Origin of the sequence: Bradyrhizobium sp. 930_D9_N1_4 (assembly GCF_052076015.1) — a bacterium.
Classification (GTDB): Bacteria; Pseudomonadota; Alphaproteobacteria; order Rhizobiales; family Xanthobacteraceae; genus Bradyrhizobium.
Genome location: NZ_CP197236.1, coordinates 3,212,294 through 3,320,980 on the forward strand (window position 1 = coordinate 3,212,294; position 108,687 = coordinate 3,320,980).

At 64.6% G+C, this 108,687-nt stretch carries 119 protein-coding genes and 1 pseudogene (2 of these 120 only partly in view); 64 read left to right on the plus strand and 56 right to left on the minus strand.

Going from position 1 to position 108,687, the window contains the following annotated elements; all coding sequences use genetic code 11:
* From AB7532_RS14725 to AB7532_RS14755, 7 genes are all read right to left on the minus strand, one after another.
* Positions 1 to 659: the 5' portion of a transporter substrate-binding domain-containing protein gene (locus AB7532_RS14725; RefSeq protein ID WP_441235494.1), read on the minus strand. 139 nt of this gene lie to the left of the window's left edge; the window shows 659 of its 798 coding nt (coding positions 1–659); it begins with the start codon at positions 657 to 659; its stop codon lies beyond the left edge, outside the window.
* Between the two features lie 31 nt (positions 660 to 690).
* Positions 691 to 1,419, minus strand: coding sequence for an amino acid ABC transporter ATP-binding protein (locus AB7532_RS14730; RefSeq protein WP_441235495.1), 729 nt, complete (start codon positions 1,417 to 1,419; stop codon positions 691 to 693).
* A complete protein-coding gene (locus AB7532_RS14735; RefSeq protein WP_441235496.1) occupies positions 1,406 to 2,056 on the minus strand; it encodes an amino acid ABC transporter permease in 651 nt (216 codons plus the stop codon). The genes AB7532_RS14730 and AB7532_RS14735 overlap by 14 nt, the downstream gene beginning before the upstream one ends.
* 10 nt (positions 2,057 to 2,066) lie before the next feature.
* Positions 2,067 to 2,726 (minus strand): amino acid ABC transporter permease, encoded by a 660-nt coding sequence (locus AB7532_RS14740; RefSeq protein ID WP_441235497.1) that lies wholly within the window; start codon positions 2,724 to 2,726, stop codon positions 2,067 to 2,069.
* 10 nt (positions 2,727 to 2,736) lie between these two features.
* Entirely contained in the window at positions 2,737 to 4,044 is a 1,308-nt protein-coding gene (locus tag AB7532_RS14745; protein ID WP_441235498.1) for an alanine racemase, read from the minus strand.
* 141 nt (positions 4,045 to 4,185) lie between these two features.
* Positions 4,186 to 5,028 carry a metallophosphoesterase family protein gene (locus AB7532_RS14750; protein ID WP_441235499.1) on the minus strand — a complete coding sequence of 281 codons (843 nt, stop codon included), beginning with the start codon at positions 5,026 to 5,028 and terminating at the stop codon, positions 4,186 to 4,188.
* Positions 5,029 to 5,087: 59 nt separating this feature from the next.
* Positions 5,088 to 5,702, minus strand: a complete 615-nt coding sequence (locus AB7532_RS14755; protein ID WP_441235500.1) for an acriflavin resistance protein — start codon at positions 5,700 to 5,702, stop codon at positions 5,088 to 5,090.
* A gap of 182 nt (positions 5,703 to 5,884) precedes the next feature.
* On the opposite strand from AB7532_RS14755, the gene AB7532_RS14760 reads away from it, so the two are divergent.
* Together AB7532_RS14760 and AB7532_RS14765 are read left to right on the plus strand one after the other, a co-directional pair.
* On the plus strand, positions 5,885 to 6,307 hold the full coding sequence (locus AB7532_RS14760) for an MAPEG family protein (protein WP_441235501.1): 423 nt from the start codon (positions 5,885 to 5,887) through the stop codon (positions 6,305 to 6,307).
* 34 nt (positions 6,308 to 6,341) lie between these two features.
* Positions 6,342 to 7,640 (plus strand): RsmB/NOP family class I SAM-dependent RNA methyltransferase, encoded by a 1,299-nt coding sequence (locus AB7532_RS14765; protein WP_441235502.1) that lies wholly within the window; start codon positions 6,342 to 6,344, stop codon positions 7,638 to 7,640.
* A gap of 215 nt (positions 7,641 to 7,855) precedes the next feature.
* Here the strand turns inward: AB7532_RS14765 and AB7532_RS14770 are convergent, their stop codons facing one another.
* From AB7532_RS14770 to AB7532_RS14780, 3 genes are all read right to left on the minus strand, one after another.
* Entirely contained in the window at positions 7,856 to 8,065 is a 210-nt protein-coding gene (locus AB7532_RS14770; protein ID WP_008141931.1) for a cold-shock protein, read from the minus strand.
* Between the two features lie 266 nt (positions 8,066 to 8,331).
* Positions 8,332 to 8,664, minus strand: coding sequence for a DHCW motif cupin fold protein (locus tag AB7532_RS14775; RefSeq protein WP_441235503.1), 333 nt, complete (start codon positions 8,662 to 8,664; stop codon positions 8,332 to 8,334).
* Positions 8,665 to 9,002: 338 nt separating this feature from the next.
* Positions 9,003 to 9,374, minus strand: coding sequence for a nuclear transport factor 2 family protein (locus tag AB7532_RS14780; RefSeq protein ID WP_441235504.1), 372 nt, complete (start codon positions 9,372 to 9,374; stop codon positions 9,003 to 9,005).
* 149 nt (positions 9,375 to 9,523) lie between these two features.
* Between AB7532_RS14780 and guaA the strand changes: the two genes are divergently transcribed.
* Both guaA and AB7532_RS14790 read left to right on the plus strand, forming a co-directional pair.
* A complete protein-coding gene (gene guaA, locus AB7532_RS14785) occupies positions 9,524 to 11,122 on the plus strand; it encodes a glutamine-hydrolyzing GMP synthase (protein WP_441235505.1) in 1,599 nt (532 codons plus the stop codon).
* A 39-nt stretch (positions 11,123 to 11,161) separates the two neighbouring features.
* Positions 11,162 to 12,289 carry a DUF4062 domain-containing protein gene (locus AB7532_RS14790; RefSeq protein ID WP_441235506.1) on the plus strand — a complete coding sequence of 376 codons (1,128 nt, stop codon included), beginning with the start codon at positions 11,162 to 11,164 and terminating at the stop codon, positions 12,287 to 12,289.
* 75 nt (positions 12,290 to 12,364) lie between these two features.
* On the opposite strand, the pseudogene AB7532_RS14795 reads toward AB7532_RS14790, so the two are convergent.
* A pseudogene (locus AB7532_RS14795) lies at positions 12,365 to 12,615 on the minus strand (NADP oxidoreductase coenzyme); the annotation flags it as partial.
* A gap of 72 nt (positions 12,616 to 12,687) precedes the next feature.
* On the opposite strand from AB7532_RS14795, the gene AB7532_RS14800 reads away from it, so the two are divergent.
* Both AB7532_RS14800 and AB7532_RS14805 read left to right on the plus strand, forming a co-directional pair.
* Positions 12,688 to 12,993, plus strand: a complete 306-nt coding sequence (locus tag AB7532_RS14800; protein ID WP_441235507.1) for a hypothetical protein — start codon at positions 12,688 to 12,690, stop codon at positions 12,991 to 12,993.
* Positions 12,990 to 13,430 (plus strand): PIN domain-containing protein, encoded by a 441-nt coding sequence (locus AB7532_RS14805; protein WP_441235508.1) that lies wholly within the window; start codon positions 12,990 to 12,992, stop codon positions 13,428 to 13,430. The genes AB7532_RS14800 and AB7532_RS14805 overlap by 4 nt, the downstream gene beginning before the upstream one ends.
* Positions 13,431 to 13,501: 71 nt before the next feature.
* Here AB7532_RS14805 and AB7532_RS14810 read toward each other — a convergent pair whose 3' ends face one another.
* Together AB7532_RS14810 and AB7532_RS14815 are read right to left on the minus strand one after the other, a co-directional pair.
* Complete coding sequence (locus tag AB7532_RS14810; protein WP_441235509.1) at positions 13,502 to 14,095, minus strand: NADPH-dependent F420 reductase; 594 nt, start codon at positions 14,093 to 14,095, stop codon at positions 13,502 to 13,504.
* Positions 14,096 to 14,111: 16 nt separating this feature from the next.
* On the minus strand, positions 14,112 to 14,846 hold the full coding sequence (locus tag AB7532_RS14815) for an SDR family NAD(P)-dependent oxidoreductase (RefSeq protein ID WP_441235510.1): 735 nt from the start codon (positions 14,844 to 14,846) through the stop codon (positions 14,112 to 14,114).
* 261 nt (positions 14,847 to 15,107) lie between these two features.
* On the opposite strand from AB7532_RS14815, the gene AB7532_RS14820 reads away from it, so the two are divergent.
* From AB7532_RS14820 to AB7532_RS14835, 4 genes are all read left to right on the plus strand, one after another.
* Complete coding sequence (locus tag AB7532_RS14820) at positions 15,108 to 16,004, plus strand: LysR family transcriptional regulator (RefSeq protein WP_441235511.1); 897 nt, start codon at positions 15,108 to 15,110, stop codon at positions 16,002 to 16,004.
* 178 nt (positions 16,005 to 16,182) lie between these two features.
* Positions 16,183 to 17,085: an HNH endonuclease gene (locus tag AB7532_RS14825; protein ID WP_441235512.1), complete on the plus strand. Its 903-nt coding sequence runs from the start codon at positions 16,183 to 16,185 to the stop codon at positions 17,083 to 17,085.
* Positions 17,086 to 17,337: 252 nt separating this feature from the next.
* Positions 17,338 to 17,634: a hypothetical protein gene (locus AB7532_RS14830; protein WP_441235513.1), complete on the plus strand. Its 297-nt coding sequence runs from the start codon at positions 17,338 to 17,340 to the stop codon at positions 17,632 to 17,634.
* 103 nt (positions 17,635 to 17,737) lie between these two features.
* Positions 17,738 to 19,999: a hypothetical protein gene (locus tag AB7532_RS14835; RefSeq protein WP_441235514.1), complete on the plus strand. Its 2,262-nt coding sequence runs from the start codon at positions 17,738 to 17,740 to the stop codon at positions 19,997 to 19,999.
* A 156-nt stretch (positions 20,000 to 20,155) separates the two neighbouring features.
* Here the strand turns inward: AB7532_RS14835 and AB7532_RS14840 are convergent, their stop codons facing one another.
* Positions 20,156 to 20,494 carry a hypothetical protein gene (locus AB7532_RS14840; RefSeq protein WP_441235515.1) on the minus strand — a complete coding sequence of 113 codons (339 nt, stop codon included), beginning with the start codon at positions 20,492 to 20,494 and terminating at the stop codon, positions 20,156 to 20,158.
* A gap of 4 nt (positions 20,495 to 20,498) precedes the next feature.
* Positions 20,499 to 20,954 (minus strand): hypothetical protein, encoded by a 456-nt coding sequence (locus AB7532_RS14845; RefSeq protein ID WP_441235516.1) that lies wholly within the window; start codon positions 20,952 to 20,954, stop codon positions 20,499 to 20,501.
* A gap of 351 nt (positions 20,955 to 21,305) precedes the next feature.
* Here AB7532_RS14845 and AB7532_RS14850 point away from each other — a divergent pair, with 351 nt between their 5' ends.
* Both AB7532_RS14850 and AB7532_RS14855 read left to right on the plus strand, forming a co-directional pair.
* Positions 21,306 to 22,565, plus strand: a complete 1,260-nt coding sequence (locus AB7532_RS14850; protein ID WP_441235517.1) for a serine hydrolase domain-containing protein — start codon at positions 21,306 to 21,308, stop codon at positions 22,563 to 22,565.
* Between the two features lie 166 nt (positions 22,566 to 22,731).
* Entirely contained in the window at positions 22,732 to 23,613 is an 882-nt protein-coding gene (locus tag AB7532_RS14855; RefSeq protein ID WP_441235518.1) for an AraC family transcriptional regulator, read from the plus strand.
* Between the two features lie 74 nt (positions 23,614 to 23,687).
* Here the strand turns inward: AB7532_RS14855 and AB7532_RS14860 are convergent, their stop codons facing one another.
* Positions 23,688 to 24,038 (minus strand): cupin domain-containing protein, encoded by a 351-nt coding sequence (locus AB7532_RS14860; RefSeq protein ID WP_441235519.1) that lies wholly within the window; start codon positions 24,036 to 24,038, stop codon positions 23,688 to 23,690.
* 115 nt (positions 24,039 to 24,153) lie between these two features.
* On the minus strand, positions 24,154 to 25,293 hold the full coding sequence (locus tag AB7532_RS14865; RefSeq protein WP_441235520.1) for an FAD-dependent oxidoreductase: 1,140 nt from the start codon (positions 25,291 to 25,293) through the stop codon (positions 24,154 to 24,156).
* A 79-nt stretch (positions 25,294 to 25,372) separates the two neighbouring features.
* Here AB7532_RS14865 and AB7532_RS14870 point away from each other — a divergent pair, with 79 nt between their 5' ends.
* Entirely contained in the window at positions 25,373 to 26,044 is a 672-nt protein-coding gene (locus AB7532_RS14870; RefSeq protein WP_441235521.1) for a TetR/AcrR family transcriptional regulator, read from the plus strand.
* Positions 26,045 to 26,056: 12 nt separating this feature from the next.
* Here AB7532_RS14870 and AB7532_RS14875 read toward each other — a convergent pair whose 3' ends face one another.
* Complete coding sequence (locus AB7532_RS14875; RefSeq protein WP_441235522.1) at positions 26,057 to 27,607, minus strand: carboxylesterase/lipase family protein; 1,551 nt, start codon at positions 27,605 to 27,607, stop codon at positions 26,057 to 26,059.
* A 122-nt stretch (positions 27,608 to 27,729) separates the two neighbouring features.
* Here AB7532_RS14875 and AB7532_RS14880 point away from each other — a divergent pair, with 122 nt between their 5' ends.
* Positions 27,730 to 28,554: an AraC family transcriptional regulator gene (locus AB7532_RS14880; RefSeq protein WP_441235523.1), complete on the plus strand. Its 825-nt coding sequence runs from the start codon at positions 27,730 to 27,732 to the stop codon at positions 28,552 to 28,554.
* Here AB7532_RS14880 and AB7532_RS14885 read toward each other — a convergent pair.
* Entirely contained in the window at positions 28,520 to 29,020 is a 501-nt protein-coding gene (locus AB7532_RS14885) for a peptide deformylase (RefSeq protein WP_441235524.1), read from the minus strand. The two genes, AB7532_RS14880 and AB7532_RS14885, sit on opposite strands and share 35 nt — an antisense overlap.
* 78 nt (positions 29,021 to 29,098) lie before the next feature.
* Between AB7532_RS14885 and AB7532_RS14890 the strand changes: the two genes are divergently transcribed.
* The 3 genes from AB7532_RS14890 (at position 29,099) to AB7532_RS14900 (ending at position 31,520) form a co-directional block, all read left to right on the plus strand.
* Positions 29,099 to 29,683, plus strand: coding sequence for a TetR/AcrR family transcriptional regulator (locus AB7532_RS14890; RefSeq protein ID WP_441235525.1), 585 nt, complete (start codon positions 29,099 to 29,101; stop codon positions 29,681 to 29,683).
* A 102-nt stretch (positions 29,684 to 29,785) separates the two neighbouring features.
* Positions 29,786 to 30,373, plus strand: coding sequence for a DUF308 domain-containing protein (locus tag AB7532_RS14895; RefSeq protein WP_441235526.1), 588 nt, complete (start codon positions 29,786 to 29,788; stop codon positions 30,371 to 30,373).
* Positions 30,374 to 30,503: 130 nt separating this feature from the next.
* On the plus strand, positions 30,504 to 31,520 hold the full coding sequence (locus tag AB7532_RS14900) for an esterase (RefSeq protein WP_441235527.1): 1,017 nt from the start codon (positions 30,504 to 30,506) through the stop codon (positions 31,518 to 31,520).
* Here AB7532_RS14900 and AB7532_RS14905 read toward each other — a convergent pair.
* Positions 31,517 to 31,975: a cupin domain-containing protein gene (locus AB7532_RS14905; RefSeq protein ID WP_441235528.1), complete on the minus strand. Its 459-nt coding sequence runs from the start codon at positions 31,973 to 31,975 to the stop codon at positions 31,517 to 31,519. The genes AB7532_RS14900 and AB7532_RS14905 overlap by 4 nt on opposite strands.
* 34 nt (positions 31,976 to 32,009) lie before the next feature.
* Positions 32,010 to 32,573, minus strand: a complete 564-nt coding sequence (locus AB7532_RS14910; protein ID WP_441235529.1) for a dihydrofolate reductase family protein — start codon at positions 32,571 to 32,573, stop codon at positions 32,010 to 32,012.
* Between the two features lie 165 nt (positions 32,574 to 32,738).
* Between AB7532_RS14910 and AB7532_RS14915 the strand changes: the two genes are divergently transcribed.
* Positions 32,739 to 33,959, plus strand: coding sequence for an MFS transporter (locus tag AB7532_RS14915; RefSeq protein WP_441235530.1), 1,221 nt, complete (start codon positions 32,739 to 32,741; stop codon positions 33,957 to 33,959).
* A 22-nt stretch (positions 33,960 to 33,981) separates the two neighbouring features.
* Here the strand turns inward: AB7532_RS14915 and AB7532_RS14920 are convergent, their stop codons facing one another.
* Genes AB7532_RS14920 through AB7532_RS14930 form a run of 3 tightly spaced genes read right to left on the minus strand, consistent with a single transcriptional unit; the run spans position 33,982 to position 35,708 of the window.
* Positions 33,982 to 34,368 carry an ester cyclase gene (locus tag AB7532_RS14920; protein ID WP_441235531.1) on the minus strand — a complete coding sequence of 129 codons (387 nt, stop codon included), beginning with the start codon at positions 34,366 to 34,368 and terminating at the stop codon, positions 33,982 to 33,984.
* Between the two features lie 54 nt (positions 34,369 to 34,422).
* Entirely contained in the window at positions 34,423 to 35,295 is an 873-nt protein-coding gene (locus AB7532_RS14925) for a GNAT family N-acetyltransferase (protein WP_441235532.1), read from the minus strand.
* Between the two features lie 59 nt (positions 35,296 to 35,354).
* A complete protein-coding gene (locus tag AB7532_RS14930) occupies positions 35,355 to 35,708 on the minus strand; it encodes an MmcQ/YjbR family DNA-binding protein (protein WP_441235533.1) in 354 nt (117 codons plus the stop codon).
* A 69-nt stretch (positions 35,709 to 35,777) separates the two neighbouring features.
* Here AB7532_RS14930 and AB7532_RS14935 point away from each other — a divergent pair, with 69 nt between their 5' ends.
* From AB7532_RS14935 to AB7532_RS14970, 8 genes are all read left to right on the plus strand, one after another.
* A complete protein-coding gene (locus tag AB7532_RS14935; RefSeq protein WP_441235534.1) occupies positions 35,778 to 36,329 on the plus strand; it encodes a carboxymuconolactone decarboxylase family protein in 552 nt (183 codons plus the stop codon).
* Between the two features lie 211 nt (positions 36,330 to 36,540).
* Entirely contained in the window at positions 36,541 to 38,205 is a 1,665-nt protein-coding gene (locus AB7532_RS14940) for an acetolactate synthase large subunit (protein ID WP_441235535.1), read from the plus strand.
* A gap of 181 nt (positions 38,206 to 38,386) precedes the next feature.
* Positions 38,387 to 38,734, plus strand: coding sequence for a Lin0512 family protein (locus AB7532_RS14945; protein WP_441235536.1), 348 nt, complete (start codon positions 38,387 to 38,389; stop codon positions 38,732 to 38,734).
* Between the two features lie 4 nt (positions 38,735 to 38,738).
* The gene (locus AB7532_RS14950) at positions 38,739 to 39,428 is read left to right on the plus strand and encodes a GNAT family N-acetyltransferase (protein WP_441235537.1); all 690 of its coding nucleotides are present in this window, start codon (positions 38,739 to 38,741) and stop codon (positions 39,426 to 39,428) included.
* A gap of 72 nt (positions 39,429 to 39,500) precedes the next feature.
* Entirely contained in the window at positions 39,501 to 40,685 is a 1,185-nt protein-coding gene (locus AB7532_RS14955) for a serine hydrolase domain-containing protein (protein ID WP_441235538.1), read from the plus strand.
* A gap of 95 nt (positions 40,686 to 40,780) precedes the next feature.
* Positions 40,781 to 40,990, plus strand: a complete 210-nt coding sequence (locus tag AB7532_RS14960) for a YgaP family membrane protein (protein ID WP_441235539.1) — start codon at positions 40,781 to 40,783, stop codon at positions 40,988 to 40,990.
* Positions 40,987 to 41,508 carry an RNA polymerase sigma factor gene (locus tag AB7532_RS14965; RefSeq protein WP_441235540.1) on the plus strand — a complete coding sequence of 174 codons (522 nt, stop codon included), beginning with the start codon at positions 40,987 to 40,989 and terminating at the stop codon, positions 41,506 to 41,508. Before AB7532_RS14960 ends, AB7532_RS14965 begins: the two co-directional genes overlap by 4 nt.
* 3 nt (positions 41,509 to 41,511) lie before the next feature.
* A complete protein-coding gene (locus tag AB7532_RS14970; protein WP_441235541.1) occupies positions 41,512 to 41,859 on the plus strand; it encodes a carboxymuconolactone decarboxylase family protein in 348 nt (115 codons plus the stop codon).
* Positions 41,860 to 41,901: 42 nt separating this feature from the next.
* On the opposite strand, the gene AB7532_RS14975 is transcribed toward AB7532_RS14970, so the two are convergent.
* On the minus strand, positions 41,902 to 43,242 hold the full coding sequence (locus AB7532_RS14975; protein WP_441235542.1) for an RtcB family protein: 1,341 nt from the start codon (positions 43,240 to 43,242) through the stop codon (positions 41,902 to 41,904).
* 313 nt (positions 43,243 to 43,555) lie between these two features.
* Here AB7532_RS14975 and AB7532_RS14980 point away from each other — a divergent pair, with 313 nt between their 5' ends.
* The 3 genes from AB7532_RS14980 (at position 43,556) to AB7532_RS14990 (ending at position 45,264) form a co-directional block, all read left to right on the plus strand.
* Positions 43,556 to 44,221 (plus strand): DUF429 domain-containing protein, encoded by a 666-nt coding sequence (locus tag AB7532_RS14980; protein WP_441235543.1) that lies wholly within the window; start codon positions 43,556 to 43,558, stop codon positions 44,219 to 44,221.
* Between the two features lie 113 nt (positions 44,222 to 44,334).
* On the plus strand, positions 44,335 to 44,478 hold the full coding sequence (locus AB7532_RS14985; RefSeq protein ID WP_441235544.1) for a hypothetical protein: 144 nt from the start codon (positions 44,335 to 44,337) through the stop codon (positions 44,476 to 44,478).
* An 81-nt stretch (positions 44,479 to 44,559) separates the two neighbouring features.
* A complete protein-coding gene (locus tag AB7532_RS14990) occupies positions 44,560 to 45,264 on the plus strand; it encodes a glutathione S-transferase family protein (RefSeq protein ID WP_441235545.1) in 705 nt (234 codons plus the stop codon).
* Positions 45,265 to 45,267: 3 nt separating this feature from the next.
* Here AB7532_RS14990 and AB7532_RS14995 read toward each other — a convergent pair whose 3' ends face one another.
* From AB7532_RS14995 to AB7532_RS15005, 3 genes are all read right to left on the minus strand, one after another.
* On the minus strand, positions 45,268 to 46,050 hold the full coding sequence (locus AB7532_RS14995; RefSeq protein WP_441235546.1) for a sulfite exporter TauE/SafE family protein: 783 nt from the start codon (positions 46,048 to 46,050) through the stop codon (positions 45,268 to 45,270).
* A gap of 3 nt (positions 46,051 to 46,053) precedes the next feature.
* On the minus strand, positions 46,054 to 46,683 hold the full coding sequence (locus tag AB7532_RS15000; protein WP_441235547.1) for a TetR/AcrR family transcriptional regulator: 630 nt from the start codon (positions 46,681 to 46,683) through the stop codon (positions 46,054 to 46,056).
* Positions 46,684 to 46,898: 215 nt separating this feature from the next.
* Positions 46,899 to 47,270 (minus strand): tRNA-binding protein, encoded by a 372-nt coding sequence (locus tag AB7532_RS15005; RefSeq protein ID WP_441235548.1) that lies wholly within the window; start codon positions 47,268 to 47,270, stop codon positions 46,899 to 46,901.
* 104 nt (positions 47,271 to 47,374) lie between these two features.
* On the opposite strand from AB7532_RS15005, the gene AB7532_RS15010 reads away from it, so the two are divergent.
* Positions 47,375 to 47,728 carry an ArsC family reductase gene (locus AB7532_RS15010; protein WP_441235549.1) on the plus strand — a complete coding sequence of 118 codons (354 nt, stop codon included), beginning with the start codon at positions 47,375 to 47,377 and terminating at the stop codon, positions 47,726 to 47,728.
* An 11-nt stretch (positions 47,729 to 47,739) separates the two neighbouring features.
* Here the strand turns inward: AB7532_RS15010 and AB7532_RS15015 are convergent, their stop codons facing one another.
* Positions 47,740 to 48,381, minus strand: coding sequence for a hypothetical protein (locus tag AB7532_RS15015; RefSeq protein ID WP_441239282.1), 642 nt, complete (start codon positions 48,379 to 48,381; stop codon positions 47,740 to 47,742).
* 354 nt (positions 48,382 to 48,735) lie between these two features.
* Here AB7532_RS15015 and AB7532_RS15020 point away from each other — a divergent pair, with 354 nt between their 5' ends.
* From AB7532_RS15020 to AB7532_RS15050, 7 genes are all read left to right on the plus strand, one after another.
* Positions 48,736 to 49,491 carry an ABC transporter ATP-binding protein gene (locus AB7532_RS15020; protein ID WP_441235550.1) on the plus strand — a complete coding sequence of 252 codons (756 nt, stop codon included), beginning with the start codon at positions 48,736 to 48,738 and terminating at the stop codon, positions 49,489 to 49,491.
* Positions 49,484 to 50,230 (plus strand): ABC transporter ATP-binding protein, encoded by a 747-nt coding sequence (locus AB7532_RS15025; RefSeq protein WP_441235551.1) that lies wholly within the window; start codon positions 49,484 to 49,486, stop codon positions 50,228 to 50,230. The genes AB7532_RS15020 and AB7532_RS15025 overlap by 8 nt, the downstream gene beginning before the upstream one ends.
* Before the next feature lie 48 nt (positions 50,231 to 50,278).
* Positions 50,279 to 51,499, plus strand: coding sequence for an ABC transporter substrate-binding protein (locus AB7532_RS15030; RefSeq protein ID WP_441235552.1), 1,221 nt, complete (start codon positions 50,279 to 50,281; stop codon positions 51,497 to 51,499).
* Positions 51,500 to 51,571: 72 nt separating this feature from the next.
* Complete coding sequence (locus AB7532_RS15035; RefSeq protein WP_441235553.1) at positions 51,572 to 52,435, plus strand: branched-chain amino acid ABC transporter permease; 864 nt, start codon at positions 51,572 to 51,574, stop codon at positions 52,433 to 52,435.
* A gap of 1 nt (position 52,436) precedes the next feature.
* On the plus strand, positions 52,437 to 53,405 hold the full coding sequence (locus AB7532_RS15040; protein WP_441235554.1) for a branched-chain amino acid ABC transporter permease: 969 nt from the start codon (positions 52,437 to 52,439) through the stop codon (positions 53,403 to 53,405).
* A gap of 156 nt (positions 53,406 to 53,561) precedes the next feature.
* Positions 53,562 to 54,206, plus strand: coding sequence for a DUF47 domain-containing protein (locus tag AB7532_RS15045; RefSeq protein ID WP_441235555.1), 645 nt, complete (start codon positions 53,562 to 53,564; stop codon positions 54,204 to 54,206).
* Positions 54,207 to 54,305: 99 nt separating this feature from the next.
* A complete protein-coding gene (locus AB7532_RS15050) occupies positions 54,306 to 55,313 on the plus strand; it encodes an anion permease (RefSeq protein ID WP_441235556.1) in 1,008 nt (335 codons plus the stop codon).
* Here AB7532_RS15050 and sugE read toward each other — a convergent pair.
* A complete protein-coding gene (gene sugE, locus AB7532_RS15055) occupies positions 55,306 to 55,620 on the minus strand; it encodes a quaternary ammonium compound efflux SMR transporter SugE (RefSeq protein WP_441235557.1) in 315 nt (104 codons plus the stop codon). The two genes, AB7532_RS15050 and sugE, sit on opposite strands and share 8 nt — an antisense overlap.
* Positions 55,621 to 55,778: 158 nt before the next feature.
* On the opposite strand from sugE, the gene AB7532_RS15060 reads away from it, so the two are divergent.
* Entirely contained in the window at positions 55,779 to 57,401 is a 1,623-nt protein-coding gene (locus AB7532_RS15060) for a peptide chain release factor 3 (protein WP_441235558.1), read from the plus strand.
* A 67-nt stretch (positions 57,402 to 57,468) separates the two neighbouring features.
* Here the strand turns inward: AB7532_RS15060 and AB7532_RS15065 are convergent, their stop codons facing one another.
* Positions 57,469 to 58,644 (minus strand): IS481 family transposase, encoded by a 1,176-nt coding sequence (locus tag AB7532_RS15065; RefSeq protein WP_441235559.1) that lies wholly within the window; start codon positions 58,642 to 58,644, stop codon positions 57,469 to 57,471.
* Positions 58,645 to 58,893: 249 nt separating this feature from the next.
* On the opposite strand from AB7532_RS15065, the gene AB7532_RS15070 reads away from it, so the two are divergent.
* The 7 genes from AB7532_RS15070 (at position 58,894) to AB7532_RS15100 (ending at position 66,002) form a co-directional block, all read left to right on the plus strand.
* Positions 58,894 to 59,472: a hypothetical protein gene (locus tag AB7532_RS15070; protein WP_441235560.1), complete on the plus strand. Its 579-nt coding sequence runs from the start codon at positions 58,894 to 58,896 to the stop codon at positions 59,470 to 59,472.
* A gap of 70 nt (positions 59,473 to 59,542) precedes the next feature.
* The gene (locus tag AB7532_RS15075) at positions 59,543 to 60,127 is read left to right on the plus strand and encodes an NnrU family protein (RefSeq protein WP_441235561.1); all 585 of its coding nucleotides are present in this window, start codon (positions 59,543 to 59,545) and stop codon (positions 60,125 to 60,127) included.
* A 72-nt stretch (positions 60,128 to 60,199) separates the two neighbouring features.
* The gene (locus AB7532_RS15080) at positions 60,200 to 61,792 is read left to right on the plus strand and encodes a class I adenylate-forming enzyme family protein (RefSeq protein WP_441235562.1); all 1,593 of its coding nucleotides are present in this window, start codon (positions 60,200 to 60,202) and stop codon (positions 61,790 to 61,792) included.
* Between the two features lie 169 nt (positions 61,793 to 61,961).
* Positions 61,962 to 62,615: a tetratricopeptide repeat protein gene (locus AB7532_RS15085; RefSeq protein WP_441235563.1), complete on the plus strand. Its 654-nt coding sequence runs from the start codon at positions 61,962 to 61,964 to the stop codon at positions 62,613 to 62,615.
* A gap of 34 nt (positions 62,616 to 62,649) precedes the next feature.
* On the plus strand, positions 62,650 to 63,195 hold the full coding sequence (locus tag AB7532_RS15090; protein ID WP_441235564.1) for a hypothetical protein: 546 nt from the start codon (positions 62,650 to 62,652) through the stop codon (positions 63,193 to 63,195).
* Between the two features lie 171 nt (positions 63,196 to 63,366).
* Entirely contained in the window at positions 63,367 to 64,749 is a 1,383-nt protein-coding gene (gene der, locus AB7532_RS15095; protein WP_441235565.1) for a ribosome biogenesis GTPase Der, read from the plus strand.
* Positions 64,746 to 66,002 (plus strand): TCR/Tet family MFS transporter, encoded by a 1,257-nt coding sequence (locus AB7532_RS15100; RefSeq protein ID WP_441235566.1) that lies wholly within the window; start codon positions 64,746 to 64,748, stop codon positions 66,000 to 66,002. Before der ends, AB7532_RS15100 begins: the two co-directional genes overlap by 4 nt.
* 170 nt (positions 66,003 to 66,172) lie before the next feature.
* Here the strand turns inward: AB7532_RS15100 and AB7532_RS15105 are convergent, their stop codons facing one another.
* From AB7532_RS15105 to radA, 6 genes are all read right to left on the minus strand, one after another.
* A complete protein-coding gene (locus AB7532_RS15105) occupies positions 66,173 to 67,399 on the minus strand; it encodes an ABC transporter substrate-binding protein (RefSeq protein ID WP_441235567.1) in 1,227 nt (408 codons plus the stop codon).
* 167 nt (positions 67,400 to 67,566) lie between these two features.
* Positions 67,567 to 68,712: a hypothetical protein gene (locus tag AB7532_RS15110; protein ID WP_441235568.1), complete on the minus strand. Its 1,146-nt coding sequence runs from the start codon at positions 68,710 to 68,712 to the stop codon at positions 67,567 to 67,569.
* Positions 68,713 to 68,791: 79 nt separating this feature from the next.
* Entirely contained in the window at positions 68,792 to 69,532 is a 741-nt protein-coding gene (locus tag AB7532_RS15115) for an SDR family NAD(P)-dependent oxidoreductase (protein WP_441235569.1), read from the minus strand.
* Positions 69,533 to 69,671: 139 nt separating this feature from the next.
* Positions 69,672 to 71,195, minus strand: a complete 1,524-nt coding sequence (purF, locus tag AB7532_RS15120) for an amidophosphoribosyltransferase (protein WP_441235570.1) — start codon at positions 71,193 to 71,195, stop codon at positions 69,672 to 69,674.
* Between the two features lie 28 nt (positions 71,196 to 71,223).
* Positions 71,224 to 71,850 carry a CvpA family protein gene (locus AB7532_RS15125; protein ID WP_441239283.1) on the minus strand — a complete coding sequence of 209 codons (627 nt, stop codon included), beginning with the start codon at positions 71,848 to 71,850 and terminating at the stop codon, positions 71,224 to 71,226.
* A 166-nt stretch (positions 71,851 to 72,016) separates the two neighbouring features.
* On the minus strand, positions 72,017 to 73,465 hold the full coding sequence (gene radA / locus AB7532_RS15130; protein ID WP_441235571.1) for a DNA repair protein RadA: 1,449 nt from the start codon (positions 73,463 to 73,465) through the stop codon (positions 72,017 to 72,019).
* A gap of 209 nt (positions 73,466 to 73,674) precedes the next feature.
* On the opposite strand from radA, the gene AB7532_RS15135 reads away from it, so the two are divergent.
* Positions 73,675 to 74,832, plus strand: coding sequence for an ABC transporter substrate-binding protein (locus AB7532_RS15135; RefSeq protein WP_441235572.1), 1,158 nt, complete (start codon positions 73,675 to 73,677; stop codon positions 74,830 to 74,832).
* Positions 74,832 to 76,901: a putative bifunctional diguanylate cyclase/phosphodiesterase gene (locus tag AB7532_RS15140; RefSeq protein WP_441235573.1), complete on the plus strand. Its 2,070-nt coding sequence runs from the start codon at positions 74,832 to 74,834 to the stop codon at positions 76,899 to 76,901. The genes AB7532_RS15135 and AB7532_RS15140 overlap by 1 nt, the downstream gene beginning before the upstream one ends.
* A gap of 6 nt (positions 76,902 to 76,907) precedes the next feature.
* On the opposite strand, the gene AB7532_RS15145 is transcribed toward AB7532_RS15140, so the two are convergent.
* The 8 genes from AB7532_RS15145 to AB7532_RS15180 form a co-directional block, all read right to left on the minus strand.
* The gene (locus tag AB7532_RS15145) at positions 76,908 to 77,633 is read right to left on the minus strand and encodes a sulfite exporter TauE/SafE family protein (protein ID WP_441235574.1); all 726 of its coding nucleotides are present in this window, start codon (positions 77,631 to 77,633) and stop codon (positions 76,908 to 76,910) included.
* A gap of 261 nt (positions 77,634 to 77,894) precedes the next feature.
* Positions 77,895 to 78,341, minus strand: coding sequence for a ribose 5-phosphate isomerase B (rpiB, locus tag AB7532_RS15150; protein WP_441235575.1), 447 nt, complete (start codon positions 78,339 to 78,341; stop codon positions 77,895 to 77,897).
* 66 nt (positions 78,342 to 78,407) lie between these two features.
* Complete coding sequence (locus AB7532_RS15155; protein ID WP_441235576.1) at positions 78,408 to 79,202, minus strand: transporter substrate-binding domain-containing protein; 795 nt, start codon at positions 79,200 to 79,202, stop codon at positions 78,408 to 78,410.
* A gap of 20 nt (positions 79,203 to 79,222) precedes the next feature.
* The gene (locus AB7532_RS15160; protein WP_441235577.1) at positions 79,223 to 79,981 is read right to left on the minus strand and encodes an amino acid ABC transporter ATP-binding protein; all 759 of its coding nucleotides are present in this window, start codon (positions 79,979 to 79,981) and stop codon (positions 79,223 to 79,225) included.
* Between the two features lies 1 nt (position 79,982).
* Complete coding sequence (locus AB7532_RS15165; protein ID WP_441235578.1) at positions 79,983 to 80,651, minus strand: amino acid ABC transporter permease; 669 nt, start codon at positions 80,649 to 80,651, stop codon at positions 79,983 to 79,985.
* A gap of 7 nt (positions 80,652 to 80,658) precedes the next feature.
* Positions 80,659 to 81,342 (minus strand): amino acid ABC transporter permease, encoded by a 684-nt coding sequence (locus tag AB7532_RS15170; RefSeq protein WP_441235579.1) that lies wholly within the window; start codon positions 81,340 to 81,342, stop codon positions 80,659 to 80,661.
* A gap of 10 nt (positions 81,343 to 81,352) precedes the next feature.
* Positions 81,353 to 82,354, minus strand: coding sequence for an NAD(P)-dependent oxidoreductase (locus AB7532_RS15175; RefSeq protein WP_441239284.1), 1,002 nt, complete (start codon positions 82,352 to 82,354; stop codon positions 81,353 to 81,355).
* Positions 82,288 to 83,040 (minus strand): FadR/GntR family transcriptional regulator, encoded by a 753-nt coding sequence (locus tag AB7532_RS15180; protein WP_441235580.1) that lies wholly within the window; start codon positions 83,038 to 83,040, stop codon positions 82,288 to 82,290. The genes AB7532_RS15175 and AB7532_RS15180 overlap by 67 nt, the downstream gene beginning before the upstream one ends.
* 179 nt (positions 83,041 to 83,219) lie before the next feature.
* Between AB7532_RS15180 and AB7532_RS15185 the strand changes: the two genes are divergently transcribed.
* The 3 genes from AB7532_RS15185 to AB7532_RS15195 all read left to right on the plus strand — a co-directional run bounded on the left by AB7532_RS15185 (position 83,220) and on the right by AB7532_RS15195 (position 84,895).
* On the plus strand, positions 83,220 to 83,537 hold the full coding sequence (locus tag AB7532_RS15185) for a hypothetical protein (RefSeq protein ID WP_441235581.1): 318 nt from the start codon (positions 83,220 to 83,222) through the stop codon (positions 83,535 to 83,537).
* A gap of 75 nt (positions 83,538 to 83,612) precedes the next feature.
* Entirely contained in the window at positions 83,613 to 83,981 is a 369-nt protein-coding gene (locus AB7532_RS15190) for a GFA family protein (RefSeq protein ID WP_441235582.1), read from the plus strand.
* 98 nt (positions 83,982 to 84,079) lie between these two features.
* Positions 84,080 to 84,895 (plus strand): hypothetical protein, encoded by an 816-nt coding sequence (locus AB7532_RS15195; RefSeq protein WP_441235583.1) that lies wholly within the window; start codon positions 84,080 to 84,082, stop codon positions 84,893 to 84,895.
* 103 nt (positions 84,896 to 84,998) lie between these two features.
* Here AB7532_RS15195 and AB7532_RS15200 read toward each other — a convergent pair whose 3' ends face one another.
* On the minus strand, positions 84,999 to 85,769 hold the full coding sequence (locus AB7532_RS15200; RefSeq protein WP_441235584.1) for an exodeoxyribonuclease III: 771 nt from the start codon (positions 85,767 to 85,769) through the stop codon (positions 84,999 to 85,001).
* Between the two features lie 40 nt (positions 85,770 to 85,809).
* Between AB7532_RS15200 and AB7532_RS15205 the strand changes: the two genes are divergently transcribed.
* The gene (locus tag AB7532_RS15205; RefSeq protein ID WP_441235585.1) at positions 85,810 to 86,031 is read left to right on the plus strand and encodes a cysteine rich repeat-containing protein; all 222 of its coding nucleotides are present in this window, start codon (positions 85,810 to 85,812) and stop codon (positions 86,029 to 86,031) included.
* A gap of 154 nt (positions 86,032 to 86,185) precedes the next feature.
* Here the strand turns inward: AB7532_RS15205 and alr are convergent, their stop codons facing one another.
* Together alr and AB7532_RS15215 are read right to left on the minus strand one after the other, a co-directional pair.
* A complete protein-coding gene (gene alr / locus AB7532_RS15210; protein WP_441239285.1) occupies positions 86,186 to 87,463 on the minus strand; it encodes an alanine racemase in 1,278 nt (425 codons plus the stop codon).
* Positions 87,464 to 87,509: 46 nt separating this feature from the next.
* Positions 87,510 to 89,018 (minus strand): replicative DNA helicase, encoded by a 1,509-nt coding sequence (locus AB7532_RS15215; protein WP_441235586.1) that lies wholly within the window; start codon positions 89,016 to 89,018, stop codon positions 87,510 to 87,512.
* Positions 89,019 to 89,563: 545 nt separating this feature from the next.
* On the opposite strand from AB7532_RS15215, the gene AB7532_RS15220 reads away from it, so the two are divergent.
* The 4 genes from AB7532_RS15220 to AB7532_RS15235 all read left to right on the plus strand — a co-directional run bounded on the left by AB7532_RS15220 (position 89,564) and on the right by AB7532_RS15235 (position 92,195).
* Complete coding sequence (locus AB7532_RS15220; protein ID WP_441235587.1) at positions 89,564 to 89,767, plus strand: transcriptional regulator; 204 nt, start codon at positions 89,564 to 89,566, stop codon at positions 89,765 to 89,767.
* A 298-nt stretch (positions 89,768 to 90,065) separates the two neighbouring features.
* Entirely contained in the window at positions 90,066 to 91,010 is a 945-nt protein-coding gene (locus AB7532_RS15225; protein WP_441235588.1) for a hypothetical protein, read from the plus strand.
* Positions 91,011 to 91,119: 109 nt separating this feature from the next.
* A complete protein-coding gene (locus AB7532_RS15230; RefSeq protein ID WP_441235589.1) occupies positions 91,120 to 91,716 on the plus strand; it encodes a TetR/AcrR family transcriptional regulator in 597 nt (198 codons plus the stop codon).
* A gap of 11 nt (positions 91,717 to 91,727) precedes the next feature.
* On the plus strand, positions 91,728 to 92,195 hold the full coding sequence (locus AB7532_RS15235; protein WP_441235590.1) for a PaaI family thioesterase: 468 nt from the start codon (positions 91,728 to 91,730) through the stop codon (positions 92,193 to 92,195).
* A 36-nt stretch (positions 92,196 to 92,231) separates the two neighbouring features.
* Here AB7532_RS15235 and rplI read toward each other — a convergent pair whose 3' ends face one another.
* From rplI to rpsF, 4 genes are all read right to left on the minus strand, one after another.
* On the minus strand, positions 92,232 to 92,834 hold the full coding sequence (rplI, locus tag AB7532_RS15240) for a 50S ribosomal protein L9 (protein WP_441235591.1): 603 nt from the start codon (positions 92,832 to 92,834) through the stop codon (positions 92,232 to 92,234).
* Positions 92,835 to 92,882: 48 nt separating this feature from the next.
* A complete protein-coding gene (locus AB7532_RS15245; protein WP_441235592.1) occupies positions 92,883 to 93,860 on the minus strand; it encodes a hypothetical protein in 978 nt (325 codons plus the stop codon).
* Positions 93,861 to 93,989: 129 nt separating this feature from the next.
* Positions 93,990 to 94,229 carry a 30S ribosomal protein S18 gene (gene rpsR, locus AB7532_RS15250; protein ID WP_007592020.1) on the minus strand — a complete coding sequence of 80 codons (240 nt, stop codon included), beginning with the start codon at positions 94,227 to 94,229 and terminating at the stop codon, positions 93,990 to 93,992.
* A gap of 5 nt (positions 94,230 to 94,234) precedes the next feature.
* The gene (gene rpsF, locus AB7532_RS15255) at positions 94,235 to 94,744 is read right to left on the minus strand and encodes a 30S ribosomal protein S6 (RefSeq protein WP_441235593.1); all 510 of its coding nucleotides are present in this window, start codon (positions 94,742 to 94,744) and stop codon (positions 94,235 to 94,237) included.
* 344 nt (positions 94,745 to 95,088) lie between these two features.
* On the opposite strand from rpsF, the gene AB7532_RS15260 reads away from it, so the two are divergent.
* From AB7532_RS15260 to gmk, 9 genes are all read left to right on the plus strand, one after another.
* Entirely contained in the window at positions 95,089 to 95,793 is a 705-nt protein-coding gene (locus AB7532_RS15260; protein WP_441235594.1) for a TetR/AcrR family transcriptional regulator C-terminal domain-containing protein, read from the plus strand.
* A 3-nt stretch (positions 95,794 to 95,796) separates the two neighbouring features.
* Positions 95,797 to 96,822: a fatty acid desaturase family protein gene (locus tag AB7532_RS15265; RefSeq protein ID WP_441235595.1), complete on the plus strand. Its 1,026-nt coding sequence runs from the start codon at positions 95,797 to 95,799 to the stop codon at positions 96,820 to 96,822.
* Between the two features lie 187 nt (positions 96,823 to 97,009).
* Entirely contained in the window at positions 97,010 to 97,969 is a 960-nt protein-coding gene (gene fabD, locus AB7532_RS15270) for an ACP S-malonyltransferase (RefSeq protein WP_441235596.1), read from the plus strand.
* A 13-nt stretch (positions 97,970 to 97,982) separates the two neighbouring features.
* Positions 97,983 to 98,720, plus strand: coding sequence for a 3-oxoacyl-[acyl-carrier-protein] reductase (fabG, locus tag AB7532_RS15275; protein ID WP_441235597.1), 738 nt, complete (start codon positions 97,983 to 97,985; stop codon positions 98,718 to 98,720).
* 311 nt (positions 98,721 to 99,031) lie between these two features.
* Positions 99,032 to 99,271, plus strand: coding sequence for an acyl carrier protein (locus AB7532_RS15280; RefSeq protein ID WP_006020277.1), 240 nt, complete (start codon positions 99,032 to 99,034; stop codon positions 99,269 to 99,271).
* A gap of 108 nt (positions 99,272 to 99,379) precedes the next feature.
* Positions 99,380 to 100,645 (plus strand): beta-ketoacyl-ACP synthase II, encoded by a 1,266-nt coding sequence (gene fabF, locus AB7532_RS15285; RefSeq protein WP_441235598.1) that lies wholly within the window; start codon positions 99,380 to 99,382, stop codon positions 100,643 to 100,645.
* Positions 100,646 to 100,770: 125 nt separating this feature from the next.
* Positions 100,771 to 102,042, plus strand: a complete 1,272-nt coding sequence (mltG, locus tag AB7532_RS15290) for an endolytic transglycosylase MltG (protein ID WP_441235599.1) — start codon at positions 100,771 to 100,773, stop codon at positions 102,040 to 102,042.
* A gap of 115 nt (positions 102,043 to 102,157) precedes the next feature.
* Positions 102,158 to 103,045, plus strand: a complete 888-nt coding sequence (locus AB7532_RS15295; protein ID WP_441235600.1) for a YicC/YloC family endoribonuclease — start codon at positions 102,158 to 102,160, stop codon at positions 103,043 to 103,045.
* Positions 103,046 to 103,048: 3 nt separating this feature from the next.
* Positions 103,049 to 103,708, plus strand: a complete 660-nt coding sequence (gene gmk, locus AB7532_RS15300) for a guanylate kinase (RefSeq protein WP_441235601.1) — start codon at positions 103,049 to 103,051, stop codon at positions 103,706 to 103,708.
* Here the strand turns inward: gmk and AB7532_RS15305 are convergent.
* The 4 genes from AB7532_RS15305 to AB7532_RS15320 all read right to left on the minus strand — a co-directional run.
* Positions 103,641 to 104,909, minus strand: a complete 1,269-nt coding sequence (locus AB7532_RS15305; protein ID WP_441235602.1) for a hypothetical protein — start codon at positions 104,907 to 104,909, stop codon at positions 103,641 to 103,643. The genes gmk and AB7532_RS15305 overlap by 68 nt on opposite strands.
* Before the next feature lie 132 nt (positions 104,910 to 105,041).
* A complete protein-coding gene (locus AB7532_RS15310; protein ID WP_441235603.1) occupies positions 105,042 to 105,542 on the minus strand; it encodes a hypothetical protein in 501 nt (166 codons plus the stop codon).
* A 29-nt stretch (positions 105,543 to 105,571) separates the two neighbouring features.
* Positions 105,572 to 106,918, minus strand: coding sequence for a caspase family protein (locus tag AB7532_RS15315; RefSeq protein WP_441235604.1), 1,347 nt, complete (start codon positions 106,916 to 106,918; stop codon positions 105,572 to 105,574).
* Between the two features lie 619 nt (positions 106,919 to 107,537).
* On the minus strand, positions 107,538 to 108,687 hold the 3' portion of the coding sequence (locus AB7532_RS15320) for a hypothetical protein (RefSeq protein ID WP_441235605.1). Its footprint extends 86 nt past the window's final position; the window shows 1,150 of its 1,236 coding nt (coding positions 87–1,236); its start codon lies beyond the right edge, outside the window — the gene reads right to left on this strand; the stop codon is at positions 107,538 to 107,540.

The following is a 108,687-nucleotide window of genomic DNA, read 5'->3' on the forward strand; positions in this document are numbered from 1 at the left end:
GCCGGTGACTGGCGGATCAGGAATTTCAGCTCGACCTCCTTGGTCGGGTTCTGGTCCTGCACCTTCAGCGCGATGGCGCTGTTCTCGGCAAAGGTATCGGCTTGTCCTGCGAGAAACGCGGCGAGCGCGGCCGGCGTATCCTCGAAGCGCACCAGCTTCACCTTCGGTGCGTTGTCGGTGAGCCAGACGTCGAGCGTCGAGCCCTTGGCGACGGCGACGCTGCGGCCGTCGAGATTGTCGGGCTTCTTGCCGGTCGCGGCGGCGATCGACTTGGCGCCGTAGACGCCGAGATTCACGACGGCGTAGGGCTGCGAGAACATCACCTGCTGGGCGCGCTCGGGCGTGGCGCCGAGGCCCGCGATCAGGATGTCGATCTTGTCCGACAGCAGGCTCGGGATGCGCGCGGCGCCCGTCACCGGGACGAGGTCGAGCTTCACGCCCATGTCGGCGGCGATCAGTCGGGCGAGATCGGCATCGAGACCTGCGATCTCGCCCTTGTCGTCCTTGAAGCCCCAGGGCGCGGCGTCGGTCAGGAGGCCGACGCGCAGCTTGCCGGAGCCGAGCACGTCCTGGAGCTTGTCGGCGTGCGCGAGGTTCGGCGCGGCGAGAACGGCAAGCGCCGTGGCTGCGATCGCAAAGAGGGACTTCAGTTTTGTCATGACTCTCTCCTGGTGGGGGATAGGTGAATGATCATTTCGCGGAAGCGATGAAGCTCGCGAGCTCGGGGGTTTCAGGATTGGCGAACAATTTTGCCGGTGGGCCCTGTTCCCAGACGCGGCCCTGATGCATGAAGACGATGCGGTTGGCGACGTTGCGGGCAAAGCCCATCTCGTGCGTGACCAGGATCATGGTCATGCCTTGCTTCGCCATCGCCTCCATCACCTTCAAAACTTCGCCGACGAGCTCGGGGTCGAGTGCGGAGGTCACCTCGTCGAAGAGCATGAGGTGAGGGGCCATGGCGAGGCAGCGCGCGATCGCGACGCGCTGCTGCTGGCCGCCGGAGAGTTGCTCCGGCCAGGCATCGATCTTGTCGGCGAGGCCGACGCGGGTGAGCACGTCTTCGGCCAGCGCTCGCGCGCGGGACTTGTCGGTGCGGCCGGTGAGGAGCGGCGCCAGCGTGACGTTGCGCTCGACCTTCAGATGCGGAAACAGGTTGAAGGCCTGGAACACGATGCCGACGCGCTGGCGGAATTTCTTGAGGTCCGGCATCCCTGCGTGGACCCTCTCGCCCTCGACCCGGATCTCGCCGGAATCCACGCTCTCCAGCGCGTTGATGCAGCGGAGCAGCGTCGACTTGCCCGAGCCGGAGCGGCCGATGATCGTGACGATCTCGCCTTCCTCGACGTCCAGCGAGACGCCCTTGAGCACCTCGACCTTGCCGAATGTCTTGTGAACGTCGCGGATTTCAACGAGAGCCATCGAGGCGGGCCTCCAGAGAGCGGGACCAGAGCGTGAGCGGCAGGCACAGCGCGAAATAGATCGCGGCGACCAGCGCGTAGGTGAGCAGCGGCTGGAACGTCGCCGCGCTCACCACTTGCCCGGCGCGGGCGAGTTCGACGAAGCCGAGAATGGAGGCGAGCGAGGTGCCCTTGATCAGTTGCACCAGGAAGCCGACCGTCGGCGGCAGCGACAGCCGCAGCGCCTGCGGCGCGATGATGTGACGGAATTGCTGCCAGGCGGAGAGGCCGAGGCAGGCGCCTGCTTCCCACTGCGCCTGCTTCACGGCCTCCAGGCCGCCGCGCCAGATCTCGCCGAGGAAGGCGGCGGTGTAGAGCGTGTAGGCGAATGTGACGGCGATGATCGCTGGCACCTGGATGCCCAGAAACATCGGCATGCCGAAATAGAAGAAGAACAACAGCCCGAGCAGCGGCACGCTCTGGACGATCTGGATGCAGGCCGCCATCGCCCAGCGCAGGCCCGCAAACCGGCTGACGCGGCCAAGCGCGAGCCCGAGCGCCAGCGGCGCGCCGAAGGCGAGCGCGAGCACGACCAGCGCAACGGTCCAGCGCAGCGCCGCGAACAGCGAGACGAAGTCGATGAGGGAGAAGGATCGCATCGCCTGTCCCTCAGCGCCGTCGCGGCCAGCGGAAGGCCGCCACGCCGATGATGGCGAACAGCGCCTTGAATGACATCGCCATGGCAAAGTAGACCACGCAGATCACCGCATAGACCTCGAAGCTGCGATAGGTGCGGCTCTCGATGAAGCCGGCGACATGGAACAGCTCATCCGTGGCGACCTGCGAGGCGAGCGAGGTGCCGAGCAGCAGCAGCACGAACTGGCTGGTCACGGCCGGATAGGCGTTGCGCAAGGCCGGCGGCAGGATGATGTGGCGAAACACCTGCCAGCCGGAGAAGCCGAGGCACTGGCCGGCTTCGACCTGGCTGCGCGGAATGGAGTCGAGGCCCGACCGGATGATCTCGACCGAATAGGCGCCGAAATACAGCGAGAGCGCGACGCTGGCGGCCTCGAACGCCGGCAGCTTCAGGCCGAAATTCGGCAGCACGAAGAACACGATGAAGATCTGGATCAGCGACGGCGTGTTGCGGAACAGCTCGATATAGAAGCGCACCAGCCAGCGCAGCGGCGTGATGCGCCCATTCAGCGCCACCGCGCCGGCAACACCGATCAGGAGCCCGCAGACCGCCGAGATCACCGTCAGCTCCAGCGTGACGATGGCGCCGTCGATGAGCTGGTTTTGATAGCGCCAGAGCGGCAGGAAATTCATCGCGCGTGCTCTAGCCGAACCGGGTGGGGAGGGCGCGCGTCACGACGCCGGCGTCATCGAGGCCGAAGATCACGCGCCAGCGATCGAGGCAGGTGCAGGGATGCGAGATGCCGAAGGCGATGACGTCGCCGACCGCGAGTGCGCTGCCTGCCGCGACGGACAGGAATGCATGCTGGTCGTTGAGACGCGTGACCGACAACGTCTCGGCGAGCCCTTGCTGCGCGATGCCGTCGCGGAAGACGCGCAGCGGTACCGGCAGTCCCTGATCGAAGGAGGCATCGCGCATGCCGAAGCCCGCGATCGCAAGGCCGGCCTCCGGGCGCGACAGCACGTCGGCCCAGAGCGTCAGCGCAGGCCGGAAACCTTCGGCCGCCGAGTGCGGCGCGCCGTCGATGAGGAGACCGTCGCGCCGGTCGATCTCGGCGAAGGCGCGGGCATAGATGCCGTGATCGGCAAAGAACAATGCGCCGGAGCGCAGGAGGACAGTGGCATTGCCGTCAGCCTGCGCGACGGGTGCGAGCGCGCGCGCCACGACGTCGAAATAGGCGGAGCCGCCGGCACTGATCATCAGCTGCAGGTGCGGGGCCCCGGTTCGCACCAGCGCGAAGGCCTCGATGGTGCGCTCCATCAGCGCGGAGATCGCGCGCATCGTCTCGTCGGCATCGGGCGTTGCGACCGCGCCTTCGTAAGTGGCGACACCGCCGAGCACGAGCCGGTCGGCCGCGAGCACCGCGGCCATCGTCGCCTCGATAGCAGTGCGGTCGCGTGCGCCGGCGCGGCCTGCACCGAGCTCGATCAGCACCGACAGCTCGCGGCGGTCTGCAACCCGCGCGGCTTCCGCCAATGCCGCGACCGCTGCCGGGGAATCCGCAAAGGCGTAAAGTGCGACGTCAGGATACGCGCTCAGGACCGCGCCGAGCCGCCGGCCGGCCGCAAGCCCGCCGATTTCGTTGGCCAGCAACAACCGTCGCTCGCCGCTCGCAAGCAGTACCGCGGCCTGCTGGATGTTCGCGACCGTCGTGCCCCAGGCGCCAGCCTCGCGCAGCGAGCGCGCGAGCTCCGGCGACATCGGCGTCTTGGCGTGGGGCGCGACAGCGACGCCGGCGCTTTTGCACCAGCGCAGGAACAGGTCGCGATTGGCCGCGAAGACGGCTTCGTCGAGCGTGAGAGCGGGGAGGGCGAGGTCGCCGCGGGATGGCTGCCAATCCTGGCCGGCGATCTCATCGATCGACAGGCCGTCGACCAGCGGAATGCCCCGCGTCGTCGTTGACAGACGTTGGCTATCCCGTTGGCTATCCCTTGGGGCCAAGAACTGCATCGTCACTCCGTCAGCGGCCCTCGACCGCGGAAGGAAGGGTATGTCGAAATGACAACGTTGTCATTAGGCTATTGTGACAAGTTTCGAGCCATTTTGGATGCAATTAGGTAACAAGGTAAGGAGACGTGCCCGTCGATTGGGCTAGTGGGCACCACCCATCTGGGCGAGCAGCTCCTCGATGTCGACGTCGACCTGTCCCGCGGCGCGGACGTGGCGGATCTCAAAGCCATCCGGCTGGAAGCGGTATTCGACGAGCCCGACTTCCTTGATCGCAATCTTGTCCTGGCGCTGATCGTTGATCTTGAAGCCGGCCGATGGCGCCCAGACGTGGCGGGTGTGGCGATAGCTGAAGTCACGGCGCTGGTGCACATGGCCGCTGGCGATCAGGCGCAGATCGACATGTGCAAACATCTCGATCAGCCGCGCGCGTGCCGGCTGAGGCACGTAGCGGATCGAGGTCTCCGGGGTTTCGGGATCATCGGGCAGGTTGAGAAACAGCGGCTTGTGCACGAACAGCGCGACCGGCCTGCCGTTGGTGCGTGCGATCTCGGACGCCAGCCAATCGAACTGCTCGGCCTCGAAGGCCAGCCCTGAATTCATCACCAGCGTGTTGAGCCCGATGAAGCACCAGCCGGCCGCCTCGAACGACCAATGATCCTCGCCGACGATCTCCAAAAACTGCCGGCGGTGCGCTTCCGTCACCGGCGGTTTTGGCGCAGGTCCGATCGCGGTCGGATTGTCGCCGATGTCGTGATTGCCGGGGATATACCGGCAAGTGACGGGCAGGGCGTCGTGCAGGCTCTTGGCGAATTCGACATCGTCGCGGCTGGCCGGCCCGTCGAAGGAGACATCGCCGGTGTTGACGACGAGGTCGGGCCTGCTTGCGTCGATGTGTGCGCTGACCGCCTGGAAGTTGGCGATCAGGCCGGGGAAGCGGCGGCCGAGATGCGTGTCGGAAATCTGCGTCAGGTGAAATTCGGACATGGGCCGAGCATAGGCCCGGCCACGCGTCGGAACGATGACGGTGCGCGCGCGAACAAAGTTTAAAGCACGCGGTAGCGGATGGTGTAGGCGTCCTGCGGGGCGACGCTGCGGGTCAGCGGCGAGGCGATGCGGTCGGCGAGGTGCCAGGGCCCGAACTGCTCGGAACGATGCGGCTCCGCGGGCAGCCGCAGGCGGAATTCGAAAGTGCCCTTGCCGGGCAGGTTCACGACCAGCATACGGTCGGCGGTGCGGTGGTTGAGCGCGACGGCGCCGCGCAACACCGAGCGCCCGTCGCCGAGCTCGCGGACGCCGTCGACCAGCGCCAGGGTCTGGTTGCGGTCGGTGTGCAGCTCGATCTGGCTGTCGGTGACGGCGGTCAGCGTCTCCCGGGGCATCCGGATCTCGAACTCGACCGCCGGCCTGGACGGGTTGAGGCCGAGATAGGCCGCCGCGGCATGACGCATGTCGTAGGCGGCAAAGGCGAACAGGACCAGCGCGGCGAGAGTGGCGAGGCCATGCCGGACCATGTCGCGCCAGCTCCGGTAGCTCAGGCGGAAATACACCGTCATCGCCAGCGTGACCGCGAGCGCCGCCGCGATGCCTGACAGCGCCGACATCCAGATGCCGAGCTGGGCGTCCGCGGATTCGGTCCAAAGGCTGGACAGGGTGCTCATGCTGGTCTCTTGACGGTCTCTTGGCGCTCTCTCGCCTCGCGCCCCCGGAGGGGCCAAAATCGCTTTGCCGATCGGCAGTTGGTCGCGGGATCGGGAACACCGGTTCAACTGGTTGATTGTCAGGACGAGGAGCGGCGGCTAATGGACGGGTCCGGCGGCCGCTGCCGGATGGGAAAACTCCGATGTCCGTTCAAATGGTCCTGCTGCCTGTCTTCGTGCAGGTCGGTCTCACCTTCGCGCTTTTGATCGGCATGGCGCTCGGGCGCCGGCAGGCGCTCGTCTCCGGCGAGACCAAGAGCCGCGACATCGCGCTGGGCGAGCCGAACTGGCCGAAGGGCGCCACACAAATCGCCAATTGCTACCGCAACCAGTTCGAGCTGCCGGTGCTGTTCTACGCCCTGATCGCGCTGGCGCTTCCGCTCCGCCATGCCGATCTCTTCATCGTGCTGATGTCCTGGGTGTTCGTGGTGACGCGCTTTGCCCATGCCGGCATCTTCGTCTCCTCGAACCAGCTCGGTCCGCGCTCCACGATCTGGCTCGCCGGGGTGCTCGTGCTGCTGGCGATGTGGATCTATTTCGCGCTGAAGATGCTGTTGCTGATCTAGGCCTTAGGTGCCGGATCCAATCTGAAAGATTCAAATGACTCCCGCCGCCCGGCTGTCCGCAGCCATCGAACTGATCGACACCATCGAGAAGGACCGCGTGCCCGCAGCCAAGGCGCTGAAGGAGTGGGGCACCGCGCACCGCTTCGCCGGCTCCGGCGACCGCGCCGCCATTGCCGGCCTGGTCTGGGACGTGCTGCGCCGCTACGCTTCGAGCGCCTTCCTGATGGACGCGGACACGGCGCGCGCGCGCCTGATCGGCATGCTCCGCCTCGAGCGCAACATGGACGCGGCCACCATGGCGGCGCTGTTCGACGGCAGCCGCTTCTCGCCCGCGCCGCTGACCGAGGCCGAGCAGACGGCACTCAGCCATCGCTCGCTGAAGGACGCGCCGGCCGCGATCGCCGGCGACTATCCCGAATGGCTCGACCCGTATTTTGCAAAAGCGTTCGGCGAAGACCGCGTTGCGGAGGCAACCGCCATGGCGAGCCGGGCGCCGCTCGATCTGCGCGTCAACACGCTAAAATCCAATCGCGACAAGGTGCTGAAGGCGCTTGCTCATCTTCATGCAGAACCGACGCCATGGTCCGCAAACGGCCTGCGCATCGCGCTTTCGGCCGATGCGCGCAACCCTGGCATCCAGGCCGAGGAGGATTTCATCAAGGGCGGCGTTGAAGTCCAGGATGAGGGATCGCAGCTGGCTGCCAGCTTGACCGCGGCAAAACCCGGCGAGCAGGTGATCGATCTCTGCGCTGGTGCCGGCGGCAAGACGCTGGCCTTGGCGGCGATGATGCAGGGCAAGGGCCGGCTGGTCGCGACCGACAGCGACAAGCGCCAGCTCGCGCCGATCCACGAGCGGCTGTCGCGCGCCGGTGTCCACAATGCCGAAATCCGCACGCCCAAGGGCGAGGCCGATCCGCTCGCCGACATCAGCGCCACCGCCGACCTCGTCGTGATCGACGCGCCCTGCACGGGAACCGGGACCTGGCGCCGCAACCCCGATGCCAAATGGCGCATGCGTCCGGGCGCACTGGAAATCCGTCTGCGCGACCAGGCCGCGGTGCTGGAGCGCGCGGTTCCGCTGGTGAAGGCCGGCGGCCGCATCGCCTACATCACCTGTTCGGTGCTGGCGGAAGAGAACGGCGAGCAGGTGAGGGCGTTCACGGAGCGTCATCCCGAGTTCGCGGTTGTGCCGCCGGAGCAGACCGCGAGCGTGCTCTGGGACAAGGCCGAGGCGTTTGCCGAGGCTGCGATGCAATCGCCCGAGGGCTGGTTGATGACGCCCAGGCGGACGGGAACGGACGGGTTCTTCGTCTCGGTGCTGAAGAAGGCGTAGCGTCGTCTACGGTGCCGTAGGGTGGGCAAAGGCGCGAAGCGCCGTGCCCACCATGTGCCCGTTGTTGAAAGGCGTGGGCACGCTTCGCTTTGCCCACCCTACGGCACCGCGTGCGAGGCACTCCCAAAAACAAACGCCCCGCGAACCGAAGCTCGCGGGGCTTTCTAACTCTCACGTTCTGCGGGTACGTCCGTGGTCAGAACGGTGCGTGGGCGTTAGCCGACGCGGAGATTGTCAGCCGAGGACTTGCCGCTGCGACGATCGGCGACGATGTCGAACGAGACCTTCTGACCCTCGTTGAGGGAGGAGAGGCCGGCGCGCTCGACGGCGCTGATGTGAACGAACACGTCCTTCTGGCCGTCATCCGGCTGAATGAAACCATAACCCTTTTGGGTGTTGAACCACTTCACGGTGCCCATAGCCATGGGAATTTTCCTTAGTTAGTTAGATGAGGATACGCACGCGGACCGGTACGCATCGATGCGCCCATGATCCTATTCAGTCGATGTTTGGAGAATTCTTCTGAAGCGTGCGCGCCCGTCTGAAACGAAGCGAAGCGGCCCAGTCGTTCGGCCAAGTATCGATGATCACAATATAGCGAGAATTTGGGGCCACTTCAAGTCACCACCCGCACCCCGGCACCTCGCCCGACTTTGCTATTTTGCGGTGCAAAGAAGCAGCCGCGGGGGCCTCAGTCGACGATGAAAAGGGTGGCGCCGGTGGCTGTCGAGGACCGGTGCGCGGCATCGCCGAAATCCGAGACCTGATAGCTCATTCCCGCCGTCAGCTTGAATGTCCGCCCGTCGCGCAGCTCGCTGTCGAGCTCGCCCGCGAGCACGTAGAGCACATGGCCGCGATCGCACCAGTGGTCGGCGAGATAGCCCGGCGAGTACTCGACCATCCGCACCCGGAGATCCCCGATGTTGAGCGTGCGCCACAGCGCCTGGCCGGTCTCGCCGGCATGAATGGTCGGCTCGACCTTGCTCCAGTCGGTGACGGTGAACGGCGAGGTGGGGAGCTTCATGGGGGAATCCTGTGTCAGAGCCGGCGGCGAAGTTGTTAGCGCACACTGCCCCCACAGTCTCCGTCATTGCGAGCGCAGCGAAGCAATCCAGAAATGCATCCGCGGGAACAGTCTGGATTGCTTCGCTGCGCTCGCAATGACGGCTGTGGAAGCGACGCGCCCAACTCTCTCACCGTCACCCTGAGGTGGCCGCTTCTTCAGCGGCCCTCGAAGGGCGACGGCCCAGCTGCATCCGGGCCGTGCATCCTTCGAGGCTCGCCCTGCGTCGCTGCGCGCCGCAGAACTCGCACCTCAGGATGACGGGGAGGGAGGGACGTCGCTGCGCCAAAGAACGCCGTTCAATGCGGCAAATGGTTCGCCGACCCCTGCACGATCAGCCCCGCATCGTTCACCCGCAGATATTCGCAGATCCGCTTCCCCCGCTCGTTCTCGTAAAACACCACCACACTGTCCGGGCTGACGAACACATCGATCAGCGTGAAATGCAGCCCCGGCAACAGCCCGAGCGCCTTGCCCCAATACGCCCGCAACGCGTCCTTGCCGCGCACGGTGCCGCTGGCATCGAACCCCATCACGGGAATGCGGTCCGAGGTCATCAATGCGGCCTCGTCATAGAGCGTCAGCACGCCCTCGAGATCGCGCGCGTTCCAGGCTTTGACCCAGCTCCGGCCGAGGGCGGCAAGCGTTGCTGGCTGATGATGCTGTGACACGCGCATTCTCCCTGATCGGCCCCTGTGTGACGCGGAGCACATTTAGGTCAATAATACTTACCTATTATGATTTGTCCATGCCCAAAGAAGAATGTGGGCGCTCTCCCAGCGCGGTTGCGGGCCGGGCGCGCGTCGCGTATTTGCTGGCCATGACAGCAGCACAGAACGACCGCTCCGCGTCGACGCCCCCGGTGGCCTCGGCGCACGACAAGATTCTCATCGTCGACTTCGGCAGCCAGGTGACGCAGCTGATCGCGCGTCGCGTGCGCGAGGACGGCGTCTATTGCGAGATCGTCCCGTTCAACAAGGCCGAAGCCGCCTTCAACGAGATGAAGCCGAAAGCGGTGATCCTCTCCGGCGGCCCCGAGTCCGTGCACGAGGAGGGCTCCCCGCGCGCCCCGCAGGCGATCTTCGATTCCGGCGTGCCCGTGATGGGCATCTGCTACGGCCAGATGACCATGGCGGCCCAGCTCGGCGGCACCGTCGAGGGCGGCCATCACCGCGAGTTCGGCCGCGCCGATGTCGAGGTCAAGGCGCCGAGCAAGCTGTTCGAGGACGTCTGGTCATCGGGCGGCAAGAACCAGGTCTGGATGAGCCATGGCGACCGCATCACCAAGATGCCGCCGGGCTTCTCGGTGGCCGGCACCTCGCCGAACGCGCCGTTCGCGATCATCCAGGACGAGACGCGCAAATATTACGGCCTGATGTTCCACCCCGAAGTGGTGCACACGCCCGACGGCGCCAAGCTGATCCGCAATTTCGTCCGCAAGATCGCCGGCCTCTCCGGCGACTGGACCATGCGCGCCTTCCGCGAGGAGGAGATCGCAAAAATCCGCGCCCAGGTCGGCAAGGGCAAGGTGCTCTGCGGCCTCTCCGGCGGCGTCGATTCAGCCGTGGCGGCCGTCTTGATTCACGAAGCCATCGGCGACCAGCTGACCTGCGTCTTCGTCGATCACGGCATGCTGCGCCTCGACGAAGCCAAGACCGTGGTCGAGCTGTTCCGCCACCACTACAACATCCCGCTCGTGCACGTGGATGCCTCAAAACAGTTTTTGGGCGAGCTCGAAGGCGTCACCGACCCCGAGACCAAGCGCAAGACCATCGGCCGCCTCTTCATCGAGGTGTTCGAGGCGGAAGCCAAGAAGATCGGCGGCGCCGACTTCCTGGCGCAAGGCACGCTCTATCCTGACGTGATCGAAAGCGTCTCCTTCACCGGCGGACCTTCCGTCACCATCAAGTCGCACCACAATGTCGGCGGTCTCCCCGAGCGCATGAACATGAAGCTCGTCGAGCCCCTGCGCGAGCTGTTCAAGGACGAGGTCCGCAAGCTCGGCTACGAGCTAGGTCTCCCCGAAATCTTCGTCGGCCGCCACCCGTTCCCCGGGCCGGGCCTTGCCATCCGCTGCCCCGGCGACATCACCCGCGACAAGCTCGACATCCTGCGCAAGGCCGACGCCGTCTACATCGACCAGATCCGCAAGCACGGCCTCTACGACGACATCTGGCAGGCCTTTGCCGTGCTGCTCCCGGTGAAGACGGTAGGCGTCATGGGCGACGGCCGCACTTACGACTACGTCGTGGGCCTCCGCGCCGTCACCTCCACCGACGGCATGACCGCGGACTTCTACCAGTTCGACATGAAATTTCTGGGCGAGACCGCGACGCGCATCATCAACGAGGTGAAGGGCGTGAATAGGGTGGTGTACGATGTGACGAGCAAGCCGCCTGGGACGATTGAGTGGGAGTAAGATTCAAGCGTAATTGGGAGTCACTTGCAGAGGCCAAACATGAATCCTCAGGTCAGGTACCAAGTCTTTGTGTCTTCCACTTATGAGGATCTCCGTGCCGAGCGTCAGCAGGCCACGCAAGCGATATTGGAAGCTGGTTGCTTTCCTTCCGGGATGGAGCTCTTTCCAGCGTCCGACGACACGCAGTGGGAGTTGATAAAACGCGTAATTGAAGAAAGCGATTACTACATCGTAATTGTTGCAGGCCGATACGGAAGCGTCGGGCCAGAGGGCGCTAGCTTCACTGAAATGGAATATGACTACGCTGTTGCGAATGGCATTCCAGTTCTTGGATTCGTTCACGATAACGTTGGCCAGATCCCTCTTAACAGCACCGAAAAGACAGACAAGGGTCGCAAGCAGCTTGAGGCGTTCCGGCGCAAGGTGATGTCTCGGACGTGTCGAAAATACTCGACGCCTGCGGAACTCGGTATGGCCGTCATGAAGAGTCTTATGGCGGAGGCTCGCATCAGGCCAAGGATAGGTTGGGTCCGTGCCGATCAAGCTCGCTCGGAAGACGATGTGCTTCGTGAACGTAGGCTCAGTGACGAGCTTGAGACCGCAAAAGTCCGTATCAACGAACTCGCGCGAGAAATTCGTGATCGTGCTGTACTTGGGGACGAAGTGTCCGAGGACATGTTGGCGCAAGGCGACGATGCTTGCGAGGTCACAATAACGTTTCAGAGCCAAGACAAAAAGCTTGTGTGTGAAAATATCAATCTGACTTGGGATGAAGTATTCAAGGTCATTGGGCCAACACTTTATGGCTACATCGTTGGAAAGCGGGACGGATACAACGATGCGGGGACATACCCATTTCAAGACAATTTAGAAGAGCATATCCGAGCTAAGATTGTCGACCGCGTTCAGGGTCGGAAAATTAGAATTGAGACCAGCCAGTTGGATTCATACATCCTGCAATTCAAAGAACTTGGCTTGTTGATGTTCGCTGAAAGTAAGGATGCGGATGGTCCCGTGTTTCGAGGCGTCACGCTTACCGAAAAAGGAGAGAGGCGTCTTACGCTATTGAGTACGAAGCGCCGAGCGCCCGCTACGAGGCCGCCGATGAAACCGACGCGGACTACCAAGGATCGCTCGGTATCCAAAATTAGGGCGCCAGTGGAATAGCATGATTACGCTATTACCGTGAAAGTGCACTAATTAGCTCAGTTCACTGTCACCGTTACTCCAGTCGCAGACCGACTACTGCTCCTTCCTGAACAAATCCTGGAAAATCAACCGTCCCCAAACCCGGTCACGTGCATGCACCAGCGCGCCACCCTCGTTGAGCTTTCCCAGCTTGACGGCTGCGAAGCCGAGTGTTTGGCCAGGGCCGCCACGGGAGCGGTCACGTCGTCGTCGTCGCTGGACGGAAAGACGACCCGGTGGCCGCCCTCGACGACCGGATTGGCAGCCAGTTTGGCCGCAACCAAGTGATTGAGACCTTTCACGAGGGATAACGGTGACAGTACCACCTCGGAGCGATAGGTATTGAAATAACTTACATATAAGCGTATGTAATCTGCATGACCCACATCAGCATCCGCGATCTCCAGAAGATTTCCGGCGAGGCCATCGGTGCGCTGCCGGGGCCGACGCCCGTGAAATCGGGCGAGCGGACGGTGGGGCTGCTCATTCCTCTCAAGTCGGCCGATCCGGACCGCCTTGCCGCCGTGTTGAAGAGGGCGACGGTGCTGGCCAAGGGCCGCGATGTGCGCGCGGACGACGCGGCGCTCGCGCCGTTTGGCGATGTCGATCCGGTCGATTGGTCGGTCGCGGCCGTGAATGCGCTGACGGGCAAGCCCGGCAAGCCGCGTAAGGCGAAGCCATGAGACGGCCGTCGACGACGATCGTCGTCGACGCGGCTATCCTGATTGCCGCGGTGCGAGGTCGAAGTTCCGGCGCGATACTGATGGCGGCGGCGAACGCGATCCTGGTCACGACCGATCGTGTCGTCGAGGAGGCGCGTCGGCGTATCGAACTCGGATTGAAGCGCCCCGAGCTGCTCGGCGTTCTCAACGATCTCGCGGATGTCCTCACGGTCGTGCCCGTCGCCGCACTGGAACCGATGTTTGCCGGCTGCGAAGAAGCCCTTCGCGACGCCGTGCCCAGCCGCAACGGGTCGGTACGCGACGCTCACGTGCTGGCGCTGGCCTGGAGTGTCGAGGCCGACGTCTGGACGACGGACCGCGACTTTGCGGGGACCGGCGTCGCAACCTGGTCGACGCCGAACCTCATGCGAGGGTTTGCCGAAGTCGGCGCGGGATAGGTCGCGCGCTGCTCGAAGAAAGTTGGCGCGCGCGACCAGTTCTCGGTGTCGATCACACGGTCGTAGCCCGACTACTGCTCCTTCCTGAACAAATCCTGGAAGATCAACTGCCGCCAAACCCGGCCCCGTGCGTGCACCAGCGCGCCGCCCTCGTTGAGCTTTCCCAGCTTGACGGGTGCGAAGCCGAGTTGTTTGGCCAGGGCTGCCACGGGAGCGGTCGCGTCCTCGTCGTCGCTGGACAGGAAGACGACCCGGTGGCCGCCCTCGACGACCGGATCGGCAGCCAGTTTGGCCGCAGCCAAATGATTGAAGCCTTTCACGAGCTTGGCGCCGGTGAACGCCTTCGCGACGACGGTAGAGGACAGAAGGCCGTCCAGCTCTTCTCCAAACCCGTTGGTCGCGTCGATGATCGTCTTGCCCTCCCAGCTTGGCAGCGCCTTCGCAACTTCGCGATGCTCCCCGAACGGGACGGCCAGGATGATCGTGTCGGCCTCCAGCGCGTCCCGCAGTGATTTTGCGACGACCGTGGGGCCGATCGCCCGCGCCTGCGGCGCCAACGCTTCAGGCGGCCGGCGGCTCGCGACTGTGACGTCAATATTCTTGCGGGCGAAGGCATGGGCGAGGGCCTGGCCGATCTTGCCGAATCCTATGATTGCGTAGCTCATGATGTTTCTCCTATTTTCAGATGGCGGAGAAGCCGCCGTCGACGGACAGCTCCACCCCGTTCACGAAGCTGGAATCGTCCGATGCGAGAAACAGTGCGACCGCCGCGATTTCCTCGGGGCGACCCATCGTTCCCCTGGGGATCAGGGACTCGAACATCCGCTTCGCGTCTTCGGTGAGGACCTGGTCCTGCATCGGTGTGGCGATCGGGCCCGGGCTGAGCACGTTCACCCGGATATTCCGGCTCTTCAGTTCGTTGAGCCAGGTGCGTGCGAATGAGTGCAACGCCGCCTTGCTCGCCGCATACACGCCGTAACCGGGAAAACCCTTCACCGACGCCACCGACCCGGTCATGAAGATCGATCCGCCATCGCGGAACAGCGGCAACGCCTTCTGAACCGTGAACAGCGTGCCGCGCGTATTCAGGTCGAAGGTCGCGTCGAAATGCTGCTCGGTGATCTCGCCCAGCGGGACGGCTTCGCCGATGCCGGCGCTGGCGTACAGCACGTCGATGCTGTCTTTCTCCCGCTTGACCGTGTCGAACAGGCGGTCGAGATCGCTAAGATTGGCCGCGTCGCCGCGCACGCCGGTGACGTTGCGGCCGATCAGCTTGACGGCCTCGTCGAGCGCCTGCTGCCTCCGGCCCGTGATGAAGACATACGCGCCTTCCTCGACGAACCGCCTGGCGCTCGCCAGCGCCATGCCGCTCGATCCACCCGTGATGACTGCAATCTTACCTTCAAGCTTACCCATGATGTTTCCTTCAGACTCCGTCCTGGTCGATCGGGGACGTCCCCGAGACCCCGACATAGGTCCGCCGGCGTCAGGCGTTGAGTGCGGAAACGCGCACATCGGTGGTGCGAAATCGAACCGGCCGGTCGACCGACGCCAGCCGCGCCGCCGTTCGGAATTGGGCGCGCGCTCGTCGACAGAAGCTGTGATGACAGCCCGTCCTGCTGTACGGTGCGTGGGATACGGGCTTGGAAGGCGCACCGCGTGGTGCCGGATTGCACCATGATCGACTGGGACGACATTCGCTATTTCATTGCCGTGGCGCGCGGAGGCTCGGTGCGGGCTGCCGCCGAGGGCCTCGGGGTCAACCACTCCACCGTGCTGCGACGCATCGCACAGCTCGAGGATCGGCTCGGCGCGCAGATGTTCGAAAAGCTGCCGTCGGGCTACCGGCTGACGGCCGCGGGCGAGGAGGTCCTCGAACTCGCGAACCAGATGGAAGCGTCGTCACACCAGTTGGAGACGCGCATCTTCGGCCGCGACCAGAGCGTGCGCGGGCGCCTGCGCGTGACGCTGGCGCCGCCGCTGGCGACGCACCTGCTGATGCCTGATTTCGCCGAGTTCGCGCGTCTCCATCCTGATATCGAGATGGACATCCTGTCATCAGGCGAGCTGGCAAATCTGACCAACCGGGAGGCGGACGTCGCGATCCGCGTCGTCTACGACCGCAAAACCCTGCCGCTCAATCTTCACGGCCTGAAGGGGCCGGAGCTGTTCGGCGCCGTCTACATCTCGCGCGATCGACTGGCCGCGTGGCGTGCGGGCGCGCCTGATCCCGTCAGGTGGATCGTCATCAGCATGCATGGCGTTCCGGATTGGGCCAGCGCGGGTGAGGTTCGCACCAACGATGTTCCGTTCAGGGTCACGGACGCCGCGTCGCAGATCGTTGCCGTACAGCAAGGGCTCGGGATCACGACACTGCCGTGCTTCGTCGGAGATGCCGACCCGCTGCTCGCGAGGGTGCCGGGCACCGAGCTGCACATGTACGGAACGCTCTGGCTTCTCACGCAGGGCGAAACACGCAAGACCAAGCGCGTGCGGCTCTTCACCGAGTTCGTATCCCGCAAGCTCGCCGCGTACGCGCCGCTTCTTGCGGGGTTGTCCGTATCGCGCGACTGACGCGCGGGAAGGCACTGCGACGCTTGCCGTGATCACGCTGCTGACGGTAGTCTGGCCATGTTCGCGGTGCGGCGTCGCCAGTTGATTCGAGAGACGAGTGGGAGTGGGGGACGTCTCTTCACGTTCAACATCACTGAGTTAGGTCGTTACCTTCCGGAGAGGCGGCGCGGCATAGATCATGGCATTTGGTGTCTTTATCCATCGATCGGACTCGATCTACGATGATAGCCCGGCTGAACGATATCAGTTTCCCAGCCAGTATTTGGGGCGCGTCCAAACCTGTATCGGTGACTGGATCATCTATTACGAACCGCGCAAAGTCGCCGAGACGCGCGGCTATTTTGCGATTGCTCGGGTTCAACAGGTCATTCCTGACCCAAATACTCCGAGGATGTATCTGGCTCTAATCGAACCTGGAAGTTATCTCGATTTTGCCAATCCAGTTCCGTTCAGCGGGCCAATGGGGCTTGTGGAACGCGGCGTCTTGAATGAGCAGGGCCAAATTTCGGGACGTGCTCAAGCGGCAGTGCGGCCACTCTCCGCGGAAGACTTCAATAGAATATTCGAACTCGGTTTTGCGGAAGGTGCACCGCTGCTGCCTCGCGTTGATGCCGATGTTCGGTTGTCTCAGCTTGGCGAAACAGAGCAGGCGCCGTTCATATTCGAGCAGCAGCGCGATCGCGTCAGCCTTACGGTATCGAGAGTTCTGCGCGATCGCGTTTTTCGCCGGATTGTGCTGCGCGCCTATGATGAACGCTGCGCTATTACCGGGCTGAAGCTCATCAACGGAATGGGTCGCGCAGAAGTCGCGGCGGCGCACATTCGCTCTGTGGAGGCAAGCGGGCCGGACATCGTGAGCAATGGGATCGCTCTGTCCGGTACCGCTCATTGGATGTTCGATCGCGGTTTGATCAGCTTGGCCGATGATCTGGAAATACTGATCTCGCGCCAGACAAACGACCTGGAAGGAGTTCGATCGGTCATCAACAAGTCCGGTCGGGCGCTTGAGCCAAGAAGGCCGTCGGATCGGCCTCATCCACATTTTTTACAGTGGCACCGCGAGCATTGCTTCAAGCAATGAGCACGTGAGCAGGTGCGCGCCGCTCCAACGCCGAGCCTTTTTCTCGTCCCACCGCTCCGCCCAATTTGTCGCACCTTCGCTGTGAACCGCTTCACACGCACGCTGGCGTCAATGCTGCGATAAAGTGCGTGCTGTGATTGTGGCGGCGAGTTCCCGCCACGTCAGCTTCAAATGAGCTGCACACGCCAGAGCGACATGTTGAAATAGCCATCGACCGGTCTTGTGCCGGCCGATGAGAGCTATGGAGACACTATGGCCGACAAACACGGACAGAGCATGGTTGGTGCGTGGACCAAAACCACGACGGCTGCGTGTGCGGACAAATATCCCGCGACCCTCACTTTCTCGACCGGCACCTACCGCGGCGTGCGCGGACCAGGGCAGGGCATGGTGTGGTGGGACGCGGGCATCTACCGTCTCGAAGATTCCAGCACACTCGTGGTCGGGACGGCGACTGATGAACTCGTGACCTATCGCATTTCATTCGAGGCCGACCGGTTTGAGTTTACGGATTCAGAGGGCTGCCTTGTGACCTATCGGCGCGCGTAGGATCGCAAGGACGCCCTGGCCGACCAGAATAACGCGGATGTACCCGCGAATGATTCCGCCGCTCATTTCGATCGCCTCGTCATCTCAACGAGGAGACAACGACATGTGCAATTGCTCGGAGCATGAATCGACAAGCCTGTCGAAGATGACCACGGCATCGGTCGAGCCGGCGATGAAGCCGCTCGTGCCACTCTCGCGCCAGATCAGCTTCGGCGACGATGACGACGGCGGCCAGCCGGCCGCGACGGATCTCCAGCCGATTCCGCCGTTCAAGCTGTGCAAGCTCGATTTTCGCGAGGGCTGCTACCAGATCAACTTCAAGCCGATTGCGGGCTTTGTGTCGTTCGAGGGCACCTTGCGCGTCGACCGCTCGGCGCCCGACGGCGGCGCGGATCATCTGATCGTCAGCGGCGATCTCTATTCGAAGCGGCCGGTGATCGGCCCGATCAACCCGTTGCCGCCTTTGATCGGCACGGACGAAGATGAAGCCGCAATGGACTCGGGCCTGACGAGCCTCGCGGGCTCGCTCAGCGCGGTCGACAATCCCATCATTCCGTCGCCGATCCTCAGGCCGAGGATCCCGATCTTTCCCCGCGCGCGCTATCACTCCTATCTCCGGGTCACCAGCGTGTCCGCGCCCATCGCGGTCCCGCGGCCGAAGAAGTGCGAGCTCACCATCGTCGCCGAGCAGTTCAACTACACGCAACCGCCGGCCGGCCAGTTCAAGGGCACGTTCCCGGCGACGCCGTCGCGCACCGTGACGATGAAGCTGTCGAAAGTGCCGGCGCCGTTTCCGTTCTCGCTGACCGGCGGGCCGTTCTACCAGGGCCGGCTGTTCGACGGCGGCGTCGACAAGGGCAGCATCACGCTCGCCTGGGTGTCGAAATTCTTCCGCCGCTGCACGCTGGAGATCGACACGCTGGTCGGTGCCGTCAGGCCCGCGCCGGTGCCCGATGGTGCCGGCGGCACCGAGTTCTTCGACACCGTCTTCGCCAAGACCGGCTGGCAGCTGTCGGTGGTGCAGGACCAGCTCAACATCCCGGTGCCCGCAGGCGTGACGCCGACCAATTGCTGGAGCTCCTCGGATCTGCATGCGCTGATGACCAGCGTGCGCAATCCCGCGACCAATCTCGACACCGAATGGCGCGTGCACATGATCGTGGTGCCGGCAAAGCTCGGCTGCTCGCGCGGCATCATGTACGACCAGATCGGCGTGCCCCGCGAAGGCTGCGCCAGCTTCTCCGATGACGGCTATCCCGTCGGGGATTCCTCGAACTTCGGTCTCGCCGCCAACAAGAAGCAGCGCGACGTGCCGCGTGCGTTCCTGCGCAGTGCGACGCACGAGCTGACGCATACGCTCAACCAGATCCACCAGGAGCAGGAGACGGCGGCCGACAACTCGATCATGACCACGACGCCGAGCGTCGCGGACGTGCTCGGCGGTCCTGCGACCGGCGCACCAGGCGTGTTCCCGGACCAGATCAAGCTCGCGCACAACACCAACGTCCGTCATCACCTCAACCACATGCCGGATCCCGTCATTCGTCCGGGCGGATGGCCGTTCGCAAGCTGGTTCCCGACCGGCGCGCCGCAGGCCGCCGACCGGCACGATTTCGAGCCGTCCGAGCTGGCGCTGACGGTGACGGCTGCAACCGACCGTGTCGCGCTCGGCCAGCCGCTCGACCTGACCTGGACGATGACGAACACCAGCGGCGTGTCGCTGCGCGCGCCGAACGACGTCAGCATCGAGGCGCTGTTCGGCTCGATCACCGTCACCGACGGCGAGGGCCTTGAGCGTCCCGTGCGGCCCTTCGTGATCCTGTGCGAGCACGCGAAGGTGGCTGAACTCGCGCCCGGCGAAAGCGTCACGGCGTCGGCAAAAGTGTTCTGGAGCACGGCGGGCTTCGCTTTCGAGAAGCCGGGCCGCTACCGCGTCGACGTCGCGGTGTCGTGGTCGGCGCAGGGCGTGATGGTCGGCGTGCAGTCGGGCATGGACGTGTTCGTCGATTACCCCACCAGCAACACCGACAACCACTCGGCCAATCTCGTGCTGCATCCCGAGGTCGGCCAATGGGTGGCGCTCGGCGGCGAGGCCTACCACCTCGGCGAGGCGTGCCGGCGGTTGCAGGCACTCAGCCAGATCCCAGCCCCGGCAGCGATAGCCGCCGCCAGCGACGGTCCGTCCGCACCGAGCGTGCTCGACGGCTTTGCCGACCTGATGCCCGACCGCGCCAAGCTCGCCAGGTTGCGCCCCGAACTGACCGCCGACACAGGCGGCCGGGCGGCACGCGTGCCGGCGCGCGCCGTAGCACCGGGCCGCAAGCGTGCGGCAAAGGCGAAGAAGCGCACGGGGCGGAAGGGGTAGGGCAAATCGCCGAGTCGGGAAGACCTTGGCTCGGCGGCCGCATCTACAACTATGCCGTCGTAGACGCGGTCGCCGCCTTCTTGGAGGGCGTGACCGCGGACGCGGAGATGACGCTAGAGTCGCAAACGATCTCTGTGCGCCACCACGTGGATCAAACTAGTTCTTGAAGAAGGACGACGCCTTCGCAATATCATAGTCCGTTAACTCATCCGCGATTTCGTCCTCTATCGCGAGGAGGAAATCAAGTACCTCTGCCGCAGTGGCGTCGTCGAACTCCGATGCCTTTTGTCCAATGTCTGTTTCGATTGCGGTCATTGCACTCAGTGCCGCATCGTGCACGTCTTGGCTTGGAAAACGATCGAATACGTCGTCGAAGATATTCTTTCCCTTGTTTTTCAAGAATTGAGCTTGCTTGAAATACCTCACCAAAAAATAGAGAATCTCACGTTGCTGTGAAGGGCTCCAACGCTGGATCGCGGTGCGCAAATCGAACATAAGCTTATCCTATCCTGATGACATCGAACGCAGTGTGAGGGAGGTCGGCAACGACGTACTCCTGCGACAACGGATGGGCTTTGGATTTGACATCAACAGTTTGACTGTAGGGGATAGCTTCAAGCCGCGGGATGATGCACATCAAGGGCTTGAACTGCTCCCGATCCGCCAGCTTGCAGATAGTTCGGATTTCCTTAGCTTGCGCAGCAGTAATCTTGCCTCGTTTCTCCATTGCGTCGGCACCGCGACGAGCCCCAAGTCGCTTGACCTTTATCAGTGAGTCGTGACCGTCTCCGCTCTCAACTTCGCGTTTGAGGCGATTGTAGATTTCCAATGGCGACGAGCTTGGCGGAACGGCAAACGTGGGCGCACTGTAGTCTGACTCGAAGTACGGCGTGCACCACAAGTAGTGCAGGTTACCGTAGAACTGTTGATTAATATTGTACGCCAGCTTGGTCATGGTTGAGTACAGAACTGGCCGACGTACCTTGTCTAGCGACACAACTCGATCTCCCGCGCTAAGCCTAGCTGCTTCAACCATAGAGCGATTACATGTGTTTTGATAGCCTGCGCGCGCAGCTTTGTGTTGTTCGACTGCGTAAGGCGGCGTGAGATCGCGTTGGATAGGTAGTGCGCTGCGAAATCCATTGCATTCTTGAACCAAGGGTGGCGAGTTTCGCTGCGTTATATGCTTCTTTAAACTAAAGCCCGGCGTCGTGCCGCGACGACGATCATTTCCGCGCAAACACCGGTGTTCATCGCGGGCTCCCATGATACGACACATACACCGTTGTTTCCGGAGCCAGTGTTGATGTCTGTCCAACTCACCCCCGCTAACCCACCTGCCACCGCCACCGAATCCGACCCCGAAACCCTCGGCTGGATGCAGGGCTTCCCGCCGGCGCCGGATCGCACCATCACGTTCCACGATGGCTCCTTCCGCAGCTTCCCTGAACTGCGCTGGGCCTGGAGCAACATCCGCCAGCTGGTGCCGACGGTGAATGTCTGGCGCGGGGCGGGGCCTGCGTCGGTGTTGCTGCGCGCGGACCACGACATCGGCGCGGTCGCCTCGACCACGATGGACGGCCGGCCCATGACCTTCGCGAAGATGCTGGAGGAGACCTGCACCGACGGCATCGCGGTGCTGCATCGGGGCAAGCTGATCCATGAGCGCTATTTCGGTGCGCTGAAGCCGCACAAGCCGCATATCGCGATGTCGGTGACGAAGTCGTTCACCGGCACGCTCGCGGGTATGCTGATTGCGGAGGGCAAGATCGACCCGCAGGCGCCGATCACCGAATATTTGCCGGAGTTGAAAGCGAGCGCGTTCGGCGATGCACGGGTGCACGAGGCCATGGATATGACCACGGGGCTCGAATACACCGAGGTCTATACCGACAAGAATTCGGATGTGTGGAGCTTGCGGCGCGCCAACGGCATGGCGCCGATCCCGCCGGACTATCAAGGCGCGACCAACATTTTCGATTTCCTCGTCGCGCAGAAGAAGCAGGGCGAGCACGGCAAGGCCTTTGCCTACAAGACCGTCAATTCCGACGTGCTGGCCTTCATCATCCGGCGCGCCAGCGGCATGACGCTGTCCGATCTGCTCTCCGAGCGGATCTGGTCGCCCATGGGTGCGGAGGAGGACGCGCATTATCACGTCGACCGCATCGGCACCGAGAGCGGCGGTGGCGGCCTCTCGACGACGTTGCGCGATCTCGCCCGTTTCGGCGAGATGATCCGCAACCACGGCCGCTGCAACGGCCGCCAGATCGTGCCGTCACATGTGGTCGAGGACATCGCGCGCGGCGGCGATCCCGAAAAATTCAGGCCGGCCGGCTACACCACGCTGCCCGGCGCCTCCTACCGCAATCAATGGTGGGTCACGCACAATGCGCACGGTGCCTTCATGGCGCGCGGTGTTCACGGCCAGGGCATCTACATCGATCCCAAGGCCGAGATGGTGATCGCGCGCTACGCCTCGCATCCCGTCGCAGGCAACGCCGCCAACGACCCCGTGACGCTGCCGGCATATATGGCGGTGGCGAAGGCGCTGATGGCGGGAGGGTAGGCAATCGTAGGATGGGTAGAGCGAAGCGAAACCCATCTTCGCTCCTCCACAAGAACCCGATGGGTTTCGCTGCGCTCTACCCATCCTACGAAAGCCAAAACCGCAAGATCGGTCGAGCGCATCACGCCCATCCGCGACTAACTAACGCCGCCACGGAGAAAGAACGATGAAGGCGGCGGTGCAAACCTATCGGGACCGGATGCGGCGGGTGCTCGATCATATCGATCGGCATCTCGACGATGATCTCGACCTCGATACGCTGAGCGTCGTTGCGGCCTTCTCGAAATTTCACTTCCACCGGCAGTTCACGGCGACCTTCGGGTTATCTGTGCATCGCTATGTCCAGCTGGCCCGCATGAAGCGTGCATCGCATCAGCTGGCCTATGGTGATGCGCAGAGCGTCACGGAGATCGCGATGGATGCCGGCTACGACGCACCCGATGCCTTCGCCCGCGCCTTTCGGCAACGGTTCGGGCAATCGCCGTCGTCGTTCCGGACATCGCCGGACTGGGAGCCGTGGCTTGTGGCCTTCGGGCCTCTCGAAACCGCGAGGAGCAAGCTCATGCAGACGACCTATACGACGAACGACGTGACGATCCGCGACGTGCCCACGACGAAGATCGCGATCATGGAGCATCGCGGGAGCCCTGAGACGCTTCGTGCCACCATCCATCGCTTCATCGCATGGCGCAAGGCTGCGGGTCTGCACCCCAGCACAAGTCCGACCTTCAACGTCTGGCGGTCCGAGCGTCGTCCTGCATCGCCTGCCGATTACAGCGTGGATCTCTGTGTCGGGACCGACCAGCCGATCGCAGCAAACGGCGAGGGGATCAAGGCCGGCGAGATTCCCGGCGGACGCTGCGCCGTGCTGCGCATCGTTGGCTACACCGACAATCTCGAGCCCGCCGCGCTCTATCTCTATCGCGACTGGCTCCCGGCCAGCGGCGAGGAAGCACGCGACTTCCCGATCTATTGCCAGCGGCTGAGCTTCTTCCCGGAGGTGCCGGAGCATGAGACGGTCGCGGAGCTGTTTCTGCCGCTGAAATAGGGGCTCGACAACGGCGGCCTGTCCCTTCCATCGCGGGAGACCGACAGGCCGCTATCCATAATCGAGTTCGCGCCTCACCCGCGTGCCTCCTGCCAATGCGGATAGGTGACGTAGGCGGTGACGGCGCCTTGCTCGTGCGAGCGGATGGTGACGGTCTCGCCCTTCGGCATGTAGACGATCTCGCCGGGCCCCGCGATGACGGTGCTTCCGTTGCTCGTCACCGAGAGCTTTCCTTCGAGGACGAGCATGACGTCGTCGACGGTGAGCTTTTCGTCGAGGTTCTGGTTCGGCCCATAGCGGCCGTAGCCGATGGTGACGGGTCCGCCGTGGCGCTGGTCGATGACGTTGCCGGCGAAGATCTCGCCGTCCTGACCGGGCGAGCGTTCAAATGCAGCGTCGGCGATGGCGAACTTGCGAACTGTCATGAATTCTTCCGTCTTGCGCCGGAACGTGGCGGAGTGGGGACGGGTAGACGCGTGAGCGGGTGTGTTTGTTCACTCGGCCGGCGAGGCGGTTTGACGCAGGAGGAGTTGCAGCGATTCAGCCGCGCTCCGGCCCACGCATCCCGTTGAAAAACTCCACCAGGCTGATCGGCGCGCGTTCGCCGAGGCAGAGCTCCAGGATCTGGTGCGCGCCGATTGCTGCCGATTGGCTGCGCGGGAACAACGCCGCTTCGTAAGCCGCAAGCGCGGCCTCGACGTCGTCGGGGCGCGCAGCAATGGCCTTGCCGAGCTCGGCGCCGTCGAGCATGGCAAGGTTGGCGCCATCGCCGGCCGGCGGCATCAGATGCGCGGCATCGCCGACAAGCGTCACCCCGGGCAGACGCTCCCAGCGATGGTCGTTCGGCAGCGTGTGGAGCATGCGCAGCACCGGCGGCGTATCGGCGTCGGTGATCAGTGCGGTGAGATCGGGTGCCCAGCCGCTGAACTCGGCCGCGATGCGCGCGACCGCGGCGGGAGCGTCGCTGAAGTCGATCGCGGCAAACCATTCGGCGGAGCGGTTCAGTGCGATATAGGCGTGAAGCACGCTCTCGGGTTCGCGGTGCGCAAAGATGCCCTTGCCGGGTGCGAGCGCGAACAGTGTACCGCCGCCGACCGCTTCGGCCGTTGCCGGGTGCCTGGCGTCGGCGTCGCGCAGGTGGGCCTCGATGAACGACGTGCCGACATAGCGGGGCACAGCGTCCGACAGCAGCGGCCGCACCTTCGACCATGCGCCATCAGCGCCCACGAGCAGTTTTGTGCGCACGCTGGATCCGTCGGCGAATGTCAGCTGATGCCGGCCGTCGCTGTGCGCGTCGGCGCTCGCGAGCTTCTTGCCCCATTGAATCGTCGCTGGTGGAAGAGAATCCAGCAGGATGCCCCGCAGGTCGCCCCTGTTCACCTCGGGCCGGCCCCCTGTGCCGTCGTCGGGCTCGTCGAGCAGCACTTTGCCGTTCCGGTCGAGCACGCGCGAGGCCTGGCCACCGGTGTGGATGAGTTTGCAAAACGCCTCGTACAGGCCTGCGTCCTTCAATGCGAGTTGTCCGCTGTCGTCGTGGATATCGAGCATCCTGCCTTGCGTCCGCTCCATCGCCGAAGCTTCCGCCTCGTAGATGTGAACGGGAATGCCATGCAAATGGAGCACGCGGGCGAGCGTGAGGCCGCCGAGGCCTGCACCGACGATCGTGACCGGTGTCGTCATCGGAAACCCTTCACCAAAGATAATGGAACGTTGTTCCATAGTATTGGAGCAACGTTCCATTCATGTCAAGATGGCGTCCATGGCGAAGAAGTCTCACCGGATTGAACGGCGTAGCGACGCGCTCTCGAAGGAGCGGATCATCGCGGCCGCGATCGAGATCCTCGACCGCGGCGGCGAGGGCGCGTTGACCGTCCGTGCGCTCGCGGCGGATCTCGCAACTGGCAGCGGGGCGATCTACTGGCACGTCGCCGATAAGAACGAGCTTCTCGCGGCGGCTGCCGACGATATTATCGCCCGTGTCGTGTCGGAGGGGGCCGGTGGCGCCAGGCCGCGCGAGTCGATCCGCGCTGTGGCACTCGGCGTGTTCGACGCGATCGACGCCCACTCCTGGGTCGGTGCGCAGCTGTTCCGCGAGCCGTGGCGGCCCGCAACGCTGGAGATCGTCGAGAGCGTCGGCAGCCGCCTCCAGGCGCTTGGCGTGCCCGAGGCCGCACTCTTCGATTCCGCGTCAGCGCTCGTGCACTACATCCTCGGCGTCGCCGGACAGAACGCCGCCAACGCCCGCCTTGTTGCACCCGGCACGGACCGATCGGCTTTTCTCGCCGGTGTCGCGGGCAAGTGGGGAGCACTCGACCCCGCGAAATATCCGTTCGTGCGGCAGATGGCGGCCCAGCTGCGCGATCACGACGACCGCGAGCAGTTCCTCGCCGGTGTCGATCTGATCCTGGCGGGGATCGGCGCGGTTCGGTAGAGGTCCTCCCGCTCACGGCATTTCGCGCCAGCGCATCGGCAGCACGCCGTCCTGCCTGAAACGGTCGAGAAAGCGGAAGCGAGCGGCTTGCGGATTGGGGCGGGCTTCGATCGTGTTGCCGATGATCTGCACGACGTCGTTCTCGTCATAGGCGGGCCAGAGCGGCAGGCCCGGTCCGTTCGGATCGCCGCATGTCGCGAAGTTCACCCAATAGTCCATCATCGTTCCCGCCAGCGCGCGGTCCGCCTCGGCCGGCGGCGCCGTGCTGCCGACGATCTGTTGCGGCGTCAGCGTTCCGAACACGAACGGGATCTCGGTGACGTGCGAGGCGATCGGCGTGTAGGGCGACGTATAGTTGAAGATGTAACCGTAGACCGGCGCACGTCCCGCGCCTCGATGCAGCTGCAGCCACTGCCAGCACTGCTCGCCGATGACGGTGTCGCCGGTGAGCGCTGCCGCCGACGCCCTGGCCTGCGCGTCGGTCGCCGCAGGATAGACCTTCTGGAAATCGGCCATGTGCTCCTGGCCGAACATCCGCTCGGCTGCGGCGAGAAAGGCGAGGGCCGACTGATGCTGCAGCGATTGCGCTGGAAAAGGGAATTCCTCCGCGGCATTCCAGCCCGCCAGCAACGGGATGTGCATCTGTTCGCCGCGCAGGAAACGCCGGGCGGGCACGTCAGGCACCAATTGATGATCGATGCTTGGCGAGAATGCCGCAATGACGGGGCTGGCCTTGAAGCTCCACGGCGCGGCGGCATTCAAGCGGTCGGCGGGCATGGTGCGCAATTCCGCGATCGACGCATTGCCTTGCTGTCGGGCGAAGGCGCGGCCCCGCGCCCGGGCTTCCTCGAAAGTCTGGAGCGGCCCGTGCCTGCCATCCCAGAAGGCGCCGCTCTGTCCGATGGCTTTGTGAAACAATCCGCGTGCGAGCGGCGAAGCCATCAGGATGCCGACGGCCATGGCTCCGGCGGACTCGCCGAACAATGTGACGCTGTCGGGATCGCCGCCGAAGCCCGCGATGTTGGCCTCGACCCAGCGCAGCGCCATCACCTGGTCCTGCAAGCCGTAATTGCCTGACGGCGCTTCCGTGTCGAGATAAGGATGGGCGAAGAAGCCGAGGATCCCGAGGCGGTAATTGAAGCTGACGACGACGACACCCTTGGCGGCCAACACGGCGCCATCGGTTGCGGGATTGGCCGACGAGCCGAACTGAAAACCGCCGCCGTGAACCCACACCATCACGGGCCGCTTCTCGTCGGTGCGCCGTGCGGCAGTCCAGACGTTGAGGTAGAGACAGTCCTCGTCGCGCGGTCCCGGCCGATGGTCATTCTCGAGCGCCGACAGACTGCCCGCGCCGAAGGTGAGCGCATCGCGCACGCCGTCCCACGGTGCCGGCGGCCTTGGTGCGCACCAGCGCAGAGGCCCGACCGGCGGCGCTGCGTACGGGATGCCTTTGAACGCATAAACGCCGTTCGCATCCCGTCCGAGGCCGCGCACGGCACCTGCCTGGGTGCGGACCTCACGTCCAAGCTCGGCTGCTTTCGAGGTCATGATGCCATGCATGATTGTATCCCTAGATCGCGTGAGTGCCGGCCGCCGACCGGGCAGGTTCGGCGCAAGCCTATGGACTTCGGCGTCTCCTGAATTTAGATATTCATCCAATCAATGACTAAAAACAGTCAGGCATGCGGCAGCCCCTTCGCTTTCCCTGGTCCAATCTCGATGTCGACGATCGCTCCGCGCCGGTTATTGCCGTGCGCGTCGATGTCAGCGGGACCAGGGCGGAAGTGCCGGATCATCAACACCGCAAGGGTCAGCTGATCTTCGCACTGGGCGGCGGCGTCACATGCCGCGTTCCCGGCGGGCTCTGGATGGTGCCGCCACATTGCGCGGTGTGGGTGCCGGGCGGCATGAAGCACAGCAACCTCGCGACCGCCAATGCGCGGCTGTTTTTCATCTACATCGAGCCTGACATGATCGACCTGCCGGATCGATGCTGCACATTGTCGATCTCGCCGCTGCTGCGCGAATTGATCGTCGACTTGTCCGACCAGGTCACTAATGACGAGGCGAGGGAGGATCTGCTGGCGACAGTGCTCCTGCGCGAACTACCCCGCATGCCGGTTCAGCAGTTGCATCTGCCGCTTTCGCCCGAGCCGCGATTGAAGCGGATTGCCAAAGCGCTCGCCGAAGATCCCTCCGACCGCAGGACGCTGGCCGAATGGGCCCGACGCGTTGCGCTGAGCGAGAGCAGCCTCGCGCGTCTCATCGTCAGGGAGACGGGGCTCAGCTTCGGGCGCTGGCGGCAGCAACTGCACCTGATCGTCGCCATTCGGGAGCTCACCTCCGGCGCAAGCGTGCAGCAGGTTTCGGCGGACCTCGGCTATGACTCCGTCGCGGCCTTCATCACCATGTTCAAGAAGGCTCTCGGCAAGCCGCCGGCAAAATATCTCGCTGGTATCGCGCGGGATCGCCCTACGAACTCCGCGACATCTTCTCGAATTTCTTGATCAGCCGCTCCCGCTTCAGCCGCGACAGCCGCTGGATCCAGAACATCCCGTCGAGCTGGTCGATCTCATGCTGGTGGCAGACGGCGCGCAAGCCGTCGGATTCTTCAGTGTGCATGTTGCCGTCGAGATCCCGGTAATTGATCCGCACGCGCGCGTGGCGCTGCACCTCGTCGTTGACCCCGGGCATCGAGACGCTGCCTTCCTTGTGCAGGATCATCTCGGGCGAGGCCCATTCGATCTCCGGATTGACGTAGCTCTGCGGGCCTACCTTTGCGTCGAGATCGAGCACGACGATCCTTAAGGGCACGCCGATATGCGGCGCGGTGATGCCGATGCCGGGTGCGGCGCGCATGGTGTCGAGCAGATCGGCTGCGAGCTCGCGCAAGCCGTCGTCGAAGGCGGTGACGGGGCGTGCGGGCGTCGCCAGACGGCGGTCGGGGTAACGGACGATCGGGCGAATGGTCATGCGGGGGCTCCTACCACTCACGGATCGTTGAAGCACCCCATTCTTGACTGCCTACCAACTGGAAGGTAGCTAAGCTCAATGACCAACGTTTCCTCGACCGCCGACGACATCCTGACCTGCGCGCGCGGCCTGATCATCGCGGGCGGCTATAACGGCTTCAGCTATGCCGACGTGGCCGAAGTCGTCGGCATCCGCAAGCCGAGCATCCACCACCATTTCGCCAGCAAGGTCGATCTGGTCCGCACCCTCGTGTCGCGCTACCGCGCGGAAGCGGAGGCGGGGCTGGCGGCGCTCGAACGCAACATCCCTGATCCGCGTGACCAGCTCAAAAGCTACGTCGCCTATTGGGAGACGTGCATCAATGACGCGACCGCGCCCTTCTGCGTCTGCGCGCTGCTGGCCAGCGAGCTTCCGATCCTGCCGGAAGAGGTGGCGCTGGAAGTCCGCGCGCACTTTCGCGCGCTGGCGTCCTGGCTGACATCGGTGATGGAGCGGGGAAAACGGAAGGGGCGGCTGCATCTCTCCGGCACGGCGAAGGTCGAGGCGGAGGGATTCATGGCGACGGTTCACGGCGCGATGCTGTCGGCGCGCGCCTATGGCGATCCCAAGATATTCGGCGTGATCACCGCCCCGCTGCTGGATCGGTTGTCGGCCAGACACTGAGAGACATCGCGAGACGATAACGACACGCCCGCGGGCCATCCGCAGCGAGTGCGCCCTGTTGTGCGCATAAACTACCAACTAGTAGGTAAAGGAGAGACTTCGATGTCGTATGATCAACTGGATTTCGTTCGGGCCGATCGCGAGCGATGGCTGAAGCAATACTACTTTGTCCGCGCCGCGTTCTCCATCGCGTGGTTCGTTGCTGCGTTCGCCGTTGGCGCATCGTCTCAGCCGATTGCCGGCGCCTTGCTCGTCCTCTATCCCGCATGGGACGCCGCGGCCAACTTCGTGGATGGCTTACGCAGCGGTGGGCTCGGTCAGAATCGCACGCAGGCGCTGAATGTCGTGGTCAGCCTTGTGACCGCTGCCGCCGTCCTCTTTGCCTTGCAGATGAGCATGAACTGGGTGCTCGGTGTATTCGGTGCCTGGGCGATCCTGTCGGGATTGCTTCAGCTCGGAACAGCCATCCGGCGGTGGAAGAGCTTCGGCGCGCAATGGGCCATGGTGCTCAGCGGCGGCCAGTCGGCGCTCGCCGGCGGCTTCTTCATCTTTCAGGCGACGACGCCGATGTCTCCGTCGATCGCGACCGTCACGGGCTATGCCGCGGTCGGCGCGATCTACTTCCTGGTTTCGGCGGTGTGGCTCACCGTCAGCGCATGGCGTCAGCGTGCTAGCTGGGGTAATGGGTGACGCTTCCGGGATAATCGCAACTGATCCGCCGCGCATCATTGATCGCGCGGCGGCCGGCTGCGCGTGGGGTTGTTTTCGATGGTGTTGTTGGTGACAATGCCGCCAACAACAAGAGTCGGAGGAAAACTTCATGCGCACGATCGGAATTGCGTTGGCCGCAACCATCGCGGCGGCTACGCCCGCTGCGGCCGACTATCTCGTCAAGGAGGTCGGCAGCTTCCATGTCGGCGGCCACACCGAGACCCTGAGCGGGCTTCCGTCGAAGGAGATCGTGTTCTCGCCCGGCGCGCCGCCGATCAAGGTCGATCCGAACGGCGAGTTCGAGGTCGAGCAGATGTACGTTCAGTTCGTCAAGCAGGCCGCACCGAAATCGAAACTGCCGCTGCTGCTTTGGCATGGCGGCGGTCTCTCCGGCGTGACGTGGGAGACCAAGCCGGACGGCAAGCCGGGCTGGCAGCAGTTCTTCCTCAATGCCGGCTATGACGTCTACGTCTCCGATGCGGTCGAGCGCGGCCGGGCCTCCTGGGCGCGCTACCCCGAGATCTTCAAGAGCGAGCCGTTCTTTCGGCCGAAGAAGGAAGCGTGGGAGCTGTTCCGGATCGGGCCTGCTTACGAGGTCGGCGGCAAGCGCGAGGTGTTCGAGGGCGAGCAATTCCCGATCGAGGCGTTCGACCAGTTTGCCAAGCAGGGCATTCCACGCTGGGCCACGAACGACGCCGCCACGCAAAGGGCCTATGACGCACTGGTGCAGAAGGTGTGCCCGTGCATCGTCCTGGTCCACAGCCAGGGCGGCAATTTCGGCTTCACGGCGGCGCTGAATGCGCCCGACAAGGTGAAGGCGCTGATCACCGTCGAGCCGTCAGGCGCGCCCGATCCGGCGAAGGCCGATGCGGCAAAGCTCAAGGGCGTGCCGCATCTGATCGTGTGGGGCGATTTCCTCGACAAGGTCCCGGTGTGGTCGAAGCTCGTGGTCAACCCGACCAAATGGGGCCAGGCGATCGCGACCGCGGGCGGCAAGGTCGATACGTTCGAGCTGCCGGAGATGGGCCTCAAGGGCAACACCCACATGCTGATGATGGACCGCAACTCGGATGATGTCGCGAAGCTGATCAACGACTGGATCGGGAAGCAGGAGCTGGCGAACTAGTCCGGATAGGGCGTGCCGTCCTTGTGCACGAACCGGCCATCGGAGTTCGCGCTCATCATGTCGATATCGGAGCAGGTCGTCAGGTCCTCGGGCGCACGCGCGCCGATTTCGAGATAGATGGCCATCGCCTCCGACCGGTTGATCATGTGGTGGCCGTTGCCGCTGCCCTTCGGAAAGGCGGCGCAGTCGCCGGCGCGCAGCACGGTTTCGCATTCGTCCTCGATCAGCACCACTTCGCCTTCGAGCACGTAGACGAACTCGTCCTCATGCGAATGCCAGTGCCGCTGGCTCGACCAGCTGCCGGGCGGCAGGTGCATCAGGTTGACGCCGAAATCGGAGAGGCCACCGGCATTGCCGAGCCGCTGCCGAATGCGCTCGGCACAAGGGCCGGCGAAAGGGGCGGGATAGCCGGAGCCCTTGCGGGCCGGGACAGCGGCGATGTCGATCTTGGGCATGTGAGTGTTCCGATCGAAATTTGTTTTAGCGCGATTAGTCGAGCTCGTATCTGCTCTGGACCAGCCCCGAGGCGAACGTCGTCGTTTCCACATGCCGGAGCGGCAGATCGGTCGTCAGCCGTCCAAACAGCGGGAGACCCTCGCCAAGCAGCACCGGAACGCGCGTCAGCACGAGGTCGCTGATCAGCTTGTCTTGCAGGAACGACTGGATCACCTGTCCGCCATCGACATAGGCGCGCCGCCAGCCCTCGACGGCGAGTGCTTCCATCAGGCGCCGGGGCGCCAGCGACGAGATCCGGACCTTGCCGTCGAGGCCGGCGCGCACGTCACCTTGTGACAAGGTTCGGCTCATGACGATGACGGGCTTGCTGAATGGCCAGCTGTCGAACGAGAGCACCTTCTCGAACGTCGCGCGGCCCATCACCAGCCCGTCGATCGTTGCCATGAACGCGTCGTAGCCGGTGTCCTCGCCGGTGGCGGCGTATCCCGTCAGCCAGTCGATGTCGCCATCCGGCCGGGCAATGAAGCCATCGACGCTGGTCGCGATGAAGACATGGCCTGTCGTTCTTTTGGAGGAGGTGTTCAATGTCGTTGCCATGAGCCTTGCGAAACGCCTGATCGAATTGCACATTCGCGATCCCTGATCGAAGGTCAAGACGTCGCCGGGTAACCGGGAACAAGAGCACAAAAATCTGCGACGGCGATGTCTGCCCGCGCCGTTCCCATTCGTCTTCTACCCAGACAGATCTGACGGGAGACCACAATGAACGCTTCCTCCTATCGCTGGGTGATCGTCGCCGCGGGCGGCTTGCTCGGCTGCGTCGCGATCGGCGGCATGTTCTCGCTGCCGGTGTTCCTGCAGCCGATCGCCAAGGACACCGGCTGGTCGGTGACGGGGATCTCCAGCGCGATGACGATCGGCTTTCTGGCGATGGCCTTCACCAGCATGGCCTGGGGCACGGCGTCGGACAGGTTCGGGCCGTTGCCGGTGGTGCTGACGGGGTCGATCGTGCTGTCGCTGAGCCTGTTCGCGGCGAGCCATGCGACCTCACTGCTGGTGTTCCAGATCGTGTTCGGCTTGCTGACCGGCGCCTCCTGCGCCGCGATCTTCGCGCCGATGATGGCGACGGTCACCGGCTGGTTCGATACGCATCGCAGTCTTGCCGTGTCGCTGGTGTCGGCCGGCATGGGCATGGCGCCGATGACGATGGCGCCGCTCGCGGCCTGGCTCGTCTCCGGCCACGACTGGCGCACGTCGATGCAGATCGTGTCGCTGGTGGTCGGCGCGATCATGATCCCGGTCTCGTTCCTGGTGCGCCGTCCGCCCGCGCTTGCGCAGGCTGTGGCGGCACCGATGGGCGAGGGCGCCGGGCAGAACGAAATGTCGATGAGCGAGGCGCTGCGCTCGCCGCAATTCCTGATCCTGCTCGCCACCAATTTCTTCTGCTGCGCCACCCATTCCGGCCCGATCATTCATACCGTCAGCTACGCCTTGAGCTGCGGCATCCCGCTGGTCGCGGCGGTGACGATCTACAGCATCGAGGGCTTTGCCGGCCTCGGCGGCCGTATCGCCTTCGGCTTGATGGGTGATCGCTTCGGCGCCAAGCGCGTGCTGGTCTCGGGTCTCTTGCTCCAGGCGTTCGGCGCGCTCGCCTATGTCTTCGCAAATCACCTCGCGACGTTCTACGCCGTCGGCGCCGTGTTCGGCTTCATCTACGCCGGCACCATGCCGCTCTATGCCGTGCTGATCCGCGAAAATTTTCCGCTTCGGATGATGGGCACGGTGATCGGCGGCACCGCGATGGCCGGCAGCCTCGGCATGGCGACCGGCCCGCTCGCCGGCGGGCTGATTTACGACGCGTTCTCCAGCTACGCCTGGCTCTACATCGCCTCCTGGGCGATGGGCCTGGGCGCGTTCCTGATGGCGATGACGTTCCGCCCGTTCGCGAAGTCGCAAGGCGCGGCGGCGCCCGTGGCGGCGTGAGCGGGCCGATCGAGGCGCAGCCTCAGAGCTGCGCTTCGATCGCCGCCTTGTCGATCACCGACCACACCTGCCAGATTTTGTCCTCGCGAAATTCGTAGAACACGTTTTCGCAAAAGGACACGCGCCTGCCGTTCACGGCGAGTCCCAGAAACGTCCCGACCGGCGTGCAATCGAATGTCAGCCGCGCCGCAATATTGGGCGGATCGGCGATCAGCATCTCGACGTTGAACCGCAGATCCGGAATCTCGCGAAAATCCTGCTCCAGCATGGCGCGATAGCCTGACAGCCGGAGCGGCCGCGTATTGTGGGCGACGTTATCATGCACGAACCGCCCGAGTGCCGGCCAGTCCTGCCGGTTCAGGCAGGCGATGTAATCGTGGTAGATGCCGGCAAGGTCGTCTCTGGTCATGTCGAAGTTCCCATGGCTTCGACGATAACGCGGAGGAGGGGCAGTGGGCTCCGCTCACAATCGCTTTTCGAAGAACAAATCCGGATAGGGATCGTCGTTGAAGCGCGGGATCTCGCGCCAGCCGGTGGTGCGATAGAGCTGGCCGGCTTCGGGCAGCGCGCTGTTGGTATCGAGCCGCAGCAGGGCGATGCCGAGCCCGCGTGCGGCGTCCTCGGTCGCGTCCATCAGGCGCCGGCCGAGCCGCAATCCGCGCGCGGCGGGGGCGACCCAGAGCCGCTTGATCTCGGCATAGCCGTGATCGGTTCCCTTCAGGCCCACACAGCCGATCGGCAGCGTGTCCGACATCGCGACGATGAAGGTGCCGCGCGGGCGGCGCATATCCTTGGCATCCGGGTCTTTCGAAAGCGAAACGTCAAAGCCCTGTTTGAAGCGGCGGCCGAGCTCGGCATAGTACTCGCCGAGGCAATAGCGGGCCTCCTCGCTCTGCGGATCCATGTCGGCGAGCCCAACGCGCTCGCGCGTCAGCGCCGAGGCGATCAGGTCCATCGCCGCCAGCAGCGCCTCTCGCTGCGAATGCTGCATCAGGAAGCCCTCGGCCTGCGTATTGGACAGCGCTTCATAGGCGGCGAATTCGCGCCGGCCCGCGCGCGTCAGCTTTGCGACGCGGCGGCGCGCATCGTCCGCATGCGCGGTCGTCTCCACCACGCCTTCGTCCTCGAGGCTGCGGAGCAACCGGCTCATCAACCCGGAATCGAGGCCCAGATAGTCGCGGATCTCGGCCACGTCCGAACGTCCGTGCCCGATCGCATTGAGCACGCGCGCGGCACCGAGTGGTCGGCCGCGGCCGAGAAACGAGGTATCGAGCGCGCCGACGGCGGACGTGACGGCACGGTTGAAGCGGCGGACGCGTGAGACGGGGTCAAGCATATAGCTGACTTTAGTCAGATATGTCGGCGTGTCAATCGAGCACGGTGCGCCGACGCCTTTCACTCCAGCTCCAGCGCCTTGCGCGATTTGCGTGTGAGCTTTGCAACGATCAACGCGTGGGCCTGCGCCAGATAGGCTCCGAGCTCGGCATCCGGCAGGGCATCGTTGCCGACGAGCTGCACCCATTTGGCGCGTGCCAGATAGGGCGCCGGCCGCGCGAGGCCGTGCTCGATCAGCATTCCGTAAGCCATGTCCGAGACCTTGAACATGTAGCCGCCGGAACCTGCTGCAAAGCCGCCACCGATCGCGAACATCTTGCCGCCGACCTTGAACACGGACGTGCCTTCCCACTGCACGACCTTGGTGGCGGCGGGCAGGCGCAGGCAGCGGGTTTCGAATGTCTTGGGTGTCATGCGATCGCGACCGAGACGCAGGGCGGGCCTTTATGGCAGCATGCGTATTCCAACGAGGGATGAATGGCCATGTCGCGCGTTTCGATCAGGACCAGGGACGATTTGCCGGAGACGCTGAGACCGCTGTGGGACAAGATGACGACCTACGGTGCGTTCGAGAACCAGGCCGGTGTCATGGCGCATCGGCTGCCAATCTTCAAGCACATGTGGTCGCTGCTGGTCGACCTCGCGAGCGAGGGCACGATCTCGAAGCGCCATCTCGAGCTTGCGCTGGTCACGGTCTCCTTGCTCAACAAATGCGATTACTGCGTCTCGCACCACGCGCCCAAGCTCGCGGTGCAGGGCGTGACGGAACAGGGCGCCGCGCGTCTCGTCGACTACAAGGATCATCCCGAGCTCGATGAGCTCGACAAGCTCGTCGTCGAATATTCCATTGCCGTTACCAACACCTGGAACAAAACCCGCGACGAGATCTTCGCGCGCCTGCGTGCTCATTTCTCGGAAGCGGAGATCGTCGAGCTGACCTGGCGGATTGCGCTGTGCGGAGCCTTCAACCGCTTCAATGACATTCTCCAGCTCGAAGTCGAGCAGGGCGTTCCTCACAGCGAAGCCGCCGAGTAGAGCCGCCTCGGCCGTTTCGCGCTCCACCCCGGGTGGGGTGGGGGCGTCAGCCGTAGCTCGGAGTGAAGCGAAATCCGGGACTACTGTGCCTGCGTTCGCAATGACGGGGTTGATGCCGCCGCACGCCGCTTTGTGAGTTGTGCCCGTGCCGCGAGCCGCTACCATACGCCCGCTCCTGGAACACGGGAGCCAGCAGCGATCCGGAGGCGACATGAGCGGGCAGGACCACAAAGTCAAAGGATCGGACCTGTTTGTCGCCGCGCTGGAGAACGAAGGCGTCGACCGCATCTTCGGCGTGCCCGGCGAGGAAAATCTCGACCTCGTCGAATCGCTTCGCACCTCCAGGATCGAGCTGGTCCTGACCCGCCACGAGCAGGCCGCAGCCTTCATGGCTGCCACGCATGGACGGCTGACCGGCAAGCCCGGCGTTTGTCTGTCCACGCTCGGCCCAGGCGCGCTCAACCTGTCAACCGGCGCCGCATATGCGCATCTCGGCGCGATGCCGATGATCCTGATCACCGGCCAGAAGCCAATCATGAGCAGCCGGCAGGCGCGGTTCCAGATCGTCGACGTGGTCGCGACCATGAAGCCGCTGACGAAGCTTTCGCGGCAGATCGTCAGTGCCTCCAGCATCCCGACCGTGGTGCGCGACGCGTTCCGCGTGGCGATGGAGGAGCGGCCGGGGCCGGTGCATCTCGAGCTGCCCGAGGACATCGCGGGCGACGAAGTACCTGCGACCCCCGTGATTCCGGTCCACCCGATCGAAATTCCGGTCGCCCACCGTACCGCGCTTGACCGCGCCGCCGAGATGATTTTGGCCGCAAAGCGTCCGTTGGTGATGATGGGGGCTGCGACCAGCCGGCCGAGTTCGACCCACGGCATTGCGAGCTTCGTGCGCCGGACCGGCGTTCCTTTCTTCACGACGCAGATGGGAAAGGGCACGGTGCCCGGCGGCACCAATCTCTACATGGGCACGGCGGCGCTGTCCGAGCGGGACTATGTGCATGACGCGATCGACGCGGCCGATCTGATCGTGGCGATCGGCCACGACCCCATCGAGAAGCCGCCCTTTATCATGGGGCCGTCTGGGCCGAAGGTGATTCACGTCAGCTACACCACAGCGAGCGTCGAGCTGGTGTATTTTCCCGATGCCGAGGTCGTCGGCGACGTCGGCCCGAGCCTGGAGCTTCTGGCAGACCGGCTCGAGGGCAAGCTGCCGCAGGCGGCGGCGCTGTTGCCGTTGCGCGAGGAAATCCTCAGGCACATCGCCGACCGCGCCACCGAAGCGCGCTGGCCGCCGACGCCGCAGCGCATCGTGCACGACATCCGCCAGGTGATCCCCGAGAATGGCATCGTCGCGCTCGACAACGGCATGTACAAGATCTGGTTCGCGCGCAACTATCGAACCCGTGTCGCCAACACGCTGCTGCTCGACAATGCGCTGGCGACGATGGGCGCAGGCCTGCCGTCGGCGATGATGGCCGCGATGCTCTATCCCGACCGCCGCGTGCTCGCGGTCGCCGGCGACGGCGGCTTCATGATGAACAGCCAGGAGATGGAGACGGCCGTCCGCCTCAAGCTCAACCTGGTCGTGCTGGTGCTGGAGGACAACGCCTACGGCATGATCCGCTGGAAGCAGGCCGTCGATCATTTCGCCGATTACGGCATGACCTTTGGCAATCCCGATTTTGTGCTCTACGCCAAAGCCTATGGCGCGAAGGGACATCGCATTGCGGATATCGACAGCTTTGGCCCGACGCTGGATGCGGCCTTCAAGGAAGGTGGCGTGCATCTGGTCGTGATCCCGATCGACTATTCGGAGAATGTGCGGGTGCTCGTGGACGAGCTGCGGGCGCATGAGAAGGCAAAGGCGTGATCGATCGATGCCTTCGCCACGGTCGTCATTGCGAGCGCAGCGAAGCAATCCAGAGTCGTTCCGCGGAAGCAGTCTGGATTGCTTCGTCGCTTCGCTCCTCGCAATGACGGAGTATGCTGATCAGCCAAAATCCGGTAACAACCTGCATCAACGTAGTCCAAACCAACCACAGGAATAAATCATGGCTCGCGTTCGTTGTATCACCGAGATGGGCATGGGCGTCGATGTCCATGGCAGAGACGCCACCAAGGCGGCGAAGCGGGCGGTGTCGGATGCCATCAGACACTCGAGCCTCGGCTTCTTCCGGATGATCGACAAGACCGCGAACGACATGTTCGTCGATGTCACGATCGCCGTGCCCAATCCGGAAGCTGTTGACAAGGAAGCCGTTGCGAAGGAGCTGCCTTACGGCACCGTGACTGTCACCGCAGTCAAGGGAGGGCTGGAGATCCCGTCGGCCACGGAAGTGGCCAACGATCCCATCCTCATCGCCAATGCTGCCGTCATCGTTAGCTTCGACAAGGACTAGGCCGGTGTCCGAGAGCGATGTGGCGCTGCTCGATCGTCCGATCTGGAGCGCGCTGACAACGAGCCAAAGGCATCTCGCGGAGGGCGGCCCGCGGGCGCTGCGCTATCCCGTGGACATGACGCCGTTCGCCGATATGGCCGACATGTCCGCGGCCAGTTTTGCGGCGCTCGGAGATCTCATGTCGGGCTCGCAGGTCGCGGCGCTGTTCACGCCGGAGCCGGTCGTCGTTCCCGACGGCTTCAAGGTGGTGATCGCCGAGACCGGCGAGCAGATGATCGGCTCGCCCGCCGACAGTCCGCTGCGCGATGCCGAGATCGTCACGTTGGGCGCCGCCGATGTGCCCGCCATGATGGCGCTGACGGAGCTGACCAAGCCGGGTCCGTTCGCCGCGCGGACGCATCAGCTCGGCACGTTCCTCGGCATCCGCGCCGGCGGTGAGCTGGTCGCGATGACGGGCGAGCGGATGAAGCCCGGAAAGTTTGTCGAGATGACGGCCGTCTGCGTCCATCCGAACTATCGCGGGCGCGGATATGCGCAGGCGCTGCTCGCCGCGGTCGCCCGCCGGATCGAAGCGCGCGGCGAAATTCCGTTCCTGCACGTGTTTTCGAGCAACAATTCTGCCATCGCGCTGTACGAGCGGCAGGGGATGAAGATCCGTCGCCGCCTGCATGTCACTGCGTTCATGAAGGCATGAGGGTCGATCGGACGGGCTTCATATCCGGCGAAAGCGCGCTATATCCATCCCAACCAGAATGGGGGGAAACACATGGACGCCAGAACCTTTGATTTTTCCGCTGCGCGGACGGCGATGCAGCGTTACGTCGATCAGGAGATCATTCCCGGCGTTTCCTGGGCCGTACTGCGCGGCCGCGACGTCGTCGACCAGCAATGCGTCGGTTTCGCCGACCGCGAGGCGAAGACGGCGCTGCGGCCCGACCACATCTTTCGTGCCTATTCCAACACCAAGATATTCGTCACCTGCTCGATCATGCTGCTGGCGGAGGAAGGTCGTATCGGGCTCGATGATCCGGTCGAGAAATTCCTGCCGCAGCTCGGCAATCGCGAGGTGCTGAAGCAGGGCGCGGCAAGCCTTGCCGACGTCGAGCCGGCCAATAGCCCGATCACGATCCGTCAGCTCCTGACCCACACATCCGGCCTCAGCTACGGCATTTTCGATCCCGGCTCGGTGCTGTTCAAAGGTTACAACGCGGCGGGCGTGCTCAACCCGCTGACGCCGCTGACCGACATGATCGACCAGCTGGCCAATCTGCCGCTGTCCTATCATCCAGGGACGTCGTGGGAATATTCCGTCGCGACCGATGTCCTGGGTCGCGTCGTGGAGGTCGTCTCGGGCAAGCCGCTCGATGCCTTTTTCAAGGCGCGCATCTTCGATCCGCTCGGCATGACCGATACCGGCTTCCACGTGCCGGAAGCGCAGCAGGGCAGGCTGGTTGCGCTCTATACCGGCGCCGACGTGCTCGATCCGATGAAGCCGGGCCTGACGCGCGCAGACAATCTGCCTTACCCGCAGGCCTATCGGCGACAATTCCCGCGGCTGTCCGGCGGCGGCGGCCTGGTGTCGACCTTGCCCGACATGCTCGCGCTGGTGCGCGCGCTGCTCCCCGGCTCGGATACGCTGCTCAAGCCCGACACGCTGCGGCAGATGATGACGAACCAGCTGCCCGCGGGCCAGACCATCCGCTTCGCCAATCTGGGGCCGATCCCCGGCAAGGGCTTTGGCCTCGGCGGCGCGGTCACCTTCGCGCCGACGCCATTCGATCCGCCGAACTCGACCGGCGAATTCCAGTGGGGCGGCCTTGCCGGCACGCATTGGTGGATCTGCCCGCAGGCCAATACCGCGGGCGTGCTGATGGCCCAGCGCCATATGGGCTTCTGGAACCCGTTCTTCTTCGAGTTCAAGCGTCTGGCCTATCAGGCCGTTGGAGGCTGATCGCGAAAAAATTGTCGGCGGCCGCGAATCCTTTCCGGCCGTCGCTTCCTCTTGATGGTCGAGGCAGTTCGCCTCGGCTCATCTCGGAGGACGTGATGGCATTTTACAGGAAGAACATCGGCGGCCTGCATCAGGCGGTGCGGATGGCCGCTGGGGTAGCGGTGGCGATCGCGGCGCTCGTTTATCTCACCGGCGCCACGGCGTGGCTGGTGGCGTTCGGCGGCGCCAGCTTCGCGCTGACGGGGCTGGTCGGCTATTGCCCGATGTGTGCGATGGCCGGGATCGGCCGAGGGGGCGTGTCGTGAGTGCGGCTGCGATCTCGCCAAACCTGTTCGAGGCGGCACGGCTCGGCGATGTCAGGGCGATCGCCGCGCTGCTCGAGACGGCGCAGCCGGACATTCGCCGTTACGCCCGCGCGACCTGCCGCAGCTCGGCGGATGTCGAGGATGCGACGCAGGAGGCACTCTGGATCCTGTTCCGTCATGTCGGGACGATTCGTTCGTTGCTGGCGATCTCGGGTTGGCTGTTCAGCGTGGTTCGCCGGGAATGCTTGCGGCTTGCCCGCAAGGCTGGCCTCACGCCTGCGATCGACGACGGCGAGGCGGAGGTGCTGCTGCTGTCGCGCCCGGAAACCGATCTGCGGCTCGACGTGGCCGCAGCCTTCGAGGCGCTGCCGCCACACTATCGCGATGTCGCGCTGATGCGCGACGTCAAGGAAATGACGATCGATGAAATCGCGGACGCTCTCGGCGCGACGCGGCAGACCGTGAAGGCACGCCTGCATCGCGCCCGCGCTCTGATGCGCGAATATCTGACGAGGTAGACCATGAGCGAATATCAAAAGCCTGACGACCTGAAGTCTGTCCCGGCTCTCATCGCACTCGCGCCCGTCGAGGCCAACGCGTTCCTTGCCTTCAACCATGCGGTCGAGCGCAAAGACGGATTGATCCCGCCGAAATATCGCGAGCTGATCTCGCTCGCGGTCGCCCTCACCACGCAATGCGCCTATTGCCTCGACGTACATACGGCGCAGGCGGCGAAAGCCGGCGCCACGCGCGAGGAAGTCGCGGAAGCAGCGTTGATCGCGGCTGCCGTGCGCGCGGGCGGCACGCTTGGCCACGCGCTGCTGGCGCAACGCCTGTTCGAGCAAAACCGAAGTAAGGGAGAAACATAGATGATGCAGGCGGGAGGCATCACCTCCCGCCTGCTGTTTGCGTCAGTCCTTCCACGGATCGAACTCGCCGTCGCCGGCCATGGCGACGGCGAACGGCCGCAGCGTGTGCAACACCCGCACGGTGCCGGCGTGCTGCGCCAGCACGTCGGGCAAGCGGCGATAGGCCATCGGGCTCTCGTCGAGGTCGGCACCGATCAAGGTGACGCCACGCTCGTTGAGCCAGCGGTCCATCTCCGCGCGCGAGAAGCGCCGTTTCGCCTCATTGCGCCCGAACAGGCGGCCGGCGCCGTGCACGGTCGAGTAGAGCGACGCCTTGGCCTCCGGACTGTCGACGCCCTTGAGAATGACGGCGTCGTCGCCCATCGAGCCACCGACGAATCCCTTCTGGCCGGGAAACGCCGGTGTCGCGCCCTTGCGCACCACCCACAGATCACGCCCGTCGTGGGTCTCACGCCAGGCGTAGTTGTGGTGGTTGTGCACGCTCTCGGTCACGCTGCCGCCGATGATCTGGCGGACGCGTTCGACGACCCACTCGCGGCCCGCATAGGCATAACGCCCGGCGAGCTGCATCGCCGCGATGTAGCGGCGGCCGAGCTCGGAGTCCTCGTCGACCACGGCGGGCGGGACGTTCATGCCGTCCTTGCCGCCGGCGGCCTTGAGGTAACGCGTCGCGGACGTATGCCCGAGGCCGCGGCTTCCGAAGTGGACGCCGATCCAGACAAAGCCTTCCTCGTCACGCATGAGATCGACATAGTGGTTGCCCGACCCGACCGTGCCGAGCTGCGCCACCGCCTTCTGACGGTAGGCCTCCATGTCGCTCTCGCGCCAGGCATCGCCGTCGTCGAACAGGTCGTGCTCGGCTCGCTCGGCGTTGGCGCGGCCAACGCCGAACGAGATCACCTTGGCGACGTCGCGGATGATCGTCGGAACAATCGCCGCGATGTCGTCGAAGCGCGTGTCGAGCCGTGCGGCCATGTTGCCGCAGCCGATGTCGAAGCCGACGCCGGAGATGCTGATCTGCTTCTCATAGGCGATGACCCCGCCGACTGGCTGGGCGTAACCGAGATGGCCGTCTGCGCAGATCACGCCGGACACGACATTGCCGACCGCCATGCAGTTGCGCATCTGCGCCACCGTCGCGTCCTCGTGCGGACCGAAGATCTTCAGCGGCGCATTCTGGAAGCGGGCATCCTGTGGACGGAGCTGGGCGATCGCGCTCGCGGTCGCATCGGCCTCGCGTGCCAGATGCTCCTCGCGCGCGGCGTCCTTGTATAGGCACCAGGCCGGCTGGCCGCGTCCTTCGCCGACGCGCGAGTCGGGATCGACGCCGGCGGCGAGGCAGAGCTCGCGGGCGCGGTCCATGTAGGGATCGGATCGTCGCATGGTCGTGTGTCCTGCTTGACGTATTACTTCGGTCAACAAAAAACCCTCCGGAGCGTTTGGCTCGGGAGGGTCCGTGATACCTGGACTTTTGGTCTTGCTATCAGGCAAGACCTCTCCCATGAGCCGAGCGTGCGCGATCGATTGACCGTAGGTCATTCGACGGGCGGACCAGGATTGCGTAGCGGTGCGGCATTGCTCGGTTCATGATGTCTGTCGCGAACGGAAGTGTTCGTGAGGGCGCGGGAAATACCCCTGCAACTTGCGGATGTCAAGCGACGCGCGTGTGAAGATTGAAAAATGACGGACGCATGACGTGCCAAACTATCTCGGCCTCGACGGATTTCGCTTCGGCTGGGTCGCCGCCTGGATCGACGAGCGCGGCGATCAAGGCTTCGACTATTCGCCGGGCCTGATGCGCTTGCTCGCGATGCCGCACGCGCGCGCGATGATCGACATGCCGATTGGATTGAAGCCGAGCGGCTATCGTATCTGCGACCTGCGCGCACGTGAGCTGGTCGGCCCCGCCGTGTTTCTCGGCGCGCGCCGCGACCTCTGGACGTTTCCGGACATGGCGAGCGCCAATCGCCATTATTGGGAGCACGAAGGCAAGGGCAGGGGCGTGTCGGCGCAGCTCTGGAATATCAGGGACAAGATCAGGGACGTCGACGAGATCATGACACCGGCGCGGCAGGCGACGATCGGCGAAGCACATCCGGAGTTGATCTTCTGGAATCTCGCCGGACAAGTCCCGCTTGCGAGGAAGACAACCGAGCCAGGTCGCGAGCAGCGTCTCGCATTGCTGACGCAATGCGGCTTCACGCGCTTGCCGAAATGGCTGACGCTGCGGCACGGCACCGGCATCGGCCGTGATGATCTCATTGACGCCTGTGCCTGCGCCGTGGCGGCGCGCGACAGCACGCAGCGTGTCGGCGGGGAGGAGGTCGATCCACACGGCTTGCAGATGGAAATCAACTATTGAGGGAGGGGCCAGCCTCAGATCGGGAAAAAGTGGCAATTTATTTGAAGCATGCAGGAACTGCCGCTGGTCGGCCCGCGTTCCCCGTTCGAACATATGACAGGGAAGCTCGTGTGATGAATGATGTCAGTCAATTCGCGACCGCGATGCTCGCGCTCGTCTTCACCGGGGCGCTGCTCGTCACCGGGCAGCTCTTCATCGAGCAGCGCGCACAGCGCGATGCGGCCCATGCCACGAGCCAGGTGTTGCGGCCATTGTGATCCAGCTGATCGCTCAACCTTGCGTCGTTCTGTGGCTTGCCTAAATTAGGCGGACGCTCACAAACGAAGCCCGGGGTCCCGATGTCCGATCTGTCCTCCTTTGCCATCACCAGGCGCTGGCCCGCCAAGCATCCGGAATTGCTTCAGCTCTATTCGCTGCCGACGCCGAACGGCGTCAAGGTTTCGATCATGCTGGAGGAGATCGGGCTGCCTTACGAGGTCCACCTCGTCGATTTCGGCAAGGACGATCAGAAGACGGGCGAATTCCTCTCGCTCAATCCGAACGGCAAGATCCCGGCGATCCTCGATCCCAACGGTCCCGGCGGCAGGCCGTTGCCCTTGTTCGAGTCCGGCGCGATCCTGCAATATCTCGCGGAAAAGACCGGCAAGCTTTTGCCCCAAGATGCCGCGCGCCGCTACCAGACGCTCGCGTGGGTGCATTTCCAGATGGGCGGCATCGGGCCGATGTTCGGCCAGGTTGGCTTCTTCCACAAATTCGCCGGCAAGGATTTTGAGGACAAGCGTCCGCTCGAGCGCTACGTGGGCGAGTCCAGGCGTCTGCTGGGCGTGATGGAGGCGCATCTCGCGGGCCGGCAATGGTTCATGGATGACGACTACACCATCGCCGACATCTCCATGCTCGGCTGGGTACGCAACCTGATCGGCTTCTACGGCGCCGGCGATCTCGTCGAATTCAGCCAGTTCAAGTCGGTGGCGGCCTGGCTCGAACGCGGGCTTGCACGGCCGGCCGTGCAGAGCGGGCTCAACATTCCGAAGCGGCCCTGAAAACTAGCTCAGCGCCTTGCAGGTCATGTAGAGCGCCATCAGCGAGACGAGCGCGATCATGGCCCGGCGCAGCACCGCTTTGCTGACGCCATTGGCCATGCGTGCGCCCAGATCTGTGCCGATCCAGAGGCCGGCGACGATGCCGAGGATGGCCGGCCAGCCGACCATGAGGCCCTTGCTCCAATAGATCCAGGCTGCGGGAATGTTGGTCGGGATCACCGAGAAGATGAGGCTGACGAGCTGCGCCTGGTGTTGCGGCACGCGCAGCCCCGCGGCGAGGCCGACGGTGATCGCAAGGCCGCCGCCGATGCCCATGAAGCCCGAGGAAAATCCGGCAAGCATGCCGATGAGGAGCAGAGGCAGCCACGGGATGTCATCGCGGTCGCTGTCCTCGGCGCTCCCGTCGTTGCGGTCGCGGCGCAGGATCAGGAGGGCGATCAGCGCGACGAGATAGCCGACATAGGTCCATTGCAGGACGGAGTCGGAGACTGCGGCCGCGGCATAGCCGCCGCCCGCGCCGCCGATGAGAAATCCGATGCCGATCCAGGCGATCCATGGCAACGGGCTGCGATTGCCGCTCTGCCAGTAGCGGCGTACGCCGGCAAGGCCCGTCGGCGGGACCTGCGTGATCAGCGAGGTTCCTTGCGCGACGTGCTGCTCCGCACCGAGCAGCAGCACGGTGAAGATGACGAGGCCGCCGCCCGGGCTCGTTCCCATGAAGCCCGATGTCAGGCCGCCGACCAGGCCGACGACGGCGCCAGCGAGGAGATCGTGAATCCAGGGCATGGGTTACGTCCTGGTTCGTCGCTTGACGTCGGGCCTGGTGCGAAATCCCTCGATCACGCCGGCCACGGCCGCCATGCTGGCCTCGACGTCGAAATCCTCGCCCCAGCATTTTTGCAGCACGAAGCCCTGGAAGATCGCGATCAGCACGCGAGCGATCGCGTCGGCTCCGAGGTCGGACTTGATCAGGCCGGCATGCTGGCCGCGCTCGACCAGCGCCACGATCAAGGCGCGCGGCATGTCGATGCCTTCGACGACGCTGGTGCGGACGCGACGGTTGCGCAGCGCTTCAGCCCAACCATGGATTCCGACGCGACGGCGCGCTTCGCCTGTGGGATCGGCAAGCCATTGCGCGTAGACGCGGACCAGGGCGTGCAGTCCTTCGATCGGATCGCCAGATCCTTGCGCGACCGAGTTGAGCACCGCCTCGCGCCGGTGCCGGTCGTCGGCGAGCGCCTCGATCAGATCGTCCTTGCTCTGGAAGTAGAGATAGACCGCGCCGTGGCTCAGCCCTGATCGCTTGACGATGTCGGCCATGCCGGTCTGGTGAAAACCGTTGTCCGAGAAACAGGCGAGGGCCGCTTCAAGGATCTGCTGCCGCCGGCTTTCGCGCTGCTTGTCGCTGATCTTGGGCATTTTGGCCGACCTAAATAACTGACTGATCTATCGTTTTACCCGCTGGCGCAGCCAACACTCAGATCAGCCGAATGGAATAAAAAACGATCAGTCAGTCATTTTTAATATCAAATGCCAGTTGGGTCAAGTGCGGGTCACTTGGGGCCGGAAAACAGGAGGATTACGCCGTCGCGAGGCCATGGTTCAGGTGACGGCACACTCTCAATCACGCGCCGCTAAAACAGCCGGCCGCCGTTCGGCACCGGTTTGCTCGGCTGCACCAGCACGACCTTGCCGTCGGCATCGGGAAAGCCGAGCGTCAGCACCTCGGAGACGACAGGTCCGATCTGGCGCGGCGGGAAATTGACGACGGCCGCGACCTGTTGTCCCACCAGCGTCTCGAGCGGATGGTTCTCGGTGATCTGCGCCGAACTCTTGCGCACGCCGATCGCGGGCCCGAAGTCGATCCACAGCCGAAAGGCCGGCTTGCGTGCCTCCGGGAACGGCTTTGCGTCGACGATGGTGCCGACGCGGATGTCGACTGCGAGGAAACTGTTGAAGTCGATGGTCGGCGAGGCCGCCGCGGCAGAATCGTGGGTGACGTGCATGATGTGTCCGTTCGGGGGCTGGCTTCGTTCGCAATATTGTCGCGCGATCAGGAGTTTCGTACAACGCCGCGGTCGAAGCAGCACGCATGCGCGAGGAACTGGTCTTGCCCAATATCATCTACGGCATCAAGAACTGCGACACCATGAAGAAGGCGCGCGCCTGGCTCGACACAAATGGCGTGGCTTACGAGTTTCACGATTACAAGACGGCGGGCGTCGAGAAGGACAAGCTCAAGCAATGGAGCGACAAGGTCGGCTGGGAGACGCTGCTCAATCGCGCCGGCACGACCTTCAGGAAGCTGCCTGACGCGGACAAGGAAGGCCTCACGGAAAAGAAGGCGCTGGCGCTGATGCTAGCGCAACCATCTATGATCAAGCGGCCCGTTCTGGAAGCCGGCAGCAAGCTGCTGGTCGGCTTCAAGCCGGACGTCTATGCCAAGGACGTCAGGACCAAATAGGTCGGCGCCTGTTAGTTCAGCTCGACGATCTCGGTGGTGACGCCGGGCTGTTCGGCAAATTCGACCACGTCGGCCGCGGCGATGCGGCCGGGGGCGCGGTGAAACAGGTCGCGATCGATCACCGCGCGCAGTTTCGGACGCGGCAGCGCGTCATTTCCGCGCATCAGATTCTTGATCTCGAAGCCGCCGTCCTCGCAGAACGTCTTCAGCGACGCGATGACGTGACAGACTTTGCCCTCGGTCTGGAACGGCAGAAGCAGCCGTTCATAGGCAACCACGCGGCCGTAGATGTCGTCGACGTCGGCAACGCTGTAGACAGGAAGTCCGCGCGCCACGCATTCATGATAGATCGGCATCACGAACGGCGCGAGCTTCGGCCCGATATAGTCGTCGAGCAGAACGCCCTTGCCGGTATGTCCATAGGCGCGCGAGATGCGCGTGCCTTCGCTCTGAATGGTGAGGCGCGGCGTCGGTGCAGAACCGTCGACCGTATAATAGATCAGATCGGACAGCTCCTCCTCGAGACGCGCGGGCTGATACTCCCAGATCGCCGGTGCAATCTGCTCGCGTGCATAGAGTCGCAGCCACGTGTTCAGGAGATCACGCTGCCTGATCGACTTGACGGCGGAGGGAGCGGCGCTTGCGAAATCCAAGACAATGCTCAAGGCAATATTCCCGACGTATAAAATCCCGCGCATGATCCATGTTGCGGGAAAATTTTCTATGAAGGCTGGCGCGCGGAACGAAAGACCGTTAACGACGCCTTGATGACCGGTGCTTTGTGAACCGGAGGCCGGGCAGGCGACATCAAAACACCTCCGACTAAGGGAGCATAAGTCTCCCGGCCAGAGGCCTGACCTGCTCAGCTTTCCGCCTTGCCTAACCCCCGTCACCTCCGGCATATTCCGCGCCCGGAGGCGGCGTTCCGGGACAGGCTCCAAGGCCCCCGGAAAGCCGAAGTAAACTAAAGACAGCCACGCGCATTTCGCGGGCAGGGGGAAATCTGTTTGGCCGATGAGTTCATTCTCGAAACGGAAGGCTTGACCAAGGAGTTCGCGGGCTTCTTCGCCGTCCGCGACGTTGCGCTCAAGGTTCGCCGTGGGAGCATTCACGCGTTGATCGGCCCGAACGGGGCTGGCAAGACGACGTGCTTCAATCTTCTGACCAAGTTCCTCAAACCGTCCGCCGGAAAAATCCTGTACAAGGGCCAGGACATCACCGCGATGGCGCCGGCCGACGTGGCCCGCTTGGGCCTCGTCCGTTCATTCCAGATCTCGGCGGTATTTCCGCATCTCACCGCGCTGGAGAACGTGCGTGTCGCGCTTCAGCGCCAGCACGGCAGCTCCTTCGACTTCTGGCGCTCCAAGACGGTGCTGAACCAGTTCAACGATCGCGCGCGAGAACTGCTGAACGATGTCGGCCTCAGTGAGTTTGCGAACACGCCTGCGGTCGAGATGCCCTACGGTCGCAAGCGCGCACTAGAGATCGCAACCACGCTTGCGCTCGACCCCGAGATGATGCTGCTGGACGAGCCGATGGCCGGCATGGGTCACGAGGACATCGACAAGATTGCGGCGCTGATCAAGCGCATCTCGGCGAAATACACCATCCTGATGGTCGAGCATAATCTCAGCGTCGTGGCCAATCTCTCCGACATCATCACCGTGCTGACGCGCGGGCAGGTGCTGGCGCAGGGCCATTACAGCGAGCTCACCAAGGACGAGCGCGTCAAGGAAGCCTATCTGGGAGCCGGTCATGGTTGAGACTGCAACTGCGGACGCTCCCGCCGAGACTGGAACCGGCGGCAACATCCTTCAGGTTCGCAACCTGGAAGCCTGGTACGGCGAGTCGCACATCCTGCACGGGATCAATTTCGACGTGAACGCGGGCGAGGTCGTCACCTTGCTCGGGCGCAACGGCGCCGGCAAGACGACCACGCTGAAGTCGATCATGGGCATCATCGGCAAGCGGACCGGCTCGGTGAAGTTCAACAACCAGGACATCATCCGCACGACCTCCGACAGGATCGCGCGGATGGGCATCGCGTTCTGTCCCGAGGAACGCGGAATTTTCTCCAGTCTCGACGTGCGGGAGAATTTGCTGCTGCCGCCGGTGGTTCGCCCTGGCGGATTGCCGCTCGAGCAGATCTTCGACCTGTTTCCGAATCTGAAGGAACGGCTCAACAGCCAGGGCACCAAGCTTTCCGGCGGCGAGCAGCAGATGCTGGCGATCGCGCGCATCCTGCGCACCGGCGCGAGCTTCCTGATGCTGGACGAGCCGACCGAAGGTCTGGCACCGGTCATCATCCAGCAGATCGGCCACACCATCGCGCGGCTCAAGAAGGAGGGTTTTACGATCCTCCTCGTCGAGCAGAATTTCCGCTTCGCATCGACCGTCGCCGACCGTTATTACGTGGTCGAACACGGCAAGATCATTGACGGATTTTCCAATTCGGAGCTTGCCGCCAACATGGACAAGCTCCACACCTATCTCGGCGTCTAAGGCGGCCAAGCGTCAAACTTCGACGAGAAAATTCACGAGGGAAGTCACATGAAAAAGTCGATTGCGTCGTTTCTGCTCGGCACGGCGTTGGCCGTCACCACGGTTGGCGTAGCCTTCGCGCAGGACAAGACCGTCAAGATCGGTGCGCTGTCCGATCAGTCGGGCCTCTATGCCGACCTCGGCGGTCCCGGCTCGACGCTCGCCGCCCAGATGGCCGTCGAGGATTCCGGTCTGGCTGCGAAGGGCTGGAAGATCGACATCATCTCCGGCGACCACCAGAACAAGCCCGATATCGGCACCGCGATCGCGCGTCAGTGGTTCGACGTCGACAAGGTCGACGTCATCGTCGACGTGCCGAACTCCGGCGTGGCGCTCGCGGTCAACAACGTCATCAAGGAAAAGAACGGCGTCTACATCAATTCGGGCGCGGCGACCTCGGACCTGACCAACGCGCAGTGCTCGCCCAACACCGTGCACTGGACCTACGACACCTACATGCTGGCGCACACCACGGGGCAGGCGCTGGTGAAGGCCGGTGGCGACAGCTGGTACTTCCTGACCGCGGACTATGCCTTCGGTGCGGCGCTCGAGCGCGACACCACGGCCGTGGTCACGGCCAACGGCGGCAAGGTGGTCGGCGGGGTCAAGCATCCGCTCAACACGCCGGACTTCTCGTCCTTCCTGCTCCAGGCGCAGGCGTCCAAGGCCAAGATCATCGGCCTTGCCAACGCCGGCGGCGACACCACCAATTCGATCAAGCAGGCGGCCGAGTTCGGCATCGTCAAGGGCGGCCAGAAGCTGGCGGCGCTGCTGCTGTTCCTCACCGACGTCAAGGCGATCGGCCTCGAGACCGCGCAGGGCCTCAACTTCACCGAGACCTTCTACTGGGACATGGACGACAAGACCCGCGCCTTCTCCAAGCGCTTCGCCGACAAGATGAAGAACAGCGCTCCGCCGACCATGGTGCAGGCGGGTGTCTATGCGGGCGTGCGCCACTATCTCAAGACGCTGGAAGCGCTCGGCGGCAATCCTCATGACGGCGTCAAGGTCGTCGAGAAGATGAAGGCGACGCCGACGGAGGACGATCTGTTCGGCAAGGGCGAGATCCAGCCCAACGGCCGTACCATTCACAATGCCTATCTGTTCGAGGTGAAGAAGCCCTCCGAGTCCAAGGGACCGTGGGACTTCTACAAGCTGGTCGGCACGGTGCCGGGTGATCAGGCTTTCACGCCGCTCTCCGAGAGCAAGTGCGCGCTGCTTAAGAAGTAAGAGCAACAGCCCGCCGGCCGCGAGCCGGCGGGCGCCTCTCTAGGGAACGCCGAAGGACCGGGTACGGGATCGATGCAGGCTCTTTACGCTCAGCTACTGGTGGGATTGATCAACGGCTCGTTCTACGCGCTGCTCAGTCTCGGGCTTGCCGTGATCTTCGGCATGCTCAACATCATCAATTTCGCGCATGGCGCGCTTTACATGATGGGCGCCTTCGTCGCCTATTTCCTGCTGAACCTCGGCGGCATCAACTATTGGTGGGCGCTGCTGCTGGCGCCGATCATCGTCGGCATCTTCGGCATGATCCTGGAACGGACCATGCTGCAATGGCTGACCGGGCTCGACCATCTCTACGGCCTGTTGCTGACCTTCGGCATCGCGCTGATCGTGCAGGGCGTGTTCCAGAACTATTTTGGCTCCTCCGGCCTGCCTTACGCCATTCCGGACCAGCTCAAGGGCGGCATGAATCTCGGCTTCATGTTCCTGCCGATCTACCGCGGCTGGGTCGTCGTCTTCTCGCTGATCGTCTGCATCGCCACCTGGTTCCTGATCGAGAAGACGCGGCTCGGCGCCAATTTGCGCGCCGCCACTGAAAATCCGACGCTGGTGCGCGCCTTCGGCATCAACGTGCCGCGCATGATCACGCTGACCTACGGTCTCGGCGTCGGTCTTGCCGCGCTTGCTGGCGTGCTCTCGGCGCCGATCAACCAGGTGCGGCCGCTGATGGGCGCCGATCTCATCATCGTCGTGTTCGCGGTGGTCGTGATCGGCGGCATGGGATCGATCATGGGCTCCATCATCACCGGTTTCGCGCTCGGCGTGATCGAGGGCCTGACCAAATATTTCTACCCCGAGGCCTCCAACACCGTCGTGTTCGTGCTGATGGTGCTGGTGCTCTTGGTGAAGCCAACGGGATTGACGGGAAGGGCGGCCTGATATGACAGCCTTGACGGACGACACGCTGCCGGTAGCTCCGCGCGCGATCCGCGACGAGATGATCGTCTTCGTGGTGATGGCGTTGCTGCTGGCCGCGGTGCCATTCAGCGGCATCTACCCGTTCTTCGTGATGCAGGCGCTGTGCTTCGCGCTGCTGGCTTGTGCCTTCAATCTTCTGATCGGCTATGGCGGCTTGCTGTCGTTCGGCCACGCGATGTTTCTGGGCACCGCCGGCTATTGCAGTGCGCACGCCCTGAAGGTGTGGGCGCTGCCGCCGGAACTCGGCATCCTCGTCGGCATTGCCGCGGCGTTCGGGCTCTCGCTCATCACCGGCTACATCTCGATCCGCCGCCAGGGCATCTATTTCTCGATGATCACGCTGGCGCTGTCGCAGCTGCTGTACTTCATCTATCTCCAGGCGCCGTTCACGCATGGCGAGGACGGCATCCAGGGCATTCCGCAAGGGCGCATGTTCGGCTTGTTCGATCTGTCAAAGCCGACGGTGCTCTATTACGTCGTGCTGGTCGGATTCCTTGCCGGCTTCCTGCTAATCTACCGCATCATCAACTCGCCGTTCGGCGAGGTCCTGAAGGCGATCCGTGAGAACGAGCCGCGCGCAATTTCGCTCGGCTACCGCACCGACCAGTACAAGTTCCTGGCGTTCGTTTTGTCGGGCACGCTGGCGGGCTTTGCCGGCTCGCTGAAAGTGTTCGTCGCGCAGAATGCCTCGCTCACCGACGTGCACTGGTCGATGTCGGGTGAGGTCGTTCTGATGACGCTGGTTGGCGGTCTCGGGACCATCTTCGGTCCCGTCGTCGGCGCCTTCGCGATCATCGCCATGCAGCAATATCTGGCGGGATTTGGCCAATGGGTGACGGTGATCCAGGGCTCGATCTTCGTGATCTGCGTGCTGACGTTCCGGCGCGGTGTCATTGGCGAAATCGCCCATTACTTCCGACGCTCGCTCTAAATTATTGATATGGCGCCGAGTTCCTTGGCGCGCGAATCCGGTGGATGATCCAGCTCCGCGGGCGTGAGATGACACGCATGCGGGGCGGAAATGGTCTATGACAGTTTCATGACAGCCCGTTCGGGCCGGACCATTTCCAACCGGTAGCCACTCCCCATGATGCGATGGTTTCGCGCTTTCCTGCCCAAGGAAGAACGGTTCTTCGACCTGTTCGACCGCCATGCCCAGACCGTGATCCAGGGTGCGATCGCGCTCCAGGGCGTGTTGAACGGGGGCGAGGAGACGCCGGTCTATTGCCAGCGCGTCAACCAGTTCGAGAACGACGCCGACAACATCACCCGTGAGGTGCTGACGGCGGTGCGCCGCACCTTCATCACTCCGTTCGACCGCGGCGACATCAAGAACCTGATCACCTCGATGGACGACGCCATCGACCAGATGCAGCAGACCGCCAAGGCCGTGATGCTGTTCGAGGTCCGCACCTTCGAGCCGCCGATGCGTGAGATCGGCGCACTGCTGATCGAATGCGCCAATCTGGTCGGCCGCGCGCTGCCGCTGATGCAGTCGATCGGCCCGAACGTTGCGATGCTGACCGCGATCACGGAGGAACTGACCAAGCTCGAAGGCCGGGTCGACGATCTCCATGACATCGGGTTGAAGGAGCTGTTCATCAAGCATCGCGACGGCAGTGCGATGAATTTCATCGTGGGTGCCGAGATCTACGACCACCTCGAAAAGGTCGCGGATCGTTTCGACGACGTCGCGAACGAGATCAACAGCATCGTCATCGAGCAAGTTTAGCGCATGATCCGGAAAAGTGTGCAGCGGTTTTCCTTCGCGACAAACGCCGAACGCGTTTGCGCGGAGATCATGCGCAAAGCTTAGAGTAGAGGCCGCGCCGTGGATGCTGCGTTGGGTCTTCCCGTCCTGGTCGGATTGATCGCCGTCGCGCTGCTGTTCGACTTCCTGAACGGCCTGCACGACGCCGCCAATTCGATCGCGACTATCGTGTCGACCCGCGTGCTGCGGCCGCAATTCGCGGTGCTTTGGGCCGCGTTCTTCAATTTCATCGCCTTTATGGTGTTCGGCCTGCATGTCGCCCAGACCATCGGCACCGGCATCATCGATCCCGCGGTCGTCGATGCCCAGGTGATCTTTGCGGCGCTCCTCGGCGCGATCGTCTGGAACCTCGTGACCTGGGGGCTCGGCATCCCGTCCTCGTCGTCGCATGCGCTGATCGGCGGCCTCGTCGGCGGCGGCATGGCGAAGGCCGGAATTTCGGCGGCGGTGTGGAGCGGTCTGTCCAAGGCGGTGCTGGCGATCGTGCTGTCGCCGCTGGTCGGCTTCCTGCTCGCGATGATGCTGGTCGCGATCGTATCGTGGCTCTCGGTGCGCTCGACGCCGTTCGCGGTCGACCGTGCGTTCCGCATCCTGCAATTCGCCTCCGCCTCGCTTTATTCGCTCGGCCATGGCGGCAACGATGCACAGAAGACCATGGGCATCATCGCCGTGCTGCTCTACTCGCAGGGGCATCTCGGCGGCGAATTCTCGGTGCCGTTCTGGGTGGTGCTGTCGTGCCAGGCCGCGATGGCGCTGGGCACGCTGATGGGAGGCTGGCGCATCGTCCGCACCATGGGCCTGCGCATCACCAAGCTGACGCCGATGCAGGGCTTCTGCGCCGAGACCGGCGGCGCCGCGACCCTGTTCATGGCAACCTTCCTGGGCGTCCCCGTCTCGACCACCCACACCATCACCGGTGCCATCGTCGGCGTCGGTGCGGCCCGCCGGGTCTCGGCGGTGCGCTGGAACGTGGCGAGCTCGATCGTCTATGCCTGGGTGATCACGATCCCGGCCTCGGCGATCGTCGCGGCGCTGACCTGGTGGGCGGTCCAGATCTTCGTCAGGTAACGAATTTCAGCCCCGCGATGCCGGCGACGATCAGCCCGATGCTGGCGAGGCGGAAGGCCGTGGCCGGCTCGCCGAACAGGATGATGCCCAGCGTCGCGGTCCCGACCGCGCCGATGCCGGTCCAGACCGCATAGGCGGTTCCAATCGGCAGGGATTTGAGGGCGAGGCCAAGTAGAAGCACGCTCCCGGCCATGGCCGCGAGGGTGAGGACGGACGGAACGAGCCTGGTGAAGCCTTCGGTGTATTTAAGGCCGATCGCCCAGCCGATTTCCAACAGACCGGCGACGAACAGGATGCTCCAGGCCATGACGACCCTCCATTCAAGGCAGGGTCGTCCCCGCGGCTGATGTGCTGATGAGCAGGAAGGCCGTCCTCCCCGAAAGCCGATATGGGGCTGGCTTAAGGGCTCCGCAATCACCAAATGAGGCTTGCTCCGGCCCATTTTCCCTGCCAAACGCTGCCGCCATGTCCGACATCGCCACCACCGCAGCCGAATCGCCGGCCCGTTCCCCGCTTGCCGCCGAAGTGGCGCGGCGGCGGACCTTTGCGATCATCTCGCATCCGGACGCCGGCAAGACCACGCTGACCGAGAAGCTGCTGCTGTTCGGCGGCGCCATCAATCTGGCCGGTCAGGTCAAGGCCAAGGGCGAGCGGCGCAACACTCGCTCGGACTGGATGAAGATCGAGCGCGAGCGCGGCATCTCGGTGGTGACCTCGGTCATGACCTTCGAGTTCGAGGGCCTCGTGTTCAACCTGCTGGACACGCCGGGCCACGAGGACTTTTCGGAAGACACTTATCGCACGCTCACGGCCGTCGACTCCGCGGTCATGGTCATCGACGCCGCCAAGGGCATCGAGGCGCGCACCCGAAAGCTGTTCGAGGTGTGCCGCCTGCGCGACATCCCGATCATCACCTTCATCAACAAGATGGACCGCGAGAGCCGGGACGTGTTCGAGCTGCTCGATGAGATCGAGAAGACGCTGGCGCTCGACACCACGCCGATGACCTGGCCGGTCGGCCGCGGTCGCGACTTCCTCGGCACCTATGACGTCATCAACGGCGGCGTACGCCTGCTCGAAGGCGGTGGCGCCAAGACCGGCGCGGCGCAGCAGATCGAGATCGCCGAGCTCGCCAGGCTCAACGCCAATCTCGACGCATCCGCCGTGAAGGAGGAGCTCGAGCTGGTCACCGCGGCCTCGAAACCGTTCGAGCTGGAAGCGTTTCGCGAAGGGCATCTGACACCGGTCTATTTCGGCAGCGCGCTGCGCAATTTCGGCGTCGGTGACTTGCTGGAAGGTCTGGGCAAGTTCGCGCCCGAGCCGCGCGCGCAGGAGAGTGACCAGCGCAAGGTCGAGGCGACCGATCCGCGGATGAGCGCTTTCGTGTTCAAGATCCAGGCAAACATGGATCCGAACCACCGCGACCGCATCGCATTTGCGCGCCTCTGCTCCGGCAAGCTCAGCCGCGGCATGAAGGCCAAGCTGGTGCGCACCGGCAAGAGCATGCCGCTGTCGAGCCCGCAGTTCTTCTTCGCGCAGGACCGTTCGGTCGCGGACGAGGCCTTCGCCGGCGACGTCGTCGGCATCCCCAATCACGGCACGCTGCGCATCGGCGACACGCTGACCGAGGGCGAGGATTTCACCTTCGTCGGCGTGCCGAGCTTCGCGCCGGAAATCGTCCGCCGCGTCCGGCTCACCGACGCGATGAAGGCGAAGAAGCTGAAGGAAGCACTTCAGCAGATGTCGGAAGAGGGCGTTGTGCAGGTGTTCCGCCCGCGCGACGGTGCGCCCGCACTGGTCGGCGTGGTCGGCGCGCTCCAGCTCGACGTGCTGAAGGCGCGACTCGATGCCGAATATTCGCTGCCGGTCGAATTCGAGGTCAGCGAGTTCCAGCTGGCGCGCTGGGTCTCCTCGGAAGACCGCAAGAAGCTCGACACCTTCCTCGCGGCCAACACGTCCAGCATCGCCGACGACGTCGACGGCGATCCCGTCTATCTCGCCCGCAACGAGTTCTATCTCGGCTACGCCAAAGAGCGCGCCGAGGGCATCGCGTTCACGAACGTCAAGGACGTCAAGAAGAAGGGGTAGGGAGCTGGCTGGTCGATGGCACTCGGCTCAGCAGCCACCCCCAGCGCTGTCATGCCCCGCGAAGTGTTTAGTCCGGAGACATGGCTGACACCTGTTCGGACACATCACTGACAGGTTGGGCGCTGGTCAAGTCGATTGATGCGACCTGCCAGCTTGCGAAGAAGATTCCGTAGTGGCCGTCACGATCCAGCGGCCGAATGGCAAGGCGTTCGCGAGCGAAGGCCTGGGGAACTTTCCAGAAGCGTCCTTTGAAGGAGACGTAGGGTCTCGTCGATGAGACCCTGCGCACGATCTCGCCGCTGTCGTATTCGATTTTTGGAATGCGAGCCGGCATGACCCGGACGCTCGGCCGGAAGCGATCGGCGGGAACGTGCATGTCGAGGCCCTGGTGGGGGCGCTCCAGATTGTAGACAGGGCGCCAGGCGTCGAGGGCGCGCTGGACTTTTGGAAGACTGCGGAAGCGACGCATTGCAAAGACCTCGGCCTTCAGGGTGCGGTGGAAGCGTTCGTTCTTGCCTCGAGCCTGCGGGTGGCACGGCCTGGCGTGGATCACCCTGATACCAAGCTTGAGCAGCCACACCTTCAGTCCGGTCCAACGAACGCCGGACGTGTCGCCCCAGGGGGAGCCGTTGTCGGTGTAGAAGGCCTCGGGCAGGCCATAGCAGCGGAACGTCGCCGTCAGGTGATCCTGCACGGTCAGACGCTGCTCGTCGGCGCAGGCCTTCAGGCACAGAACATAGCGCGAGTGATCGTCGACGATCGTTAGCGGATGGCACCTCGTCCCGTTGGCGAGTGGCAGGTGCCCCTTGAAGTCCATCTGCCACAGCAGGTTGGGAGCTTCCTTCTCGAAGCGGTGCCCCGGATTTGGCGGTGCATTCTCGCTTGGTTTGACCCGGCCGTTCCGGCACAGGATCTGGTGCACCGTTGACGGCACAGGCACCGTCTGCCCGCTCCGCTTCAGGCAATGGGCGATCTTCCGCGCGCCCCAGGCCGGGTGCTTGTCGCGGACAGCCAGGACCTCGGCCTCAACCGCCGCATCGCTCCGCTGGGGCATCGCGCGCGGGCGCCGGGATCGGTCCGTCAGCTCCCGATCGCCAGCCTGCCAGCGCGACAGCCACTTGTAGCCGACATCAGGGCTGATGTTGAACCGCCGGCAGAGCTCTCGCCGGTTAGCGCCTTCTTGCAAAGCCAGCCGCACAAACTCATGGCGCTGATCCATTGCTGACACCTCATTCCAAGGCATGGACGGCCTCCCGAATCGGACCAATCCAGCCAATGTTGATGTGTCAGCTATGTCTCCGAACACCCGTCAGTGATCTGTCCGGGCTAAACAGAAGGCGGGGCATCCAGTACGCCGAGGCAGCGCGGCTGGTATCGATGGGCCGCGGCGTACTGGATCGTCCGCCTTCGCGGACGATGACACCGCGTGTGAGCGCGAGCATGTGAACGCTTGCGGGCTTGACGGATTCTCTGACGGTGCCACGTTCAGCAGATGTGGCGCGGCCTTCTCGTTTTCATCCTGTTGGCGATCTCGACCGCTGCCGCCGACGCGCAGCGCCGCCAGATCAATCCGATCCCGTTTGCGCATGAGCCGTGCAGCGTGCTCGACGGCCGGCCCTGCACACCCTCCTATTGCAGCCCGCTCGAGCCCGGCCCCTGCATTCCCGAAATGGATTATCCCTACGGGCAGAACCTCCAGCTCACCATCGAGAGCGTTCCGTCGGAAGCCGATCGCGCCAAATATCAAAAGCCCGATCACGATCTCGACACGATCGGCGACCTTTTTGCCGAGCTGCGCACTTGCTGGTCGCCGCCATCGGATAATGCACGCGAGGGCATGCAGATGGCGGTCCGTTTCAGCTTCAACAGAGCGGGCGGCCTGATCGGCCCGCCGCGGCTGACCTTCGCGACCGCGGGCGTCCCGGCCGATACGAGAACGACCTACCTGAACGCGATCAATTCATCGCTGAAGGCCTGCCTGCCGCTGAAATTCACCAGCGGACTCGGTGGCGCGCTCGCCGGGCGGCCGATTGCGATCCGCTATGTCGATAATCGCGAACTGGGGAAATAGCCCGTCTGTTGCGACCGGCGGCCGATCGATGATACGCCATGAGCGGGGGCTGCTTGAGGGGGAGGATGTCGTGGGTCTGCTGGTCATGATCCTGGGGCTTGTGCTGTTTTTCGCAGCCCATGTTTTCACAACGAAACGTGACGCACGCGCGCAGGCGATCGCGAAGCTGGGCGAGGGGACGTACAAGATCCTCTATTCTGTGGTTTCGCTTGCGGGACTCGCGCTGATCATCTGGGGCTTTGTCCATTATCGGGCGACCGGCTGGATCGACGTCTGGTATCCGCCGAAGGCGCTCAAGCACATCACGCTGGCGCTGATGCTGCCGGCCGTCATCCTGGTCGTCGCCTCCTATTTGCGCGGCCGCATCCACGCGACGCTGAAACATCCGATGCTGGCAGGCATCAAGCTGTGGGCCGCCGCGCATCTGCTCGCCAATGGCGATCTCGGTTCCATCATTCTGTTCGGCTCGTTCCTGGGCTGGGCGGTATTTGACCGCATCTCGCTGAAGCGCCGCACCGACGGCGGCGGTCCCCCGATTCCGGTGGGCGGCGTCACCAATGATCTGATCGCGGTCGCGGTCGGCTTGGTCGCTTATCTGGCGCTGGCATTTGCGTTCCACCCCGTCGTGATCGGCGTTCCCGTGATGGGAGTCTAGCCGATCCGCGCTAGACCGGGCTCGCATGACCATGCGCGGAAGATAACGAAAGCAACAAGCCGAGGCATTCCGATGGACTGGTCGCAATCTCAGATTCCGCCGATGCGGTTCGAGGCGCGCTTCGGCGATCGGGTGGTGCCGGCATTTTGCGACCGGCCGTCGAGCCTGTGGGCGATGATTGCGGACGCTTGCGTCCGCAATCCCGATGGCGAGGCGCTGATCGCTGGCGATGTCCGCCTGAGCTGGCGGCGGGCCGTGGAGCAGGCCGCGCGGATCGCAGCCGGCTTTCGCAAGCTCGGCCTGCAACGCGGCGACCGGGTCGCGATCCTGCTCGGCAACCGCATCGAATTTCCGCTGTTGCTGTTCGCCGCCGCGCATGAGGGGCTGGTCACCGTGCTGCTCGGCACGCGTCAGCAGAAGCCGGAGATCGCCTATGTGCTGGCCGATTGCGGCGCGAAGATCCTGATCCACGAGGCGGGACTCGCCGAGCGGCTGCCCGATGCGCGCGATGTGCCCGAACTGGTCCACCGCATCGCCGTCGACAGCGATCCGGCGCTGTCGCGCTTCGCCGCGCTCGCCGACAATGCACCGGCCCCTGCGCCGGTTGAGGTTGGCGAGGAGGACATCGCGATGATCCTCTACACCTCGGGCACGACGGGCAAGCCGAAGGGCGCGATGCTCGCCCATTGCAACATCGTGCACTCCTCGATGGTGTTCGTGTCCTGCCTGCAATTGACGCAAGCGGACCGTTCGATCGCGGCGGTGCCGCTCAGCCATGTCACCGGCGTCGTCGCCAACATCACGACCATGATCCGCTGCGGCGGCGCCCTGATCATCATGCCGGAGTTCAAGGCGGCGGAGTATCTCAAGCTCGCCGCGCGCGAGCGCGTCACCTACACGGTGATGGTGCCGGCCATGTACAATCTCTGCCTGCTCCAGCCCGATTTCGAGAGCTACGATCTGTCGAGCTGGCGCGTCGGCGGCTTTGGCGGCGCGCCGATGCCGGTCGCGACCATCGAGAAGCTCAAGGCGACGATTCCCGGCCTTGAGCTCGCGAACTGCTACGGCGCGACCGAGACGACGTCGCCCTCGACGATCATGCCGGGCGAATTGACCGCGAGCCACATCGACAGCGTCGGCCTGCCGTGTCCCGGTGCGCGCATCGTCGCGATGGCAGCCGACGGGCGCGAGCTGCCTCACGGCGAGATCGGCGAGCTCTGGATCCAGAGCGCCTCCGTCATCAAGGGCTACTGGAACAATCCGAAAGCCACCGCTGAAAGCTTCACGAGCGGCTTCTGGCATTCCGGCGACCTCGGTTCGGTCGATGCGGAAGGATTTGTCCGCGTGTTCGACCGGCAGAAGGACATGATCAACCGCGGCGGGCTGAAGATCTATTCGGCCGAGGTCGAGTCCGTGCTGGCCGGCCATCCCGCCGTGGTCGAGAGCGCGATCATCGCCAAGGCCTGCCCGGTGCTGGGCGAGCGGGTCCACGCCGTGGTGGTGACACGCGGCCCGGTCGCCAGCGAGGCGCTGCGGGCCTGGTGCGCCGAGCGGCTGTCCGACTACAAGGTGCCGGAAACGGTGGCGATCACATCCCAGCCGCTGCCGCGCAACGCCAATGGCAAGGTGCTGAAACGGCAGTTGCGGGAGTATCTGGGAACCTGAGCCGGGCAGGCGGTTGGTCCGGGCTCTCCCGGGTGGTTAACGCCTTGATCGGGCTCGCTTTGCCTTGCCACCGCCATATCGTTAGGGTACCTCGCCGCGACGTGGGGAACGGGATTCCTGACGCGACTGCTTTGGCGCGCGCACCCGGACGGGCATGGGATTAGCATAAGTGTCTGAATTATTTGACGAAGTCGACGAGGAAGTACGTCGCGAGCAGCTCAAGAAGCTGTGGGACAAGTATTCGATTGTCTTCATCGCCCTGATGGTGCTGGTCGTCGCCGCCGTGGGCGGTTGGCGTGGCTACCAGTATCTGGAGGGCAAGAAGGCTGCCGAGGCCGGCGCCGCTTTCGAGAAGGCCGCGGAGCTGTCCGACCAGGACAAGCACGCGGAGGCAGAGGCTGCCTTTGCCGAGCTCGCCGCCAAGGCGCCCTCGGGCTATCGCACCCTGGCGCGGCTGCGTGCCGCGGCCGAAGCCGCGCCCCGCGATCCCAAGGCTGCCGCCAAGCTGTTTGACGACATTGCCGCTGACCGCAGCGTCGGCGGGGAGTGGCAGGATCTGGCGAGGATTCGCGCCGCCGGCTTGCTGGTCGACAGCGCGTCCTATGCTGACATGCAGCAGCGGCTGGAGCCCTCCGCCGCGCCCAAATCGACCTTCCGCCACAGCGCCCGCGAAATGCTGGCGCTGTCGGCCTGGCGCAACAACGACATGACCGCGGCCCGCAAATGGCTCGACGCGATCGCCGAGGACGGCGAAACGCCGCCGGGCTTGCGCTCGCGCGCCGAAGCGCTCCAGGCCCTGCTGCCGCCCGTCGCCAAAAGCTGACCGTCGGGCTCTCTGACCTAAACGAGACACCAAGATGCGCCGCACGCCACGCTTGATCGCAGCCGCCGTCCTGATCGCCTTCACGGGCGTGCTGGGCGGCTGCTCCAGCTTCGATCCAAGCGACATGCTCGACTTCCTCGACACCAAGAAGAAGCTCCCGGGTGACCGCAAGCCGGTCTTCCCCTCGGGCGTGCCGGGCCTGGAGCAGGGCGTGCCGCGCGACATGTACAAGGGCGCGGCGCAGCAGCAACCGGATCCCAACGCGCCTGCCGTGGCGGCTCTGCCCGCTGAGCCGCCGCCCGAGGCCAAGCCGGCCAGGGGAGCCAAGGGCAAGAGGCCGCCGGCCGCTGTAGCAGCCGCACCGGCCGAAGCGCCTGCCGGCGAGGTCGATGGCGAGGCCCAGCCGGAGGCGGCGCCGCCCACCGCGGCCCCGCCGCCCAAGCACAAGATCGTCCGCAAGCGCACCACCGCGCCGCCACCGGATCAGCCTGCCCAGCAGGCTCAACCGACCCAGACCACTCAGCAGCAGTCGCAGGGCGCTTTCCCGGCGCCGATGCCCAGCGGCAGTTTCTCCCGCTAGAGCATGATCCGGACCCGGAGGGCCGCGTGAGCGCAAACTGCGCTGCGGTTTTCCGAATAGATCAGGCTCTAACGACAAGCTAAAGCGCGATGAGGATACGTCCGAAGCTCATCGCGCTTTAATATTTTCACTGAATTGACAGGCGCAGCCTTCGCAGCGCACGAATGACCAATGTCCTTCTCGATTGCCATTATCGGCCGACCCAATGTCGGCAAGTCGACGCTGTTCAACCGCCTGGTTGGGCAGAAGCTCGCGCTCGTCGATGACCTGCCGGGCGTCACCCGCGACCGACGCGAGGGGGAAGCCAGGCTCGGCGACCTCGAGTTCACCATCATCGACACCGCCGGTCTCGACGAGGGCGCCAAGGGCTCTCTGACCGCGCGCATGCAGGAGCAGACCGAGGCCGCGATCGCGCAGGCCGACGCGCTGTTCTTCGTGATCGATGCGCGCATCGGTCTCACGCCGACCGACCGCGCCTTCGCCGATTTCGCCCGCAAGGCCAACAAGCCGGTGCTGCTGGTCGCCAACAAGAGCGAAGGCAAGCATGGCGACGCCGGCGCGATGGAGGCGTTTGCGCTCGGCCTTGGCGATCCCATCCAGATCTCGGCCGAGCACGGCGAGGGCCTGGGCGAGCTCTACGACGCGCTCGCCAAGCTGATGCCGGAGCCCGTCGAGGAGGATGAGGCCGAGGACGACGAGCCGCTCACCGAGGAAGAGGCCGCGACGCGTCCGATCCGGGTGGCCATCGTCGGCCGGCCCAATGCCGGCAAGTCGACGATGATCAACCATCTGCTCGGCGAGGAGCGCCTGCTGACCAGCCCGGAGGCCGGCACCACGCGCGATTCCATCGCGGTCGAGATCAATTGGAAGGGCCGCGAGTTTCGCGTGTTCGATACCGCGGGCCTCCGCCGGCGTTCGCGCATCGAGGAGAAGCTGGAAAAGCTCTCGGTTGCGGACGCGCTGCGCGCGGTGCGCTTCGCTGAAGTCGTCGTGATGATGATGGATGCGCAGAACCGCTTCGAGGAGCAGGATCTTCGTATCGCGGACCTGATCGAGCGCGAGGGCCGTGCGGTCGTGCTCGCCGTCAACAAATGGGACCTGATGGAGAGCAAAGGCGGCGGCGCCATCTCCGGCTTGCGCCGTGACGCCGACCACTTGCTGCCGCAGGTCAAGGGCGTGCCGATCGTCGCCGTCTCAGGCCTGATGGGCGAGGGCATCGATCGCCTGATGCAGGCGATCCAGGATGCCTATGCGCTGTGGAACAAGCGCGTGTCGACCTCGGCGCTGAACCGCTGGTTCGAGCAGGCGGTGCAGGCCAATCCGCCGCCGGCCGTGTCCGGCCGCCGGCTGAAGCTCAATTACATCACGCAGACCAAGGCGCGCCCGCCGAGCTTCGTGCTGTTCTGCTCGCGCGCGGATGCGGTGCCGCAATCCTATTTGCGCTACCTGACCAACTCCATGCGCGAGACGTTCGAGCTGCCGGGCACGCCGGTGCGCATCACTTTGCGCGAGAAGGCCAACCCCTTCGCCCACAAGCGCAAGCGGCCGTCGTGAGCAACGAGGCCGGCGAGGCGATAGCGCAAAGCGCTGCGCCGGTCCGGCGCGGTGCCGTTGCCTTCATCTTCGTCACCATCCTGCTCGATATGCTCGCGCTCGGCGTGATCATGCCGATCCTGCCCAAGCTGATCGAGAGCTTCGTCGACAACGACACGGCGCATGCGGCCCGTATCTTCGGCCTGTTCGGCACCGCTTGGGCGTTGATGCAGTTCGTGTTCTCGCCGGTGCTCGGTGCGCTGTCGGATCGCTTCGGACGTCGGCCGGTGGTGCTGCTGTCGAATTTCGGGCTTGCGGCGGACTATGTGCTGATGGCGCTGGCGCCGTCCTTGCTGTGGCTGTTCATCGGTCGCATCATCTCCGGCATAACGTCCGCGAGCATCTCGACGGCCTTTGCCTATATCGCCGACGTCACGCCGCCGGAGCGGCGCGCGGCGGTCTTCGGCAGGATTGGCGCAGCCTTCGGCGCGGGCTTCGTCCTGGGTCCGGCGCTGGGCGGCCTGCTCGGGGACATCGATCCGCATCTGCCGTTCTGGGCGTCGGCAGCTCTCAGCTTCGCCAACGCGCTCTATGGGCTCTTCGTCCTGCCGGAATCGCTCGCGCCCGACAGGCGCGCGCCGTTCCGCTGGACCCGCGCCAATCCGGTCGGGGCACTGCATTTGCTGCGCTCCAACGCGGCGCTGGCCGCGCTGTCGGTCGTCAATTTCATCGCACAGGTCGCGCATGTCGTGCTGCCCTCGACCTTCGTGCTTTATGCGACCTATCGCTACGGCTGGGATTCCAAGACGGTCGGACTGACGCTCGCGATGGTCGGCATCTGCGCCATGGTGGTGCAGGGGCTCGCGATCGGTCCGATCGTGCGCTTGCTCGGTGAGCGCAACGCGCTGGTCATGGGCCTGTGCTGTGGCGCGCTCGGCTTCGTGATCCTGGGTGCTGCGCCGACCGGACCGCTGTCCTGGCTTGGCATTCCCGTGCTGTCGCTCTGGGGCATTTCGGGGGCTGCCTCACAATCGCTGATGACGCGGCTGGTCGCGCCCGATCAGCAGGGCCAGTTGCAGGGCGCGACCGCGAGCGTGCAGAGCGTGTCGCAGCTCGTCGGCCCGTTCCTGTTCACGCTGACGTTTTCATACTTCATCGGCGCCAGCGCGCCGCTGCATCTGCCCGGCGCGCCGTTCCTGCTCGCGGCGGTGTTGATGGTGGTGTGCGTGGTCATCGCGATGCGGACGGTGGGCGCAACGAAGACGGTCCCGTAGGGTGGGCAAAGGCGCGTCAGCGCCGTGCCCACCATCTGTCCGTTACACCAAGGAGTCGTGGGCACGCTTCGCTTTGCCCACCCTACGGCAGTTGTTTCCTGAGCCCAAAACGAAATGCCCGGGACGAGCCCGGGCATCGTATCGTTGAGCCGTGAATGACCGCTACGCGGTCACTTCTTCACCAGCGGGCAATCGCTGTCCTTGAGCGGCTTGGCCGCGTCTTCCGGGGCGATCGTGGCGATCTGCTTGTAGTAGTCCCACGGACCCTTCGACTCCTCGGGCTTCTTCACCTCGAACAGATAGGCCGGGATGAGACGGCGTCCGTCCTGGCGCAGCGGCCCGTTGCCGAACAGCGGATCGTCGGTCGGAAGCTCCTTCATCTTGGCGACGACCTTGGCGCCGTCATGCGGATTGCCGCCGAGCGCTTCCATCGCCTTGAGATAGTGCAGCACCATCGCGTAATTGCCGGCCTGCGTCATCGACGGCATCGCGTTCTTGCTGGCCTGCGCCTGGAAGCGCTTGGACCATTCGCGGGTCTTTTCGTTCAGGTCCCAGTAGAACGATTCAGTGAAGGTCAGGCCCTGCGCGGTCTTGAGGCCGAGGGAGTGCACGTCGTTGATGAACAGCAGCAGCGCGGCGAGCTTCTGGCCGCCCTGGACGATGCCGAACTCGGCGGCCTGCTTGATGGCGTTGGTCGTGTCGCCGCCGGCATTGGCAAGGCCGACGATCTTGGCTTTCGATGACTGGGCCTGGAGCAGGAAGGAGGAGAAGTCAGCGGTGTTGAGCGGGTGCTTGACGCCGCCGAGCACCTTGCCGCCATTGGCGGTGACGACGGCGCTGGTGTCGCGCTCCAACGCATGGCCGAAGGCATAGTCGGCGGTCAGGAAGAACCAGCTGTCGCCGCCGGCCTTGGTCAGCGCCTTTCCGGTGCCGTTGGCGAGCATGTAGGTGTCATAAGTATAGGAGATGGTGTTCGGTGTGCAGGCCTTGCCGGTCAGGTCCGCGGTGGCCGCGCCCGAATTGAGCAGAACCGCATTCTTCTCCTTCACGAGGTTGCTCACCGCGAGCGCCACGCCCGAGCTCGGCGTGTCCGCGATCGCGTCGACCTTCTCGTTGTCGATCCACTGCCGGGCGATGTTCACGCCGACGTCAGGCTTGTTCTGGTGGTCGCCGCTGAGCACGTCGATCTTCCAGCCCTTCTTGAGCAGGCCGGAATCCTCGACAGCCATCTTGATTGCGACCACGGAGTTCGGGCCACCGATGTCGGCATAGAGGCTCGACATGTCGTTGAGCACGCCGATCTTGACGGTCTTGTCCTGGGCGTAGGCGGATGTGGCAAAACCGAAAGCGGCGCAGGCGAGAAGAGCCGCAGTGCGGCGCGCGAACGTCGTCGTCATCAAAGATTCCCTCCATTGTCAAATATGTGGACGGCTCTCTTGCGGAGCCTTGTTCCGGCTGATGGCTCTACCGTGTCCCGCGGCCGGCGGCAATGCGCCTAAAGCCGGATGACGCTGCGTCGTAGCGTCATCCGTCGGTTAACTTTTGGGCAAAATGTGTTGAGACGCTATTTGAGCGCGTCCGACGTCAGCTTGAATTTCTGGATGCGCTTTCCAGTGTCGACCTCGGCGGTATAGACGTTACCCCTCGCGTCGATCGCCATGGCGTGCACCCAGTGGAATTGCCCGGCATTGCGGCCGTTGTGGCCGAAGCTGCCGACCACGCTGCCGTCCTCACGCTTGACGACCCTGATCTCGTTGTTCTCGCCGTCGGCGCTGAGCAGATAAGTCTGCTTCGGATCGGGCCAGATCGCGATGTCCCACACCGCGCCGTTGCCGAGTGTGTTCTTCTCGAAGAAGAACTCCTTCACGAAGGTGCCGTCCTTTTTGAACACCTGGATGCGGTTGTTGATGCGGTCGCAGACATAAACGAGCCCGTCATTGGCGAGCTTCACGCAGTGTACGGGATTGCCGAATTGCTGCGACACCGGCGCCTTCGGGTCATAGGCCGCCTGCTTGGCATCATCAGGCTTGTTGCCGTAGGCGCCCCAATGCCGCTTGTAGGCAAGCGTCGTCGCGTCGAACACGATGACGCGGCGGTTGCCATAGCCGTCGGCGACGTAGATTTCATTCGCCTCCTTGTCGAGCGCGGTCTCGGCAGGCTTGCCGAGCTGCGTCGTGTCGTTGCTGCCGAGGCTTGGCGCGATCTTGCCGATCTGCGCCACGAACTTGCCGTCGAGGGAGAATTTCAGGATCGCGTTGTCATTGTCGGCATTGCCGCCGATCCAGACGAAGCCGCGCTCGTCGACCTCGATGCCGTGTTCGCGGCCGACCCATTCATAGCCCTGGCCCGGACCGCCCCAGGACCGCAGCAGATTGCCGTCGGCATCGAATTCGAGCACCGGCGGCGCCGAGACGCAGCATTTCGAACGCGGCGGGGTGAGGCTCGCGCCTTTCTCGTCGTCGGTGAGCGAGCGCGGGCGATGGATCACCCAGATGTGGCCCTGCCAGTCCACGGTGATGCCGCCGACCTGGCCGAGGATCCAGTTGTTCGGGAGTTGCTTCGGCCAGGAGGGATCGACCGCGAAGGTCGGGATATCGCCGGCGCTCGCGGTGCCCGGAAGCACGAATGCGACGGCTGCGATCAGGATGGAAAAGGCGTGAGAGACGTTTGCGAGCGCACGCGTAAAACCTGCGCGATGCCATGGCGCCATGGCGACCTCCCTTTTTTGGCTTGCGGCTTTGCTGCCGCTTGAGCAGCGGCAGTCAATCGCGGGGAGGCATTCAAGTCAATCAGGCCGGCGCGCGGAAGCTCATCAGCGAGCGGGACTTGTAGTCGTAGAACTTGCCGGTCTCGGTCCAGGCGGGCGCGCACATCGGCACGATGAATTCGGCGACCTGCTCGGCGGTGTCGAGTGTGGCCGGATCCTCGCCCGGCATCAGGATTGCGCGCATGCGGGTGCGGACCGGGCCCGGGTTGAACAGGTTGACGCGCAGCTTCGTATTCGCGGTCTCCTGCGCCCAGGCGCGCGCCAGCGTCTCCAGTGCGGCCTTGGAGGCGGCGTAGGGGCTGACATAGGCGGTCGCCTTGTTGGCGGCGCCCGAGGTGACGAACACGGCACGGCCGGCGTCGGATTGCTTGAGCAGCGGCTCCATGCAGCGGATCAGCTGGAAGTTCGCGGAGACGTTGAGCGCCATCACGTCGGTGAAGGCCTTCAGCTCGATATGGCCGACCGGCGAGGAGGGGCCGAGCACGCCGGCATTGCCGACGAGGATGTCGAGCTTGCCGTAGCGCTCATGCAGGCCGGCACCCAGCCGCGCGATGCCGTCGGAATCGGTGAGGTTGAGCGGGACCAGCGTGCTGCCGCCGCCATCTTTGCGGATCTCGTCGTCGAGCTCTTCCAGCCCGCCCTGCGTGCGCGCGACCGCAACGATATGTGCGCCGGCTTTTGCGAGCGCGATGGCGGTGGCGAAACCGATGCCACGTGAGGCGCCGGTGACGAGAGCGATGCGGTCGGCGAGGGGTTTTGTCATCGTCGAATACTTCCGTCATGCCCGGGCTTGTCCCGGGCATCCACGTTCTTTGCGGCGGGTATTACAGACGTAGATGGCCGGGACAAGCCCGGCCATGACGAAAAGGGGTCTCTGATTAGCCCCCAGGGACGATCCTTGGTCAGCTCGCCTCCGCCAGCAGCGAGAGCTGCCGCGGCTGCTGCTCGGTCTGGGTCTGGTCGGTGAGGTGGGTCGGATAGGCCCCGGTGAAGCAATGGTCCGAGAATTTCGGATTGGCGGGGTCGCGGCCGGGCTCGCCCATGGCGCGGTACATGCCGTCGATCGACAGGAAGGCGAGCGAGTCGGCGCCGATGATCTCGCGCATCTCCTCGAGCGAATGCGTCGCGGCCAGCAGGCCGCCGCGATCGGGCAGGTCGATGCCGTAATAATCGGGATAGAGGATCGGCGGCGAGGCGAGGCGGAAGTGCACTTCCTTGGCGCCGGCGTCGCGCATCATGCGCACGATCTTCTTCGAGGTGGTGCCGCGCACCAGCGAGTCGTCGATCAGGATGATGCGCTTGCCTTCGATCGCGGCGCGGTTGGCCGAGTGCTTCATGCGCACGCCGGATTCGCGGATCGCCTGCGTTGGCTGGATGAAGGTGCGGCCGACATAGTGGTTGCGGATGATGCCGAGCTCGAACGGCACGCCGGAATGCTGGCTGTAGCCGATCGCGGCGGGCACGCCGGAATCCGGCACCGGCACGACGACGTCGATCGGCACATGGCTCTCGCGCGCGAGCTGCGCGCCGAAGGCCTTGCGGACCTCGTAGACCGAGCGGCCGTGAACGATGGAATCCGGACGGGAGAAGTAGATGTATTCGAAGATGCAGGGGCGCGGCGCCATCGGCGGGAACGGCTTGTGGATGTCCTGGCCGTTTTCGTCGAACACGATGACTTCGCCGGGCTCGATGTCGCGGACGAAGCGCGCGCCGATGATGTCGAGCGCACAGGTCTCCGAGGTCAGGATCGGACAGCCGTCGAGGTCGCCGAGCACAAGCGGGCGGATGCCGCGCGGATCGCGCGCGCCGACCAGCTTCTTGTTGGTCAGCGAGACCAGCGCATAGGCGCCCTCGATCTCGCGCAGCGCGTCGACGTAACGCTCGATGAAGCGGCCGCGCCTGGAGCGGGCGACCAGATGCAGGATCACCTCGGTGTCGGTGGTCGACTGCATCATCGCGCCGTTCTTCACGAGCTCGCGGCGCAGCGTCAGGCCGTTGGTGAGGTTGCCGTTATGGGCGACCGCGAGGCCGCCGGCATTGAGCTCGGCAAACAGCGGCTGCACGTTGCGCAGGATGGTGGCGCCGGTGGTGGAGTAGCGGACGTGGCCGACGGCCATGTTGCCGGGCAGGCGGTCGATCACCTCGCGGCGGGAGAAGGTGTCGCCGACGAGGCCGAGGCGGCGTTCGCTGTGAAAGCGGCTGCCGTCGTAGGAGACGATGCCGGCGGCTTCCTGGCCGCGGTGCTGAAGGGCGTGGAGGCCGAGGGCGGTGATGGCGGCCGCATCAGGGTGACCGTAGACGCCGAAGACGCCGCATTCCTCGCGCAGCGTGTCCCCCTCCAGATCGTCCTGTAGCTCAATCGCGGCTGGGCCAGAGGGCCGGTTCAAGTCGAGATCAAGTTGGGCGTCCTGGTCAGGGTGTCGCATCTCGTCCGAGCCTCTCTTTGGGCCTAAATCAACGCGCCGGTTTATCGAGCAGCTTTTTCATGCCGTCACGAGCCGATTTACTGTAGCCGTCGCCACTGCCCGCAGGCTGCTGCTCGGACTCAGCTTGATCATCATCTGGTTTGTTTTTCTTGAATCTCTTCAAGATGGTGTTCTCGGGGTCATCAGGCAAGAGGGCCATCAGCCAATCCCCGGTTCCCTGGAGCACCACGCGGGATTTGGCCCCCGTGACCCAGTCCGGGCGCTGCTTGTCCGGCACCAGCCAGGTGAAGAACAGGAACGCGACCACGACGATCAAAAGCCCGCGAGCGAGCCCGAACAGGAAGCCGAGGGTCCGGTCCAGCGCGCCGATTCGCGAATCCAGGATCATGTCGGAGATCCGGACCGTGATCACGGAAACCACGACCAGCGTACCGACGAACACGCCGGCAACCACGACGATGCTCGCCACCGTGTCGTTGTTGAAATAGGTCTTGGCGGTCGGCAGCAGCTTCGAGAACGAGTACAGCGTCACGATCGCCGCAGCGCCCCAGGCCGCGATCGACAGGATTTCGCGCATGAAGCCGCGGACCATGGCGAGCAGGCCCGAAATCAGCATCACACCGAGCAGGATCAGGTCGAGGATGGTTACTGGCATCGGCTGGTCTGGTCCGCTCGTACGTCGAAGGTGCTCAGCGAATCGGTGTTTGGCCGCCGCCCTAAGTGAGGGCCAGACGGCGTTCCCGGCAAGGCCGCAACCACGCAATCCCATGCTGCTTTTGTGACGGCTGTATAGCGGCGGGGGCGGAGCACGTCACCTCCAGCTAACCCTCTCCACGGCGGAATCTTGCCGGTGTGGCATTTTTCTCCGCCGACGGGGGCTGCTCGCCGCGGCGAGACCCCTTGGCGGCGATCTCCGCAACCAGTGTCGTGAGGCTGTTGACCGCGTTGAGGGCCAGTCCGGCGTCGCCGCCGGCATCGCCGCCCCGCGCCGATTCGGGCAGCACGGCGCGCTTGAAGCCCAGCTTGACCGCTTCCTTGAGCCGGGCCGGGGTCTGCGCGACCGGCCGGATCACGCCGGAGAGTGAAATCTCGCCGAAATAGACCGCATCGGTGGGTAACTGCGCATTAACCAGGGACGAAACCAGCGCAGCTGCCGCGGCCATGTCGGCTGCGGGCTCGTGGATGCGCAGGCCACCCGCGACGTTCAGATAGACGTCGTGGCCCGACAGCTTGACCCCGCAATGGGCCTCCAGCACCGCGAGCACCATCGAGAGCCGGCTCTGGTCCCAGCCGACCACGGCCCGGCGCGGGGTGCCGAGCGAGGTCGGGGCCACCAGCGCCTGCAATTCGACCAGAACGGGCCGCGTGCCCTCGATGCCCGCAAAGACTGCGGTGCCGGGCGTGCCGAGGTCGCGCTCGGACAGGAACAGCTCGGACGGATTGGTGACCTCGCGCAGGCCAAGGCCCGTCATCTCGAACACGCCGATCTCGTCGGTCGGGCCGAAGCGGTTCTTCACGGCGCGCAGGATGCGGAATTGCTGCGAGCCTTCGCCCTCGAACGACATGACCGCGTCGACCATGTGCTCGACTACGCGGGGACCGGCGATCTGGCCGTCCTTGGTGACGTGGCCGACCAGGATGATGGCGGCGCCGGTTTTCTTGGCGAAACGAATGAGCGCCTGCGCCGAGGCGCGGACCTGCGTCACCGTGCCGGGCGCGGATTCCACCGTGTCGGTCCACATGGTCTGGATCGAGTCGATCACGATCAGCCGCGGCACCGCGCCTTCCGACAGCGTGGAGACGATGTCCTCCACCGAGGTCTCGGCCGCGAGCTGCACCGGCGCATCAGACAGGCCGAGCCGTTCGGCGCGCAGCCGCACCTGGGCGATGGCTTCTTCGCCGGAGATGTAGACGATGCGGTGGCCGGCGCGCGCCATCAGACTGGTCGCCTGTGTCAGCAGCGTCGATTTGCCGATGCCGGGATCGCCGCCGACCAGCAGCACCGAGCCGCGGACGAAGCCGCCACCGGTGACGCGGTCGAGCTCGGCCATGCCTGACGACAGGCGCGGCGCATCCGGGCTTTTGCCGGCGAGGCTCTCCAGCGCGAACATGCGCCCCTTGCGCTTGGAGCGGATCGAGACCGGGACACTGCCGGTCGCGTCCTCCTCGACGAGCGTATTCCACTCGCCACAGGACTCGCATTTGCCCTGCCAGCGGTTATAGGCGGCGCCGCAGTTCTGGCAGACGAAGGAAAGCGTGTTCTTGGCCATGGGGACCGCGAGTCGGAGGGGTTTGGCTTGCTGATAGCACGGAACAGCGGGGCGTGACGCTGGTGGCCGGTGCTCCGATCTGCGCAATTCACCGCCGTCGATACACCCTTTGTTAGCCCTGCGGCGTCGCGCCGGTTCCAACTTTGCCAAATGTTAGCGGACGCGGGTCCAGTTTCGGAACCAATACGGGGTGGCGAAAAGAACAAAGAATGACGGCAGTCTTGCGTATCTTGCTCATCATGGGCATGGCCTGCGGCGTGTTCACGCCGACCGGCGGCGCCGTCGCGGCCGATGCCAGGCGCCTCAACATCGTTTTCGTCAATCCCGGCAAGACGGGCGAAGTCTATTGGGACATGGTCGCGCAGACCATGCAGGCCGCCGGCCGCAAGCTCGACGCCCATGTCGAGGTCCTGACCAGCGAGCGCAATTACCGCACCATGCAGGAGCTCGGGCTCGGCGTGGTCGCGCGCGCCGACAAGCCGGACTTCCTGATTCTGTCGAACGAGGAATCCGCCGCCGTGCCGGTCCTGGAGGCGGCCGAGGCTGCCGGCGTCAAGACGCTGCTGCTGTCGAACACGCTGATCGGCGCCGATGCCGCGCGCCTCGGACCGCCGCGCCGGACGCTCAAGACCTGGCTCGGCGATATCACGACCGATCTTCAGACCGCGGGCGCGCGCATGGCCGACGCCCTGATCCGCGCGGCGCGTGCCGAGAAATGGCAGAGCCCGGACGGCAAGATCCACATTCTCGGAATCGGCGGCGACGAGGTCACGCCATCCTCGATCGCCCGCAATGCCGGCCTCCAGCTCGCGGTGGGGGCCGCGTCCGACGTGGTGGTGGACCGGATGCTGTTCGCCAATTGGACGCAGTCCGAGGCCGAGCAGGTCACGACGAATTATCTGAGCTGGGCCTCGCGCAAGGGCATCCGGCCCGCCGGCATCTGGGCCGGCAACGATCCGATGGCGCTCGGCGCCATCAAGGCCATTTCGGCGGCGGGTCTCGTGCCCGGCCAGGACATCCAGGTGGTCGGCCTCAACTGGTCGGAGGATGCGCTTCGCGCGATCCGGGCGGGGCGCCTGCTTCTCACGGACGGCGGCCACTTCCTGCTCGGCGGCTGGTCGGTCGTGCTGCTTCGCGACTATGCCGATGGTTGCGATTTCGCAGCCAGGTCGCCGCGCGTCGAGGTCAAGACGTCCGCGATCACCCGTGCAAATCTGTCCTCGATCGGCGACCTCATCAGGACGCGTGCCTTCGACCGCATCGATTTTGCGCGGTTCAGGGCGAAGACGGGACGCTGCGGCCAATATGACTTCTCCATCGACGCGCTGATCTCGTCGCTGGCGCCGCTGGAAGGTGCCGCTGACTGATGCGAAACGATCACGATATGAGGGATCCGAAACGCGGCGCGCAGGCGGGGCCGTCGCGCTCGCGTTCGGTGGTTCGCGCGATGATCTGGGCGACGGTGCCGGTGCTGCTGGTGGTGCAGCTGCTGGCCTCCGCCGGCGTCGAGGTCTCGAGCTTCTGGTCGCAGATCCGGCAGCTCGACGCGCGCATTGCCCGCACCGCCGAGAGCCGCGCCGAGCTGATCGCCGAGCCGCTCTGGAAGATGCGCTACGACCAGGTCACGAGCGTGCTCAACGAGGTCATGCACGACGAGACCATCGCTGCCGCGGCCGTCTATGACGACACCGGTGTTGCGATCGCCCGCGTGGTGGCGCGGCCGGCGGACCTGTCGGTCTCGGAGGTCTCGCGTCCGATCAGCTACGCCAACGGCAACATCGCCGTTCAGGCCGGCCGCATCGTGATCGCCTATTCCTATGCGACCGTGTATGCGGACACGGGAAGCCGGCTGCTGCTCCTGCTGGTCGTCGGCCTGCTCGCAACCTTTGCGACCCTGATCGCGATGCGGATCTCGGCCAACATCTTCATCGGCAAGCCGCTGGCCGCGATCATGTCGGCGATCCAGCGCAGCAAGCGGGACGGCCGCGCCTATCCGGCGGATATCAAATCGTTGAACGAATTCGGCCAGCTCGCGCGCGCCTTCAACGCCATGCAGCACACGACGTCGGGTGCGCTCGACCGGCTCGGCCACATGGCCTCCCACGATCCGCTCACGGGCCTGCCCAACCGCCGCTCGCTGTCCGAGCATCTGGCGACCCTGAGCAGGGAGGCCGGCTCGCCGGACTCGCTGATCGCGTTCTGCTTCATCGACCTCGACGATTTCAAAGGCATCAACGACACGTTCGGTCATGATGCCGGCGACAAGTTCCTGGTGCACATCTCCGAGCGCCTCCGCGAAGCGGTCGAGCCGCAGGACTGGGTCGCGCGGCTCGGCGGCGACGAATTCGTCGTCATCCGCCCCGAGGTCAGCAACGAGGCGACCGCGCAGGCGTTTGCGCGTCAGCTGCTGGATACGATTTCCGCGCCGATCCGGTTGCATGACAAGCAGGTCGTGCCGCGCGCCAGCATCGGCCTTGCCCTGCGCCGCGCCGGCGATCCCGAATTGTCGCATTTGCCGGCGCTCGCCGACATCGCGCTTTACCATGCCAAGAGCAAGGCGCCCGGCACCGTCGCCGTGCTCGACGAAGCGCTGCAGCGCGATTATCGCCGTCGCCGGGAGCTCGAACTCGCCATTCCCACCAGTTTCGCCGAGGGGCAATTCGAAGTCTGGTATCAGAGCCAGGTCGATCTGGAGAGCCAGGCCGTCGTCGGCCTCGAAGCGCTCATTCGCTGGCGCCATCCCGAACACGGCATCATCGGCCCCGGCGAATTCCTGCCGCTGATCGAGCGCAGCGGCAACAACGCGCGCCTGACGCGCTATGTGCTGACCGATGCCTGCCGCGCGCTGCAGCGCCTGATGGCCGCCGGCAAGCCGCAGATCCGGATCGCGATCAATTTGCCGCCGTCCGAGCTTGCCGACCATTCGCTCGCCGCCGAGCTGCGCGCGACCTGCGCGCGCTTCGATGTCGCGCCTTCCTCGCTGGAGCTCGAGATCACCGAGGGCTCGCTGATCAACAACATGGCCAGCGCCGCCGAGACGCTGCATCGCCTGCGGCGCCTGGGCGCCACCATCGCGCTCGACGATTTCGGCACGGGCTATTCTTCGCTCGCGCATCTCAGGCGCTTTCCGCTGGACAAGGTCAAGATCGACAAGGCCTTCATCAGCGAGATCCCCGGCAGCGCGGAAGACAAGGCGATCGTCGGCGTCATCGCGTCGCTCGCGGGTACGCTCGGGCTGACGCTCGTCGCGGAAGGCATCGAGCGCGCCGAGCAGGCCGAGGCCATGCGCGAAATGGGTGTGATGCTCGGGCAGGGCTTTCACTATCATCGGCCGCAGCCGCTCGAGGCGGTGCTGCAATGGCTCGAGAAGCAGGCGGCGCCCGAAAGCCGCGTCCTTGCCGACAGCCCGTCGATCGCGCCGGAATTCGCCGCCTGAACGTGATTACGGTTGCGTCGCGTTCCAGAGCATGGAGAGCCCGGCGGCGATCATGATGGCATCCATCACCAGCCGGAACATGTCCGGCTTCAGATGCAACACGAAGCGTTTTGCGATGAAGGCGCCCGACATCAATGAGGAGCCCGCGACGAGGCCCTTGATGAATACGTCCTGCGTCAGCGCGCCGAAACGCTCGAAGGTCACTGATTTCGCGAAATAGAGGCCGAGAGAGGAAGCCGCTTCAGTTGCGAGGAAGGCGCCCTTCGACAGGCCGTAGAACAGGAACAGCGGGACACTGAGTGGGCCCGTCGAGACCACGATGCCGGTGAGATAGCCGATGATCGCCCCGCCGATGGCGAGATGCCAGAGATTGGCCTTGAGGTCGTGCCGCGCCAGCCAGTGCCGCACCGGCACCATCGCGATCAGGAAGATACCGATGGCGAGATCCACCGTGTGCGAGGGCAGGGCAAGCAAGGTCCGTGCGCCGAGCACCGCGGCCGGAACGCCTGTCACTGAATAGGCCGCGCAAGCCCGCCAGTCGACCTCGCGCCACCAGGCCAGGATGCGCGAAAAATTCGCCATCACGGAGGCGACCGCCATGATCGGCACGGCCTCCTTCGGCCCATAGGCATAGACCAGCACCGGCATCAGCATGATCGACGACCCCGTGCCGACGATGCCTGAGACCGTGCCGGCGATCAGGCCGACGATGAGGACGAACAGAAAGGCCAAGAGGAGGGCTCCGGGAATCGGAGCAGTCTAGCCGGAGGAGAGCGATGAGTGAATGGCGGGTGCCCTTGTTCCGCTACCGACCCTCGTGTCCCGGACGCGCTGCAGCGTGCAACGCTGCTGCGCAGAGCCGGGACCCAGCAGGCCGCAAAACGCGCTGATGCATGGGCCCCGGCTCAGCAGCGCACCACTGCGTGCTGCGCTGCGTCCGGGGCACGAGAGTGCAACTTCGCTGCGCCCGCAATGACGGAAGATGAGCAGCCGTCAGCCCTGTTCGTCCATCACGCGCAGCTTCTCGACGCGGCGGCGGAAATCTTCGTCCGTCGAGAATTCGGCGGAGAGATAGGACGAGACCAGATCGACCGCGAGCCACGCGCCGACGATCTGGGCGCCGATGCACATCACGTTGACGTCGTCATGCTCGACGCTCTGATGGGCAGAATGGATGTCGTGGCAGACCGCGGCGCGGATGCCCTTCATCTTGTTGGCCGCGATCGAGGCGCCGACGCCGGTGCCGCACACCATGATGCCACGCGCGGCTTCGCCCGAGGTGACCTTCTGCGCCACGGCGCGCGCGATGTCGGGGAAATCCACCGGCTTGTCGTCGTAGGAGCCGACGTCGAGAACGTCGTGGCCGAGGCTGCGGATGTGGTCGATAACTGTCTGCTTGAGCGGCCAGCCGGCGTGGTCGGATCCGATGACGAGACGCATGTGAGTTCCTTCTTGATTTTGCCATAGCCGTGACAGTCGCGTGCGACTGTCACGGCGTTCTTCCGTTCAGCTACGCATGTCCGCCGGCAGATCGACGCCGTGGAATTTCTTGTAGATCGCGTTGAGCTTGCCGTTCTTGACGTTCTCGGTGATCCAGGCGTTGAGCTTGTCCATCAGACGCTGCTCGCCCTTCTTCAGGCCGATGGCGAGGTCGAAGGTCGCCAGCGGAATGCGGGACTCGAACACGCGCGAGGGGTTCTTCACGCCGATCTGGTTGATGATCGTCGCCGACGAGCCGACGCAATCGACCTGGCCGGAGACGGCCGCCGTCACCATGGTGGCATCGTCGTCGAAGCGCGCGATCTTGAGATCCTTGTCCTTCATGTTGGACAGGGTGGTGTCCTGCGTGGTGCCGCGCGAGACGCCGATCGACTTGTCCTTCAGGTCGGGCCAGTCCTTGACGGTCGACGATTTCAGGCAGCCGACGTCGGATTGCAGCGTCGCATAGCGCTTGGTGAAGTCGATCACCTTGGCGCGCTCGGCTGTCACCGACAGGGTCGAGATGATGATGTCGGCCTTGCCGGTCAGCACGTTGGGAATACGGGTCGCGCCGGTGGTCTGGATGAATTCGAGCTCGAGCCCCCAGTCCTTGGCGAGCAGTTGCGCCACTTCGACATCGGAGCCGGTCGGCTTCATGCTGGAGTCCATCATGCCCGAGGGCGGAATGGCGACATCCGTCGAGATGCGGATCTTCTTGGCCTGATTGATGTCGTCGAGCAAATCGGCCGATGCAGGCGTGGCAGCCATCATGGCAAGGCCGAATAGCGCAGCGGCAGTCCCCAGCAGTGTCTTGTTTGTCATCCCTGGTTCTCCTCTCCCTGTTATGATTTTAAGTTTCCTGTGCCGACGAACTGCGTCAGCTCCGGCGTCGTTGGCGACGTCAGGATCGAGGCGGGTCCGGTCTCATGGACCTTGCCGCGATGCATGAAGACGATGCGGTCGGCGATGCCCTTGGCAAAGCCCATCTCGTGCGTGACCATCACCATGGTCATTCCGTCCGCCGCCAATTGCTCGATCACCTTCAGCACTTCGGCGGTGAGTTCGGGATCGAGTGCGGAGGTGACCTCGTCGAACAGCATGACTTTCGGCTGCATGGCCAGTGAGCGGGCGATTGCGGCGCGCTGCTGCTGGCCGCCCGAGAGCTGCTCGGGGTAGGCGTGCAGCTTCTCCTCGAGCCCGACCTGCGCCAGCACTTTTTGTGCGAGGTCTTTTGCCTCGGCTGTGGCCATGCCCTTCACCGCGCACGGCGCGAGCGTGATGTTTTGCTCGATCGTCAGGTGCGGAAACAGATTGTAGCTCTGGAACACGATGCCGACGTCCTGGCGCAGCGCGCGCAGATCGACGTCGGGGCGGTCGACGCGATGCCCGCACACGACGATTTCGCCGCCGTCGACCTTCTCGAAGCGGTCGATGCAGCGCAGTGCCGTGCTCTTGCCTGAGCCGGAGCGGCCGATCAGCGCCAGCACTTCGCCGCGCTGGACGGCGAAGGAAACACCGTCGAGCACGCGGAGCGAGCCAAAGCTCTTCTGCACGTCGCGGAGCGATACGATCGGTTCGGAGGAGGGCGTGTTTTGCTGCATGTCAGGCCGGTGCGAGGTTGGACCTGCCGCGTCCCATCCGCCGTTCCAGCTTCTGGCTGAAGAGCGACAAAGGATAGCACATGGCGAAATAGGTGACGGCGATGATGGCGTAGATGGCGAACGGCTCGAACAGCGAGTTGTTGACGATCTGGCCGGAGCGCATCAGCTCGACGAAGCCGACGACGGATGCGAGCGAGGTGTTCTTGATGATCTGCACCATGAAGCCGACGGTCGGCGGCGTCGCGATGCGGATCGCCTGCGGCAGGATCACCTTCATCATGCGCTGGGTCCGGCTCAGCGCCAGGCCTTCGGCGGCTTCCCATTGCGGCTTCGGCACCGACTGGATGCAGCCGCGCCAGATCTCGCCGAGATAGGCGGCGACATAAAGCGTCAGCGAGGCGCCGGCGGCCGTGAGCGACGAGACCTTGAGGCCAATGGCGGCGAGGCCGAAATAGCCGAGGAAGAGAATGACGAGCAGCGGCGTGCCCTGGATCAACTGGACATAGACGCCGCTGGCGATCCGCACCGATTTGAGCGGCGAGATCCGCGCCAGTGCAATCATGAAGCCGACGATGCCGCCGCCGATCAGCGCGATCACCGACAGGCCAATCGTCCACAGCGCGCCCTGGCCGAGGAACATCAGATGGTTGATGTTGAGATGTCCGCCCATGGTCATCTCACAACGGCGTGCCGAGCCGGCGACGGCGCGGGAACAGCACGAGGCCGAGGCCCCAGAAGCCCGCGCGCATCACCAGCGACAGGATGACGTAGAGCACGGCGACGATGATGTAGGTCTCGAACGCGCGGTAGGTGTCCGACTGGATGTAGTTGGCGACCGCGGTGAGCTCCTCGGCCGAGATCTGCGAGCAGACCGAGGAGGCCAGCATCAGCAGCACGAACTGGCTGGTCAGCGCCGGATAGACCTTCTCGATCGCCGGCAGCAGGATGATGTGCCAGTAGATTTGCAGGCGCGACAGCGCCAGCCCTTCGGCGGCCTCGATCTGTCCGCGCGGGATCGCCTCGAAACCGGCGCGCATGATCTCGGCGGTGTAGGCGCCGACATTGATCGTCAGCGCGGCCACGGCCACGGTGAAGGCGGAGAACTTCAGGCCGAGGCTGGCGAGGCCGAAATAGACCAGGAAGATCTGCACCAGCAGCGGCGTGTTGCGGATCGCCTCGACATAGACCTTGCAGGCGCCCGCGATCAGCGAATTGTGCGTGCCGCGCCCGACCGCCGCGAGCGTGCCGAGGACCGCGCCGCACACCGTCGAAAAGGCCGCCAACTCCAGCGTCAGCACGGCGCCGGCCACGAAGCTCGGCCAACGCTCCAGCACTGCGGGAAAGTCGAGTTGGAGGCTCATCGGTTCAGGTTCAGCCGGTGGTCTGGTTGGTCATGCGGTCGTAGACACGGAACAGCGCCTGGTTGCCGTTGCTGCCTTCACCGTGGGCGCGCGCGTCGACATACTGGCTGGTGACGAGCGCCGTGCCGGGCAGGGGCACGCTCAGCGCCTGCGCCTGCTCCTGCACGAGGCGGAGGTCCTTGAGCTGGAGATCGATCCGGAAGCCGGCGGAGACGTCGCCCGCGATCATCGCGGGGCCGAGCTTGTCGAGCATCCAGGAGGCGGCGGAGCCACCCAGCAACACGCGGCGCAGCAGATCGAGATCGAGGCCGGAAGCGCGGCCGAGCGCGAGCGCTTCGCAGATTGCCTGGATGTTGATGCCACAGATCAACTGATTGCAGAGCTTGACGGTCTGGCCGGCGCCGGCCGCGCCGACATGGGTGATGGTGGTGCCCATCGCGCGGAAGAACGGCTCGGCCTTGGCGAATGCGTCCGCATCGCCGCCGGCCATGATCGAGAGCGCGGCGTTCTTGGCGCCCAGCGGTCCACCAGAGACCGGTGCATCGATGAAGCTGACGCCGATCTTCTGCAGGTCGGCATGGATGCGGCGGACCGCGACCGGCGAAATCGTGCTCATGTCGACGATCAGCTTGCCGGACGGCGGCGACTTCAGCAGGCCGTGCTCGCCGTAAATGGTCGCCTCGACGTGCGGCGTGTCGGGCAGCATGGTGATGACGATGTCGGCGCCTTGCGCGGCCTCGGCCGGGCTCTTGGCGCGGACGGCGCCTTCCTTGACGATGCCGACAATTGCTGCCTCGTTCAGGTCGAACGCGCGCACCGTGTGCCCGGCCTTCAAAAGGTTGCGCACCATCTCCAGGCCCATCGTGCCGATGCCGATGAAGCCGACGCTGCCCTTGTCGTTCCGTCCCATGTCAGTCTTCCGTTTCTTGTTTCGTCCGTCTGAGGTCAGCGCGAGGCGCTGGTCTTGTCCAAGGTGTTGTCCAGATCGCCGACGACGGCGCGTCTGCGGTATTCGTCGCCGATGGCGAAATGCTTGCGCAGCGTCGCATCTGCGCGCTCGGGATCGCGCGCGATGACGGCCTCGAAGATGCGGCGGTGATCGTCGATCAGATAGGTCTTCATCGACGGGAAGGCCTGCACCAGTTCGCGGCGGTTGCGGTGCGAATGCGTCAGCAGGCCCGCCATCGAGCCGTGCAGGACCGACAGCGTCTCCGAATGCGAGGCCACGACGATGGCGCGGTGGAATTCGAAATCGGCCATGCCGCCGGCATCGGACTCGTCGATCGTGTCGCCGATTTTCGCGAGCGCGCGCTGGAGGCGTTCGAAATCGGCAATGTTGGCACGTTCGCAGGCAAGCCGTATCGCCTGGCATTCGATCGCCACGCGCGCCTGCATGACGTCGTCGAGCATGTCCGCCTGCTGGGCGAGCGCGAAGGTGAAGAAGTCGTTCAGCACGGAGACGTCGGGGCGCGTCACCACGGTGCCGATGCGGTCGCGGATCTCGACGATGCCGAGCACGGTGAGGGCGCGCAGCGCCTCGCGCACGATCGGCCGGCTGACGCCGAGAAGTGTCGCGAGCTCGCGCTCGGAAATCAGGCGGTCGCCGGGCTTGAGCGAGCCTGCAAGCAGGCGCTCGCGCAGGAAGGCGAACACCTTCTCAAACCCTTTTTCGCCTTCGGCGGCCCGCTTCAGCTCCATCCCGGTCTCTTTTTGGTCTGATCTTGGTCAGACCAGTATGCTAACCAGAGTGATGCAGTCAAGGGCCTGGTTAACGGCGGGTGTCGCAGGCGCGCCCAATCCGACCGGTTCCGCGGCCCGATCCTTCAAATTTGAAGCGTATTGATCAGAGCGTCCGCCCAAAGAATTTGAGGTCCGCGATGCCCGACCACCATTCCTTCTCCGCGCTCGACCGCCATGCGGTGCTCAGCGGATCCGACAACGGCTTTCCCTGGTACGCTGGCGCCATGCTCGCCGTGGAAGCGAGCGAAGTGGTGCGGCTGCGCTGCGAGAAGCTGAGCCAAGGCGACGAGGCGGCGGGCCAGGAGGCCATGCTGATGGTCAGCGAGAAGATCGCAGCCGCGTTCGAGGCGACCGTGAGCCTGCTTGCCGGCGCGACGCCCGCGGCCGTCGTCCAGCGTTATCGTGAGCATGTGGCCGCGAATGCCAGGCGGCTCTCCGCGAACGGGACTCCCTAGCGAATTGCGCTGCTGACAGCATGTTGGCAGCAGGGGGCCGCTACGACCATCTCCTGGCAAAACGGGGAGCGGGTCATGCCGATCGAGGCAAGCTGTCATTGCGGTGAGACGGTGTTCGAGGTGACGGAGGCGCCCACGGGCGTAACGCGCTGCACCTGTTCGCTCTGCGCCAAGCGCGGGGCGTTGTGGGCCTATTACAAGCCGGCACAGTTTCGCCTGCTGTCACCGCCCGACAGTGTCGCGACCTATCTCTGGGGCACCCGCACGGTCAAACATCATTTCTGCGCGGCTTGCGGCTGCAGCACCTATTCGGAATCGCCGGACTGGTCGACCGGCAAGCCAGACTTCGACAATCCCAAGGTTGCGGTGAACGCGCGCCTGTTCGACGATTTCGATCTCGAGGCCGTGCCGGTGAACATGATCGACGGCAAGAATTTGTGGTGAGCGCTTTGGGCTCGCGCATGTCTCCTGCACATTGGTGCTCTTGAGGCCATGTCGAAAAGCTGATTTGTTTCCGGCCCGAGAAGAAGGGGAGGAAACCCATGATGCGTCTTGTTGCGCGAGTGATGCTCGCAATGTGTCTGGCCGTTGCAGCCGGCTTCAATGCACAGGCGCAGACCAAGCCGAAGGTGACCTCGCTCGGACCTGACTTCCCGAAGGCCGCGCTGTTCGTCGGCAACAGCTTTTTCTACTACAACAACGGCATGCCCGGGCATCTCTCCTTCATGGAGCGGGCAGCCGATGCCGAGAACAAGGCGGCGTATCGCAACACCATGGCCACGATCGGCGGCTCCGGCCTCGACTGGCACGACATGGACAATCGGCTGCGGCCGGGCGGCATCGGCACGTATTCGTTCGACGAGCAGAACAACGTCGTCTTCAACAAGCCGGGCAGGCAGTACGACGCCGTCGTGATGATGGATTGCAGCCAGTGCCCGATCCATCCGCAACTGAAAGACGCGTTCACGACCTTCGCGAAGAAGGACAGCGACATCGTCCGCGCCCACGGCATGCGGCCGGTGCTGTTCATGTCCTGGGCCTATGCCGACAAGCCCGAGATGACGGAGTCTTTGGCGGAGGCCTATACGGTCGCGGGCAATGCGAATGATGCGCTTGTCATTCCCGCAGGCCTCGCATTTGCGCGCGTGCGCAAGCTGCAGCCCGAGCTCAATCTCTACGCGCCGGACAAGCGGCATCCGAGCCCGGCGGGCACGTATCTGGCAACCTGCGTGACGCTTGCCGCGCTGACGGGGCGTTCGCCGGTCGGCAGTTCCTACACGATGGGATTGGATGCGCCGACGGTGGAGCTGTTGCAGAAGGCGGCGTGGGACACGGTGCGGGACTATTACGGGCGCTAGTTTCGTAGGGTGGATTACCGCAGCGTAATCCACCACTGTTCGTATCCGCAGAGACCGAAGAGGTGGATTACGCCTTCGGCTAATCCACCCTACGGCACCTCGCTTATTTCAGCACCACCCATGCCGGCGCGTGATCGCTCGCGCCGTCCTCGCCGCGAACTTTCCTGTCGACGCCGGCCTTGGCCAGCCGAGAGACGAGGGCGGGGCTGAGCAGGAGATGATCGAGCCGCAAGCCCGCATCGCGCGGCCAGCGGTTTCGCTTGTAGTCCCAGAACGTGTAGATGCGTTTCTCCGGGTGCAATTCGCGGATCGCATCGCACCAGCCTTGTCGGACCAATGAGGCAAACGCCGCGCGGCTCTTCGGCTGGATCAGCGCATCCTTGTCCCATGAGCGCGTCGGATAGATGTCGATGTCATCAGGCGCGACGTTGTAGTCGCCGGCGAGCACGACGGGCAGATCCTGCTTGATGAAGGTTTTGGCGTGGCGCTTGAGCCGTGCGAACCAATCGAGCTTGTAATCGAACTTCGGACCCGGCCGCGGATTGCCGTTCGGCAGGTAGATGCTGGTGACGATGATGCCGCGGACGGCGGCCTCGATGTAGCGGGCTTCGTGATCGCCTGGTTTTCCCGGCAAACGGTCGCGGGTGAGAATGGGGTCAGTGTTGCGGGCGAGGATGGCGACGCCGTTCCACGTCCTTTGTCCACACCACACTGCGCCATAGCCGGCTTTTTCGATCGCGGCTGCCGGAAATTCGCCATCACTTGCCTTCAACTCCTGAAGTGCGACGACATCGGGCTTTGCCGCGCGCATCCATGCCAACAGATTGGGCAGGCGGCGATTGATGTTGTTGATGTTGAATGTCGCAATCTTCATGTAGAGCTACCGGCTCCTGCCTGCCGTACCCGGAGATACAATGTCCAAGTTGAACTTTGCCGCTTTCGTCGTCGTTGTCGCGATCTCCGGAGCGGCTTCGGCACAATCGTCCGATCCGCGCGGTGCGTGCAAGGCGGACTATGACAAATTCTGCGCAGGCATCGCGCCCGGCGGCGGCAAGATCATCGCCTGCCTCGACGCCAAGCGCGATCAGCTCAGCGCGTCCTGCAAGACCGCGCTCGACGGCCGGAAGAAGAAGTAAGCGCCCACTCTCGTGTCCCGGACGCGGCGCAGCGCGAAGCGGTGCGCCGCAGAGCCGGGACCCATCTCACCACAAACTCTGGGCCCCGGCTCTGCACCGCACTACGCCGCGAAGCGCGGCGCATTGAGCTGCGTCCGGGGCACGAGAGCGTTGACTAGGACGGCAGCGGCGGCGGAGCCGCGGGCTGCTCGATCGGCGGCGGGGAGGGTGGCTGTTCGGCTGCCGGCGCGGGCTCCGGCTTGACCAGCGGCTCCACCACATTGCCGCCCCTGTAGACGCGGGCGTAGCGATGGCCGAGGCTGGTCAGCACCTCGTAGCCGATCGTGCCGAAATGATGCGCGAGCTCGTCGACGGTGATGCCTTCGCCGATCAGCGTCACCATGTGGCCGCGGCGCGCCGCGTTCGGCGGCAGATCGGTGATGTCGATCGCGATCAAATCCATGGAGACGCGCCCGGCGACCGGGCAGCGTTTGCCCGCGACGATCACTTCGGCGCCGCGGGTGCCGTCATTGGAGCTGGCGGCGCGGAAATAGCCGTCGGCATAGCCGACCGCGATGATCGCGAGCTTGGTCGGCCGCCGTGCGCTCCAGGTGCCGCCATAGCCGACGGTTTCGCCGCGCTCGATGGTGCGGATCTGCACGATGCGCGCCTTGAGATCGACCACCGGCTGCATCGGATTGTCAGCCTCCGGCGTCGGGTTGACGCCGTAGAGCGCCGCGCCCGGCCGGACCAGGTCGAACTGGAACGGCGCTCCGAGGAAGACGCCCGAGGAATTCGCGAGCGCGGCGGGCACACCGGAGAATTCGCTGGCAATGCCGCGGAAGGACGCGAGCTGTTTGGCGTTGGTCTGGTTGTTGAGCTGCTCGGCCGAGACCAGATGGCTCATCACCAGCGTGATGCCGTGGTCGCCGGCATTGATCCGGGGGATGATGGCCTGTGCTTCCGATAGCGTCAGCCCGAGCCGGTTCATGCCGGTGTCGATGTGAACGGCGGCGCCGCCGGCCCAGCCGGTGCGGCGGCAGAACACGTCCCACTCCGCGAGCTCGTTGAGATCGCCGATGACGGGGCGGCAGTTGATCTGGGCGTAATGCTCGCCGGTGTTCTGGAAGTAGCCGCCGAGCACGTAGATCGTGGCCTCCGGCACGGCTCCGCGCACCTTGCGCGCTTCCTCGACCGTGGCGACGAAGAAGGTCTTGCAGCCGGCCTTGCTCAGGGCGCGCGAGACCTGCTCGGCGCCGCAGCCATACGCATCGGCCTTGATCACCGCCGAGCATTCGGCCGGCACCGCCGTCTTCTCGAGCTTGCGCCAATTGGCGATGATGGCGTCGAGATCGACGGTGAGCACGCCGCCATAAGTTGCCAGTGCGGCAGCCTGATTGGCCTCCGCGGAGAGAAGGCCGGATTGCGGGATCATTTTAGGGTCGGACGCCATTGTCATGGCGCCGTTTTACGCAAGAGGAAGGTCCTGTTCAAGGAACTCAGTAGTCGTTGCCGGTGCGGACCGGCAGCTGACTGTCGGGTGCGAGGTCGCCGAACCGCGTAATCGAGGCTTCGAACGCCAGATCGACGGTGCCGGTCGGGCCGTGGCGCTGCTTGCCGATGATGACTTCGGCTTTTCCATGCGCAAGGCTCATGTCGAGCTGCCACTTCTCGTGCTCGGGCGTTCCCGGGCGGGGCTCCTTCATCGCGAGGTAATATTCCTCGCGGTAAACGAACAGCACGACGTCGGCGTCCTGCTCGATCGATCCGGATTCACGCAAATCGGAGAGCTGCGGCCGTTTGTCGTCGCGGGATTCGACCTGGCGTGAGAGCTGGGACAGCGCGATGACGGGAACGTTGAGTTCCTTGGCGAGTGCTTTCAGGCTGGTCGTGATCTCCGTGATTTCCTGCACGCGATTGTCGCTCCGCTTGCCGGAGCCGGACAACAGCTGGATGTAGTCGATCACGAGCAGATCGAGACCCTTCTGGCGCTTCAGCCGGCGCGCGCGCGCCATCAGCTGCGCGATCGACAGGCCGCCGGTCGCGTCGACATAGAAGGGCAGCGACTGCAGCTCGATCGAGACCTCCCGGATTTTCTCGAAATCGCCTTCCGAGATGCCGCCGCGGCGGATGTGGGAGGAGGGGATGCCGGTGCGCTCGGCGACGATACGCGTGGCGAGCTGGTCGGCCGACATTTCGCAGGAGAAGAAGCCGATCACGCCGCCATTGGCGGCCTTCATGGTGCCGTCGGCCTGCAGTTCCGGCACGTAGGCCTGTGCGACGTTGTAGGCGATGTTGGTCGCAAGCGATGTCTTGCCCATGCCGGGACGGCCGGCCACGATGATGAGGTCGGAGTGCTGGAGGCCGCCCATCTTGGTGTCGAGGTCGCGCATGCCCGTCGAGATGCCGGACAGCCTTCCGTCGCGCTGGAACGCCTTTGCCGCGAGATCGACGGCGATCGCCAGCGCCTGCGAGAATTTCTGGAAGCCGCCGTCATAGCGGCCGGATTCGGCGAGCTCGTACAGGCGGCGCTCGGCGTCCTCGATCTGCGCCCGCGGTGCGAAGTCGACCGGCGCGTCATAGGCGACATTGACCATGTCCTCGCCGATGCCGATCAGGTCGCGGCGCAGCGCCAGGTCGTAGACGGTCCGGCCATAATCCTGGGCGTTGATGATGGTGGTGGCCTCGGCCGCGAGGCGCGCCAGATATTGGCCGATGGTCATGCCGCCGACATCGGTATCGGCGGGGAGGAACGTCTTCAGCGTGACGGGCGTCGCGATCTTGCCCATCCGGATCAGGCTGGAGGCGGTCTCGTAGATGGTCTGGTGCAGCGGCTCGAAATAGTGCTTCGGCTCCAGGAAGTCGGAGACCCGATAGAAGGCGTCGTTGTTGACCAGGATCGCGCCCAGAAGGCTCTGTTCCGCTTCGATATTATGCGGCGCGCTCCGATAGGCAGGAGTTCCCGGCTCGGGCGCGAGTTTGAGGACGTTCGAATCAGTCGGTGCCATGGTCGAGCGTTAGCAATTTTCTGGGGCGGATGCGGGGCCGGGATAAAGCGCCGCCTCAGGTCAAAGCGGAAGCAAAAGCTCGCCGCTATCAACCGATCTTAAAAGCGGTGGATGACTGGCAGAAGCAGCGTGCGCCGCGCTTGACGGACTTTTGCGGAACTCGCCCGTCGCGTCGTGGTCCACGACCGCGCCGCGGAAAAATCCGGATGACGTGAACCTAATGGATTGGCGCGCAGACGTATCGAGAAGCGCGCGAAAAGACGCACCCTGGGAGCTTTCGGCTCGCCTTCAGACCAGCAGGAGGTAGACCAGCGCAACCAGGGCCGCCCCGACGCCGGTGACGATCAAGGCGTAATCGGTGCGGAGGTCGTCCTGCACGTCGAATGAGGTTTGGGTCTGCTTGCTCATGGCGACGGGTCTAAGCCAAGCCCGACCAGACTTATGTGAAACAGATCACATCCCTCCGGATTCTTTCGGGGGTAAGACCGGAACAGGCAGGCGGGCAGGGAATTGTCTCCCACGACCAACAGGGAATGAGGCAAGCGATGCGGCCGGAACGGCAGCAGATCTGGCGAAGCGAGGCAGGCAGCCGGCTTTGGCTGTCGGGGCTGATCGCGGCCATGCAGCATGCCGAGCGGCCCGACGTGCGGCGCGAGCCGGTCTCGCCGGAGAGCCTTGCGGAGATGCGGGCCCAGCTGTCGTTAACAGCCTCTTTCCGGTCTGCCCCGCTATCGACCCTTCGCCACTAGGATTTATTCACCACAGGCCTCGGCTCGGCGCCCCCTTCGCACGCGGCAGACGGGCGTCTGCGACGTTGTGGCTTTGCGACGATGTGCCGCTTTCTGGCGGCCGCGCATCTCGTACAGGGCCTCCGGCTTTCGAACGAGGCGCAGCGCTATTGCGCTCTGTCACAGCAGATATTCCAAAGCGCTTAATCACATCCTTGCGTGCGCTGGCTGCTTCCATTCGCGGCTCAATCCGCTAAAAGGTGACCGCCGCCGCGCCTTATGCCGGCCGTGTTCGCGTAAATTCAATGGAGATGATGGGATGTCGAGCCGAGCGCTCAGCCTCGCGACGGTATTGTTTCTGATGGGCTTCGGCGCGACCGATACCGTTCTGGCGCAGGCGACGAACCTCGAGGCCGGCAAAACCCCGTCGCAGCTTTTCGCGCAGACGTGCACTGCATGCCACAAGAGCCCGCGCGGGCTTCTGAAATCCGTGGCCCCGGGCTCGCTGCCGGGTTTCCTGCGCCAGCACTACACCACGAGCCCTGACATGGCGGGCATCCTCGCCTCCTATCTCGTGTCCAACGGCGCCACCGATACCCGCTACCAGGCCAAGGACGGCAAAAAGGACGGCGCCAAAGACAAGGAAGCCAACACCGCTCCCGGCCAGTCGCCCGAGCATCAAGGTCGCCGCCCGCGCGCTCAGGACGCCGCCAAGCCGGAAGGCGAGGCTGCTGCTCCTGCCGGTGAAGGCACGCGCCAGAAGCGCGCCGCGCGGCCGGCCGAGGAGGGCGTGAAGCCTGAGGGCCAGGCTGCGCCCGAGGGACGCAAGGGCAAGCGTCGCGCCAAGCCCGAGGACGTTGCGCCGGCCGCTGACGAGAAGAAGGTCGAGCCTCCCAAGCCGGAGAGTGCGAGGGGTGAGCCCGAGGCCAAGCCAGAAGTTAAGCCGGAAGCCAAGCCGGAAGCCAAGCCGGAAGCTAAGCCTGACAACGCCAGGATCGAGCCGCGTGGTAGCGAGGTTCCGGCGCTGCGGTCCGATCCGGTCCCGCAGGTGACGCCGGCCGCACCGGCCGCCGCAAAGCCCGCCGAGCCAGTTGCGCCCAAGCCGGTGGAGGAAGCTGCTCCCAAGCCGGCCGCACCTGCCGCCAGCTCCGAACCGGCACCGGCGGCGAAGCCGCAGGAGGCTGCCCCGCCGGCGACCGCAGCGGCGCCGCCCGCAGCGCCGGCCGCCCCGTCAGGTTCGCCTGCGCCGCCGATTTCGCGCTAGGCCCATCCGCATTTTCGAGCGACTTGCGAAGGCCGCGACGATCGCGGCCTTCGTGTCGTATTGACCGTCGTTAGAGCATTACTCTAGAGTGTTACTCTAGGAGGCGGCGATGACGGCGAGCGTGCGTGACGATCTGTTGGCGGCGGGGCTTGCGGTGTTCGATCGCGTCGGCTTCGAAGCCGCGACGATCGCTGCGATCCGGACCCGGGCGCGTGCCTCCAACGGCAGCTTCTTTCATGTCTTCGGATCGAAGAAGGAGCTGGCGGGCGCGCTGTTCCTGGAGGTGCTCCGGCACTATCACGCTGCGGTGCTGGCCGCGCTCGATCCCGTGCCCGATGCCGGGCAGGGCATCGATCGCCTGATCCGCGCGCATCTCGACTGGGTCGTGACCAGCCGCCGCGAGGCCCGCTATCTCTTCGAGATCTCGCGCAGCGAATGGGGCGAGGACGTTCGCGACGCCCAGCGCGCGCAGAATGCGCGGCTTGCCGAAGGCATCGAGCGCTGGCGCGCGCCGCTGGTTGCGGGCGGCGAGCTTCTGCCGATGACGCCGGTGATGTTCGTCAGCCAGCTCATCGGCCCCGCGCAGATCTTTTGCCGCGCCTTCCTGTCGGGACGCGATCGTGCCGATCCGCGAACCGAAGCCGATACGCTGATTGCGTGCGCCACGCGCGCGCTGCATCCGCCCGATCGCATCAACAAGCAATAAGGAGAGGTGTCATGCGAGCCGAAGCAGATCCCGACTTTGAGCCGATTGCCGCGCGCATCCACGCCAATGTCGGCCGGCAGGGCTTTATGAATTTGGTCGGAGCCGAGCTGTCCGATCTGGCACGTGGGACCTGCACCATTGCCGTCGAGCGCCGGCCCGAGCTGCTCCAGCAGCACGGCTTCTTCCACGGCGGCGTCACGGCCTTCCTGGTCGACAACGCCACGACGATCGCGGCGGCCACTTCGCGCGGCCAGCCGGCGCTGACGGCGGAATACAAGCTCAATCTGCTCTCGCCCGCTGTCGGCGAGAAGCTCATCTGCCGGGCCAGGGTGATCAAGCCGGGCCGTCAGGTCTCGGTGGTCGCAGCCGACGTGTTCTGCATCAGCGACGGCGTCGAGAAGCACACCGCAACGGCGCTCGCCTCGATCGCGATGCTGAGCGAGGACGTCGCCGCGACAACGAAAAGCCCGGCCGCTTGACGCGACCGGGCTTCGCAGCCTGCGAGAATGCGAGGCTTACTTGTCGGTCTCTTCCGCAGCCGGCGCCGGCTCGTCGTCCTGCTGGGCTTCCGGATCGAAGAACTCGCCGGCGGCGGCGATCGCCTCGGCGGCCGCATCGCGGTCCTCGTTGCGGGTCGAGATGTCCTCGCCGCGGTTGATGCGCTCGGCCTCGTCCTGGCTGCGCGCAACCGTGACGGAAACCTCGACCTCGACCTCGGGGTGAATGGCGACGGTGATGGTGTGCTTGCCGATGGTCTTGATCGGCGCGTCGAGCTGCACCTGCGGACGCTCGAGCGCCACACCGTCGGCTTCGAACGCCACGACGACGTCACGCACCGTGACCGAGCCGAACAGCTGGCCGGCTTCGGAGGCCTGGCGGATCACGATGATGTTCTTGCCCTGGATCTTCTCGGCGACCTTGGACGCCTCGCCCTTGGACGCAAGATTGCGGGCTTCGAGATCGGCCTTCATGCCGTCGTACTTGGCGCGGTTGTCGGCGGTGGCGCGCAGCGCCTTGCCGCGCTTGAGCAGGAAATTGCGGGCATAACCGTCGCGAACCTTCACGACTTCGCCCATCTGGCCGAGCTTGCTCACGCGTTCCAGCAAAATGACTTCCATATTCGTTCTCCTTTGACGTGTTGGTGAGTTGGATTTTCGGGGTTGAACTCAAGGGGTCGGCAGCGGGGGTGGCTGCCGCGTGCGCAGAAAGCGCTCGCGAAAGCCGAACACGGCGTCCGCCATGCCGAGGATCACCATCGCGATGACGGGCCAGCCGAACACGACGACGACGGCATAGGTCGAGCCGAGCCAGAAGGTGCGGCTCTTCAGCGCCAGCGTCAGCGTATGCAGCACGGCGAAGCCGGTCAGCGCATAGCCCATCATCAGCGCCGCCGCGGATATTTGCGCGACGATCGCGAGCAGCCCGCCGGTGAAGCAGAAGGCGAGCGCAACACAGAGCCCGACCAGCGTCATCGGCGGCAGCTCCGCCGTCATCATGTCCGGCCAGGGGCGCCGCAATCGGCCCGACGTCGCCGTGATCTTGGCGCTGAGCCAGAGATTGAGCGTGAGCGTCATCATCGCGACGATGGTGGCGGCGGCCGGCGCGATGCGCACCAGCGCGTCCACAAACTGGCCGGCTTCGCCCGAGGTCTGCGGGTCGGCGGTGCGGAGCAGGCGCATCAGGCCGCGGCGCAGCGTCCCGATAATGGTCTCGGCGTCGGTGCCGAGTGTGAGCAGGGCGGCGATCGTGGTCAGCGTGGCGAAGCCCGCGATCCACAGCAGGATGCGGCCGACCGGATACCATTCGAGCTCCGGCTCGGCGGTCGGTTCAGCGGCGCCCTCCGGCGTGACAGGTCCCACCCGCCGGCTGAGCAGCACGAGATGGCCGAGCCACCAGGCCGGCAGCGCAACGGTGACGGCAAAGGCGATGCAATAGGGCAGGCCGAACAGGGCGCCGAGGCCGATCGCAGCGGCAATGCCGCCGACGCTCGCGCACAGCGGCCCCCAGCCGATCGAGGCGACCATCAGCGGCAGCGGTGCGAGGTAAAACAGGACGAGCGAGATCAGCGCGCCCGATATGATCGAGGCGAACATCAGGGCCGACGCAGCGCCGGCGATCAGGGCTATGAGTGCAAATGCCATCATCAGCTGTCCCGCTCCCTTCGAGCGGTTAGAGGCGTCTCGCCCCAACCATCGGCGACCGGACGACCCGGAAGCCTTATGAAACCTGGAAAAGTACGGCCGGCGGCGATATCGCCGCCGGCCGAATTCGTCTTAGCGAATGACGTAGGGCAGCAGGCCCAGGAACCGCGCGCGCTTGATGGCGCGGGCGAGTTCACGCTGCTTCTTCGCGGACACCGCGGTGATGCGGCTCGGCACGATCTTGCCGCGCTCGGAGACGTAACGCATCAGCAGCTTGGAGTCCTTGTAGTCGATCTTCGGAGCATTGGCGCCCGTGAACGGGCAGCTCTTGCGACGACGGAAAAACGGACGGCGTGCACCAGCTTCAGCCATTGTTCTTACTCCCCGTCCGTCGTGGTGGTGGTGGTTTCAGCTTCGTCGCGCGGACGACGCGGGCCGCGGTCACCGCGGAAGCCGCCACCGTCGCGATCACCGCCACGGAAACCACCCTCGCGGTCGCCACGGAAGCCGCCGCCTTCACGATCGCGGAAGCCGCCGCCACGATCGTCACGCTCGCGATCGCGATCGGCCTTGCGCATCATCGCGGACGGGCCTTCCTCGAGCTCTTCGACGCGGACGCTGATATAGCGGATCACGTCTTCGCTGATGCGCTCCTGGCGCTCGATCTCGGCGATCGCCGCAGACGGCGCGTCGATGTTGAGCAGCACGAAGTGCGCCTTGCGGTTCTTGTTCATGCGGTAGGTGAGGGAGCGAACGCCCCAATTCTCGGTCTTGGTGACCTTGCCGCCGAGACCCTCGACGATGCCGGTCATCTGCGCAGTCAGTTCTTCGACCTGCTGCGTGCTTGCGTCCTGACGCGCAAGAAAAACATGCTCATAGAGAGCCATGATGGTCCTTTCCTCGGTTGGCGCATCGCCCGGCGTCAAGCCCTTAAGAGGCCTTGGGAAAGGACTCTGGGATTAAGCTCAGAAGGCGGAAACACGGGACGACGGGCCGACTGGCCCTGCCACATCAAAATCACGAATGATTTGCTGAGACCGTCCGTTCAGCTCCCGGCCGGGGTCTGCGGATGGCGCGCTTATACGGATTTTGGCCGGCTTTGCAAGGTTGGAGGCCGCGGTTTTGCCCCGGATGGTTCCGGGGCGAGCGGCCAGGAACGGTCTTTCCATACCACGTCGGGCTTGAACTATTTGTTTGTATAGCATACAAATAAATCAGCAAAGAGGACCTCATGGCGAGAAAGTCGGTCCAAGAGCCGCTTGAGGCGGCGGGCGACCCCAAGCATGCCGCGCGGGCGACGCGCTCGGCCGGCCGCAAGATGCGGTCGCTGCTGCTGGATGCCGCGAGCCCGTTGTTCAGGGAGCGGGGACTGGCGGGGGCCTCGATCACCGACATTGCAGCCGCCGCGGACGCGTTCCCGAGCCAGATCACCTATTACTTCCGCACCAAGGAGGCGCTGTTCGTCGAATGCGCCTGCCGTGAGTTGCTGTATCTGGCGCGCGCGACCGAGCAGGCGGCCCTGAAGGCTCGGACGCCGGGGGATTACACCCATGCGCTGGCCGAGACCGTGACCGCGAGCGATTCGGTCGCCTTCTTCGCCGAGGCGTTGACGCTGACGCGCCGGCGCCAGGATCTCGCGCCGCTGGTGGAACGCACCATCGAGCGTCTGCACAGCGAGGGCGCGAGGGCCTATGCGGGCCAGGTTGAGCGCCACGGCTGGCGCTCTCTGCGGGCGCCCGACGAAAGTTCGCGGCGGTTCTGGGCTGTCGCCATCGGAATTATCCTCGAAGGCTACGCCATGGGCCGTTCGCCCGAGGCGCTCTGCGCCGAGATGCTGCGCGTGCTCGGCGAGCAGGCGAAATCCGCCGGCGACACTGCGCACCTGCGCCTCGTCGACGAGCGCGACGCATCCAACAATTCGAATGAAGAGGGTTAGGCCATGACCGCGCTTCGCATGCGTGCCCGCGACTTCCTCACCGACGATCAACTCGCTGACGTGCGCCAGCGTGTGACGTGGAAGGGCGTCGCCATGATTGCCCATGCCTGGGCGCTCATCATTGGTGCGATCGCGCTGGTCGCATGGTGGCCCAATCCGGTCACCTATGTTCTCGCCGTCGCTGTCATCGGCTCGCGCCAGTTGGGCCTTGCGATCCTGATGCATGACGGTGCGCATGGCTGCCTGTCCGCCGAGGAGAAGACCAATCTGACGCTGAGCCAGTGGTTCTGCGCCTATCCTCTGTTCGCGGAGACGCGCAGCTACCGGCGCTATCACCTCCAGCATCATGCGCGCACCCAGCAGGAGGATGATCCCGATCTCGTGCTGTCCGCGCCGTTTCCGATCACCAAGCTGAGCTATCGTCGCAAGTTCATTCGCGACATCACCGGACAGACCGGCTACCAGCAGCGCAAGGCGCAACTGCTCAATGCGCTGGGGCCGAAGGACTGGCCGTGGCGGCAGCGCGTGGCGCATTTCCGGGAGAAGCTCGGCCCGCAATGCGTGGTCAATGCGATCATGTTCGCAGGCTGCGCGGCGGCCGGCGTGTGGTGGGCCTATCCGCTGCTATGGCTGGTGCCGCTCGTCACCTGGATGATGGTCATTACCCGCATCCGCAACATCGCCGAGCACGCCGTCGTGCCCGACAGCAGTGATCCCCTGCGCAACACCCGCACGACGCACGCGAATTTTCTCGAGCGGCTGTTCATCGCGCCGTATTACGTGAACTACCACCTCGAGCATCATCTCCTGTTCTACGTGCCCTGCTACAATCTGCCGAAGGTTCATCGCCTGCTGAGCGAGAGCCGGCACGCGGAACGCATGGAGGTGCAGCCGGGCTATGCCGCCGTGCTGCGGCTCGCGACCGCGAAACCCGACCGGGATGACCGTCCGGGCGAACTGGTGAACAGTGCGCGCCGCGCACAAGCGGGGACGGCGGTCGATGCCAACCAGACCAACGGTGGATTCTAGGGAGCGCATCCCCAGTTGAATGCTGGCCGAAGGTCCTATCTTGGCTTGACATTCCGGCCCCGGACAGTGTCTACGGCCCCCTTTGGAGCGTGATCCGGAACCATGGCCCAAGGAACCGTGGCCTAAGGCCGTGCGTCATCGGCTGCCGGTTCTCGCAGGGATTACGCCCGACCAGTAGGGAGCGCCGATGACGGCAGCATTCACATTTCCGGGGCAGGGTTCCCAGGCGGTTGGCATGGGCAAGGCCCTGGCCGACGCTTTTCCGATGGCGCGCGCCGTGTTCGACGAAGTCGATGCCGCGCTCGGGGAGAAGCTGACGGCGATCATCTGGGATGGCCCGGCCGAGACGCTTCAGCTCACCCAGAACGCCCAGCCGGCGCTGATGGCGGTGTCTGTCGCCACCCTGCGCGTGCTGGAGGCCGAGGCCGGGTTTTCCGTCGGGCGGGACGCGGCCTTCGTGGCCGGCCATTCGCTCGGTGAATATTCGGCGCTGGCCGCGGCAGGCAGCCTGACGGTTCCGGACACCGCGCGGCTGCTTCGCACCCGCGGTCTGGCCATGCAGAAGGCCGTGCCTGTGGGCGCCGGCGCGATGGCCGCGCTGCTCGGCCTCGATTACGAAGCCGCCATGGAGGTCGCCACCGAGGCGGCGCAGGGGCAGGTCTGCCAGGCCGCCAACGACAATGGCGGCGGGCAGGTGGTGGTCTCCGGCGACAAGGCCGCGGTCGACCGCGCCGTCGAGATCGCCAAGACCAAGGGTGCCAAGCGCGCCATGTTGCTGCCGGTGTCCGCGCCGTTCCATTGCAAGCTGATGCAGCCCGCCGCCGACGCGATGGCGGAGGCGCTGGCCAAGGTCACGATCAAGGCGCCGGCGGCGCCGCTGGTGTCGAACGTGCTGGCGAGCGCGATCACCGATCCCGACGAGATTCGCCGCCGTCTGGTCGAGCAGGTCACGGGCACGGTGCGCTGGCGCGAGTCGGTTTCCTATATGGCAGGGCAGGGCGTCACCCGCTTCTTCGAGATCGGCGCCGGCAAGGTGCTGTCCGGCCTCGTCAAGCGGATTGCGGACGGCGCTGTTGGCGTGTCGGTCGGCGGTCCCAACGACATTGCCGCCGCCAAGGATGCATTGGCCGCTGCCAAGCAGGGCTAGAGGAGTTTTTTCGATGTTCGATCTGACTGGCAAAAAGGCGCTCGTGACGGGTGCGACCGGTGGCATCGGCGGCGCGATCGCGCAGGCGCTGCACGCGCAGGGCGCGACCGTCGCGATCTCGGGAACGCGCAAGGAAGTGCTGGATGAGCTTGCCGGCAAGCTCGGCGAGCGCATCCACGTGCTGCCCTGCAACCTCTCCAAGGCCGACGAGGTCGAGGCGCTGGTGCCGGCTGCGGAAGCCGCAATGGGCCAGGTCGACATCCTCGTCGCCAATGCCGGCATCACCCGTGACAATCTCTTCGTGCAGCTCCGCGACGAGGACTGGGAGGAGGTCATCAACATCAATCTGACCTCGACCTTCCGCCTGGCGCGTGCCGCGACCAAATTGATGATGCGCAAGCGCTTCGGCCGCATCATCGCCATCACCTCGATCGTCGGCGTCACCGGCAATCCCGGGCAGGGCAATTACACCGCGTCGAAGGCGGGCCTGATCGGCATGATCAAGACGCTGGGCGCCGAATACGCCAAGCGCGGCGTGACCGCGAACTGCATCGCGCCCGGCTTCATCAAGACGCCGATGACCGATGCGCTCAACGACAAGCAGCGCGAGACGATTCTGGCCAAGGTTCCGGCCAACCGCCTGGGGACGCCCGAGGACATCGCGGCGGCCGCGGTCTACCTGAGTTCGAACGAAGCAGCCTATGTCACCGGGCAAACCATCCACATCAACGGCGGCATGGCCATGATCTGACGTTCCGTTCCGCACTGCCCACAAGGACGGTGCGGGATGCGGCAAACAGCCGTTTCCGGAGCGAAATGAGGCTTGTAGTCAAGGCAGTTGAAGTATGTTAACCGGACGCTCAACGGATGGGCAAAGAACGCCATTGCAGGTTTTTGAAACCCTGTATATTGGCGATGCGGAGCCTTGGCCGTCGTTCGCCGGGTCCCGCACCGGTTAGGGTGGGACCAAATCAAAGTTCGTAAGCGAAGGCAGTCAACGACCACGACGGCTCGTATCGTCCCGGGGGGTCGGGTCTACAGGGAACAACACGAGGTTATGCAATGAGTGAGATTGGCGAGCGGGTTAAGAAGATCGTGGTCGAACACCTTGGTGTTGAACCCGAGAAGGTTGTCGACGCTGCGAGCTTCATCGACGACCTCGGCGCCGACAGTCTGGACACCGTCGAGCTGGTGATGGCGTTCGAAGAAGAATTCGGTTGCGAGATTCCGGACGACGCGGCGGAGACGATTCTCACCGTCGGCGACGCCACGAAGTTTCTCGAGAAGAACGCGAAGAGCTAAGGCTCTTCATTTTCGCGGGGACAACATTGAAACCGGACGGGCCGCTTCCCAGCGGTCAGCCGGTTTCTTGTTATTGGCCGTGAATATTTCGATGCGGAGTTTTCGGATATGAGGCGAGTCGTCGTCACTGGTCTCGGCATGGTGTCGCCGCTCGGCTGCGGCGTCGAGCCGACCTGGAAACGCATCCTCAACGGCGAGAGCGGTGCGCGCGCGATCGAGAGCTTCGACGTCTCCGATCTTCAGACCAAATACGCCTGCACCGTCGTGCGCGGCGACGGAACAAACGACACCTTCAATCCCGACAAGTGGATGGAGCCGAAGGACCAGCGCAAGGTCGACGACTTCATCATCTTCGGCATGGCCGCGGCCGGCCAGGCGCTCGACGATGCCAACTGGCATCCCGAGACCGAAGAGGACAAGTGCGCGACCGGCACCATGATCGGGTCCGGCATCGGCGGCCTCAACGGCATCGCTGAAACGGCGGTCCTCCTGAAGGAGCGCGGGCCGCGCCGGGTATCGCCGTTCTTCATTCCGGGCCGCCTGATCAATCTCGCCTCCGGCTACGTCTCGATCGCGCACGGGCTGAAGGGACCGAACCATTCGGTGGTCACGGCCTGCTCGACCGGCGCGCATGCGGTCGGCGATGCCGCCCGCCTGATCGCGCTCGGCGATGCCGACGTCATGGTCGCCGGCGGCGCCGAATCGCCGATCGGTCGTATCGGCATTGCCGGTTTCAACGCCGCGCGTGCGCTATCCACCGGCTTCAACGAAACACCCGAGAAAGCCTCGCGTCCCTACGACAAGGACCGAGACGGCTTCGTGATGGGCGAGGGCGCCGGCGTCCTGGTCCTGGAAGAGCTCGAGCACGCCCAGCGCCGCGGTGCCAGGATCTATGCCGAGGTGGTCGGCTACGGTCTTTCGGGTGACGCCTATCACATTACGTCGCCGTCGCCCGATGGCGATGGCGGCTTCCGCAGCATGGCGGCCGCGCTCAAGCGCGCCGGCCTCACGGCGTCCGATCTCGACTACATCAACGCGCACGGCACCTCGACACCGCTCGGCGACGAGATCGAGCTCGGTGCGGTCGAGCGCCTGCTCGGCAACGCCGCCTCCAAGGTTGCGATGTCCTCGACCAAGTCCTCGACCGGCCATCTGCTCGGTGCGGCCGGTGCGATCGAGGCGATCTTCGCCATTCTCGCGATTCGCGATAATGTCGTGCCGCCGACCATCAATCTGGACAACCCGTCGGTCGAGACTGCGATCGATCTCGTGCCGCATATTGCGAAGAAGCGTGAGGTCAACGTCGCATTGTCGAATTCTTTCGGTTTTGGCGGTACCAACGCGTCGGTGATCTTCCGGCGTCTGGTCCAATAGTTTGTTGTTGCGACGAATCCACCGTTTTGCCGTATTCGGCGATAGTCATGGAAGCGGGCGCGTGCATTTGGCTCGGCAAGCGATTGTCAGGTCGCGATTGAACCGGCAGGATTCAGGTTGCTTCGATGAGTGAAAGGCCGCCCATTTCGCCCCGGAGCCCGCGGGCAGCGCTGGAGCCGGAGCAGGTCCCGCCGCCGCCGAAGCGATCGGACCGGGCGCGCAATCCCTTCGTGATCGTCGGCAACGCCATCATCACCCTGCTGCTGATCTCCATGATCGGTGCCGGCGGCGTCTATTATTACGGCCGCCAGGTATTGGAAGCAGCGGGACCGCTGAAGGAAGACAAGATCGTCAACATCCCGCAGCGCGCGGGCAAGCGTGACATCGCCGAGACGCTGAACCGCGAGGGCGTCACCGACGTCAATCCCTGGGTGTTCATCGCCAGCGTCGCCGCGCTGAAGGCGAGCTCGGACCTCAAGCCCGGTGAATATTCGTTCCAGAAGAACGCATCGCTGCGCGACGTCATCGGCACCATCGTCGAGGGCAAGGTGGTGCAGCATTCCGTCACCATCCCGGAAGGCCTGACCTCCGAGCAGATCGTGGCGCGGTTGTCCGACAACGACATCTTCACCGGCAGCGTGCGCGAGCTGCCGCGCGAGGGCACGCTGTTGCCGGAGACCTACAAGTTCCCGCGCGGGACCCCGCGCGATCAGGTGGTCCAGCGCATGCAGCAGGCGCACAAGCGCGTGCTGGCCGAGATCTGGGAGCGCCGCAACCAGGACATTCCGGTCAAGACGCCGGAGCAGCTGGTGACGCTGGCCTCGATCGTCGAGAAGGAGACCGGCAAGGCCGACGAGCGTAGCCGCGTCGCCGCCGTGTTCACCAACCGGTTGAAGCAGCGGATCAAGCTGCAATCCGATCCGACGATCATCTATGGCATCGTCGGCGGCAAGGGCACGCTGGGACGTCCGATCAAGCGCAGCGAGATCACGCAGCCGTCGCCCTACAACACCTATGTGATCGAGGGCCTGCCGCCGGGTCCGATTGCCAATCCCGGCCGCGCCTCGCTCGAGGCCGCCGCCAATCCGGCTCGCACCCGCGACCTGTTCTTCGTCGCCGACGGCAGCGGCGGGCACGCCTTCACCGAGACCTACGACGCGCACCAGAAGAACGTCGCCAAGCTGCGCGCCATGGAGAAGCAGATCCAGAACGACACGGTCGAGCCGGCCGAGGATGCGCCGCCGCCGGCCGCCGCCGCACCCGGCGCCGCCGATACGCCGACCGCGACCACGCCGGCCCGGCCCAACCAGCAGAAGAAGCAGCCGTCGCGGCCCGCGGCTCCCGCGCCGGCCCGGCAGGGCGCGGTGCAGTCCTCGCCGCCGGTGGTCCAGCGCTAGGTTTGCGCAGACCTGCCTACGGGACTTTGCGGATTACACTTTCCCGCAAAATAGTCATAAGATTCGCGTGGCCTGATGGCCTTGCGAATCCCATGTTTCCGGAGAATTTGACCTGATGGCGCTGTCGTCCATGACCGGCTTTGCCCGAAGCCACGGCGCAAGCGGGCCGTATACGTTCGAATGGGAATTGAAGTCGGTCAACGCCAAGGGCTTTGACCTCAGGGTGCGGCTGCCGCAGGGCTTCGACGAGCTCGAGGCCCACGCCAAGAAACGCGCCGGCGAGCTTTTGTCGCGCGGCACCGTCTACGCCAATCTCACCGTCAAGCGCGCCAATGCCGCAGCCTCGGTCCGGGTCAACGAGGACGTGCTCAACGCCGTCCTCAAGGCCGCTGCCGTGATCGCCGGCAAGGTCGATGCGGTTGCGCCCAGCGTCGACGGGCTTTTGGCCATCAAGGGTGTCATCGAGGTCGCCGAGCCCGAGGGCGACGAGGACGAGGACAACGCCGCGCGTGCCGCGGTGGCCGAAGCCTTCAACAAAGCGCTCGCCGATCTCGTCGAGATGCGCAAGCGCGAAGGCACGTCGCTGGGGCAGATCCTGATCCAGCGCGTGGACGAGGTCGAGGCGCTCGCGAAAAAGGCGGAAGGCTCGCCGGGCCGCAAGCCGGAGGCGATCAAGGCCAGGCTCGCCGAGCAGATCGCGACGCTGCTCGACACCTCAGACCGTTTCGATTCCGATCGCCTGATGCAGGAGGCGATCCTGATCGCGACCAGGGCCGACATCCGCGAGGAGCTCGATCGCATCGCCTCGCACGTCGCCCAGGCGCGCGAGCTGATCGGCAAGGGCGGCCCGGTCGGCCGCAAGCTCGACTTCCTGGCGCAGGAGTTTCACCGCGAGGTCAACACCTGCTGCTCGAAGTCGAACGACATCGAGCTGACCAACACCGGCCTCGCCATGAAGAACGTGGTCGAGCAATTCCGCGAACAGGTCCAGAATCTGGAGTGATCGATGACGACGGGCGGCCACGGAACTGACGGTGTCGAGCGGCGCGGGTTGATGTTCGTGCTGTCCTCGCCGTCGGGCGCGGGCAAGACGACGCTGTCGCGAATGCTGATCGACCGCATGTCGGGTCTGAAAATGTCGGTCTCCGCGACCACGCGGACGATCCGCCCCGGCGAGGTCGACGGCCGCGACTATCTGTTCGTCGACAAGGCCAGGTTCGACGCGATGGTGAAGGGCGACGAGCTGCTGGAATGGGCCACCGTCTTCGACAACAGCTACGGCACGCCGCGCGCCCCCGTTGAAGCCGCGCTGTCGGCCGGGCAGGACGTGCTGTTCGACATCGACTGGCAGGGCACGCAGCAGCTGCGCGAAAAGGCGCGCGCTGACGTCGTCAGCGTCTTCATCCTGCCGCCCTCGGCCGCCGATCTCGAGAAGCGGCTGCATTCGCGTGCGCAGGATTCCGACGAGGTGATCCGCAAGCGCATGAGCCGCGCCAGCCACGAGATGAGCCACTGGGCCGAGTACGACTACATCGTCATCAACCATGACGTCGATGACGCCTTTGCCGAGGTGCAGTCGATCCTGAAGGCCGAGCGCCTCAAGCGCGAGCGGCGGACTGGCCTCGTGGGGTTTGTGCGAAATCTGCAAGGTCAGCTTCAGGGCTAGGCTGCCGCAGTCGCGGCCCTTGCTGCGCCAGCCGTTCCAGCATCGCCGTGATCACGTCGACATCGACGGCATCTTCGACCTGCACATCCTGGTTGCGATCGATGGGCGTTTCGTCGACCGGCTCTTCGTCATGAGCGTCGCTGGTCGCGAGCTTGGGCGCTGCTGCCTCGATCTCGAACGCGCCGTTGAAGATGTCGGCCTCGTCGAGCTCTGCGACCTCGTTGCGTGCGGGACGGGACAGCGCGGCGATTCTGCCGATCTCATCGGTGAATGCCGCGATCTGCGGGGCTTGGGGACGTAGGATCTGCGGCCGCGCGGCATCAAAATCCACCGGGCGCGGCTGCTGCGCGCGCGGCGCTTCAGCCGGGGGCGTATTGAGCCAGGGCGCACGGCCGTCGTCGAGATCGTGCGGCTCGACATGGTCCCAGTTGACGCGGCGATGGTCGGTGGCCTGGACGCGCACGCGTCCGCCGGCGAAGCGGTAGACGAGGCTCGCGAGCAGGCCTGCGAGCGCAAGCGCGCCGCCGATGACAAGCACCAGCGTCTGCAGCGAGCCGGTCGGCTTGTCGATGCTGCCGTCGGCTGCGGCGAGCGCGACGGGGGCCGTGGCTTGGGCAGAGGCTTGGGCAGAGGCCTGCACAGGCGATTTCGAGGGCTTTGCGCTCGGCTGCGGAACGGCCGCAACGGGCGCTGCTTGCGGTGCGGGCGAGGCGGACGCATCGGGCCAGCGCGTCTCGACGGCAGGCTGCTGTGCGCCGTTGTCGGCCGCGGGGGGCGCGGCTTGTTGCATCGGCGCGGGGGCCGCCTGTGTTGTCGGCTTCGTAGCTGCCGCGCTCTGCGGCGCCAGATACTCGGCGCGCGCGTCCTGCACCGGGTGCGGCGAGGCTGCCGACTCTGCTGCCGTGGTGTCGGGCGCAGCCTGCGCGGTCTGTGTGACCTTGCCGCCCTCGGCGCGCAGGTACCAGCACTGCCGCTTGGTCCCGCGTTCGAGGCGGTAATACCAATGCTGCCCCTGCGGCGCGACGCCCTTTGGCGAGGCGAGGCAGTCGCTCGTGGCGTTGGCGGTGTTGGTTGCAGCTGGCGGCGCACTCGGCGCATTTTGTGACACGGCAGCCAATGGCACGCCGGCAATGATGCTGGCGAACAAGGTCGAAATGAACTTTGCGGCGCGGTTGCCCATCCTGGTCTCCCGATTACGCATGACGCAACTCGTTACCTTCCCTTTCTCGTCAAAGAGTTGGGTGGCATTGAGCCGCAAATCCGGAGAGGATGTGGCTTGAATCGGGCCTGCGCGGTGGTCGTTCCCCCGCGAATTAAGGCATTTTCCTTAACGTTATTGCTTCGCGGAGGTCCAGGTTCCGCCGCAGCCGTCGGAGCGCCGCCATGTGCCGGAACCGCCGCGGCCGGAAAGCCGGCCCGCGCCGGTGAAGGTCACGCCCTCGCCCTGGCCTTGCGTCGAGACCGAGCCGCTGGGGCTGACGGTTCCGCTGACGCCTTCGCCGATGACTCGGCCCGAGCTGATCACCACCGCGCCGCTCGTCGAGCCGCCGCAGCCGACGCTGGTGACGATCCAGGCGCCATCGAAGCCGCCGCCACCTCCACCGCCACTACCGCCGCCGCTTCGTCGCGGCGCGGAGCGTTCTTCAGCCGCCGGCTTGCTTCGCCGCGCTGGCGCAGCCGGCTCGGCCGAGCGATCCGATCGCGAGCCGGATAGCGACTTCTCGTCATTGCCGATCGCGCCGCCGGCGCTGCCGGATTGCGCGAGGGCGGACGACGAGGCGAGGCAGACGCTGAGCACAAAGGCGAGGGCGGTCGTGCGGACGGCATGGGCCATGGGCAAAAGATCCAAATGACAAAAAGCGATCAGCGGCCGGAGCCGTCGGCGCAGACGGATCCGATAATGCGGCAAGCTTTGCCAGCCTTGCCGCATTCGTCAAGCGCGGCGTCCTTTGCGCGCTGGACGCCCTCGCGCTGGACCAGCGACCAGGACTTGTCGGAGATCGCGAACGCGCCGCAGCTCTTGCCGTAGAACGACAGCTCGATCGGACATTTGGCGCCGGCGCAATTGCCCTTGGCATCCGCCACCGCCGCGCGCCGCGAGGCGTGGTTCCACGAGATGCCCCATTTGCTGCTGTCGGGCCCGTAGACGATCGAGCCCCAGGGCTTCAGGTCCTCCATCTTGCGCATGCGCAGCAGCAGGCCTTCGGTCGGCTCGCCGTTCGCCGCCATGGAAATGCGTTGCTGAAGTTTCGTGATCGCACGCGTGAGGCCGTCGGGCGTGTCAGGATCGAAATTGAGCTCGTAGAGCCGTTCGCTCAACTCGCTCAGCAGCGCGGCGTCGCGCAAGGGCACGCGGTCGGGATCGGCGCGCAGCCGCTCCGCCGGCAGCGGGTCCGGCTGCATCGCCGCGACCTGCGGCGCTGCGGTTTGCGTCGGCGGCACGAAATAGAAGGTGCCGTCGATCGGCGAGGACGACACCCAGGGCTGCTGCGCGCCCGCGGTGGCGCGCTTCACGGCAAGGCCGACCTGGTTGAAGGTCTGGAATACGTCGAGGCCCGCAGTCCGCACCGTCGCGGCCAGCGCCTTGGTGTAGGGGCTGTGGCCGTCGCTGCCGTCCTGCGCGACGTTGCCGGGCTGCGTCGCGTAGGAGATCAGCGTGCCCTCCGGTGCGCGCATCTGTGCGAGGCCGCCGTCCGACGATCGCAGGCCGCGCGAGCCGAACGGGTTGTTGCGGCAGGCATCGAGGATCACGAGGTTGAGCCGCGTGCCCGAGCCCTGCATCTGGCGCAGCACGAGATTGACGTCGGTCATCTGGAAATCGACGTCGGCCTCGCGCGTCGGGTTGGCGCCGACCGGCACGAGATAGTTGGAGCCGGCGACCTGCACGCCATGCCCGGCATAATAGAACAGCGCGACGTCGGCGCCCTGCACCTGCCGGCCAAAGCTCTGCACCGCGAGGTCCATCGCGCCCTTGTCGAGATCGAGCTGCGCGCGCCCGCCGACCAGCGTGAAGCCGAGCAGCCCCAGCGTCTCCGCCATCAGGCCCGCATCCTTCGAGGGATTGTCGAGCGGCGTGATGTTCTTGTAGGCGGAGTTGCCGACGACGAGCGCGATGCGCTTCTCAGCCGATGCCGGATGCGTGGCGGCGACAAGCAGGGCAGCGACCAGCGCGGCCAGCCCAACGACGCGATTGAAAATCCCCGCGCGCATCAAAATTCCCCAAAATAATGGTGGCAGTCTAACATCTGGGTGCGTGGGGGAAAAGTGGCGCGATGCCCTGTCGGGCACTCTTCGGCGCGGCCGATGGCCCAAGGGCAGGCTCTCGCCCCATCGTCATTGCGAGCGCAGCGAAGCAATCCAGACTGCCTCCGCGGAAGGATTTTAGATTGCGTCGCTGCGCTCGCAATGACGGCGTATGTTGCACCAAATGCCCCCAAGCTGCACTTTACCTTGTAGACACCTAAGCGTTGCCGCGGCACCTGCTGCCCGAACCTTGCTGGCGTCCGCGGCCTTTGAAAGGCCAATCGCCGGCCTTCCCTGCGCGGATGGCTTTAGCGATGTCCTTCGTGCTCTCTCTCCTGCGGAGCGGTGCACTATCGCCCCGTCGCCACCCAGCTATCGGATGCACGCGCCCGGTCGGGCCGCTGCATCACCGTGAGAATATCTTGTGAGGGAGGGATTGACGGGTGTTTTGCCGACGGAGCTGTAAGCCGTTCAGCGACGGATAATTGCCGCCGCAGCGGCTTATCTAAGCTGACCGAGGAGCGTTCCGGCTAACACGCAGAGAGCGAAGTCACGCTTCGCCTGCGGCCGAACTCAAATTTGAAGTTCATCCAAATCTTAGGTGTCTAATTATAAATTGTGGATCAATCGCTTCCGGATGGGCTTTCAGTAGTTTCTTTCGAGCTTCTCGGAGATCGTCTGAACTAGGAAGTGTTTCAGCGGAAATCCTGCTGGTTACGTCGAGCGTAATTGGATCTCGGACGAAACGCATATATCGACGGTTAGCTTCACTTAAGACGGTGTGTCCGAGGTGCGGTTGATCAGGTATGCGCTTTTCCGTCCAGTCCTCAAGTGCACGTCGCAGTGCTCGTTTTCTTGTGGCGACCGCAACCGGATTCAAATCAAAACCTAGTCCGCAAACTTTATAGGAGTGCTGCGCGATCATGGATAGAGTTGTGACATTTTCGAGCGCAAGGTGAATCGCCGTAATCAGCTCCACCCAATCCATGTCGCTTTGAAATAATTCCACGCACATTTCCGCTGCGGCGTGATCTGCGTATATTTCCTCCCGGAAAAGTGCGCTCTGACGCAAAAGGTCCTTTGATCTCGCTTCCTCTAAGTCATGTTTGATGAATTGCTGTCGCAGTTCGGCACGAAACCTGGCATCTTCTACCCGCTCGGCTTCGGTTTTGATGTTCGTCGAATGTGGAATTGCCTTTCCGTGATATTGGAATGAGAGGTCGTCGAGGTAGTCTTCGATCGCCTGATTAACGTTTGTTGTTTCATCTTCATGCAGGAGAAATTCCAATAACCAGTCTATCGCTACTGGATCGAAACGAGCCATTCGCCAAACAAGATGAGCCATTTCGTGAGCGATTACGAAAGTCTCTTGAACGGAGGTGGTCAATGCGCGCTTTGCTAGCAAATCTGGCGATTCGCCAATCTTTTGCTTGTTGGCCGCATGCTGTGAAACCGAGTAAGCAAGCGCAAAATAGGTCGCCAAATCAAGATGTCCGCAGCATGTGGCCGCCTCGGAAACCAACCTGAAGCCTGCTGCTCGGGCGTATTCTATTGGGGCGGACAGCGTAAAATACTTGGTGAGTAAGTTCAGCGTTTGCCCAAGATACTGGTCGTGGACTAGATGATATCCCCCTCGAATAGAGATCAGCTGCGTCTGCTTATTCAGCGTGTTCACTACACGCAATGTTGGCGTGACCTCTTTGATCAGCGGCGATGAGACGGCCAAGATGGAATGA

Bases quoted from the DNA above. Each gene is read 5' to 3' on its own strand.
- AB7532_RS14730 (WP_441235495.1), bottom strand. From the start codon at position 1,419: ATGGCTCTCGTTGAAATCCGCGACGTTCACAAGACATTCGGCAAGGTC.
- AB7532_RS14735 (WP_441235496.1), bottom strand. From the start codon at position 2,056: ATGCGATCCTTCTCCCTCATCGACTTCGTCTCGCTGTTCGCGGCGCTG.
- AB7532_RS14740 (WP_441235497.1), bottom strand. From the start codon at position 2,726: ATGAATTTCCTGCCGCTCTGGCGCTATCAAAACCAGCTCATCGACGGC.
- AB7532_RS14745 (WP_441235498.1), bottom strand. From the start codon at position 4,044: ATGCAGTTCTTGGCCCCAAGGGATAGCCAACGGGATAGCCAACGTCTG.
- AB7532_RS14750 (WP_441235499.1), bottom strand. From the start codon at position 5,028: ATGTCCGAATTTCACCTGACGCAGATTTCCGACACGCATCTCGGCCGC.
- AB7532_RS14755 (WP_441235500.1), bottom strand. From the start codon at position 5,702: ATGAGCACCCTGTCCAGCCTTTGGACCGAATCCGCGGACGCCCAGCTC.
- AB7532_RS14760 (WP_441235501.1), top strand. From the start codon at position 5,885: ATGTCCGTTCAAATGGTCCTGCTGCCTGTCTTCGTGCAGGTCGGTCTC.
- AB7532_RS14765 (WP_441235502.1), top strand. From the start codon at position 6,342: ATGACTCCCGCCGCCCGGCTGTCCGCAGCCATCGAACTGATCGACACC.
- AB7532_RS14770 (WP_008141931.1), bottom strand. From the start codon at position 8,065: ATGGCTATGGGCACCGTGAAGTGGTTCAACACCCAAAAGGGTTATGGT.
- AB7532_RS14775 (WP_441235503.1), bottom strand. From the start codon at position 8,664: ATGAAGCTCCCCACCTCGCCGTTCACCGTCACCGACTGGAGCAAGGTC.
- guaA (WP_441235505.1), top strand. From the start codon at position 9,524: ATGACAGCAGCACAGAACGACCGCTCCGCGTCGACGCCCCCGGTGGCC.
- AB7532_RS14790 (WP_441235506.1), top strand. From the start codon at position 11,162: ATGAATCCTCAGGTCAGGTACCAAGTCTTTGTGTCTTCCACTTATGAG.
- AB7532_RS14800 (WP_441235507.1), top strand. From the start codon at position 12,688: ATGACCCACATCAGCATCCGCGATCTCCAGAAGATTTCCGGCGAGGCC.
- AB7532_RS14805 (WP_441235508.1), top strand. From the start codon at position 12,990: ATGAGACGGCCGTCGACGACGATCGTCGTCGACGCGGCTATCCTGATT.
- AB7532_RS14810 (WP_441235509.1), bottom strand. From the start codon at position 14,095: ATGAGCTACGCAATCATAGGATTCGGCAAGATCGGCCAGGCCCTCGCC.
- AB7532_RS14815 (WP_441235510.1), bottom strand. From the start codon at position 14,846: ATGGGTAAGCTTGAAGGTAAGATTGCAGTCATCACGGGTGGATCGAGC.
- AB7532_RS14820 (WP_441235511.1), top strand. From the start codon at position 15,108: ATGATCGACTGGGACGACATTCGCTATTTCATTGCCGTGGCGCGCGGA.
- AB7532_RS14825 (WP_441235512.1), top strand. From the start codon at position 16,183: ATGGCATTTGGTGTCTTTATCCATCGATCGGACTCGATCTACGATGAT.
- AB7532_RS14830 (WP_441235513.1), top strand. From the start codon at position 17,338: ATGGCCGACAAACACGGACAGAGCATGGTTGGTGCGTGGACCAAAACC.
- AB7532_RS14835 (WP_441235514.1), top strand. From the start codon at position 17,738: ATGTGCAATTGCTCGGAGCATGAATCGACAAGCCTGTCGAAGATGACC.
- AB7532_RS14840 (WP_441235515.1), bottom strand. From the start codon at position 20,494: ATGTTCGATTTGCGCACCGCGATCCAGCGTTGGAGCCCTTCACAGCAA.
- AB7532_RS14845 (WP_441235516.1), bottom strand. From the start codon at position 20,954: ATGACCAAGCTGGCGTACAATATTAATCAACAGTTCTACGGTAACCTG.
- AB7532_RS14850 (WP_441235517.1), top strand. From the start codon at position 21,306: ATGTCTGTCCAACTCACCCCCGCTAACCCACCTGCCACCGCCACCGAA.
- AB7532_RS14855 (WP_441235518.1), top strand. From the start codon at position 22,732: ATGAAGGCGGCGGTGCAAACCTATCGGGACCGGATGCGGCGGGTGCTC.
- AB7532_RS14860 (WP_441235519.1), bottom strand. From the start codon at position 24,038: ATGACAGTTCGCAAGTTCGCCATCGCCGACGCTGCATTTGAACGCTCG.
- AB7532_RS14865 (WP_441235520.1), bottom strand. From the start codon at position 25,293: ATGACGACACCGGTCACGATCGTCGGTGCAGGCCTCGGCGGCCTCACG.
- AB7532_RS14870 (WP_441235521.1), top strand. From the start codon at position 25,373: ATGGCGAAGAAGTCTCACCGGATTGAACGGCGTAGCGACGCGCTCTCG.
- AB7532_RS14875 (WP_441235522.1), bottom strand. From the start codon at position 27,607: ATGCATGGCATCATGACCTCGAAAGCAGCCGAGCTTGGACGTGAGGTC.
- AB7532_RS14880 (WP_441235523.1), top strand. From the start codon at position 27,730: ATGCGGCAGCCCCTTCGCTTTCCCTGGTCCAATCTCGATGTCGACGAT.
- AB7532_RS14885 (WP_441235524.1), bottom strand. From the start codon at position 29,020: ATGACCATTCGCCCGATCGTCCGTTACCCCGACCGCCGTCTGGCGACG.
- AB7532_RS14890 (WP_441235525.1), top strand. From the start codon at position 29,099: ATGACCAACGTTTCCTCGACCGCCGACGACATCCTGACCTGCGCGCGC.
- AB7532_RS14895 (WP_441235526.1), top strand. From the start codon at position 29,786: ATGTCGTATGATCAACTGGATTTCGTTCGGGCCGATCGCGAGCGATGG.
- AB7532_RS14900 (WP_441235527.1), top strand. From the start codon at position 30,504: ATGCGCACGATCGGAATTGCGTTGGCCGCAACCATCGCGGCGGCTACG.
- AB7532_RS14905 (WP_441235528.1), bottom strand. From the start codon at position 31,975: ATGCCCAAGATCGACATCGCCGCTGTCCCGGCCCGCAAGGGCTCCGGC.
- AB7532_RS14910 (WP_441235529.1), bottom strand. From the start codon at position 32,573: ATGGCAACGACATTGAACACCTCCTCCAAAAGAACGACAGGCCATGTC.
- AB7532_RS14915 (WP_441235530.1), top strand. From the start codon at position 32,739: ATGAACGCTTCCTCCTATCGCTGGGTGATCGTCGCCGCGGGCGGCTTG.
- AB7532_RS14920 (WP_441235531.1), bottom strand. From the start codon at position 34,368: ATGACCAGAGACGACCTTGCCGGCATCTACCACGATTACATCGCCTGC.
- AB7532_RS14925 (WP_441235532.1), bottom strand. From the start codon at position 35,295: ATGCTTGACCCCGTCTCACGCGTCCGCCGCTTCAACCGTGCCGTCACG.
- AB7532_RS14930 (WP_441235533.1), bottom strand. From the start codon at position 35,708: ATGACACCCAAGACATTCGAAACCCGCTGCCTGCGCCTGCCCGCCGCC.
- AB7532_RS14935 (WP_441235534.1), top strand. From the start codon at position 35,778: ATGTCGCGCGTTTCGATCAGGACCAGGGACGATTTGCCGGAGACGCTG.
- AB7532_RS14940 (WP_441235535.1), top strand. From the start codon at position 36,541: ATGAGCGGGCAGGACCACAAAGTCAAAGGATCGGACCTGTTTGTCGCC.
- AB7532_RS14945 (WP_441235536.1), top strand. From the start codon at position 38,387: ATGGCTCGCGTTCGTTGTATCACCGAGATGGGCATGGGCGTCGATGTC.
- AB7532_RS14955 (WP_441235538.1), top strand. From the start codon at position 39,501: ATGGACGCCAGAACCTTTGATTTTTCCGCTGCGCGGACGGCGATGCAG.
- AB7532_RS14960 (WP_441235539.1), top strand. From the start codon at position 40,781: ATGGCATTTTACAGGAAGAACATCGGCGGCCTGCATCAGGCGGTGCGG.
- AB7532_RS14970 (WP_441235541.1), top strand. From the start codon at position 41,512: ATGAGCGAATATCAAAAGCCTGACGACCTGAAGTCTGTCCCGGCTCTC.
- AB7532_RS14975 (WP_441235542.1), bottom strand. From the start codon at position 43,242: ATGCGACGATCCGATCCCTACATGGACCGCGCCCGCGAGCTCTGCCTC.
- AB7532_RS14985 (WP_441235544.1), top strand. From the start codon at position 44,335: ATGAATGATGTCAGTCAATTCGCGACCGCGATGCTCGCGCTCGTCTTC.
- AB7532_RS14990 (WP_441235545.1), top strand. From the start codon at position 44,560: ATGTCCGATCTGTCCTCCTTTGCCATCACCAGGCGCTGGCCCGCCAAG.
- AB7532_RS14995 (WP_441235546.1), bottom strand. From the start codon at position 46,050: ATGCCCTGGATTCACGATCTCCTCGCTGGCGCCGTCGTCGGCCTGGTC.
- AB7532_RS15000 (WP_441235547.1), bottom strand. From the start codon at position 46,683: ATGCCCAAGATCAGCGACAAGCAGCGCGAAAGCCGGCGGCAGCAGATC.
- AB7532_RS15005 (WP_441235548.1), bottom strand. From the start codon at position 47,270: ATGCACGTCACCCACGATTCTGCCGCGGCGGCCTCGCCGACCATCGAC.
- AB7532_RS15025 (WP_441235551.1), top strand. From the start codon at position 49,484: ATGGTTGAGACTGCAACTGCGGACGCTCCCGCCGAGACTGGAACCGGC.
- AB7532_RS15030 (WP_441235552.1), top strand. From the start codon at position 50,279: ATGAAAAAGTCGATTGCGTCGTTTCTGCTCGGCACGGCGTTGGCCGTC.
- AB7532_RS15035 (WP_441235553.1), top strand. From the start codon at position 51,572: ATGCAGGCTCTTTACGCTCAGCTACTGGTGGGATTGATCAACGGCTCG.
- AB7532_RS15040 (WP_441235554.1), top strand. From the start codon at position 52,437: ATGACAGCCTTGACGGACGACACGCTGCCGGTAGCTCCGCGCGCGATC.
- AB7532_RS15045 (WP_441235555.1), top strand. From the start codon at position 53,562: ATGATGCGATGGTTTCGCGCTTTCCTGCCCAAGGAAGAACGGTTCTTC.
- sugE (WP_441235557.1), bottom strand. From the start codon at position 55,620: ATGGCCTGGAGCATCCTGTTCGTCGCCGGTCTGTTGGAAATCGGCTGG.
- AB7532_RS15060 (WP_441235558.1), top strand. From the start codon at position 55,779: ATGTCCGACATCGCCACCACCGCAGCCGAATCGCCGGCCCGTTCCCCG.
- AB7532_RS15065 (WP_441235559.1), bottom strand. From the start codon at position 58,644: ATGCCTTGGAATGAGGTGTCAGCAATGGATCAGCGCCATGAGTTTGTG.
- AB7532_RS15070 (WP_441235560.1), top strand. From the start codon at position 58,894: ATGTGGCGCGGCCTTCTCGTTTTCATCCTGTTGGCGATCTCGACCGCT.
- AB7532_RS15080 (WP_441235562.1), top strand. From the start codon at position 60,200: ATGGACTGGTCGCAATCTCAGATTCCGCCGATGCGGTTCGAGGCGCGC.
- AB7532_RS15090 (WP_441235564.1), top strand. From the start codon at position 62,650: ATGCGCCGCACGCCACGCTTGATCGCAGCCGCCGTCCTGATCGCCTTC.
- der (WP_441235565.1), top strand. From the start codon at position 63,367: ATGTCCTTCTCGATTGCCATTATCGGCCGACCCAATGTCGGCAAGTCG.
- AB7532_RS15105 (WP_441235567.1), bottom strand. From the start codon at position 67,399: ATGACGACGACGTTCGCGCGCCGCACTGCGGCTCTTCTCGCCTGCGCC.
- AB7532_RS15110 (WP_441235568.1), bottom strand. From the start codon at position 68,712: ATGGCGCCATGGCATCGCGCAGGTTTTACGCGTGCGCTCGCAAACGTC.
- AB7532_RS15115 (WP_441235569.1), bottom strand. From the start codon at position 69,532: ATGACAAAACCCCTCGCCGACCGCATCGCTCTCGTCACCGGCGCCTCA.
- purF (WP_441235570.1), bottom strand. From the start codon at position 71,195: ATGCGACACCCTGACCAGGACGCCCAACTTGATCTCGACTTGAACCGG.
- AB7532_RS15125 (WP_441239283.1), bottom strand. From the start codon at position 71,850: ATGCCAGTAACCATCCTCGACCTGATCCTGCTCGGTGTGATGCTGATT.
- radA (WP_441235571.1), bottom strand. From the start codon at position 73,465: ATGGCCAAGAACACGCTTTCCTTCGTCTGCCAGAACTGCGGCGCCGCC.
- AB7532_RS15135 (WP_441235572.1), top strand. From the start codon at position 73,675: ATGACGGCAGTCTTGCGTATCTTGCTCATCATGGGCATGGCCTGCGGC.
- AB7532_RS15140 (WP_441235573.1), top strand. From the start codon at position 74,832: ATGCGAAACGATCACGATATGAGGGATCCGAAACGCGGCGCGCAGGCG.
- rpiB (WP_441235575.1), bottom strand. From the start codon at position 78,341: ATGCGTCTCGTCATCGGATCCGACCACGCCGGCTGGCCGCTCAAGCAG.
- AB7532_RS15155 (WP_441235576.1), bottom strand. From the start codon at position 79,202: ATGACAAACAAGACACTGCTGGGGACTGCCGCTGCGCTATTCGGCCTT.
- AB7532_RS15160 (WP_441235577.1), bottom strand. From the start codon at position 79,981: ATGCAGCAAAACACGCCCTCCTCCGAACCGATCGTATCGCTCCGCGAC.
- AB7532_RS15165 (WP_441235578.1), bottom strand. From the start codon at position 80,651: ATGGGCGGACATCTCAACATCAACCATCTGATGTTCCTCGGCCAGGGC.
- AB7532_RS15170 (WP_441235579.1), bottom strand. From the start codon at position 81,342: ATGAGCCTCCAACTCGACTTTCCCGCAGTGCTGGAGCGTTGGCCGAGC.
- AB7532_RS15180 (WP_441235580.1), bottom strand. From the start codon at position 83,040: ATGGAGCTGAAGCGGGCCGCCGAAGGCGAAAAAGGGTTTGAGAAGGTG.
- AB7532_RS15185 (WP_441235581.1), top strand. From the start codon at position 83,220: ATGCCCGACCACCATTCCTTCTCCGCGCTCGACCGCCATGCGGTGCTC.
- AB7532_RS15190 (WP_441235582.1), top strand. From the start codon at position 83,613: ATGCCGATCGAGGCAAGCTGTCATTGCGGTGAGACGGTGTTCGAGGTG.
- AB7532_RS15195 (WP_441235583.1), top strand. From the start codon at position 84,080: ATGATGCGTCTTGTTGCGCGAGTGATGCTCGCAATGTGTCTGGCCGTT.
- AB7532_RS15200 (WP_441235584.1), bottom strand. From the start codon at position 85,769: ATGAAGATTGCGACATTCAACATCAACAACATCAATCGCCGCCTGCCC.
- AB7532_RS15205 (WP_441235585.1), top strand. From the start codon at position 85,810: ATGTCCAAGTTGAACTTTGCCGCTTTCGTCGTCGTTGTCGCGATCTCC.
- alr (WP_441239285.1), bottom strand. From the start codon at position 87,463: ATGGCGTCCGACCCTAAAATGATCCCGCAATCCGGCCTTCTCTCCGCG.
- AB7532_RS15215 (WP_441235586.1), bottom strand. From the start codon at position 89,018: ATGGCACCGACTGATTCGAACGTCCTCAAACTCGCGCCCGAGCCGGGA.
- AB7532_RS15220 (WP_441235587.1), top strand. From the start codon at position 89,564: ATGCGGCCGGAACGGCAGCAGATCTGGCGAAGCGAGGCAGGCAGCCGG.
- AB7532_RS15225 (WP_441235588.1), top strand. From the start codon at position 90,066: ATGTCGAGCCGAGCGCTCAGCCTCGCGACGGTATTGTTTCTGATGGGC.
- AB7532_RS15230 (WP_441235589.1), top strand. From the start codon at position 91,120: ATGACGGCGAGCGTGCGTGACGATCTGTTGGCGGCGGGGCTTGCGGTG.
- AB7532_RS15235 (WP_441235590.1), top strand. From the start codon at position 91,728: ATGCGAGCCGAAGCAGATCCCGACTTTGAGCCGATTGCCGCGCGCATC.
- rplI (WP_441235591.1), bottom strand. From the start codon at position 92,834: ATGGAAGTCATTTTGCTGGAACGCGTGAGCAAGCTCGGCCAGATGGGC.
- AB7532_RS15245 (WP_441235592.1), bottom strand. From the start codon at position 93,860: ATGATGGCATTTGCACTCATAGCCCTGATCGCCGGCGCTGCGTCGGCC.
- rpsR (WP_007592020.1), bottom strand. From the start codon at position 94,229: ATGGCTGAAGCTGGTGCACGCCGTCCGTTTTTCCGTCGTCGCAAGAGC.
- rpsF (WP_441235593.1), bottom strand. From the start codon at position 94,744: ATGGCTCTCTATGAGCATGTTTTTCTTGCGCGTCAGGACGCAAGCACG.
- AB7532_RS15260 (WP_441235594.1), top strand. From the start codon at position 95,089: ATGGCGAGAAAGTCGGTCCAAGAGCCGCTTGAGGCGGCGGGCGACCCC.
- AB7532_RS15265 (WP_441235595.1), top strand. From the start codon at position 95,797: ATGACCGCGCTTCGCATGCGTGCCCGCGACTTCCTCACCGACGATCAA.
- fabD (WP_441235596.1), top strand. From the start codon at position 97,010: ATGACGGCAGCATTCACATTTCCGGGGCAGGGTTCCCAGGCGGTTGGC.
- fabG (WP_441235597.1), top strand. From the start codon at position 97,983: ATGTTCGATCTGACTGGCAAAAAGGCGCTCGTGACGGGTGCGACCGGT.
- AB7532_RS15280 (WP_006020277.1), top strand. From the start codon at position 99,032: ATGAGTGAGATTGGCGAGCGGGTTAAGAAGATCGTGGTCGAACACCTT.
- fabF (WP_441235598.1), top strand. From the start codon at position 99,380: ATGAGGCGAGTCGTCGTCACTGGTCTCGGCATGGTGTCGCCGCTCGGC.
- mltG (WP_441235599.1), top strand. From the start codon at position 100,771: ATGAGTGAAAGGCCGCCCATTTCGCCCCGGAGCCCGCGGGCAGCGCTG.
- AB7532_RS15295 (WP_441235600.1), top strand. From the start codon at position 102,158: ATGGCGCTGTCGTCCATGACCGGCTTTGCCCGAAGCCACGGCGCAAGC.
- gmk (WP_441235601.1), top strand. From the start codon at position 103,049: ATGACGACGGGCGGCCACGGAACTGACGGTGTCGAGCGGCGCGGGTTG.
- AB7532_RS15305 (WP_441235602.1), bottom strand. From the start codon at position 104,909: ATGCGTAATCGGGAGACCAGGATGGGCAACCGCGCCGCAAAGTTCATT.
- AB7532_RS15310 (WP_441235603.1), bottom strand. From the start codon at position 105,542: ATGGCCCATGCCGTCCGCACGACCGCCCTCGCCTTTGTGCTCAGCGTC.
- AB7532_RS15315 (WP_441235604.1), bottom strand. From the start codon at position 106,918: ATGCGCGCGGGGATTTTCAATCGCGTCGTTGGGCTGGCCGCGCTGGTC.